Annotated in this window: 70 protein-coding genes and 2 pseudogenes; 49 read left to right on the plus strand and 23 right to left on the minus strand. The window is 69.6% G+C overall.

Annotated features, from left to right (window positions below; all coding sequences use genetic code 11):
- Both NBG84_RS02440 and NBG84_RS02445 read left to right on the plus strand, forming a co-directional pair.
- Positions 1-602: hypothetical protein (locus NBG84_RS02440; protein ID WP_250917533.1), on the plus strand; the 602-nt coding region annotated here is incomplete at its 5' end.
- A 5-nt stretch (positions 603-607) separates the two neighbouring features.
- On the plus strand, positions 608-1357 hold the full coding sequence (locus NBG84_RS02445) for an ANTAR domain-containing protein (protein ID WP_250917534.1): 750 nt from the start codon (positions 608-610) through the stop codon (positions 1355-1357).
- An 881-nt stretch (positions 1358-2238) separates the two neighbouring features.
- Here NBG84_RS02445 and NBG84_RS02455 read toward each other — a convergent pair.
- Entirely contained in the window at positions 2239-2379 is a 141-nt protein-coding gene (locus NBG84_RS02455) for a hypothetical protein (RefSeq protein ID WP_250917535.1), read from the minus strand.
- 1004 nt (positions 2380-3383) lie between these two features.
- On the opposite strand from NBG84_RS02455, the gene NBG84_RS02460 reads away from it, so the two are divergent.
- The 5 genes from NBG84_RS02460 to NBG84_RS02480 all read left to right on the plus strand — a co-directional run bounded on the left by NBG84_RS02460 (position 3384) and on the right by NBG84_RS02480 (position 9112).
- Positions 3384-4007 (plus strand): carbohydrate binding domain-containing protein, encoded by a 624-nt coding sequence (locus tag NBG84_RS02460; protein ID WP_250917536.1) that lies wholly within the window; start codon positions 3384-3386, stop codon positions 4005-4007.
- A gap of 684 nt (positions 4008-4691) precedes the next feature.
- Positions 4692-5765, plus strand: coding sequence for an iron ABC transporter substrate-binding protein (locus tag NBG84_RS02465; RefSeq protein WP_250917537.1), 1074 nt, complete (start codon positions 4692-4694; stop codon positions 5763-5765).
- Positions 5766-5785: 20 nt separating this feature from the next.
- The gene (locus NBG84_RS02470) at positions 5786-7348 is read left to right on the plus strand and encodes an ABC transporter permease (RefSeq protein WP_250917538.1); all 1563 of its coding nucleotides are present in this window, start codon (positions 5786-5788) and stop codon (positions 7346-7348) included.
- Positions 7345-8418: an ABC transporter ATP-binding protein gene (locus NBG84_RS02475; protein WP_250917539.1), complete on the plus strand. Its 1074-nt coding sequence runs from the start codon at positions 7345-7347 to the stop codon at positions 8416-8418. Before NBG84_RS02470 ends, NBG84_RS02475 begins: the two co-directional genes overlap by 4 nt.
- Before the next feature lie 199 nt (positions 8419-8617).
- Positions 8618-9112, plus strand: a complete 495-nt coding sequence (locus NBG84_RS02480) for a MarR family transcriptional regulator (protein WP_250917540.1) — start codon at positions 8618-8620, stop codon at positions 9110-9112.
- Positions 9113-9176: 64 nt separating this feature from the next.
- Here the strand turns inward: NBG84_RS02480 and NBG84_RS02485 are convergent, their stop codons facing one another.
- A complete protein-coding gene (locus NBG84_RS02485) occupies positions 9177-12968 on the minus strand; it encodes a WD40 repeat domain-containing protein (RefSeq protein WP_250917541.1) in 3792 nt (1263 codons plus the stop codon).
- 371 nt (positions 12969-13339) lie between these two features.
- On the opposite strand from NBG84_RS02485, the gene NBG84_RS02490 reads away from it, so the two are divergent.
- The 4 genes and pseudogenes from NBG84_RS02490 to NBG84_RS02505 all read left to right on the plus strand — a co-directional run bounded on the left by NBG84_RS02490 (position 13340) and on the right by NBG84_RS02505 (position 24507).
- Positions 13340-13693: a hypothetical protein gene (locus NBG84_RS02490; RefSeq protein WP_250917542.1), complete on the plus strand. Its 354-nt coding sequence runs from the start codon at positions 13340-13342 to the stop codon at positions 13691-13693.
- 1495 nt (positions 13694-15188) lie between these two features.
- Positions 15189-16103, plus strand: coding sequence for a phosphatidylinositol-specific phospholipase C (locus NBG84_RS02495; protein WP_250917543.1), 915 nt, complete (start codon positions 15189-15191; stop codon positions 16101-16103).
- A 39-nt stretch (positions 16104-16142) separates the two neighbouring features.
- A pseudogene (locus tag NBG84_RS02500) lies at positions 16143-16241 on the plus strand (IS5/IS1182 family transposase); the annotation flags it as partial.
- 850 nt (positions 16242-17091) lie between these two features.
- The gene (locus NBG84_RS02505; RefSeq protein WP_250917544.1) at positions 17092-24507 is read left to right on the plus strand and encodes a LamG domain-containing protein; all 7416 of its coding nucleotides are present in this window, start codon (positions 17092-17094) and stop codon (positions 24505-24507) included.
- A 171-nt stretch (positions 24508-24678) separates the two neighbouring features.
- On the opposite strand, the pseudogene NBG84_RS41340 reads toward NBG84_RS02505, so the two are convergent.
- Positions 24679-25005: pseudogene (locus NBG84_RS41340) on the minus strand (helix-turn-helix transcriptional regulator); the annotation flags it as partial.
- Positions 25006-25407: 402 nt separating this feature from the next.
- Here NBG84_RS41340 and NBG84_RS02510 point away from each other — a divergent pair.
- Positions 25408-25776 (plus strand): DUF2255 family protein, encoded by a 369-nt coding sequence (locus NBG84_RS02510; protein ID WP_250917545.1) that lies wholly within the window; start codon positions 25408-25410, stop codon positions 25774-25776.
- A gap of 423 nt (positions 25777-26199) precedes the next feature.
- Here NBG84_RS02510 and NBG84_RS02515 read toward each other — a convergent pair whose 3' ends face one another.
- The gene (locus NBG84_RS02515; RefSeq protein ID WP_250917546.1) at positions 26200-27585 is read right to left on the minus strand and encodes a protoporphyrinogen/coproporphyrinogen oxidase; all 1386 of its coding nucleotides are present in this window, start codon (positions 27583-27585) and stop codon (positions 26200-26202) included.
- Positions 27586-28110: 525 nt separating this feature from the next.
- Between NBG84_RS02515 and NBG84_RS02520 the strand changes: the two genes are divergently transcribed.
- The 3 genes from NBG84_RS02520 to NBG84_RS02530 are packed head-to-tail and all read left to right on the plus strand — an operon-like array spanning position 28111 to position 31289.
- Positions 28111-28968 (plus strand): class I SAM-dependent methyltransferase, encoded by an 858-nt coding sequence (locus NBG84_RS02520; RefSeq protein ID WP_250917547.1) that lies wholly within the window; start codon positions 28111-28113, stop codon positions 28966-28968.
- Complete coding sequence (locus NBG84_RS02525; protein ID WP_250917548.1) at positions 28946-29932, plus strand: (-)-delta-cadinene synthase; 987 nt, start codon at positions 28946-28948, stop codon at positions 29930-29932. Before NBG84_RS02520 ends, NBG84_RS02525 begins: the two co-directional genes overlap by 23 nt.
- Position 29933: 1 nt before the next feature.
- Positions 29934-31289, plus strand: a complete 1356-nt coding sequence (locus tag NBG84_RS02530; protein ID WP_285366255.1) for a cytochrome P450 — start codon at positions 29934-29936, stop codon at positions 31287-31289.
- Positions 31290-32000: 711 nt separating this feature from the next.
- On the opposite strand, the gene NBG84_RS02535 is transcribed toward NBG84_RS02530, so the two are convergent.
- Positions 32001-35156 carry an FG-GAP-like repeat-containing protein gene (locus NBG84_RS02535; RefSeq protein ID WP_250917550.1) on the minus strand — a complete coding sequence of 1052 codons (3156 nt, stop codon included), beginning with the start codon at positions 35154-35156 and terminating at the stop codon, positions 32001-32003.
- 198 nt (positions 35157-35354) lie between these two features.
- Here NBG84_RS02535 and NBG84_RS02540 point away from each other — a divergent pair, with 198 nt between their 5' ends.
- Positions 35355-35492 carry a hypothetical protein gene (locus NBG84_RS02540; RefSeq protein WP_250917551.1) on the plus strand — a complete coding sequence of 46 codons (138 nt, stop codon included), beginning with the start codon at positions 35355-35357 and terminating at the stop codon, positions 35490-35492.
- Positions 35493-35586: 94 nt separating this feature from the next.
- Here the strand turns inward: NBG84_RS02540 and NBG84_RS02545 are convergent, their stop codons facing one another.
- The 6 genes from NBG84_RS02545 to NBG84_RS02570 all read right to left on the minus strand — a co-directional run bounded on the left by NBG84_RS02545 (position 35587) and on the right by NBG84_RS02570 (position 41056).
- On the minus strand, positions 35587-35880 hold the full coding sequence (locus NBG84_RS02545) for a hypothetical protein (protein ID WP_250917552.1): 294 nt from the start codon (positions 35878-35880) through the stop codon (positions 35587-35589).
- 409 nt (positions 35881-36289) lie between these two features.
- Positions 36290-36514 carry a hypothetical protein gene (locus tag NBG84_RS02550; RefSeq protein ID WP_250917553.1) on the minus strand — a complete coding sequence of 75 codons (225 nt, stop codon included), beginning with the start codon at positions 36512-36514 and terminating at the stop codon, positions 36290-36292.
- Positions 36515-37087: 573 nt separating this feature from the next.
- Positions 37088-38380 (minus strand): cytochrome P450, encoded by a 1293-nt coding sequence (locus tag NBG84_RS02555; protein WP_250917554.1) that lies wholly within the window; start codon positions 38378-38380, stop codon positions 37088-37090.
- A gap of 19 nt (positions 38381-38399) precedes the next feature.
- A complete protein-coding gene (locus NBG84_RS02560; protein WP_250917555.1) occupies positions 38400-39749 on the minus strand; it encodes a Dyp-type peroxidase in 1350 nt (449 codons plus the stop codon).
- Complete coding sequence (locus NBG84_RS02565; protein WP_250917556.1) at positions 39746-40339, minus strand: hypothetical protein; 594 nt, start codon at positions 40337-40339, stop codon at positions 39746-39748. Before NBG84_RS02565 ends, NBG84_RS02560 begins: the two co-directional genes overlap by 4 nt.
- 63 nt (positions 40340-40402) lie before the next feature.
- A complete protein-coding gene (locus NBG84_RS02570) occupies positions 40403-41056 on the minus strand; it encodes a hypothetical protein (protein ID WP_250917557.1) in 654 nt (217 codons plus the stop codon).
- A 471-nt stretch (positions 41057-41527) separates the two neighbouring features.
- Here NBG84_RS02570 and NBG84_RS02575 point away from each other — a divergent pair, with 471 nt between their 5' ends.
- Entirely contained in the window at positions 41528-41791 is a 264-nt protein-coding gene (locus tag NBG84_RS02575; RefSeq protein WP_250917558.1) for a hypothetical protein, read from the plus strand.
- A gap of 145 nt (positions 41792-41936) precedes the next feature.
- On the opposite strand, the gene NBG84_RS02580 is transcribed toward NBG84_RS02575, so the two are convergent.
- The 5 genes from NBG84_RS02580 to NBG84_RS02600 all read right to left on the minus strand — a co-directional run bounded on the left by NBG84_RS02580 (position 41937) and on the right by NBG84_RS02600 (position 48503).
- Positions 41937-42878: a phosphatase PAP2 family protein gene (locus tag NBG84_RS02580; RefSeq protein ID WP_250917559.1), complete on the minus strand. Its 942-nt coding sequence runs from the start codon at positions 42876-42878 to the stop codon at positions 41937-41939.
- Between the two features lie 79 nt (positions 42879-42957).
- A complete protein-coding gene (locus tag NBG84_RS02585; RefSeq protein WP_250917560.1) occupies positions 42958-43935 on the minus strand; it encodes a hypothetical protein in 978 nt (325 codons plus the stop codon).
- Positions 43932-44273, minus strand: a complete 342-nt coding sequence (locus NBG84_RS02590) for a PadR family transcriptional regulator (protein WP_250917561.1) — start codon at positions 44271-44273, stop codon at positions 43932-43934. The genes NBG84_RS02585 and NBG84_RS02590 overlap by 4 nt, the downstream gene beginning before the upstream one ends.
- 913 nt (positions 44274-45186) lie before the next feature.
- Complete coding sequence (locus NBG84_RS02595) at positions 45187-47742, minus strand: DUF4118 domain-containing protein (RefSeq protein ID WP_250917562.1); 2556 nt, start codon at positions 47740-47742, stop codon at positions 45187-45189.
- Positions 47743-47819: 77 nt separating this feature from the next.
- The gene (locus NBG84_RS02600; RefSeq protein WP_250917563.1) at positions 47820-48503 is read right to left on the minus strand and encodes a response regulator; all 684 of its coding nucleotides are present in this window, start codon (positions 48501-48503) and stop codon (positions 47820-47822) included.
- A gap of 692 nt (positions 48504-49195) precedes the next feature.
- On the opposite strand from NBG84_RS02600, the gene kdpB reads away from it, so the two are divergent.
- Complete coding sequence (gene kdpB, locus NBG84_RS02605) at positions 49196-51358, plus strand: potassium-transporting ATPase subunit KdpB (protein WP_250917564.1); 2163 nt, start codon at positions 49196-49198, stop codon at positions 51356-51358.
- A 522-nt stretch (positions 51359-51880) separates the two neighbouring features.
- Here the strand turns inward: kdpB and NBG84_RS02610 are convergent.
- Positions 51881-55264 (minus strand): S8 family peptidase, encoded by a 3384-nt coding sequence (locus NBG84_RS02610; protein WP_250917565.1) that lies wholly within the window; start codon positions 55262-55264, stop codon positions 51881-51883.
- Between the two features lie 342 nt (positions 55265-55606).
- Between NBG84_RS02610 and NBG84_RS02615 the strand changes: the two genes are divergently transcribed.
- The 8 genes from NBG84_RS02615 (at position 55607) to NBG84_RS02650 (ending at position 63476) form a co-directional block, all read left to right on the plus strand.
- Positions 55607-56164 (plus strand): O-methyltransferase, encoded by a 558-nt coding sequence (locus tag NBG84_RS02615; RefSeq protein ID WP_250917566.1) that lies wholly within the window; start codon positions 55607-55609, stop codon positions 56162-56164.
- Positions 56165-56607: 443 nt separating this feature from the next.
- The gene (locus NBG84_RS02620) at positions 56608-56763 is read left to right on the plus strand and encodes a hypothetical protein (protein ID WP_250917567.1); all 156 of its coding nucleotides are present in this window, start codon (positions 56608-56610) and stop codon (positions 56761-56763) included.
- A gap of 236 nt (positions 56764-56999) precedes the next feature.
- The gene (locus NBG84_RS02625; protein ID WP_250917568.1) at positions 57000-57368 is read left to right on the plus strand and encodes a hypothetical protein; all 369 of its coding nucleotides are present in this window, start codon (positions 57000-57002) and stop codon (positions 57366-57368) included.
- A gap of 53 nt (positions 57369-57421) precedes the next feature.
- Positions 57422-58963 (plus strand): FAD-binding oxidoreductase, encoded by a 1542-nt coding sequence (locus NBG84_RS02630; RefSeq protein ID WP_250917569.1) that lies wholly within the window; start codon positions 57422-57424, stop codon positions 58961-58963.
- Entirely contained in the window at positions 58960-59733 is a 774-nt protein-coding gene (locus NBG84_RS02635; RefSeq protein ID WP_250917570.1) for an SDR family NAD(P)-dependent oxidoreductase, read from the plus strand. Before NBG84_RS02630 ends, NBG84_RS02635 begins: the two co-directional genes overlap by 4 nt.
- 202 nt (positions 59734-59935) lie before the next feature.
- The gene (locus tag NBG84_RS02640) at positions 59936-60895 is read left to right on the plus strand and encodes a GNAT family N-acetyltransferase (RefSeq protein WP_250917571.1); all 960 of its coding nucleotides are present in this window, start codon (positions 59936-59938) and stop codon (positions 60893-60895) included.
- Positions 60896-60945: 50 nt separating this feature from the next.
- Positions 60946-61815 carry an ester cyclase family protein gene (locus NBG84_RS02645; RefSeq protein WP_250917572.1) on the plus strand — a complete coding sequence of 290 codons (870 nt, stop codon included), beginning with the start codon at positions 60946-60948 and terminating at the stop codon, positions 61813-61815.
- A gap of 68 nt (positions 61816-61883) precedes the next feature.
- Entirely contained in the window at positions 61884-63476 is a 1593-nt protein-coding gene (locus tag NBG84_RS02650) for an FAD-dependent oxidoreductase (RefSeq protein WP_250917573.1), read from the plus strand.
- Between the two features lie 153 nt (positions 63477-63629).
- On the opposite strand, the gene NBG84_RS02655 is transcribed toward NBG84_RS02650, so the two are convergent.
- On the minus strand, positions 63630-64109 hold the full coding sequence (locus tag NBG84_RS02655) for a MarR family winged helix-turn-helix transcriptional regulator (protein ID WP_250917574.1): 480 nt from the start codon (positions 64107-64109) through the stop codon (positions 63630-63632).
- 125 nt (positions 64110-64234) lie between these two features.
- On the opposite strand from NBG84_RS02655, the gene NBG84_RS02660 reads away from it, so the two are divergent.
- The 7 genes from NBG84_RS02660 to NBG84_RS02690 all read left to right on the plus strand — a co-directional run bounded on the left by NBG84_RS02660 (position 64235) and on the right by NBG84_RS02690 (position 74308).
- Positions 64235-65809, plus strand: a complete 1575-nt coding sequence (locus NBG84_RS02660; protein WP_250917575.1) for an FAD-dependent monooxygenase — start codon at positions 64235-64237, stop codon at positions 65807-65809.
- A gap of 67 nt (positions 65810-65876) precedes the next feature.
- Positions 65877-66881, plus strand: coding sequence for a methyltransferase (locus NBG84_RS02665; protein ID WP_250917576.1), 1005 nt, complete (start codon positions 65877-65879; stop codon positions 66879-66881).
- A 152-nt stretch (positions 66882-67033) separates the two neighbouring features.
- Positions 67034-68011 (plus strand): quinone oxidoreductase family protein, encoded by a 978-nt coding sequence (locus NBG84_RS02670; RefSeq protein ID WP_250917577.1) that lies wholly within the window; start codon positions 67034-67036, stop codon positions 68009-68011.
- Between the two features lie 327 nt (positions 68012-68338).
- Entirely contained in the window at positions 68339-69316 is a 978-nt protein-coding gene (locus NBG84_RS02675; RefSeq protein ID WP_250917578.1) for a quinone oxidoreductase family protein, read from the plus strand.
- A gap of 319 nt (positions 69317-69635) precedes the next feature.
- On the plus strand, positions 69636-71264 hold the full coding sequence (locus NBG84_RS02680; RefSeq protein WP_250917579.1) for an MDR family MFS transporter: 1629 nt from the start codon (positions 69636-69638) through the stop codon (positions 71262-71264).
- 363 nt (positions 71265-71627) lie between these two features.
- Positions 71628-72686: an acetylserotonin O-methyltransferase gene (locus tag NBG84_RS02685; RefSeq protein ID WP_250917580.1), complete on the plus strand. Its 1059-nt coding sequence runs from the start codon at positions 71628-71630 to the stop codon at positions 72684-72686.
- Positions 72683-74308 (plus strand): FAD-dependent oxidoreductase, encoded by a 1626-nt coding sequence (locus NBG84_RS02690; RefSeq protein WP_250917581.1) that lies wholly within the window; start codon positions 72683-72685, stop codon positions 74306-74308. The genes NBG84_RS02685 and NBG84_RS02690 overlap by 4 nt, the downstream gene beginning before the upstream one ends.
- A gap of 307 nt (positions 74309-74615) precedes the next feature.
- Here NBG84_RS02690 and NBG84_RS02695 read toward each other — a convergent pair whose 3' ends face one another.
- On the minus strand, positions 74616-76337 hold the full coding sequence (locus tag NBG84_RS02695; RefSeq protein WP_250917582.1) for an FAD-dependent monooxygenase: 1722 nt from the start codon (positions 76335-76337) through the stop codon (positions 74616-74618).
- A gap of 244 nt (positions 76338-76581) precedes the next feature.
- Here NBG84_RS02695 and NBG84_RS02700 point away from each other — a divergent pair, with 244 nt between their 5' ends.
- The 16 genes from NBG84_RS02700 (at position 76582) to NBG84_RS02780 (ending at position 92708) form a co-directional block, all read left to right on the plus strand.
- Positions 76582-77028 carry an anthrone oxygenase family protein gene (locus tag NBG84_RS02700; RefSeq protein ID WP_308311996.1) on the plus strand — a complete coding sequence of 149 codons (447 nt, stop codon included), beginning with the start codon at positions 76582-76584 and terminating at the stop codon, positions 77026-77028.
- Positions 77025-77645 carry a hypothetical protein gene (locus NBG84_RS02705; protein ID WP_250917584.1) on the plus strand — a complete coding sequence of 207 codons (621 nt, stop codon included), beginning with the start codon at positions 77025-77027 and terminating at the stop codon, positions 77643-77645. Before NBG84_RS02700 ends, NBG84_RS02705 begins: the two co-directional genes overlap by 4 nt.
- The gene (gene asnB, locus NBG84_RS02710) at positions 77642-79501 is read left to right on the plus strand and encodes an asparagine synthase (glutamine-hydrolyzing) (protein ID WP_250917585.1); all 1860 of its coding nucleotides are present in this window, start codon (positions 77642-77644) and stop codon (positions 79499-79501) included. The genes NBG84_RS02705 and asnB overlap by 4 nt, the downstream gene beginning before the upstream one ends.
- A gap of 449 nt (positions 79502-79950) precedes the next feature.
- Positions 79951-81981 (plus strand): AfsR/SARP family transcriptional regulator, encoded by a 2031-nt coding sequence (locus NBG84_RS02715; RefSeq protein ID WP_250917586.1) that lies wholly within the window; start codon positions 79951-79953, stop codon positions 81979-81981.
- 539 nt (positions 81982-82520) lie between these two features.
- The gene (locus NBG84_RS02720) at positions 82521-82892 is read left to right on the plus strand and encodes a TcmI family type II polyketide cyclase (protein WP_250917587.1); all 372 of its coding nucleotides are present in this window, start codon (positions 82521-82523) and stop codon (positions 82890-82892) included.
- Positions 82889-83320, plus strand: coding sequence for a cupin domain-containing protein (locus NBG84_RS02725; RefSeq protein ID WP_250917588.1), 432 nt, complete (start codon positions 82889-82891; stop codon positions 83318-83320). Before NBG84_RS02720 ends, NBG84_RS02725 begins: the two co-directional genes overlap by 4 nt.
- A complete protein-coding gene (locus NBG84_RS02730; protein ID WP_250917589.1) occupies positions 83317-84591 on the plus strand; it encodes a beta-ketoacyl-[acyl-carrier-protein] synthase family protein in 1275 nt (424 codons plus the stop codon). Before NBG84_RS02725 ends, NBG84_RS02730 begins: the two co-directional genes overlap by 4 nt.
- The gene (locus NBG84_RS02735; RefSeq protein WP_250917590.1) at positions 84588-85850 is read left to right on the plus strand and encodes a ketosynthase chain-length factor; all 1263 of its coding nucleotides are present in this window, start codon (positions 84588-84590) and stop codon (positions 85848-85850) included. Before NBG84_RS02730 ends, NBG84_RS02735 begins: the two co-directional genes overlap by 4 nt.
- Positions 85851-85936: 86 nt before the next feature.
- A complete protein-coding gene (locus NBG84_RS02740; RefSeq protein WP_250917591.1) occupies positions 85937-86239 on the plus strand; it encodes an acyl carrier protein in 303 nt (100 codons plus the stop codon).
- A complete protein-coding gene (locus NBG84_RS41430) occupies positions 86239-87435 on the plus strand; it encodes an SDR family oxidoreductase (RefSeq protein ID WP_425608556.1) in 1197 nt (398 codons plus the stop codon). Before NBG84_RS02740 ends, NBG84_RS41430 begins: the two co-directional genes overlap by 1 nt.
- A gap of 71 nt (positions 87436-87506) precedes the next feature.
- Positions 87507-88256 (plus strand): SDR family NAD(P)-dependent oxidoreductase, encoded by a 750-nt coding sequence (locus tag NBG84_RS02755; protein WP_250917592.1) that lies wholly within the window; start codon positions 87507-87509, stop codon positions 88254-88256.
- A 3-nt stretch (positions 88257-88259) separates the two neighbouring features.
- On the plus strand, positions 88260-88664 hold the full coding sequence (locus NBG84_RS02760) for an antibiotic biosynthesis monooxygenase family protein (RefSeq protein ID WP_425608557.1): 405 nt from the start codon (positions 88260-88262) through the stop codon (positions 88662-88664).
- The gene (locus NBG84_RS02765; protein WP_250917593.1) at positions 88661-89002 is read left to right on the plus strand and encodes an antibiotic biosynthesis monooxygenase family protein; all 342 of its coding nucleotides are present in this window, start codon (positions 88661-88663) and stop codon (positions 89000-89002) included. The genes NBG84_RS02760 and NBG84_RS02765 overlap by 4 nt, the downstream gene beginning before the upstream one ends.
- 3 nt (positions 89003-89005) lie before the next feature.
- The gene (locus tag NBG84_RS02770) at positions 89006-90316 is read left to right on the plus strand and encodes a cytochrome P450 family protein (protein WP_250917594.1); all 1311 of its coding nucleotides are present in this window, start codon (positions 89006-89008) and stop codon (positions 90314-90316) included.
- A 104-nt stretch (positions 90317-90420) separates the two neighbouring features.
- Positions 90421-91230, plus strand: coding sequence for an SAM-dependent methyltransferase (locus tag NBG84_RS02775; RefSeq protein WP_250917595.1), 810 nt, complete (start codon positions 90421-90423; stop codon positions 91228-91230).
- Positions 91227-92708, plus strand: coding sequence for a peptide MFS transporter (locus NBG84_RS02780; protein WP_250917596.1), 1482 nt, complete (start codon positions 91227-91229; stop codon positions 92706-92708). Before NBG84_RS02775 ends, NBG84_RS02780 begins: the two co-directional genes overlap by 4 nt.
- 257 nt (positions 92709-92965) lie before the next feature.
- Here the strand turns inward: NBG84_RS02780 and NBG84_RS02785 are convergent, their stop codons facing one another.
- The 4 genes from NBG84_RS02785 to NBG84_RS02800 form a co-directional block, all read right to left on the minus strand.
- Positions 92966-94330, minus strand: a complete 1365-nt coding sequence (locus NBG84_RS02785) for an amidohydrolase family protein (RefSeq protein ID WP_250917597.1) — start codon at positions 94328-94330, stop codon at positions 92966-92968.
- Positions 94323-94535 carry a hypothetical protein gene (locus NBG84_RS02790; protein WP_250917598.1) on the minus strand — a complete coding sequence of 71 codons (213 nt, stop codon included), beginning with the start codon at positions 94533-94535 and terminating at the stop codon, positions 94323-94325. The genes NBG84_RS02785 and NBG84_RS02790 overlap by 8 nt, the downstream gene beginning before the upstream one ends.
- Positions 94536-94695: 160 nt before the next feature.
- Positions 94696-96210: an ABC transporter substrate-binding protein gene (locus tag NBG84_RS02795; RefSeq protein ID WP_250917599.1), complete on the minus strand. Its 1515-nt coding sequence runs from the start codon at positions 96208-96210 to the stop codon at positions 94696-94698.
- 922 nt (positions 96211-97132) lie between these two features.
- The coding region (locus NBG84_RS02800) for a fumarylacetoacetate hydrolase family protein (RefSeq protein WP_250917600.1) at positions 97133-98006 on the minus strand (874 nt) is incomplete at its 5' end.

Below are 98006 nucleotides of genomic sequence, written 5' to 3' on the forward strand. Positions count from 1 at the left end.
CCGAGGGAGACCGCGCGGAACTCCTCTGGTGCTCGGACCCCACCACACGCCGCTTCGAGGACCTACAGTTCACCCTCGGAGAAGGGCCAGGGCCCGACGCACTGCGCACCGGGGCGATGGTGTGGGCACCCGACCTGGTCCAGGTGCCCTTGACCCGCTGGCCCGCCCTCGCCATGGAAGCCCCCGCTCTGGATGCCCGCGCGGTGTTCTGCTTCCCCATGGGCATAGGCGCCATCAACGTCGGCGTCCTCACCGCCGTACGCCGCACCCCCGGACCGATGAACGCCCAGCAGGCCGACGATTCCACGGTCCTGGCCGCAGCGCTCACCGCCCGCTGCATGGGCAGCGGCGCACCACCGCCAGGCGCGCCGCTGCCAGCTGATTCCCCCCACTTCCTCCAACACGCCGTGGTCCACCAGGCAACCGGCATGCTCAGCGTCCAACTCGCCCTGCCGCTGCCCCAAGCCCTGCTACGGCTACGCGCGCACGCTTACGGCAGCGGACGGTCCATCACCGACATCTCCCGGGATGTAGTGGACCGACGTCTTCGCCTGGACCGAGGCGACAATGGCCCGACCGCGACCGTCACAGAAAGGGACTGATCGAAATGACGCGCGAACAGCGCATGACTGAGGTCTTCGTGGAAGTCGCCGACTCCCTGACCGACGACTTCGACCTCATCGACTTCCTCCAGCAACTCTCGGTGCGCTGCATGGAACTGCTGAACGTGGCCGCGGTCGGCATCCTGCTGGCCGACGCGCACGAGACCCTACAGACCATGGCGGCTTCCGACGAGCACACCCGGCTCCTGGAACTCTTCGCCCTGCAACACGATCAAGGTCCCTGCGTGGACTGCTACAAGAGCGGCCAGGCCCGCACCAACATCAACCTCACCGACCAGGCGACCACCGCGCGCTGGCCGCAGTTCGCCGTCCGCGCCACGGAGACCGGGTTCGTGGCCACCAACGCCCTCCCCCTACGACTGCGCGGCCGGGTCATCGGTGCCCTCGGCCTGTTCCAGACCGACCCCGCCCCTCTCAGCGACCAGGACATCACCCTCGCCCAAGCCCTGGCTGACGTCGCCACCATCGCCATCCTGCAACAGCGCACCCTGGACCACAGCCAAGTCGAACGCGCCCAACTCCAGTACGCCCTGACCAGCCGCATCGTCCTGGAACAGGCCAAGGGCATCCTCGCCGAACGCTGGCAGGTCTCCCTCGACGACGCCTTCACCGCCTTCCGCGACTACTCCCGAGCCAACAACCTGCGACTGGCCCAACTGGCACGCGAGATCGCCAACGGCACCTTCGACACCACAGTGATCCCCCACCCCAATCGCCCCACGGTGAAGAGCTGACCGGTTCAGGTGCGGTGGGTGCCGGAAACGACGTCTATCCGGACTCCGACGGGCAGGTAGTCGGTGGGCCTGGAAGCGAGCCTTCGGACGTCATCCCCGGGCGGTGAGGTCTGAGCCGGGTCCTGCGCTGCCGCAACCGGAGGCGATGCATTCCTCCTGGCTGACCACCCGGCTTTCCTGAGAACATCCGCCTCACCACAGAGAACACGCCCTCAAGACACATCTCATTTGCCGAGTCCGCGGTAGTAGATGAGGGTGCGGGCGAGGAAGTGCCGAGCCGTACGTGCCCAGGCCGACAGGGTTGGGACCTGTCAAGTCCCCCTCAGAGAACGCATGTTGACCGAGTCGATTGAGCAACGGGACCGGCCCAACTCACCGCGTGGGCCGAGCACGTCAAGGACCAGGCAGTGCAGCCCGGCCCATGGCCTGAGCCCTTTCGCAGAAGCGTCAGTGAGCCGTGTGTGACTCCCAACAGTCCGAACGAGGCCGCGGGCACTTGTTGCCACCTACAGGCCACCTACAGCTCCGACGTTGCCACGAAGACGATCGCGTGGTCTCTCCCCGGTGAACATCCGCGGAATCTCCCCCTAGCGAACCGTCAGAAGCCGCTGAACTGGGGAAACATGGAATCGCTCAGAGAAGCCGGAGCCGGTTCGACTGAATTCCCGCCCGGGCAAGGACCGCGTACACCCTTCACAGAACGGGACGGCCTCTGCTTGACCGAGGACGAACACTGAACCTCGACACTCGCCTGAGTCTTCTTTCGCTTGACGCTCATTTGACGCTCCGGGTTCAGAATCCGCTACCACCACGAGCACGAAGCGCCATCCGAGCTGCGCTTGTCTTCAATCACACCAGGCCGACATCTGTCCGATGACGCATCATGTGGAGTGCTTGGCGATCCTGGAGCCGGTGAAGAAGGACGACTGAGCTGGGGTCTTGTCGATGTGCATGAGGTGCGGTGTGGGCGTTACGGGCGATATCCTGGCGCTGATTCGACGCTTGCGACGCTCGTTGATCATGGTCTGACACCGCGCTGGCCATGGGGTCTGCCATGACTCAGCGTGGATGCCGGTACTCGCAGGCATTCTCTGGGATCGGCGCGCTTCTCTTCGGGTTTGGTCAGTACCCGGAAGAGGAGGTCGCACCTGGGCGGATGATGTCCATCTAGCCGAGTCCGCCGAGGCGCGAGAGGCACAGCACGCCCCGGAACTGACCGCCGATCAGCCGGAGCGGCACCGGGTACCGATTCCTGTGGACCGCGATCAGCTGTGGGCGACCGACCTACACCCCCTCTTGACGGCGACGGCAACCGTCCACCATGGTTTGGTCCGCCCCCTCGCACCGCCGCCCCCACTGACACTCCCTACCCGGAGACGGCATGCGCACAGTCACCCAACCCACCCCTCGGCACAGCCTCGATGGCCTGCCCCTCAGCCTCACATCCCAGCACTCCCCCTGTCCGGCTCCACTCCCGCGCCCTGTCCTGCGCAGCCGCGGTGGCCCTGGCCGAACGCCGAACCGGTCGTCAACGGGTGCTCCGCCACATTCCCGTAGAACTGGAACTGCGAGCCGCGCACTGCGCGCAGCACCATTCCGTATGAGCGCTTCACCTCCGGCCAGCCAACTAGTCGACAGCTACGCGGGCAGCACCCAGAAGGCCCGGGTCCAGCTACCCGCTGCCCACCTCGGTACCCGGCCCGTACATGTTCGTCAGCGCCTCCGACACAGACATCGAAGGTCGCCGACAGGATCGGACGAGCGCCACTGAAGCGACCCATCGGTGCGGTCACTGCTGAGCCGACCGTTTACTTCCACGGGTGTACGAGCAGAGACTCTACGATGTGCGGCGTCGACCCCGATTTCGTCCCGGGCCTGTGCGCAGAGCCCTGCCGACAGACGGTGCGCGGCAGCCCCACACCCCCTAGCCGATCCCCAACTACCCCCCACCCACCATCACAGTGATGGCCCGTCAGTATCCAGTCCCCGCAACGCTCAAGCACTCCTCCCCCGCATCGGAGACGCCATGAGCTCACCCCGCCGCACCCTTGGCTTCGTCCCACTCGCCGCCGCCCTCGGCGCCCTGGCCCTCACCGGCACGGCCGCTCTCTTCGCAGGCGGCTCCGCCGTCGCCCAACCCGCACCCGTGGAGTGGGTCAGGAACGGCGACTTCGGGAGCCCACTGACCAACGGCTGGACCTGCAACGGCGACGTCGCCCGACTCAATCAAGCCGTCGAGGGCCGCCCAAGCGAGCACGACCGCGCCGGCTGCTCCCAAAAGGTCTGGGTCGTCCCCGGCACCACCTACGAGTTCTCCGCCTACGTGTCCGGCGCATACGCCTTCGCGGGCATATCCGGCACCGGGACGGGCAGCGGCGAGGTGTCCCTCTGGGCCACCGGTTCCAACGGCAGCGGCCTGCGCAAAACCGTCGCCATCGGCAACGTCCAGGAAGTGACCGTCCACTTCCACGGCTGGTACGGACAGGCCCCCTACCAGATCAGCCGTATCTCGCTGATCGGCCCCAGGTACCCCGACCCGTGCGCCACCGTCACGCCTTCACCCGACCCGACCGGAACCCCGACCTGCCTTCCGCCGCCGGTGGCACCCCCTGGCATCCCCGACACTCCCCGCCCCAGCCGTTCCCGGTAGCGGAAGCCTGGCCCTCTCGTTCCGGGCGTTCCCCAGGCGTCACCGCAGCTGATGCGCCCGCTCCGATCGGGTTTGCCCGCGCCCGGTGTCACGATCAGGAAGCGGGCCATCCACGCCATCGACTTCTGGGGCGGGGTCCGCGTCGAGAGACGTGGTCGCGGGCCGGTTTTCCGGCGCGTTCGGCCTGGGCGCACCGCAGCGCGGCGAGCCCAGGCCGCAGAGCGCCGGCAGTGGAGTGGCCCACCAGCCCGGTCAGCCGTCAGCTGTCCTCCCAGGTCGCGCGGTGCCGGATGGCCGAGGGGCCTCCGTCAGACGCCCCTCCACTCCGCGGCCGTCAGCCGGCAACACCCCTGGCCGCCCGGCGAACCCCATACGGTTCAGGCGGCCACATCCTGCTGAAGCATCAGCGTGACCTGACTGGTTCACCGGGTTGGGCGGGCGATGCAGATGTATGGACCATTCGCCTCAACGGGATCTCCCCAGCAGAGTGCAGCGGCTTGCCCGCAATGTCATACATAAGGGTAAAAGTGCACTAATCACCATGAACAGAAGTCGGATTTTCGACATTCACTGGCCGAAAATTGACAGTTAGGTAAGCCTGGCCATATCTATAGGGTTTCCGGATTCGTTCCCGCCCTCGGTCGGCCTCCCCCATGGCCTCAGCGGGCTGTACAGGAGGCCCTCATGCGTCGCCCGCTCCCCCGCCGCGGCACGGCTGCTTTCGCCATATCCGCACTACTCCTCCCCGTGCTCGCCGCCTGCGGGAGCTCGGATGACAAGAGCGGCGAGAGCCCGGCGAAGACCGGAGAGTCGGCCAAGAAGGGCTCTGGGGACGAGTTGGTCATCTACTCCGGCCGCAACGAGGAGCTGATCTCTCCGATCATCGCGAAGCTGGAGAAGGCGACCGGGACCAAGGTCCAGGTCCGCTACGGAGACAGCGCCGAACTCGCCGCCCAGATCCTGGAGGAGGGCGACAGGACCAAGGCCGGTCTGTTCTTCTCCCAGGATGCGGGCGCCCTCGGCGCACTCTCCCAGGCCAAGATGCTCGCGAAGCTCCCCGAGGGGTCCCTGAACAAGGTCGACGCCGCCTACCGCGGCGGGGAGGGCGACTGGGTCGGCGTCTCCGGACGCTCCCGAGTCATCGCCTACAACCCGAAGAAGACCGAGAAGGCCCCGGACAGCATCCACGAGCTGACGAAGCCCGCGTGGAAGGACAAGGTCGGCTACGCCCCCACCAACGCCTCCTTCCAGGCGTTCGTCACCGGCATGCGCGTCCTGGAGGGCGACGAGACCACCCTGAAGTGGCTCAAGGGCCTGAAGGCCAACGGCGCCAAGACCTACGCCAAGAACGGCGCCGTCCTCGACGCCGTCGACAAGGGCGAGGTCACCCTCGGCCTGATCAACCACTACTACTGGTACGAGAAGGTCGCCGAAGTGGGCGCCGACAAGGTGACCGCGAAGATCCACTTCCTTCCTGGTGGAGATCCCGGCGCGCTGATCAACGCCGCGGGCGTGGGCGTCCTCAAGGACGGCGGCCAGCAGGCGGCGGCCGAGAAGGCCGTCGACTACCTCCTTTCGAACGAGGCACAGACCTACTTCGCCGAGGGAACCAAGGAGTACCCGCTCGCCGCCGGTGTCACCAGCACCGTGCAGGGGCTCCCCGCACTCGACTCGCTCGACGCACCGAAGATCGACCTCGGCAAGCTGGAGTCACTCCAGAAGACCCTGGACCTCCTCAAGGAAGCCGGGATGGTCTGACCCCAGACCGGTCCTCGCACATGAAAGCGAACCGCCCACCGCTCGTGCGCCGTCCTGCCACCGCCCAGTTCGCGGCGGCAGGACGGCGTCGGCCGCCCCTGGTCCTGCTGCTCCCCGCCATCGCGGCGGCACTGCTCGCACTTCTGCCGCTCGGCTACCTCGGCGTACGAGCGATGGAGCACGGTTGGGGCTATGCCTGGGACATCGTCACCGAGCGCCGCACCCTCGAACTCCTCGTTCGCAGCCTCCAGTTGACCGCGATCGTCGTCTTCGCTTGCCTGGTGCTCGGTGTCTCCCTCGCCTGGCTGACGGTCCGCACCCGTCTACCGGGCCGCAGGCTCTGGGCAGTGCTCGCCACCCTGCCGCTGGCGGTGCCGAGCTATGTGGCGGCCTTCACCTGGATATCCGCAGCGCCCTCGCTGGCCGGTCTGCCCGGCGCGGCGATCACCCTGACCTTCGCCTGCTCCCCCTATGTGTTCCTGCCGGTCGCAGCGGCGCTGCGCGGTATCGACCCCGCGCAGGAAGAAGCGGCACGGTCGCTGGGCAGCGGGGCGTTCCGCGTCTTCTGGCGGATCACCCTTCCGCAGCTGCGGCCCGCCGCGGCAGGCGGAGCGATCCTCGTCGCCCTGTACGTACTCTCCGACTTCGGCTCGGTGTCGATCACGCGCTACGACACCTTCACCCGGGCGGTGCACTCCTCCTACCAGGCCAGCTTCGACCGGACCCCGGCCGCCGTCCTCGGCTGTGTCCTGGTCACCATGACCGTGCTGCTCGTGATGGCGGAGAACCGCACCCGCGGCCGCGCCGGCCACGCCCGTACCGGGCGGGGCAGCGCCCGCCCACCGGTCCCCCTCAGCCTCGGCTGGTGGAGGGTTCCCGCGCTCGTTTGGTGCACCACCGTCTCCGCGGCGGCCGTGGGATTCCCCCTCGCGACCCTCGGATACTGGCTCACGATCGGCAACTCCGGCTGGGACCCGCAACGCCTGTGGTCCGCCACCCTCGCCACACTCACCGTCGCCGCGGCCGGGGCGGCCGTCACCACCCTGCTCGCACTGCCGGTGGGTGTGCTCGCAGCCCGCCACCGGGGACGGGCAGCCCGGTTCCTGGAGCAATCCGTGTACGCCGGGCACGCCGTGCCGGGAATCACCGTGGGCCTCGCCCTGGTCTTCTTCTCGGTCCGCTACGCCTACCCGCTCTACCAGGAGCTCCCCCTCCTGATCGCCGCCTATGTCGTGCTGTTCCTGCCGGTCGCGGTGGCATCCGCCCGCGCCGCGGTTCTCCAGTCCCCGCCCGTGCTGGAGGACGTGGCACGTTCCCTGGGCCGCTCGCCCCTGAACGTCCTGCGCGAGATCACCGTCCCCCTGGCGGCCCCTGGCATCGGAGCCGGCGCGGCCCTCACCTTCGTCGTCATCATGAAGGAACTCCCGGCGACCCTGCTGCTCCGCCCCACCGGCACCGACACCCTCGCCACCCGGTTGTGGACGGAGACCGGGGCGGGAGCCTTCGCGGGTGCGGCGCCCTACGCCGCGGCCATCGTCCTGCTCGCCGCCATACCCTCGTACCTGCTCGGAAGGCGCACATGACCGGACTGCGCGTAACCGCGGTGACCACGTCGTACGGGCGGGGCGCACGGGTCCTCGACCGCCTCGACCTCACCGTCCCCGACGGTGAACTGACCGCCGTGCTCGGCCCGTCCGGCTGCGGAAAGACCACCCTCCTGCGGGTCATAGCGGGGTTCCTCACACCGGACACGGGCGAGATCTCCCTCGGCGAGCGCACGGTCAGCGGTCCCGGCGTCCACGTACCGCCGGAGCGCCGCGGCGTCGGCATCGTCGCCCAGGAGGGAGCCCTCTTCCCCCATATGGACGTCGCCCGGAACGTGGCCTTCGGACTCCGGGGCGTCGGCCGTGCCGAACGCCGGGCCCGGGCCGCCGAGATGCTGGAACTCGTCGGTCTCGGCAGCTACGGAACCCGGATGCCGCACGAGTTGTCCGGCGGTCAGCAACAGCGCGTCGCCCTCGCCCGCGCACTGGCCCCCCGCCCGGCACTGGTACTGCTCGACGAACCCTTCAACGCGCTCGACAGCGCCCTGCGCGCCGGGCTGCGTTCCGATGTCCGCACCGCGCTGCGGGCAGCGGGCACCACCGCCCTCCTCGTCACCCACGACCAGGAAGAGGCCCTTTCGTCCGCGGACCGGATTGCCGTGATCCGCGACGGTGGGGTCGTACAGACCGGCACCCCCCAGGAGGTGTACGCACGGCCCGCGGACACCTGGGTCGCCTCCTTCATCGGAGCGGCCGTCCTGCTGCCCGCCAGGGTCAAAGCGAGCCACGCGATCACCGTCCTCGGCCGCATTCCCCTGACCGAACCCACACCGGAGGGAACTCGGACAGGCACCGTCATCCTGCGCCCGGAGCAGCTGCGACTCGTCCCCGCCTCGGAGGCATCCGGCACCCGCGCCCGCGTGACCGAGGTGCGCTACCACGGACACGACGCCCTGATCCTCCTCACCACCGACGGTTTGAGCACACCGATCACCGTCCGGACCACGGGGCCGATCACCATTCACGCGGGCGACGAGACCGGAATAGCCGTCGCGGGGACAGCAATCCTCCACCCGCACCGGAATCCTCTCCCAGACAACGCCGGCTAGGCCAAGGCAAACTGACCTGCCGCGCCAGGGAGAAGCAGGCAGAGTTCCGCAGCCGCGGATGGGCGGTGTACTGCTTACGCAACCCAGGCCCCTCGAAGTGCGGCATCACGGCTCCGTTCAGATGGTTCGCTACCATGAGGACAATTTCACTTCGTAAACAAAGTATCTTTGCAGTTAAAGCTAAATGGAGAGATGGCCGATGTCAATCAAGGGCCGGGGCCGCAAGGCAAACCAGGACGGATCCGAACCGGCGGTCGACGAGGCAATCAGGGCGTTGCTGCTGCTCATGCCCCGCATGGTTGGGCGGGCGAAGCGGATCCGGGTGCCTGAGGAACTCCAGTCGCTCGCGCTCGCGCCGCGGCACCTGTCGCTTCTGTCCTGTCTACTGTTCGACGGCCCGATGACCGTGAACGATCTGGCCGCCCGCCTGGAGGTCGCCCCGACCACCGCGAGCCTCATGGTCGGCGAGCTCAGTCGGAAGGGCATCCTGGAGCGGCGCGAGGACGAACTGGACCGGCGTCGGCGCATCGTCAGCATCACCGACAGCAAACGACCAGCCATCAACAGCTGGCTGTCACGGGGAGCGCGTGCCTGGCGTCAGGCACTGAACCCCCTGGCCCCCGAACAGCGGCAGATGTTCATCCAGACCCTGCAGGCATATGAGGCGGCCATGGCCGATGACGAAGGCGACTGATGAGCCCCTGAGGCCACGAGGCGGGGTGCGTAGGCGATCTGTGCTATCCAACGCAGCGCCGCGTTCACACACCTGTCCGCGGTGGGCAGACGGCGCCGCGCTTTCGATCCGGCAGGTACAACGACCGTTCGGTGCGGGTGAAGTCTCGGTGGAGTGCCCGGCAGATCTTGTGTATCGCTTCGTCCGGGCCGGGAAGGAACACATCCCACAGCCGTACGGTGCCGTCGTCGCCGGCGGTGGCGAGGGTACGGCCGTCGGGACTGAACGCCACCGAGAGAACACCACCCGTATGGCCGGGGAAGCTGTTACTGCGCGTCTGGCCCGTGGCCACATCCCACAGCCGCACCGCCCGGTCATCGCCATCGTTGAAGGAGGCCGCGCCGGTGGCGAGGGTACGGCCGTCAGGACTGAACGCCAACGAGAAGCCGCCGCCGGTGTAGCCGAGGAAAGTGTTACTACGCGTCTGGCCGGTGGCCACATCCCACAGCCACACTGCCCAGTCTTCGCCCTGGGCGCCGACAGCAAGGGTTTGGCCGTCGGGGCTGAACGCCACCGAGGCAACGTCGTCGGTGTGGCCGGCAAGTGTGTGCCGGATCCCTTTGGACTTCACGTCCCACAGCCGTACGGTCGTGTCGAAGCTGGCGGTGGCGAGGGTACGACCATCAGGACTGAACACCACCGAGAAGACACCGGTGTAACCAGTGAAAGTGTGCCGGATCCTCCTCGACGCCATATCCCACAACCGAACGGGCCCGTCAGCGCTTGCCGTGGCGAGGGTTCGGCCATCAGGGCTGAACGCTACAGAAGCGACACCGCCCCTATGGCCGGTGAGAGTGTGTCGGAGGTGACCGGTGGCAACATCCCACAGAACCAATTCCCCCTCTTCTGGCGCGACGGCGAGGGTACGGCTGTCGGGGCTGAACGCCAACGAGAAGACACCGGTGTAACCAGTGAAGGTGTGCCGGACCCTCCTCGATGCCACATCCCACAACCGAACGGTGCCGTCGCCGCCGGCGGTAGCGAGGGTACGGCCGTCGGGACTGAACACCACCGTAGCTACCTCGTCGGTGTGGCCCGTGAGTGTGTGCCTGGCTCTACTGCTGGCTAGATCCCATAAACGTACGGACCCGTCGCTGCTCGCAGTAGCGAGGTTGCGGCCGTCGGGACTGAACACCACCGAGGCAACGTCGCCGGTGTGACCGGTAAGAACGCGCTGGATCTTTCTGGTGGCCACGTCCCACAACCGTACGGTTGTGTCGAAGCTGGCGGTGGCGAGGGTACGACCATCAGGACTGAACGCCAACGAGAAGACACCGGTGTAACCAGTGAAAGTGTGCCGGACCCTGCTCGACGCCACATCCCACAACCGAACGTGCGTATCGAAGCTGGCAGTCGCGACAGTACGACCATCAGGACTGAACACCACCGAGAGAACGCCGTCAGTGTGGCCGGGGAGGATCTGCTGAATCCTTTTGGTGGCAACATCCCACAGCACCACCTTCCCGTTCTTCCCATCCATTGCCCCGACGGCGAGGGTGCGGCCGTCAGGGCTGAACGCCACCGAGGCAGCGCCGGCTGTGTAGCTTGTCTGTCCGGGAAGGGTGTGTCGGGTTCTCCCGGTGACCATGTCCCACAGCACCACGTCCTCGGACTCGGGAGCGATGGCGAGGGTGCGGCCGTCAGGGCTGAACGCCATGGAGAAGACTCCGCCCTTGTGGCCGGGGATGGTGCGCCGGAGCTTCCGCGACGCCACATCCCACAGCCGCAAGGACCCAACGCTGCTCACGGTCGCGAGGGTATGACCGTCTGGACTGAACGCCACCGCAGCAACACCGCCGAGGTGGTCGGTGAGAGTGTGTCGGACTCTTCTGGACGCCACATCCCACAGCCGTACGGATCTGTCGCCGCCTCCAGTGGCGAGGGTGCGGCCGTCAGGGCTGAACGCAGCCGAGGAGACGCCGCCCGTGTGGCCGGTGAAGAGGTGTTGGAGTGGGAGGGCTGCGGCCTTGTGCAGACCGGCGGTGGCTTCGGTGGTGGGACTGGTCCGGTAGGCCTGGACAGCCAGGAGCGAAGCGAGGTCAGGGTTCGTCTGCAGTAGGGCTGTTGATTGGGCGGCCAGTTGCCGGGACAGCGCCGTCTGCTGCGCGGCCACAGCCGCCCTTTGGGAGGTGAGGGCGGTCTGTCGCTGCCAGAAGGCAACGCCGGCCGCCAGAAGTGCCAGGGCCAGCATGCAGGCCAGGATGACATTGGTACGCCGGGTGCGGCGTACGGCGGCCTGTTGGCGGTGGTAGCTGATGGCGAGGAACTCGTCTTCGAGGGAGGTGAGTTCACCCGTCCGTGCGTGAGTGCGGAACGTCTCGTGGGTTTCGGCCAGGCGTACGCCTCGGTAGAGGGCTCCGGTGTCGCGCCCGAGGTCGTGCCAGCTGTCAGCCGCGTGGGTGAGGGCGCGGTGCAGGCGCAGGCGGTGCCGGTCTTCGTGGACCCAGTCGGTCAGGCGCGGCCAGGCGGTGATCAGCGCCTCATGGATGAGGTCGACGGTGTCACCGTCCAGGACGAGCAGCCGGGCCCGGGTCAACCGCTCGACTACCAGTGTGGTGTCGTCGGGGTCGCCTGTCCTGGCGAGTGCAGGGGGTTGCTCCGGGCCGGGATTGAGTTCCCGCCGGTTGACGGGGCGGCGGGTGTCGGGAGTTCCATCGCCGGGGGTGATGAGGCGGAGCAGAATTCGGCGGGTTTCTGTGCGCTGGCTTGGGGTGAGCTGGTTGTAGGTGTGTTCGGCGGTATCGGCGACGGCGCCGTGGACACCGCCGATGGCTTCGTACGCGGCCAGGGTGAGGGTACGGCCGCGCCGGCGGCGCCAGACTTCCAGGAGGGCGTGGGACATGAGTGGCAAACCCCCGGGCTCCGCCGCCGTCTCCTGGACAATGCGTGCGGTCAGCTCTCGCTCCACGATCAGACCTGCTGACCGTGCAGGGCCTACGACTGCCTGTCGGAGTTCGGACGTGGTCATCGGGCCAATGACGAGATGAGCCGTCCGCATCACCTCGGCCAACCCGGGATGTTCGGTGCACGGCCCGTAGAAATCGGCACGGACCGCGATGACGATGCGCAGCCCGCTGCCGGGCTCACGCGCGGCGAGGAGCAGGTCAAGGAACTGGGCGCGTTCGTCTTGGTCTTTGCAGAGGGTAAAGACCTCCTCGAACTGATCCACCACGACGATGATGTCTCGGGCGTGCGCCCCGGCTCGGATGGCTCCAGGTTGGGGCGGGCCAACGCTGATCCCGGCGCTTTCCGTACCTGTTCTGCCCGAGCCCGGCGCGGGGGTGAGTACGTGGGCGTGGGTGGTTGCGGGCAGAGAGCCCGGCGTGATGAACCGGATCCCCGCACACGCTAGCGGTGTGCTCTCCGGGACCTGCAGCTTGGGGACCAGCCCTGCCCGCAGGAGTGACGACTTGCCGCTGCCAGAAGCACCGGCGAGCAGCACCAAGCGATGCTCTGCGAGAAGTTCGACGAGCTGGCCGAGGAGTTCCTCGCGGCCAAAGAACCGGTTCTGGTCACCAGGCTCGTATCGGGCAAGCCCTCGATACGGGGCTTCCCGAGCGGACTCGTCGTCGACGACCCGGACCGCCTGCTCCCCTACCGCGCGGGCTGTCTCGCGCCATCGTGTCTCCCACTCCTGCGGGTCTGCGCCGCAGACCGTCACATACGCAAGCGCCAGAGGAAGGGAAGGCAGCTCGTCCCCCCTCGCTGCGGCGGCGAGCGTGCTCGCCGAGTAGCGCGCATGGACCGCCATCGCCCGGTACGTCGGGCCACCTGCCGCGGCCCGTAACTCCCTCAGCCCGTAAGCGAACCGCTCCACCGGCCCCGCCTTCGGATCCAGCGGACGCTCCCGACGACCCACCACCACGCCACCCCACCCCGTTCCCGATCACAGCGTTGAAGCCCTCCGTAGGGCCGGTGCCCGACACCTTCATCGAACCGCCCCGCGCATTGTGTGGACAGCACGAAACAGGCTTCCCACACAATGCTCCACCAGCTGAAATCGGTATTGCCATCGCCTAGGCATCAAGTGGATGGACACCCCCAAGCGAACGTCCTGGCAACGGTCGTGGGGCCCGGGGTGGGCAAGCACCCGCCTCGATACGCACAGCTCCGCACCATAAGGCGCCGCGGAACCTGGTCACGAGGCCAGGAAGGCGTCGATCCGTAACCAAGAAGTGGAGAAGCATCATGCGGACACGAATTCTGCTCACCAGTCTTGCGACTGGAGCCGCCTTGCTGGCCGGTGGAACCACCGCCGCACAGGCAGCGCCGGCGCCGTCCGAGAACCGAGCCTCGACCGCGCAGCCAGCCCGGTCGACCAGTGGCACCACCCCTATCGCCTCGGCAGCAGGCTGCGCGTCCCTGGTCAGCAACTCTGCTGGCAGGGCCCAGATCAAGAACATCTGCAACTACCGCATCAACGCCACAGTCTCGGTTGACTGGGCGTGGGATCCCTCCTGCGTCGCGATCAATGCTGGGCGGACTCAGACCGTCTACTGGGACGCTGCGGACGGCAGGGCGGACTACGCCTACGAATGCTGACGTCGGGCACCGGTTGCCCACCTCGCTCCCGTGGCGGGTGACCGTTCGCCGGAGCGGCAATGCCTGAAACCGTGAACCCGCCCATCAGGCGTCATTGAACAACGGGCCTGGTTCAGATATCGCACGCGGGTGGCCGTCCGGGATGGTCTGTTTCCGGACGGTCGCCTCTTCGCACGTTGCCCGCAGCCCTTCTCCACCTGGTACGCCCGCCGAAGTGGTCTTCTGGATGCCCGTTGCTGATGTGGGGAGTGTTCATGCGGGCACCCGGTCCGCTCGACCCCCGCAGGGTCGGGGTCTACGAGATCACGGGCAAGCTCGGCGAAGGGCGGGATGGGCCAGGTCTTTCAGGACGCTCACCGGGCGAGCGGTGGGTGGCGGTGAAACTCCCAAGGCCAGAACCCCACGCCGACCACATCTCCCGCACCAGTCGATACCCCACTCATGAAAGGACTCCCCCTTGGCTCGCCCCCCGATCGCCCGCTGTACTCATCCACAGCCATACCCAATCCGGCCTCTTCCTGATGACGTAGCCGGGTCGCGGAAGCAGCGGGGAACGCCTCCGAGCTCGCGGGAATGTCCGCTGACGGGCTCGCGTAGTCAACAGTCGCCGTTTCCCCGGGGACCCGGCCTGCTGGTAACCGTCCGTGGTCTCTGTGGTGTGCCGGCCCCAGGTTCCGCCGGTCTCCTTGAGTAGGCGAGCCGGATGACGGGGGTGAGGCAACCTCCGGGGCCGGTTGTCCCTCTCTCTCGCTGGAAGGATCACCGGGTGAACGGCCGTGCTGGTGTGGCCAGATGGCTGCAACACCTCTGCCGGGAGATGAGGCAAAGCGTGAGAGTGAGAGCTGGTGTGACCGGGCTCGTGGCCGCCGCGTGCGCGGCGGTGTTCACGTCACCGGCACCGGTCCGTGCCGCACAGGCCCCACTGCGTCGCCGGCCCCGGCACGCGGAAGACCACCTGCTATGACACGTTCCGGGAGAGCGGCGACGGGCGGCAGGGGCACCGATACCCCGGACCCGCAGCAGCGGCCAAGGGCAAGGAGTTCCGGCCAGGCTGGACACACCCGCGATACCCCCGGTCTCGGTCGGTTGCGTGATGAACGACCAGGCCGGCTCCGTATCCGCTGGGCGGGGGCGGTAGCGCGCACGGCCGGGCGCCGCCGGGACGAAGCAGGTGTTCCTGCCTGAATCCAGGCTGTTCCGTCCCGCCTCCAGGGGGACCCTGCCAGTGGCCCCCGCCGCGGGGGTATCCGGTGGGGGAAGGTTCGCGGCGTCGCGCCGCGGGTCTACCCGGACGCCGGTCCGGCCCGGCGCTCGTACAGACAGGTTCTCGCCCCGGGCGTACAGCCGCCTCATCCGTTTCGGAGACAGCCACCGAGCAATTTCAGAGTAGAGCAGAACCCGTTTCGCGGAGGAGCTCGAAGCCCCCGCGCGGGCAGGGCGGACGACAGTACGCCCAGAAAATGCGGTAATTCCCTTGTCGAACTGGAGTGTGCAGATGTCCCCTACCCGTCGTGACGTTCTGAAGTGGGGAGCCGGTGCCGGCGGCCTCGCCACCGCCGCGGTGCTCGGCATTCCAAGTGCGGCCACTGCCGCGAGCTGGGCCTACCGGTCGTGGATGAGCTCTCTCTCCAGCAGCCTGCCCATCACCAGTCTGACGATCCCCGGCACCCACAACACGTGCTCCATCACTGGGGGAGCCATCCCCAAATGCCAGGACTGGAACCTGCCGACGCAGCTCGGCAACGGCATCCGATTCCTCGACATCCGCCTGAACGGCCTGGCGGGGACTGCGAACGAGATGGGCCTCTACCACGGCCCTGTCTACATGTACAAGCGCTACCAGGACGTTCTCAGCGACTGCAGAAGCTTCCTCCGCAGCAACCCGGGCGAAGTAGTCGTCATGCGAATCAAGAACGAGTACAGCGGCGGCAACAAGCTCAACGCGGAGGAATTCAAGCGCCGCTTCAACTGGCACTTGGACGACCCGTCCATGGGCTTCCGCTCGCTCTTCTGGACCAACCCGTCGTGGCCCACCCTGGGACAAGCCCGCGGGAAGGTCGTGCTCCTCACCGACTTCACCCACGATTGGGCGACCCTCAGGTGGGGCAACAACTGCGACATCCAGGACCAGTACAACGTTTCGGACGATGCGAAGAGGAGGGCGATCGTCGCGCATTTCGACAGAGCCTTCTACGACCAGAGCACGTCCAAGATGTTCGTCAACTTCACCAGCACCGCCAAGGGCCCCATCCCCAATCCCTCCATCGGTGCCGAGAAGATCTTTCCGAGCGTCTACGCGTACCTGGACCCCAGAAGGAATCAGCGAGCCCGCTTCGGCATCGTGCCGATGGACTTCCCCAACTACCGCACTGACATCCTGGACCTCCTGATCAACAAGAACTTCATCTAGGACCGTGTCCGATGCGGTGAGGCGGTGGTTGGGCTGGCCATGGGGCGGGGTGGGTGGAGTTGAGTCGTTCCCAACGGATCGCGGGAGATCGCGAAGCCGCCGATCCCGCCGTCGAAGGTGCGGCCGCGGGGCGGCGGAGACGCACCCCGTGGAGTGCTCGGCGATTCTGGAACCGGTGAAGAAGGACGACTGGGACTACTTCGCCGCCGCCTGACGCACCGTCAGCCCGGTGGACGAGAAGGTGACGAAGGAGATCAGGCACAGTGCCGCCCGGGCGATCGTCTCAGTCACCTTCCTCTACGCGCGGACGTAGGTGGACGACTCACCGGGAGACAGGTCCCGCAGGCAGTCCGAGACGTTCGAGATCTAGCACAAGGATCTAGCACAAGGTTGAGAGCGGCCTCCAAAGCCGCCACCAGGGTGTCGAGCGCATCGAGGATGCCTCGGCTGCCCGCGTGCGCGGCGAACGGGTTCACGTGGCGGTGGGTGCTTGGTCGCTGATGGCCAGGGAGCCGGTGGCGTCGTGCCTCCTTGAGGGAAGACCAACCACCCGAAACGCCCACGATGGCGGCCGGCCTTCGAGACGCCCGGAAGGACGCCCAAAGGGACGCCCAAGGGCAGGTCCCGTCGTGCGATTCGTCCGGCTGCGGCTTCCGGACGTGGTCGACCACTGCCGGCCGAAGCCCCTGCCGCACGCTGGCGAAAGGCGGAGGGGGACGTCTGACAGCACCGGTTTCGGTCCCCCCTGACATCCGGATTGGTTCACACGCTCCATAACCGAACGAACAAACGACTCTATGTAGATGTATAAATGCATGTTCCTACTTTTATTGGCCATTGACGGCCTGTTCGATTTTCGGCGGGTGGGGCTCCATGCTCCACTGTCACTCGTTCTCCCGCTCCAGATGTGCGGCCGCGCCGGCCGCGAGTTCGTCATGCCCACCGCTCCCCCATGCCCCGAGCATGTGTGAACCAGGACGGATGACCGATGACAGCCGATCAGAGTGTGCTGAAGATCTACAGCGACCGGACCTACGTACACACCACGATGGTGCGCCACCAGGGGACCGCCCTCGCCTTCGCCTTGGACGACAGGCGGCGGGTCCTCTACACCGTGCTCGACCTCTCCGTGTACGACGAGAAGCGCGGCGAACTGGACGCCGCCTACTGGTCCGAGAACCCCGTCGAGCTGCCGTTTCCCGACGAGATCGTCAGAGTCGGCTACGCCCTGGTGGGCGCGACAGCGATGCCCGTGGTCAAGAAGGGCGGCCGGACCGAGGCGGCGGAGGGCCAGGAGCTCACTCCGGACGAAACCGACGTCTTCCTGTCGAGCACCGCGCGGCTGACCGCCGCGGCGCCGTTCCAGGTGATCTCGGACGGCACCCATGTGGTGGTGCTGCGCCAGGCGATCGGCTCGGCCCACGCGGACGCGGTGCACGCGCTCGCCGATGGCGGCTCCTCCGCTGACAGCTCGCGTACCGACTTCATCACCTCGGGCGGGGCGAAGGTGCCGGTGGTCGCCGACACCCTGCTGTGCGACCGGTTCCTCCTGGTCGACGGTCGGCTGAAGCCGGTGTCGGAGGTGCGCTTCCGGCGCAGCAGGCACAAGAGCGAGCCGGGGTCGGCCAAGGACAGTCTCGGCGCGACCGATATGGACGGCAGGCCGTTCTACGAGCCGACGCAGGAGCTGGCGTTCATCCGGAACCTGGCGGAGGGCCGGTTCGCGGCGCTGCTCACCCCCACCGAGGTGCAGGGGCGTCAGCGGTGGCAGTTCTTCGCCCACAACCGGAGCACCGGGCGCCTTGACTCGTTCAACGTCGAACAGGGCGAGGACGGGCTGTTCAACACCCAGGGCAGCCGGTACTGGACCAGTCCAAGCGCCGACTACAGGGGCTCGGTGTTCGAGCGGGCGCCGGGCACCTGCCCGTTCACCGGGCTGCCTCTGGTCCCGGTCAGCCCGGACAGCAAGCTCGCCGAGACGGCGGTCCAACTCAACGGCAGCAGTGCGTATGTGGATCTCGGGGCGGCCACCGCGTTGAAGTTCCAGGGCAAGGCGTACGCGGTGGAGGCGTGGGTGCGGCCCCAGACGGCGGGCGGTCCCGTGGTCGCGCGCTGGGCGGGGTCGGGTCAGGGCGGATTCCAGCTGCGGATCACCAACACCGGTCAGGTGGTGCTGGATCACAGCGGCGGCTCCGTCACCTCCAGCCAGACCGTTCCGGCGGGCACCTACGCGCACATCGCGGCCTCCTTCGACGGCACGGTCGCCACTTTGTACGTCAACGGGGCCTACAGCGCGAGCGCCGCGCTCGCCTACCCCAACGACAGCACGGCGGCCCTGCGGATCGGCTCGGCGCAGTCCGGCGGCTTCTACAACGGGATCGTCGACGAGGTGCGGATCTGGAGCCGGGCCCGCTCGCAGGCGGAGCTGGCGGAGGAGCGGGGGTACCGGCTGATCGGCAACGAACCGGGGCTGATCGGCTACTACCGGCTGGACGAGGGCGTCGGGACCGCCGTGTACGACCAGACCGACACGGCCGCCCACGGCACGCTCACCGCAGGGGGGACCTGGGTCACCTCCGAGGCCCCGGTCAGCGACCACCCCGGGGTCCGCCGCGACAGCTTCACCGTCACCGGGCGCGATGTGGTCTCCGGGCTGTCGGCCGCGCTGTACTACCAGCAGGAAGAGGTCGCCTCCGGGTACGAGGAGGCCGTCAAGCCCGCCAAGCGGCAGGCCCGGGTGCTGCTGGCCTTCGCGACGCGCCCGACCGGGAGCCCGACGGCCGACGCTCATATCGCGGCGATCGACTTCGGGGTCGGTGCCGACGGGCGGCTCGCCGCAGTCCCCGATGTGCTGCCGTTGACCGATGTCAGCGTTCCGGCGGCGGCGAGCACCGACCAGATCACGACCCAGAACAACAAGATCACCCAGCTCGTGGATCAACTCATCGCCATCGAGAGCGACATCCGCGCCCAGGAGACCGAGAAGGCGGGCCTGGAGTCGGAGATCGAGACGGCCAACCTGGTGGCGGGCAACGATCCATCCAAGTGGATCGTCCGGCTCCGGGTGTCCACCGGCGCCGTCGACGACCCGGCGACAGCCACCTTCCTGTCGAGCCCTGCCGGGACCGCCGGCGAGTCGCTGGCGCTGACGCGGACCCCCGCGCAGTGGCAGCTGACGCGCGTCCCCGGTACCGCCGCGGCTTACGGAAACGCCGTGGTCGCACTGGTGCGGATCGGCTCCGCCAATCTGGTCGCCGAGCCGGAGAACAACACCGCGGGCGGCACGGTCAAACTCGTCAGCCGCTCGCTCACCGGGACCATCCCCGCCTCCGCCCAGTGGGCCGTCAGGGGAAACCCGGGCACCGACTTCCAGCTCCAGAGCATCAACAGCACCCTCTGGCTGGGGGCCGGCGTCCAGGGAAGCGACCAGCAGGCGCGGCGCTTCCAGATCGAGAAGGTCGGCGTCGCGCCCGACCAGGCACTCAAGGTCAAGGTCGACCGGCTCGCCGTGCTCACCGTGACCCTGGCGCAGCGCGGCCAGGACGCCGCCGTCAAGCGGGCGGAACTGACGGCGGCCCGCGAGGAACTGGCCCGGATCACGGCCGGTCTGCAGGGCGCCGGAGACCTGGTGCTGCCGGTGCCGCACATCGGCATCGACGCGAGCGGACTGAGCAGCGCGGGCGCCCTGCTGAAGTTCGCCCGCGGCTCCTCCACTCCCCATCTGATGGACAGCGCCACGGGCCGGGTGGCGCTCTACTTCCGGGGCACGAACGGCCAGTTCTTCGCCGCCTATCTGGACACCTCCGCCGTACGCGGGGTGCATCAGCTCGTCGGCAACGGGCTGACCACGCTCTTCACCGCCCGGGACCCCGGAGTCGACCTCACCGGCACCCAGATCAGGGTCGCCGACTGCCTGGTGAACAACGCGGCCGTGGCGGGACTGTGCGAACTGACCGTCACCCGGGGGACGGAGACGGAGACCTTCCCCCGGCTGCCCCGCCGGGCCCGGGACCTCGCCGCCGCCGTCAACGGCAGCACGGACGAACCGGTGCAGGTGGGCACGGTCGCCAGCGTCTCCGGCGACCAGGTGACCCTCTCCCAGGCGAGCCGCCTCGCCGTCCCCGCCCCGTCGTATGTGCGGATCGGGAGCACCAACTATCTGGTGAACACGGCCGCCCCGGTGGGGTCGACCACTTTACGGGTGGTTCCCTCGCCGCCGGCCGGCGTCACGACCGGCACCCCGGTGTCGCTGGTCCGCTACGACACCGACCGCGCCACCTCCACCCGGCCGGGGGTCTCCCTGGCCGAGGGCTCCCGCTGGATCACGGTCAGCGCCGACAAGGGCGACCTCTCCGTGCCGAACGGAACGGCGACCCTGCGGGTGACCGGCCACGGGAGCCGCTGGCGCGGCGACTCCCCGGGCCGCGCGTTCGCCCTCGACGGATACAACCACTGGTTGTCGCTGCCCACCGACCGGCTCGGCCAGGTCACCGTAGCCGGCGACCTGACCTTCGAGGCCTGGGTCAACCCCACGTCCCTCGTCGCCGGGCGCTCCCGGGTACTGCATCTGAAGAGCGAAGCGACCAAGGCCGGGCTCGGCCTCTCCCCCGAGCCGGTCGGCGGCGGCATCGTTCTGAACGGTACCGACATCGCCATGGCGATTCCCGGCGCGGACCCCACCGGCACCGATTTCACCATCGAGTGCTGGCTCCAGCGCACTACCGGGCGGACGGTCCCGGACACCATCGTGGCGATCGGGACGAACGGACTGAGCGTTGGGTTCACCGCCGACGGCAAATTCAGCTTCGGCTTCACCGGGGAGGTGCTAACCACCACCACGGCCTACCCCGACGGCGACTGGCACCACTGGGCGGTCGCCTTCGACCGCACCACCCGGGTCCAGACCATCGTGCGGGACGGGGTGGAGGTCGCGCGCCGCACCGCCGCCACGCTCCCGAGCGGCACGAACCAGCTCATCGTGGGCCGCTCCGACAGCGGGACCGTCCGGTGCTTCTCGGGCAGGCTGGCCGAACTGCGGACCTGGAACAGGGCACGGTCCGACGCCGATGTCGACGCCGCCAGGAACCGCCGGGTCCCGCCCCGTGAACCGGGGCTGACCGGCGCGTGGATCTACGACCGGACCCGCGACCAGATGAACCAGTTCCCCGATCTCAGCGCGCAGCAGCGAAACGGCGGGGTCTGGGGCAGCACCGGCGCCGGGGGCACGGGCGCCCAGTGCAGTTCCGCGATCTCGACCTACCAGGTGCAGGCGGGCGTGGCCAACAGGTACCGCAGGAGCCGGGAGACATATCCGGTCGGCGACTGGGCGCATCTGGCGGTCGTGCACGAGCAGTCCTGGGCGCTGTCGTTCGACGGGTCCTCCTGGGCGGACACCCCCGACTCCGACGCCCTCGATGTGACGGGGGATCTGACCATCGAGGTGTTCGGCACCGTGGACGCCCTCGGCACCCGGCAGGGGCTGGTCTCCAAGGGACGGCTCGGCGACGGAGCGGGCGGCAGCGTCCCGTACCAGTTCTCGGTACTGGCGAACGGGAAGCTGGAGTTCGCGTTCGAGGAGCCGGGGCCCAGCGTGCGCCGCCTCACCTCCGCCTCCGCGGTGACCGCCGGATTCCACCGGTTCGCGGTGGTGCGCAAGGCGGGCCGCGCCACCCAGGAGGTGAAGGCCCCCAAGCAGATCACCTACACCGACACCAGCGGCGCGACCCAGACCAAGACCGTCGATGTCGTGGAGCGGGTGGACGCCAAGGCCTGGGACGACATCCGGTTCGTGGTGGACGGCGTCGAGATCGGCACCAGCCGCTATGACGGGGCCGGGCCGCGCGGCAACGACGGAGCACTGGAGATCGGCCGGGCCCGGGAGGGCACCGTGGCCAATGGGCTGAAGGGGACCATCGGCGAGGTCCGGATCTGGGGCAAGGCCCGGGAGACCAATCAGCTCGGCACCGCGATCCAGCCCCGGGACGAAGGGCTGCTGGGCCGCTGGACCTTCGAGGAGAACACCGGCAACACCAGCGCCGACACCGCGGCCGGACAGGATCTCAAGCTGCGGGGGGCGCGCTGGACCGCCGACCCCGACCCGGCCGCCGGCTCCCTCCAGGTCTACCGCAACGGACAGTCCATCCCCTGTGACTTCCTCAGCGACAACCCGCTGTTCGAGGCAGATGAAGAGGACCAGCTCACCCTGGGCGGCAAGACCCGGACCGGACGTGCGGTCACCGACACCCTCGGCGGGACCCTGGAAGAAGTGCGGCTCTGGCGCACCGCCCGCACCCCCGAGCAGTTGCTCGACAATCTGTTCACCCGTCTCAAGGGCGACAAGCAGGACCTGGTGGCCTACTGGCCCTTCGACACCGACACCGGCACCACGGCCTCCGACGCCGTCCGCGACCACTCCCTGCGCGGGAACAATCTCGCGATCGGCACGGACAGCGGCCGGCCCCGGATCGTGCTGTCCACCGCCCCGGTGTCCCATGACACCGCCATCGTGCGCTCCGCGCTGGCGGGCGTCCGAACCGCGTTCCACGAGCTGATCAGCGCGTCTCCGGCGGCCACCGAGTACGCCGACCTCCAGTACACCCGCAGCGGGGAGGCGTACGGCGTCCTCAAGCGCTGCTACTCCCATCTGGTGAACGGGACCTGGCGGCTGACCGCGGGTTACAAGGTCGGCGACCTGGTCAGCGAATGGGTGAGCCAGGTGCAGTTCGACCCCCAGCTCATCGGCTATATCGAGGGCGCGCCGCCGGTCCCGTCGGAGAACCTCACCGGGGGCACCGACCCGGCCGGCTGCTCCAGCGTCGTCTTCCAGCAGGCCGACGAGGTCACCTCCACCCTCTCCTCCGCCCGGGAGCGCAGCGCCGATGTGGCGTTCAGCATCTCGGCCGGGGAGGAGATCGACGAGAGCGTGCTGCTGATCATGGCGCCGCTGGGGATCGGTACGGCCACCCCGGCGGTGGAGGTCGCGCTCCAGGGCCGGATCGGCGGCAGTCTGGAGTTCTCCAACGGCTGGACGGATGAGACCACCGTCGCCCAGGGCGCCAGCACCGCCCGGAACACCTCCGCCACCCTCACCGGCGGTTGGGAGGACCCGAGCCGTCTCCTGAACAGCGATATCGGCCGCCGATTCGTGCCCGCGAACAACGGCTACGCCCTGGTGCAGTCGGAGACTGCGGATGTGTACGCGCTGCGGCTGGCGCACTCGGGGGCGCTGGTGGCATACCGGATGCAGCCCAACCCGGACATCCCCAAGGACTGGAACATCATCACGTTCCCGCTCAACCCCCAGTACACCAAGCAGGGCACGCTGGACGGCGCGGTCGGCTTCAACGCCCAGGGCAAGGTGCTCGACCCCGCCTACGCGAACGCCACCCAGCGCGGCGAGCACAGCTACTTCAAACCCCGCGAGGCGTACGCCATCAAGCGGCGCATCGCGCGGGAGCGGCAGCAACTGGAGAACTACTACGCCAGCGTCTCGACGCAGACCCATGACGCGGACCCGACCGCGGAGCGGGCCGCGCAGGTGCTGGAGTCCGTGGTCGGGACGGCGCCCGGTGCGCCGGGGAAGAACCCGCCCACCCAGACCTCGGGCTCGTTCGCCAACCGGAACATCGCCAACACCTACGTCTGGACCGCCGACGGCGGCTTCTTCGCCGAGACCACCGGGACCGTGGACGTCGTCACGGAGAGCACCGGGGGCTCCTACAGCTTCTCCGGCGCGGTCACCGCCTCGCTGGAGGGCGGCTTCGAAGTGGCCGGTATCGGCATCGGCTTCCAGATGGACGGCTCGGTAGGCGGCGGGATCAGCGTCACCCGCCAGCGCTCCAAGGAGGCGAGCCGTTCGCACAGCCTGGAGGTGGCCTGCACCCCCACCCGGGATCTGCAGAAGTACGAGAACGGCCAGCCCAAGTACGACACCGCGGGCAAACCCGTCCGGGTCCCCGGGAAGGTCGACGCGTACCGCTTCATGACCTTCTACCTGGGTCAGGACACCGACCACTTCGATGACTTCTACCGCAAGGTCGCCGATCCGCTCTGGCTCGCCAACAGCACCGACGCCAACGCGGCGGCGCTGCGCCAGGCCCGGCACAGCGACCGGAAGCCCCCCTGCTGGCGAGTGCTGCACCGGGTCACCTACGTCTCCCGGATTCTGCCCGCCGTACCGCCCGCGGGCGCGCCGCCGCTGGAGGGGGCCCTGCGTACCGTCGACGTCCAAAGCAACTACGAGCTGATCCGCCGCCTCGACCCCTACATCCGCACGGCCACCGACTCCTCCGCGGATCTGGCCGACGCCACCCGCGAGGCGCTCGCCGTCCATCTGCCCCAACTGCTGCCGTACGCGACGGAGATCACCGGCTTCTTCGCGGACTACTACGGCATCAACGACTGAAACACCGCGGTGTGGGGCTGAGTTCCCGGCGGTACCGACGTTCGCCTGCCCCGCCGCCCTGGGCTGAGCCTGTCTGGGCGGTAGCCGAGGAACCGGTGCCTCCTCTCGCCTGTGAACGGGAGGAGGCACCGGTTCGGGTTGTTCCTGTGTGACGGGGGTCAATGGCGTCTCAAGTCGCTCCCCGCTGTCCGCGGCGTTCGCCAGCAGGTCGAGTAGGGCCAGGCCCACGCGGAAGCGGTCGGGAGTATCGCCCTCCCGCAGCCCGAAAGCCGTCCCCATCGCCTCACGCCGAGAGGCCGGCAACGCGGCGATTGCGGAGAGGACCGGCCCGCGCAGTTGGTGCAGTGCGGCGAAGGCGAAGTCCCTCTCGAACTCGGCCCCCTCGGCCCGCAGCACGCGCACACCCGCGGCGGACCGCGCGTACCCGAGCAGGGCGGACTTGCCGATCCCGGCCTCGCCGCAGATCACCACACAGCCGCCGTTCCCGACGGTCAGCGTTGAGGTAGGGACACACCGCCATTCTGCGGCGTACTGGCATCCGCGTCCTGAGCGCGGCTCGGTCAACGCCCATCACCGGGACGTGTCCAACCTCGCCGGGCCCTGGTCTGCCCGCCCGCTCCGCCCCGTCCGGGCGGGTGGGACCCGAGCGGGCTACGCGATAATGACCTACGAGAACAGGTCGGCCCAGCCGGCACGGTGGCATGGGCATCGGTGGAGGCACCTCATGCGTGTGACCTGCACAGGGCGGCCAAGTCCCGGCTGCCGCCCACGTACTGGATCGCGAGCGGCAGCACGGCGGGACCGGCAGACGGTAGCGGATGGACGGGCGGGATCCACCAGCCGTCCGGGTGGCGTCCCGATCCCCGATGGCACCCTCACCGCCCACGACGGGGGATGATCATGCAGTCAGTCACCGGCATGGCCCGCAGCAGCAAGGAGATCTTCCTCCACATCCAGCACGCCGGGGCCTCGGTCTCCCGGACCGTCTGGTGCGTCGACGTCGGCGGGAGCACCTACATACGTTCCGCCTTCGGGCCCAACAGCCAGTGGTACCGGATGGCGCGGCTGGCGGGCACCGCGCGGGTCGAGATCGACGGGACGGCCTGGCCGGTGCGGCTGGAGCTCACCGTCGAGCCCGGCCTCAACCACCGGATCTCGGAGGCGTACCGGGCGAAGTACGAGCGCGCCTGGCCTGGTCCGGTACGGAGTCTGCTCAGCGCTGACGCGGTCGGCACGACACTGCGGCTCAGACCCCACACGAGGACCTGAGTTACGGCCCGACCGGCCCGGCGATGCCGTGCGGGGAGACAAGGCTCGTACAGTGCGGGAGGTCGGCGATTGCGAGCAGCTTTCTGGCAACGCCTGTGTCACGGGTGCCGTCAGGACGCCGGGTTCGGAAGCAGAGCCCGGACATCCGCCTGAACGCCGCCGGTGGTGTATCCCGGTGCCGAACGGCGCCTCGCCGACAGGGGCGCTCGCGGCGACCCGTCCACGCCTGGCCGCCGAGGGCTTCGGGCTGGTTCTGATCGCGCGGTGCTGAGGTGTTCCAGCCTTGTGGCGCCGGATCGAGAACGCCCGGCACGGTGGCGTGGCTGATCCACGGGGATGTTCCCCGTGGATCAGCCGAGGAAGCGTGGGCCGCTCAGTGGTCCCCGTATCCGGCGGTGTGCTCCGTGGGCCGCGGTGTGCTGGTCACGGTGCGGGATGGGATGCGGCGATGATGCGTTGTGCGGCCTGCTCACCGGTCGCCAGGGAGGCGTTGGTGGTGCTGTACGCGAAGTAGTCTCCGGCGAGTTGGATCGGTGATCGCGGGTCGAGGCTGCCGGTGAAGCGGGCGAGGTCGCGGTATCCACCGGCTGGGCGGGCGAGGACGGCCCTGTCCCACCGCTGGACGGCGGCCATCTCGCGGTGCTCGTCGATGTGGGCTGCGAGATCGGGGAGGGTTTCGTTGACGGCGGTGAGGGAGTCCCTGATGACCGCGGTGTCGTCGAGGGTGATACGTGCGGCACTCCAGTGGTGCCGGAACACGAGGGAGATGAGCCCTCGGCCTGAGGGGGCCCGGCCGGGGCCGAGGTTGTGCTCGTAGAGCACCACGCACAGGTCGGGATGGACACGGAGGGGAACAGCGACGCCCAGAGCCGTTTCGCGGGGTGCTTCTCGCAGTCCGAAAGTGACGTGGACATCGTTGGTGTAGCGCAGTCCGGTGAGGTAGATGCGCTGATCGTCGGTCAGCGAGGTGACGATGTTCGCCGCGATCGGTCCTGGAACGGCTACGACGCACGCGTGTCCATGCTCGACGTGGCTCGTCCCGTCGCGCTCCCAGGTGACCTGGACACCGCCTTCATGGGGCCTCACCTCGTTCACCTGCGCGTTCAACTCGACCCGTACGTCCTCGGAGCGCATGAGGGGAAGGTCGAGCAGGAGGGTGGGGAGTTGACCGACGCCGCCGTCAAAGGTGAAGCTCGCCGCCCCGAAGGTGCCCCACATGATGCTGAAGGCCCCGACGGCGGCGACCTCGTCAGCGGGGGCGAGGAACTGGGTGCTGCACAGGGGTTCCACCAGATAGTCGAGCAAGGGCCGGTCGAGTCGACGCAGGGCGTAGTCCTGGGCGCTCTCGATGTCGATCTCGGCGGCCTTCGACATGTCGTTCCAGCTCAGTGATCGGCGTGCCGTTGCGAGGTCGCGCAGAAGGTGCAGCGCCTTGAGCTTGGATCGCCATCCGAGCAGTCCCGTGCGGAGTAAATCCGAGGGTCTTACAAACGACAATCGGTGAATTCTGCCATCGCGTAGGACACCCAATTCATTGGAGCACGGGAGCATGCGCGAGGCGAGTCCCGCTTCCTCCAGGAGCTTGATCATGGGCTGGTAATTGCGCGAGAGCCAACTCGCCCCCCGGTCGATCCGGTACTGGGCGTTTTCGTTGACCTTTACGTATGAGGACATTCGGCCACCGAGATAGTTCTCACGTTCGAGGAGTGTCACCTGGTGACCCGCCTGCCGCAGGCGAAACGCTGCAGCAGTTCCCGCTATGCCGGAGCCGATGACGATGACGTTTCTGGTGTTTGTCTGCGCTGCCATGCGGCGCCTCCTGAGGACGTCCCGTATTCCATGAAACTCATTCACCTGATAGCGCGGGCCAGCAGGAGGCGCACCCTCACTCCTGCCCCGCTGCTCTGTCAATCCATCCCCAGGCGAGGGCGCTGCCATGTCGTGGCCAGGCAGAATGTGCCGCATGGTGCCACTGGGTCCGGACAGCCATCAAGTCGCGATTGTTCAGGGCCCGGTGATGGGCGGGTTAACTCCGCGACGGTACTGACGCGCATGATGACCGTCAAGAACACCCGGGAGGAATTGCGCCGCCAGCACGCCATGGGGCGTTGTCCTGATTTCGCGGCTTCGGTGTTGCCGCTCGCGGGCATATCAAGATGAACGCCCCGCCGGCGGAACCCGATCCCCAACGGTCCGAGATCCAGGCCGCGGCGGGAAACTCCGTCGCGTCGTTGACCGATTCCCGCTGAGCTACGGGAATCCCCTCCCGAAGTGGTGAGCCGATTCCATCACGGGGTACCGGCGGATTTCGTTTCAGGGAAAGGGAGGTATGGGATGCGGAAGGGCCCGTTACCTCACGGGGATCGTCCGAACTACGGGGACGAGGTATTCGCCTTCGAACACCCATCGCAGAGTGACCGGCTCCAGGCTCTGGCCGCTGTGTGCGATCCTGCGACGAAGGCCGTTCTCTCCCCGTGGGAACTGCGGCCAGGGGCACGGTGCCTGGAGATCGGAGCGGGTGCCGGGACGGTGGCACTCTGGCTCGCAGCTCGATGTCCGGGAAGTGAGGTCACGGCTACCGATACCGACATCCGGTTCCTGGCCGGGCTTCGCCACCCCGCCGTACGCGCCCTCCAGCACGACGTGCGGACCGAGGAGTTCCCACCCGGGACCTTCGACCTCATCATCGCTCGCAGCGTCCTGTGTCACCTGCGCGAACGGGACGCGGTGCTGGCGAGAATGGTGTCCTGGCTAGCGCCAGGGGGGCGGATCTACATCGAGGACCCCTCCTTCTTCCCCGCCGCGTCCTCCGCCGATCCGGTCGTACGGCGCCTGGGCGGGGCGATCAGCGCGACACTCGCCGCGGCGCTCGGAAGTGACGTGGAGGGATGGGCGCGATCATTTCCGGCCCCACTGCTCGGGCACGGACTCATCCAGGTGGGAGTGCGCGTCCACTGCTCCACCTTGACCTCGAAGAACGCCGCCGGAGCTGCGTGGCGGCTCTCGGTGGCCGATCTACTGCCGGTCATGGATCAGCAGGGGACCCTGTCGGGTGCCGAGACATCTTCCGCTCTGGCGCACCTGGAGCGGCCCGAGTTCATCGATGTGGCCCACGCGATGATCGCGATGTGGGGTGTTCTGCCGTCCGACCGAGAAAGGGAACGGAGAAATGCAGTCGACCAGACCAGTTGAGGGGTCCTCGATCTGGAGCGGCCCTGCCCGGCACAGCCCCCACGCGGCGGCCGTCGACACCAGGACCTTCGCCTGGGCGGCCGCACGCAGACTCTGCCAGGACTCGGCGGAGCTGGAGAACCTGACCCGCATCCGGCCCGGTCTCCTGGCCGCCTACTGCCACCCGGAGGCGACCAAAGCCGATCTCACCCTGACGGCCAAATGGATGGCATGGCTCTTCCTCCTCGACGACCGGATCGACGAGAGCGATCTGGGGCGTGACGCCGATCTCCTCGCGGAGCACCTTCACGACCTCCAGGTCACAGCCCTGGGCACCCGCACCGCTGCCGACCGGCCGATGAGCCGGGCACTGGAGGAGATCATCACGGAGGCGTCGGCAGGGATGAGCGACGCCTGGCGGCTCAGGTTCCGCCGGCAGGTGAGCGACTATCTGTCCGCGTGTGTCTGGCAGGCAGCTCACCGGCAGGCCGCACAGGTCCCCGACCGCCAGGTGTTTCCTCACTGGCGCCGCGTGTTCGGAGCGATCATGCCCTCATTCGACCTGGTCGAGAGGACGAACGGCGGCGCGCTGCCGTCGTGCGTGTACTACTCGCGTCCCTACCAGGATCTGCTGATCGCGGCGGCGGATCTGGTGTGCTGGACCAACGACTTGATGACGGTGGACAAGGAGGCCGCTCATGGCGATCTCCACAACCTCGTGCTCGTCACCGCCCATGACCGATCCCAGGACCGGCAGGCGGCAGCCGCCGAAGTGTCGGCCGCCTGCGAACGGAGAATCCGCACCTACACGTCCGCCCGCGGGCACCTCACCATGCTCACCGCAGCATTAGGTCTACCGGACGCCGCCCAACACCACGCCGACCGTTGCGCCGCCTCCCTCCGCGTCTGGATCCGCGGCCATCTGGAGTGGGGGCTGCGGACACCTCGCTACCGCCTCGGGACCACCCGAGCGGGAAGGGACTGACATGACGGCGCCCCCTGGAGACGGAACCCGCCGGACACCCCGCGTCCCCGGGAGCCTTCCCTTCCTTGGCCACGCCGTGAGCCTGATCAGAAACCCCCTGGTGTTCCTCGACCGGCAACGCCGATACGGGGACATCGTCGAGTTCCGCATCGGACGCCAACCCGCCTACATCCTCAACCACCCCGAACTCGTCCACGCCATGCTGACCGGGCCCAGCGGTCGCTTCGACCGCGGCGAGATCTTCACCAGGGCGCGCCCCCTGTTCGGCAGCGGCGTGGCCGTGGCCGACGGCAAGCACCATCGCGACCGCAGGCGCGTGATCCAGCCCCTGCTCAACACCACGCGCCTGGCGACCTATCTCGACACCATGGCCGACCTCGCCGCGGCCAAAGCGGCCTCCTGGAGCGATGGCCAAGACATCGACCTCAACGCCGAGATGGCCGATCTCACCCTGAAGGTCGTGGCCGCCACCGTCTTTGGACAACACCTCCCGGCCGGGTTCAGCACCGTCGTCCACCACAACCTGCCGATCGTCGTCGCCGGCTTGGCCCGCCGGGCCTACGGACCCGCGGCAGCGCTCCTGGACCGCATACCGAACCCGGAACGCAGAAAATACCGAACCGCCCTGAGCGACATCCACCGCGTGGTGGACGAGCTCATCTCGGCCAACCGGGACAGCCCCACCATGGCCCGGCTGTCCGCCGGCGCCGACGAACAACAGCTCCACGATGATGCGACATCCCTACTCATCGGCGGTTCCCACACCAGCGCGGCGGCAGCGTCATGGCTGTTCATCCTCCTCAGCCGACACCCGCACACCCGTCAGCGCCTCCAAGAGGAAGTCGACCGCGTTCTGGGCGACCGTCCCGCCACCCCCGCGGACCTGCCCGAACTGGTCCACACCCGCCGCATCGTCCAGGAGACACTGCGGCTCTACCCGCCCATCTGGCTGTTCCCCCGACGCACCGCCGCCGACCTCCAACTGGGCGGACACTCCATCAGACAGGGAACGCAGGTCTTCTACAGCCCCTACGCCATGCACCGCGACTCCCGCTGGTATACGCGGCCCGAATCCTTCGACCCCGACCGATGGGACCCCAACCGCCAGGCCCAGCCGCCGCACGGCGCCAGCATCCCCTTCGCCGCAGGGGTGCACGGCTGCCCCGGGGGAGACTTCGCCCTGGCCGAACTCACCCTGCTCACAGCCACCGTCAGCGCACACTGGAATCTGGACCCGGCCTCAGCCGGTGACCCCAGACCCATCGCCGCCGCCACGCTCGGCCCCGCGCCCATCGCCATGACCGTCTCCGCCCGACCCCGCCCGACGGACCCCGACGACCGCCCATCCCCGCCATGAGCCAGCCGAGTACGTCTCACGGTCCCTGTGCGCAAGGGGTCTTGCGCGGGGGGATGTCCGCACGGCAGAAGAGGTAGGTGCGCTCGTCCGGCGTCATCTGGTCGCCCTAACGAGGTCGCGCACGAGGCGGGCGGATGTGGACGGCGTCGGGATGGGTGACGTTCATGTCTCAGATGGCGATGCCGCGACCTGCCGCAGGCGGCGCACCCCAGCTTCCCGGATCCGGCGCATGGCCGGAAGGGGTGAGCGCGTTCCCTCCGGCCGGTCCGGCCCGTCGATCATCTCGGCTTCCACAGGCAGGAGTTCGGAGATCGGCGTCCGCGGGAACGCGAGCCGTTTGGTCCCCGTCGGCGAGGAAGACCACAAGCCGGTCCGCCTCGTCCCGAGCGGCCATCACATCTGCGATGCGGTCGGCCATCGGAAAGAAGGGGTCGATCGCCAGCCGCACGGTCGCGTCGCGGTCCAGGGCGGACAGCCGGCGATCAACTCACCGGCCGTCAGCTTCGGCGAATCGGAGTTCCGCTGCGCGCCGCGACAGATTCACCGGGATCCGTCGCATCAGGGGGTGCCCAGCCGCGCACCTGGGCACCCCTTCATCGATCACCGGCCGGGCCGCCTCGGGCGCCTGAGCGGTCGGCGGAGGCCCGGGCGGCAACGCACCCCGGGCCCCTGCCGCCACCGGCCGCCGGCCCGGCTCCGGACCGGGTCGCCTCAGACCGGGTCCCCGCCCTTGTTGAGCCAGGCGCGGACGGAGCCATTGCCCGAGACCACCAAGTAGTCAGCCTTGTTGTCCTGATTGATGTCGGCGAGCCGGAGACTGTCCCGTGACGCTCCCACCCCGACGGCGAAGACGCCCCGATTGGTCCAGCCGCCCCGGCCCTCACCGCCGTTGTTGATCCAGGCCCGGATCACCCCCGACTCATTCACCGTCAGATAGTCCGCCCGGCCGTCCCCGCTGATGTCGGCGAACGCGAGCGCATCGCGGGTGGCGCCGTCCACACCGGCGGCGTAGACGCCCCAGCTGTGCCAGGAGGGCTTGCCCGCGATTCCTGGAGTGTTCCGCCAGGCCCGTACGGAACCGTTGTCCGCGACCACCAGATAGTCGGTGCGCGCGTCGCCGTCGAGGTCGGCGAAGCGGACCTGGGAGCCGGGCGCGCCGGTGCCGGGAGCGATCTCACCCCAGCTCTGCCAGGACGGCAGGCCGCCATCGCCAGGCGTGTTCAGCCAGGCATTGACCGCGCCGTTGCTCTTGAGCACGAGATAGTCGTCCCGTCCATCACCGTTGATGTCGGCGAACCGCACCATGTCCCCGGGGACGCCGACACCGGTGGCGACGACCTGCCGGCTGTTCCAGAGCGGGACGCCGGACGGGGAGACCGTGCCGGTGCTGAGCCGCGCCTCGACCGAACTGTCGCTCCTCACCACCGCGTGGTCACCGGCTCCGTCCCCGTTCAGATCGGCGAACCGCACCGCGCCGGCGGCACCGGTGGATTCGACCGAGAGGATCCGGCCGAGACTGTGCCAGGAGGGTTTGCCGCCGTCTCCCGGTGTGTTCAGCCACGCATCGGCGGAATCCCCGATTCCGAACCCGAGAAAGTCCACGCGGCCGTCGCCGTCCACGTTCGCGAATCTGACGCGATCGCCCGGGACACCCGGCGCCCTCGCGATCTCGCCCCAACTGTGCCAGGAGGGCCTGCCGCCGCTGCCCGGTGTGTTCAGCCACGCATCGACCCCACCGTCGGTGTTGACCGCGAGGAAGTCCGCACGCCGGTCGCCGTTGAGGTCGGCGAATCTGATCCGGCCGGGTAGCACTCCTGGTACACCCGCGATCTCGCCCCAGCTCTGCCAGGACGGCAAGCCGCCATCGCCAGGCGTGTTCAACCACGCATTGACCGCGCCGGATGTCTCCACGACCAGGTAGTCGGCCCGGCCGTCGCCGTTGATGTCGGTGAGATTGATCTGATGCGGTGAGGCGCCGGTACCGGGAGCGATCTCGCCCCAGCTCTGCCAGGACGGCAAACCGCCGTCGCCGGGGGTGTTCAGCCAGGCGCGTATCGGACCGGACGGGTCCAGCACCAGATAGTCCGCGCGGGCGTCCCCGTTGACATCGGCGAACCGAACCTGGAGCGCGGATGCGCCAACGCCGGGGGCGATCCGTCCGAGACCGGACCACGAGGGCTTCCCGCCGACTCCGGGCTTGTTGAGCCAGGCGTCGACCGTGCCGTTGTCCGAGATCGTCAGACGGTCGTCCCGTCCATCGCCGTCGACATCGGCGAGTTGCGTCCACCCGTCGGCAGCGGGAACCCCGGACTCCGTGATCACCTCGCCCGCGTTGGTCCAGCCGCCGGGCTCCTGTGTGCCGGGTGTGCATGTGGCACCGCCGGGAGAGCCGGTGCCGACAGGGTCCCGGAGCCAGCCGTTGTCCGCCGCTTGGTAGAGGCCGGTGAGGAACGCGGCGGCGATCTTGCGATAGCCGTTGTCGTTGGGGTGCAGTTGATCGGCGAGGTCGGCGGTGGTCACCGCGCTCGTGTCCGCCAGCAGGACATGCTCGCCCGAGTCCCGGCGCTGTGCGACCAGTGCGCGGACCTGCCGGTTGAACTCGACGATCCGGGGCTGCACCTCGGGCTTCTTCGAGGGCACCAGGGTGGCCACCAGGACGGTCGTCTCGGGGGCGTCCAGGAGGATCTGGTCGATCAGCTGGCCGAGTCTGGCCGGGGCGGTGTCCACCTGGTAGTTCTGGTTGAGATCATTGGTTCCGGCATGGAGCGTGATCACATTGGGCCGGTGGGCGGGCACCGAGCAGTCCGCGATCTCGGCGATCTGGTCGATCCGCCAACCGGGGTGCCCCTCGTGGTCGGGATCGGCCATCCGGCCCGAACGGCGGGTACCGACGAAGTCCTGAGACCTCTTCATCACCGAACTCAGTCTGATGTCGTCCCAGAAGACACCGCGGTAGCCGTCTCCGGTGGAGCTGTTGTAGCCGTAGGTGATCGAGTCGCCCAGCGGCATGCCTTTGATGTCCACGGGCTCCGCCGCCGCCCGCAGGCCGCCGATCTGCACCGGGTAGTGGTCAGACCCTGCACCCGCGAGCCGGAACACCGGGAGGTTGTTGACGATGTCGTCCGAAACCGCGTAGTCCAGTTCACCACCCGACTGCTGGGTGGCGAGGCCGGTGCGGTAGATCCGTGCCGGAGGGAAGTCGGCGCGGTTTCCAAGGGTCGCCGGATCGACGTTGAAGTCGCCGCCCACCGTCCAGTGGTAGCCACCGGCCACCCCGTCCTGTTGCGCCCACTGGCTCACCATTGTGTCGACCCTGTTCAGCATGACCGCGGAGTCGCCCCCGCCGCCCGACAGACCGTGGAAGGTGAAGTACCAGTCGTGACCGAACCGCACTCCCAGTGCCCGGCGGCCGGCCTGGACGGGGTTGTTCACCACCCTGACCTCATCGGGAACCGCGTGGGTGATCACCGCGATGTTCACCCTGCCGCCCTGATGGGCACCACCGTTGGTATCGGTCTGCAGGAAGTACACCTCGTAAGGGCCGCTACCCGCCCTCTCGGGTTCCGGGTTCCACACACTGTTCCGCACGCTGTCACCGTCCCGCGTCCGGTGATCGACGTACGGGAGTGGATGCGAGGTGTTGGGGTCCGTCATGGAGCTGGGAATCCCCGCCCCGACCTCCTGCAGCAGGACGATCGGCGCCTGCCGCACCAGACGCCGGACGGTGGTCTGCCATCTGCCACCGGACCTCTGGCCGGCTTCCTCCCCCTGCATGTTCCAGGTGATGACGGTCGTGGCCCGCAGTGGAGCGTCCGCCGCCCAGGCGGTCGTCGGTATCGCTCCGACGACCAGTATCGAAGTCGCCACGGCGACCAAGGACAGCACCACCGCCCACAGCCCACTCAGAGGTACGCCGCCGGCACCCCTGGCGCTCGGCCCGGACCGCGCTCTCTTCCCTGACCCGGCCTTCCGGCCACACTGCGGTTTCACGAGAATGGATTCTCTTCCTGCAAAGAACGGAGTCCGGCAGGGCCAGGCTCTGCGCCGGCACAGCGGGACAATGTAATGCACGAGACAGAGCGAGTTGGCGACATGGGTCGGCCGGCTGTCAACAGGGACGGTGACCACAACGGCCAGGTGCGGGAGGGATGCCATGAAGCCGAGTGGATCGCAGAGCACGGCGGCGAGTTGACCGAGGAGTAGGAGCCGCCCCGGGCCACCTCGGTCACCGGTGCCGTCGCGAGCACAGCCCCCTTGTTACTCCTCCCGGCTCCGGACCGCTCCCGAGGACAGCCCCTCACCGGCAGCGGCGGACCGGCGAGATCCCCGGTGCCGGGGGCTGCGACAGGGCACCGGGAATGCCTGCCCGTCGCGTGCAACGGCACGCCCACATCCCGTCGGCGCCATTGCTGCCGGGGTCGTTGTCGCCGCCGTCCTGGGCCCTGACGGTATGCCGGAGGTTGTTGGCGTCCCGGTAGACATAACTGCCGTCGGCGCCGCGGTACGCGGCGTTCGCTGATCCGAGGATGGACGCACGGCCGTTCCCGGCGCCTCCGTCACGGCCACTGCCACTGCCACCCCATACGTACACGGTGAACTCCGTTCCCCCTTCGGGCCGTTTCCACGTATACCCGCCCCGCCGGGAACATCCACCGCAACATGGAGTCCCTCGCCTACCCCTTCTGCGCCCTACCGGAATTCCCACCAAGAGAGGGAAACCACAGGGGCCGAGGACGCACTCGCCCTCCGAACACGTTCAAAGATCGAAGAGTTCGATGACCTCCCATTCCGCAAATCCCGCGTCAGAATGGAATCATTGTTTTCGAGGAAATCAGCGAAGGAACATGGCGACGGGGACAACACTCGAGAGCCCGGCGGTGAGAGAGGTCTCGCCACCGGGCTCTCGACAATCAGGTCAGCTCAGCGGTGCTATTCGCGCCACCTGCCGCCCGGACCACCGAGGGCATGTCTTGGGGTCCATCTACCGGATACCCCAAGGGTCAGCGCGATTTATTGAACTGTTCAGCGATCCGCTGGATGCATCGGACCGTCACGACGGAAGCCAGTACCGATGCGAGAATTTTGAGGTAGATCGAGCGATCGGAGGAAATCACTCCTGCGGTGAGTGCGATCACCAAGGGAATTGATATCCAAGGGATTGCCTTCGTCAGGACGCCCTTATCACCGAGGGGATCAGTCAGGAATGCCTTCTTTTTCTTGTTCATTCTACAGATCTCACCTTTTTGGCCCACGTTTCGCGAAAGAGGGGTGGTTCGGGTGAGGATATATGGCGATCACCGTGACCCTGAAGGCACTTCCCCTTCTGACGTCACCGTGGATGTCCTTCTGACAACGGACCGCTGATTGGCCGCCCAGCGCCTCATGACAACGCGGCTGCGAATGGAAGCTGTGAATGATCCCTCCGTAGGGAATCGGTAACCAGGTCGGCCTTGGGAGACACCCACCACGTGGGCGCGACCTGGTCGGCCGACGCGTGCAAACCCACGACACCTGCATTGCCATCGATGAGGCTGCGAAGACTCCCGCAACAGCGAACCCGAGCGGCTGCGTCGACCTGGCGACGGTTGGGCTTCTGCTGTCAGCGCGACATGCTCATCCGTCCGGCGCGACCCGCTGCACCACAGGACATCGGTATCCCATCATCCGGCGCCTGCAACGTCCTCACCACCGACGCCCTCGGGCTCCAGGCACCGGCGCTGGGCAGGCAGCCAAACAGGCAGGTAGGCAGGTAGGCGATGGTGTCGGCCACTCCGGCCAGCGGACCTCGATACGCCTGATCAGAGACGTGGAAACGTCAGGACCATCGAGGTCGGAAAGTTGCCGTCGATGGCCAGCTCACCGGCGGCGCCGGGCTGCCGCCGGACTCCCTCGATGGACAGCACCGCCTTGACGATGGCCGGGATAACCAATCGATTGAGAAATCGACCGAAGCAGGTGTGCAGTCCCGCACCGTAGTGGAGGTAGTCCGAGGCGGGCCGGTCGATCCGGAACTCCGTGGGGTCCGTCACGACCGAGCCGTCGAGCATCGCCGACTGCGTCGCGGCGAAGACATAGGTGCCGGCCGGCACCAGGGTCTCGTGGTGCGTGCCACGTGCGATGCGATAGTCCGTGACGGTGCGCCGGATCAGGCCCGCTGTCTGCGGCGAGAGGCGCATCGCCTCGTCGACGTACCGCGCGAACAGGGGATGGTCCCCCGCCCTGGCCGCCGAACAGGCGGCTGCCCACTCCATGGGCCTGTCCAACAACGCGTCGACCGCCAGTGCGGACGCCTTCGAGATGGTCGGGATCATGCCGACCAGCAGGCCGATCAGGTTGCTGCGGATCTCGGCGTCGGTGAGGGCTTGCGAGCCGAGGGCCTGTTGCCGCAGCAGTCGGTCGAGCACGGTGTCGCGGGCGGGTTCGCCGCCCGCCAGCGCGGCCCTGCGCCCGGCCACCAGGGCATCGACATGCGGCTGGATCCCGGCGGTGGCGACTGCCGCCTGCTCGGCGATGACGCCGTCATGGGTGAGGTTCACGAACATCTCGGCGAACAGCACGCGTGACCACTCGATCAGAGTGGGCTCGTCCGGTCCGGCCACACCCAGGTACTGCGCCACGAGGGCGGCCGGGACCCGGTCGCAGATGTCCCGCACAACGTCGACCCGTCCGCTCGGCAGCACCTCGGCCACCAGCCGGCCGGCCGTCTCGGCCGCCAGGTCCGCGACACGCGGAGCATCCGACTGGCGGAACGCCAGCCGCAGCAGCGAGCTGCCACGCTCATAGGCGGGCCCCTGGTTCAGACCCAGGATGAAGTCTCCGGTGATCTTCTGCATCGGCGGCCCGTACATGTCCACGGTGAACTCACGGTCGTGGGTGAGCACCTCGACGACATCGTGGAACCGGGTGACGATCGCCGCATCGCGGTACACCAGCACCGGTTTGACCACGCGCAGCGCCTGGAACGCCTTCTGCGGATGAGCCAGGAGAAGGTCCTGGAACAGAATGGTCACCTGCTCGGTGAAGCGATGCGCGTCGTTGCCCACGGCCCGGGTGATCTGCTTGAACTCGTCCAGCAGGGATTTGACTGGCATAGGGTGCCCTCACGGGTGGTCAGTCGGCGAATTCGGCCAGGTACCGCAGGCCGTTGATGCCCGGCATGAAGAAGTACTCACCACCGCTGACCGTGACCGTGCGGGTCAGCGGGTGCACGAAGAACGGCGGCACGCCGTTGACGGTCATCTTTCCCGTGCCGTCGTGGTCGCCGAGGATGTCCTTGTCGTCACCGAGCCCGAAGGCGTTGCCGTCGTTGAGCCACTCCGACTGAACGAACTCGAACTGTCGCTCGATATCCGCCTGGAGGCAGGTGAAGACGAGACCGCGGTCCACGCCGTCGTCGGGCACCCCGGGCGGCAGCGGCGGCCCGTAGGGCATGCCCCGGCGGATCAGGCGGTGGCGGTTGACGAGCTTGCCGTCGAACGGCAGCGACGCCCTCGGGTTCATCCGGCGGATATGCGCGCCGATCGGGCAGCGGTAGCCGCTCGGATCGTCCTCGTAGCTGAAGGCGTTGTTGCGGTGGGGGTCGGCCGCCAGAGCCGGATCTCTGCGATGGGGGCTGATGTCGAGCGGCGTGCCGTCACGCCACCGGCCGACCAGTTTCGCCGCGAGCAGGTCCTCGTCCTCCGCGTACACATGGGCAGCACGCGCCAGTTGCGCGCGGAACGCGGCGACATCCTGGCGGAGCCTGCGGTAGACGAGGTAACTGCCGTTGCGGGCCAGCTCATCCCGCGCCGGCGCGGCCGGCAGGACGCCCTCCTCGTCCGGGTACCCCAGCACGAACTCGCCCGCGCGCACCGGGCGCCACCGGCCCCTGCCGGCCATCGCGCCCTGCTCGGTGAGGGGCTTGTCGTCCAGGGCCTCGACGTCCGGCTGGGACAGACCGTCGAAGTATCCGAAGTGCTCGACCCCGTCGGGAAGCAGGGCGGCACGCCGCCGGGACACCACGGTCGCACCGGCCTCGGCGAGCGTGGCATCCAGCCATTCGGCCCGTTCGGTGAGCTGCGCGGGCGTCAGCGCGGACAGCAGCACCAGAGCGTGAACACGCTCCGTTCCCAGGCCGCCGACCCAGTTCTCCGGGGCACTGGACCCGCTGTCGCCGAGCCGCGCCGACCGGGCCGCCATGCCCTGGAGGAACGGGGTGGAGAACGTTCGCAGAAGCTCCTCGGGCAGGTTCAGCGCACGCAGTCCGGCCGCGGTGAACGCCACGTTCACCGCGGTGTCCGGTTTGCTCTGCCACGGAGCGGCGGTGGTGACGTGCCCCGCGACGCCTCCGGTCCAGGAACGCGCCGCGGCGGCGTCGCCGAAGTGGACGAACACGTAGTCGACGACCGGCATCCGGTATCCGCGCAGGACCAGACCCTGGATCGCGTCGAGGTCCAGCCGGACCGTTTCGGTGGGCCTCATGCTGACTCCGGCGTGGTCGGTGACGGCGTCGAAGGTGCCGGGGAACGCGGTGGCGCGGGAAAGCGTTCCAGGAATGCCCGCCGCAGGGCGGCGGGGTCTGCCCCCTGGACGCTGATCGCGAAATCGGTCACCTGCCGGCGCAGGTCCAGTGCTTCCCGGACATCCGCGACCGTGGCCTGCGGATAGGCGGAGAGGAATGCCGTCGTCTCGATCTGGTTGTGCTTGAGATACGCGATGAACGCGTCGGCGTGCTCCGTTCCGGGATAGCCCACGCAGTTGCGCCAGATGGCGTCCGCCTCGGGACCCATCCGGGCGAGCAGGTCGGCCAGGAAACGGTCGAGCGGCCCGTCGAAGTTGCTGACGAAGACGAGGTACGACGACTGGAGGGTGTCCCGGCGCTGCGACGGGCCCTGGTGCACCAGATCCCGCAGCACCAGCCACCGGGCGAAGTGGATCGTCCTCATCCGGGCCAGCGGGCTGTCCTCGCCGCGGGGGAGGCCGTCGAGATAGTCCTGCAGTGCCGCTCTGCGGCCGGGAAGGATCGGCGTCGTCGCCATGAACGCGTACGCCTGACCGCTCGTGTTCGTCATGACCTCTCTCCGCTGCTCGTCCGCGGACACCCCCGGGCCGTGTGGGCACGGGCCGCGCCCCCTCTACAGGTCGCGCTGGACATCGGTGAGGAACGCCTCGTACACCCGGCGGAACTCCTCCGGGTCCGTCACCTGGGCGGCTCGGGCCCGGAGGTCCGCCAGTCCGTCCCGTACCGCGAGCGCGGAGATCACCGTGGTGGTCGTCGCGTCGGGGTAGGCGGCGTAGTAGTGGGCGATGGGCAGGTCGTTCTTGTGGATGTACTCCTTGAAGGGGCCTACCGGCCTGGGGCCGGGAAAGTTGACGCACCTTCCCCAGATCGCCTGCATACGCTCCGGAATGACCTCGGAGAAGGCGTCGATGTACTCGTCCCAGGTGCCGTTGAAGTTTGTTTCGAAGAAGAGGTAGTCGTAGCGGAGCCTCTCCTTGCGCTGCGGGGCACCGTTGTAGGGGAATCCGCTGATGATGGTCCAGCGCGCGTAGTGGATGAAGGACAGCTTCGTGAGCGCTTCCCGCAGCATCTTGATACGCGCACCGATGACGAGCAGCAGACGCAGCAGCGGTGCCTGGCCGAGCTTGATCGGCGTCAGCGCCGTGATAGCGGTCGCCCTGCCGTCCGCCGCCCGTACGGAGTCGTCGCCGGGCCCGGGTGCCGCGTCGAGAACCCCCGGGACCGGCCGTTCGGCGGCCGGTCCGCCGGGGAAAGTCGCCCCGCTCATCCCGATTCGCCTCCCAGTCCGTGCCGCCGGTACAGCGCACGGGGATGACCTTGATCCTGACTTTACGTGATCAGAGTATCACGAAATGTGACTAATGCGACATATCGCCTGTTTTCCTGCCGTAGATATCCGCGCCGGGACGGTTCCGGCCCGCCCCCGCGCGGTCATCCGGGTGTACGTGGCCTGTCGGCCCCCGCGCGACCAGGTGCGGCACATCGACCGGTTCCTTCCCGGGCCGCTGGGAGGACAGGGTGAAAGGAGGATCCCCGACCGCCGCAGGGATTGATCACGCACAGCCGGCACCGCGGTCGCCCCCGGGCTCGGCTCCATGGCAGAACGCACTGGACGATCTCGCTGCGGCCGACCCGCCAGCGCTGGTTATGACGCTCCGGACCCAGGGCTGACGACAGCCGCGCCCATGGTGGCTGACCTGCGCTCGTCTTCACCCACCCGCAGGCCGACATCTTCCCGATGGCGCACCCTGTGGAGTGCTTGGCGATCCTGGCGCCGGTGGAGAAGCCGAGCAGGCACACGGTCCGCCATACGTCCGCCGTACGGGAGAAGGCACGCATCTCCCAGTCCACCCAGTCCACCCAGTCCACCCAGTACGGCAGCACATGGTTTTTGATGGCGGCCTGGACGAGGTCTTCGCCGAAAGAGCACCCTGCCGGAAACGGAACAGCAGGTGCGGCGCCTGACTCGTCAAACGTCTCGTCCCCCGTAACGCCGATCTGACAAACCGCAGCCCCACCCCATCGACGACGCGCGTGCGACTCCGTACCGCGTGGCGATGTACCGCTGGCCGAGACCGGGGAGGGTCACAGTCCCCCACCTACCTGCCGCTCGGTGGGACCATCCCGCTCGAAGGCGTCGTACGTGGCTATCGGTTCCCGCCCGAAGCCAGCCGGGTGGTCAGCCCCGTGCGGGGCGTGTGCGGCGTGCTGTGTACGCGGTGCCCTTGCGCTGTCGTGAACCAGAACAGGGCCGCGCACAGGAAGGCCGCTGCCGCGAAGACCAGCGACTGTGTGACGGAGTCGGTCCGCGCGCCGGCGACGAGCGCGCCGGCCGCCGGCAGCGTCAGGACGACCGCCGGCAGCGGACGAGGGGGCCGCGTGAGGTCTGGTGCGTCGGCCGGTGGCAGCAACCGGGTCGCGAGGCTGTAGCAGGCGCAGGCCAGCAGTGCGGAGCCCAGTACATCGCTGGGCCGGTGGTGGTAAGTGGCCTGGACGGCGGCGGCGGTGACGGCGAGCCACACCATGCCGGCCACGATGGCATAGGGGCGGATACGAGGGGAAGCGACGAGGGCGGCGCCGAGGGCCAGCACGGCGGGGACGGCCGCGTGTCCACTGGGGAAGCTCCGCTCGATGAGCCAGACGGGCGCGTCCACCAGATCGGGGCGGGGCAGGATCATCCAGATGAGTTCCTTGCCCCCGAGCGCGACCACGACGATCGCGGTTGCCGCGCAGCCCTGCCACCAGCACCTCCGCACCAGGGTTACGGCCGCGATGACCGCGAGGCCCGCGAGCACGGTGGGCAGGGCGGTGTGATTCAGGGGCGGCATGGCCGACGACTGGTAGGCCGTTCCCGACCAGTCGTAGATCCATGCCTGTTTGGCGTCGTCTCCGCTGAGCAGGGCGTTCTCCGCCCGCTGTCCGAACGGGGTGCAGACGGCGACCAGATAGACCGCCAGGAATCCCAGGAGGCACAGCGGAGCCGTGACCTGTAGGCGTGCCCTCCGGGAAGGGCCGGGTTCGATCACGGCACCGGGGGCCCGGCTGGGGTTCGGGCGCGTGGACAGGGGCGGGGGAACTTGCTGCGTCATTGCTTTCGCTGTCTTCGTGGAGGAGCAGGGTGGTCGGACGCCGTCTGGGGCGCGAGGTGGGCCGGGAAGTCCGGTCGGGTCACCGGGGGATCCGCCCCTGGAGGAGGAGCGCCCGGCTCTGCCGGCGCTGGGCGGCGATCGCCAGGGCCGGGAGAGGGGCGATCAGAAGAATGAGGACGACCAGGTCCGGCAGGGACTGCATGAACCCGTTCGGCTGGATGACGATCGCCTGGGTGCGCACACACGCGAACGCCGCTACGGGGATCAGCCACCGGTGGTCGCCGGTGGCGGCGGTCGCCACCCACGCGGCGATCAGCGCGGCGACTTCGAGGGCGAACATGCCTCGTTGGAAGGCCGGGCTGATGGAGATGATGTGCAGGGACCCGGCCGCGAACATGGCGAGCACGACGGGGACCAGCCAGCGGTACGAGTGGCGCCGCAGCCGGCCGGGGCGGCAGGCCGCCAGTACGGCGCACGCGGCGCACAGCGCCCCGGACAGCGCCAGATCACGGGCGGTGATCGGGGCGCCCAGTCCGTAGTAGCCCAGGCCCGCCTTGCCCCCGTCGCCGAAGAGCGTACTGCTGGTGAACGTGGCACCGGCGTAGATCATCGCCGCTGCGGCGGGCAGGGCGATCCACGCCCTCCCGCGCAGCAGGGCGATCAGACAGACCAGCGGAAGCAGCCCGTAGGGCAGCAGCCGTGTCCGCGTGTCGGGGCCTTGGGCCCACGGGTACCAGCCGGAGAAGTCGAAGGCGATGGCATGCCCACCGGGATCGATGTGCAGCGCCCAGTGCCACACGTCCTGCAGGTACGGCACCAGTGCCAGCGCGGCGAGGACAAGGGCGGTCAGATGGATGCCGTCCAGCCACCACGGCCGGGCCGTGTCGTCGACGACGGCACGGGCGCGCGCCCGCACCCCGGCGCGCACCACGGCGACGACCTCCCTCGGCGGGGGCCAGGAACGGCCGGGATACGCCTCGGACAGGCAGGCCAGCAACTCCTCTCCCTGCCGGGAGCGGTAGGGCTCGGGGTAGGCCACCAGCAGGAGACGGTTCATGCCGGGGCCACCCCGGTACCCCGCGACCGCCCGAGGACGACAGCCGCCGCCTGCCGCATCCGCAGCGCCTCCCGGTCGAGCGCCCCGGTGCCGTCCTCCGTGAGCCGGTAGTAGCGCCGCGCCCGCCCGTCGACGATCTCCTCGTCGCCGGGGGCCACCAGCCCGGCCCGCTCCAACCGCTCCAGCGCGCCGTAGAGAGTGCCGACAGCGATCCTGAGCCGCCCATCGGTCGCCTGCTCGGCAGCCTTGATGATGCCGTAGCCGTGCAACGGTCCGTCCAAGAGCGCAGCAAGGATGAAGTACTGCGATTCCGTCAAGGACGGATTCTGTCGTGTCATACGCCGAGCATATATCGAGTATCGATATATGCTCGGCGACGTCAAAGTGATCGCCCGCAGAGCTCCACGCCCGGGGCGGGCGTCGCACTCCCCCGGAGCGCAAGGGGGAGCCTGCGGACCCTCGATCCATCCGCGCGGCATCGGTGGAGTAGGCGTGGCCGGGGAAGCCACCTGGTGTCGTAGGGCCCGGTTGTCGGCGTCGGAGCCGAACCGCGTCCGGGGGTGCTGGCGCGATGGGCCGAGCTCTACCAACAGCTCAGCTCGGGGGCGGCCCGGCGTAGAAGAGGCTGTGCGGCAGCGCCATCGCTCGCCTCCTCAGGCTCGGTACGCCAACGGGCGAACCCGTTGGCGTACCGGTCCGGGCTCCTCTCGGGCATCGTGTTCGTCAGCCCGCCGCCGAGCAGCGGGGTGGGGGCGCGAGGGCTGTGAGCAGGTCCCGGCCGCTCGCTCTTCCTACTCCAGGCCCTCAGGCACTTCGTCCAGCGGTCCGGCACAGACCGCCCTCTCCTCGCGTTGCTGAACCGGACCTGAGAGAGCGGGTGGCCATCGCGGCCCCGCACCGCGACGGTCTCGCCCGTCCTGTTCCCCACGCGAATCCGGTCAACCACATCGGCCTGCCACCGGGGAAGGGCGCTTGCTGGCTCATCGTTCCCGTCTCCTGGGTACGGGGTCCACGTCCAGGGTGAGGGGGTGGTCCCGTGTGCCCTCACCGCCGTCGGATGGACCGAGGCGAGGACAGCGGTCTCCGCCCTCCCCCAGGCCCGGCTGGTCGGCGTGCGGCGAAGCGGGAAGGGCAGCTGCTGGACGGTGTCGCCACCGCCTCATCGGGAGGGCGGAGCAACGGATGGGAGCTCTTGGACGCGGATCTGCGTTCCGGCTGGCCCAGGCCCGGACCGTGCGGCGATCCGTCGCATCAGGTCATCGCCGTGGTGGGCAGGTCGGCGGCTGTCGGGCCGCCCGCGCCCGGTTGGAGGGAGAGCACCATGGTGAGGCCTCCGCCGGGGGTGTCCTCGGCGTTCAGGGTGGCTCCCATGGCCTCGGTGAACCCCCGGGCCACAGCCAGTCCGAGGCCGGCTCCGGGGCCGCTCTGGGCATCTCCGTTGCGCTGGTAGGGGGCGAAGATGCGCTCCTTCGCCTCGTCGGGCACCCCGGGGCCCCGGTCCACGACGCGTAGTTCGACGCGGTCGGCGAGCGAACTGGCCGACACCAGCACGGGCTCGTTCCCGGGGCTGTGGGTGACGGCGTTCTCGACGATGTTGGCGACGGCTCGCTCCAGCAGGCCCGGGTCGACGCGGACCATGGGGAGGTTCTCCGGGATGTCGAGCACCACGCTGGCATCCGGCAAGCCGCCGACCGCCAACGGGACGACCTCGTCGAGGTCGATCTCGCGGATGAGGGGGTTGACGGCACCGGTCTGCAGCCGGGACATGTCGAGGAGATTGCCCACCAGGTTGTCGAGGCGATCGGCTCCGACTTCGATACCGGCCAGCAGTTCGGTCCGGTCCTCGTCGGACCACTCGATGTCGTCGGAGCGCAGGGAGGTCACCGACGCCTTGATGCCCGCCAGAGGTGTACGCAGATCGTGGCTGACGGCCGCGAGCAGGGCGGTCCGGATGCGGTTGTTCTCGCCCAGTTCGCGTGCGTGCTCGGCCTCCCCGACGAGACGTCGGCGATCGAGCACGCCGGCCGCCTGGGTGGCGAAGGCGAAGAGCACCCGGCGGTCCTCGGCCGGCAGGACCCGGCCCGAGAGCGCGAGTGTCATGTGCTCGCTGATGGGCATGTCCGCGTCGGCGTCCTCGGGTCGGAGCAGCGGACGGCCGTGCGGGCGGGGCTCCCCGACGCTGCTGGTGCAGGTCCACGGGCCGACGTCGCCCTCGCGTTCCAGCAGCGCGACGGAGTCCATGCCGAAGGTCTCCCGGACCCGTTCCAGCAGGGCGTCGAGGCTTGTCTCCCCCCGCAGGACGCTGCCGGCCAGGAAGGAGAGGATCTCGGACTCGGCGCGCAGCCTGGCTGCCTGGTGGGTTCGGCGGGCGGCGAGATCGACCACGGACGCGACGGAGACTGCCACGATGACGAAGATGACCAGGGCGACGATGTTCTCGGGTTCGGCGATGGTCAGTTGGTGCAGGGGCGGGGTGAAGTAGTAGTTGAGCAGCAGTGATCCGAAGGCTGCTGACGCCAGGGCGGGGGTGAGCCCGCCGATCAGGGCCGCGGCCACCGTCAGCGTCAGGAACAGGAGCACATCGTTGGCGAGCCCGACGTCGGGAACCGCGTTGTCGAGCAGGAAGGTGAGGAGCACCGGGCCCACGACACCGACGAGCCAGCCCCACACGATCCGGGAGCGGCCCAGGCGCGCGCCGCGGGCCACGGGCAGGCCGCGCCCCTTGGCCACTTCGTCATGGGTGACGATGTGGACGTCGAGGTCGGGTCCGGACTCACGGGCGACGGTGGCGCTCACCCCGGGGCCGAAAACGTACTGCCAGGTTCTTCGGCGGCTGACTCCGAGCACGATCTGGGTGGCGTTCACTCCGCGTGCGAAGTCGAGCAGGGCGGACGGGATGTCGTCACCGATGACGTGGTGGAAAGTGCCGCCCAGATCCTCCACGAGGGCCCGCTGGACGCTCAGTTCCTGGGGCGAGGCGGAGGTGAGGCCGTCGCTGCGGGTGATGTAGACGGCGAGGACCTCGCCGCCGGCGCCCTTCTCGGCCAGCCGGGTGGCGCGCCGGATGAGCGCGCGGCCCTCCGGGCCGCCGGTGAGGCCGACGACGATGCGTTCACGGGCCTGCCAGGTGGTGCGGATGTTGTGTTCGACCCGGTATTCCCTGAGGTGCTCGTCGACGTGGTCCGCCACCCAGAGCAGCGCCAGTTCGCGCAGCGCGGTCAGATTGCCGGGGCGGAAGTAGTTGGACAGGGCGGCGTCGACTTTGTCGGGTTGGTAGATGTTGCCGTGGGCCATCCGGCGGCGCAGGGCCTGCGGGGCCATGTCGATGAGTTCGATCTGGTCAGCGCGGCGGACCACCTCGTCCGGGACGGTCTCACGCTGGCGGACGCCGGTGATGGTGGCGACGACATCGCCGAGGGACTCCAGGTGCTGGATGTTGACGTTGGAGACGACGTCGATGCCGGCGTCGAGGAGTTCCTCGATGTCCTGCCAGCGTTTGGCGTTCCGGGAACCCGGGATGTTGGTGTGCGCGAGTTCGTCGACGAGGGCGACCGCCGGTCTGCGTAGCAGCACGGCGTCCACGTCCATCTCGGTGAAGGTCGTGCCCCGGTACTCGATCTCGCGGCGCGGGATCTGCTCCAGGCCGTGCAGCATCACTTCGGTGCGGGGGCGTTTGTGGTGTTCCACGAAGGCGACCGCGCAGTCGGTGCCGCGCTCGACGCGCCGGTGGGCCTCGGCGAGCATCGCGTACGTCTTTCCGACGCCTGGTGCCGCTCCGAGGTAGATCCGCAGTCTGCCGCGCTTCATCTTCCGGTCCTTGTGATCGAGCGGCGGACGCCGCGGCCCCCGCGGGTCGGCAGGACCCGCGGGAGCGGTGGTCGGTCTCAGACTTCGAATCGATATCCCACACCGGGGAAGGTGATGAAGTGCCGCGGGTGCACGGGGTCTCCTTCGAGTTTGCGCCTCAGCCGGGCCATGTGTACGCGGAGTTGGTTGCTCCGAGTGGTGAAGGAATCCCCCCAAACCTCCTTGAGTAGCTCCTCCTGGCCGATCGTTCGCCCACGACGTCGCACCAACACCTCCAGGAGTTGCCACTCGGTCGCGGTGAGGCGGACGTCGCTTCCTCGGCGTCTGACCCTCTTGCCCAGCAGGTCCACCGTGAAGTCCTCGGTCGCGATGAGGCAGATGTCGTCGGCGGGTGCCGCCGGCTCCACCCGTCGGGCCGCCGCCCGCAGCCGGGCCACGAGCTCGGCCATGCTGAACGGTTTGGTGAGATAGTCGTCCGCGCCCGCGTCCAGTGCCTCGACCTTCTCCTCCGAGGTCCGCCGGGCCGAGACGACGACGATCGGCACCCGACTCCAGCTGCGGAGACGCCTGATCACCTCGATGCCGTCGATGTCGGGCAGGCCGAGGTCCATCAGCACGATGTCCGGGGAACCGTCGATGGCGAGCCGGAGGGCCGTGGCGCCGTCCGGTGCGGCGGCCACCTCGTACTGACGTGCTCTCAGATTGATCTCAAGAGCGCGTACGAGTTGAGGCTCGTCCTCCACCACCAGCACACTGGTCACCAGCTTTACGCCTTTCTGTCCGTGCGAGCCCACCACCGTGACCCCGCACCGGGGCCGACGGCCCACAACGCTCCGGTGGCCGTCGGTACTCCTCCACCAACCGCTCCGCGGTCCACGCGGCAAGTTCCTCGCACTCGGCGAATCGGGGGCCGTAACTCCGTTGGGGAGGAGGCCCCTTGAGGAAACTCCCTGTCCCAACACGTCCGGGCTTCCTTGACGTTCCCCATACGCGCTTCGACCCCTTCTTGACGGCTCCCGTACGCGGTGGCTTTGGCAGGCGCAGGGGACGGCCGAACCACCCGCTGGACCAACACACGGCGGGCCCGACCCGTGCCCGCGCGGAGGTTTGACGGTTCCCTGACGCGCGCCGGCCCTCCTTTGACAGGTGTTTGACGCCTCAGGGCTGCCCGCTGTCAGGGAGCCGTAAATTCCTTGGCATCCCATCGGTTTCGGCCGTAGTGCCTGGCCTAGATTCCCCTTCGGCTGTTCCGGGGCGCGCACGTCAGTGGCATGACGGCGATCGGCGCTCCCGTTCGGTCGGCACGTGGCGGCTCTTCCGGCGTTGCGTTCCACCTACGGCCGCGCTGTCACCGCTCCTTTGGTGACGGCTACGGCCGAAACGGCTCCCCACGCCCTCCGTACCGGTCCACCGGCCACGGGTGGGCCGGTACTTCCATCAGAAGGTCTTCGCCATGCCTCCAGCCACTCGCCAACAGGCTCCGACCGCTTCCCGGGCCGGCACCCCCGGGGGTGAACACGGTCATCGGCGGGCCGCCCGGCGCAGAGGGGCGAGCGGTCTCTTCGACCCCGTGCAGCTGCTGACGTCGTTCCCCGGCGCCCTGCACAAATTGCGTCCACGGGCACTGGCGCGGAACCCGGTGCTGTTCGTCGTCGCCACCGGGTCGGTTCTCACCACCCTGTCCGCGCTGGTCCATCCCTCTGTCTTCGCCTGGGTGATCAGTATCTGGCTCTGGCTGACCGTGTTCTTCGCCAATCTCGCGGAGGCCGTCGCGGAAGGCCGGGGCAGGGCCCAGGCGGAGTCCCTGCGCCGGGCGCGTACGGACACGGTCGCGGTGCGGCTGCGCGACAACTGGCGAATCGGCACACACCTTCCCTCCGCGGCGACGGAGACCGTCGCCGCCACCGATCTTCAGCCCTTCGACTTCGTCATCGTCGAGGCCGGTGCGTTGATCCCGGCGGACGGCGAGGTCGTGCACGGCATCGCGGCGGTCGACGAGTCGGCCGTCACCGGTGAATCCGCCCCTGTCATCCGGGAGTCGGGCGGCGACCGGTCGGGCGTCACCGGCGGAACCACCGTGCTCTCCGACCGCATCGTGGTGCGCGTCACCTCTCGCCAGGGGCACTCCTTCATGGACCGGATGATCGACCTGGTCGAAGGCGCCTCCCGGCAGAAGACCCCGAACGAGCTGGCGCTCAACATCCTGCTGGCCGCCCTGACCGCCGTCTTCGTCCTCGTGGTCCTCACCCTTCAGCCCATGGCCGCCTACGCGGGTGCCGACCAGTCCACCACGGTCCTCGTCGCTCTGCTGGTCACACTGATCCCGACGACCATCGGCGCGCTGCTCTCGGCGATCGGCATCGCGGGCATGGACCGCCTCGTCCAGCGCAACGTCCTCGCCATGTCGGGCCGGGCCGTCGAAGCGGCCGGCGACATCAGCACCCTGCTCCTCGACAAGACGGGCACCATCACGCTCGGCAACCGCGAGGCGGCCGACTTCGTGGCGCTACCCCGTGTCGACGAGTCGTCCCTGGCCAGGGCCGCCCAGCTCGCCTCGCTGGCCGACGAGACCCCCGAAGGCCGGTCGGTCGTCGTCCTCGCCCAGCGAAAGCACGGGTTGCGGGAGCCTCTCGCGGAGCAACTGAGCCGGGCCAGGTTCGTGGGGTTCAGCGCGCAGACCAGGATGAGCGGAGTCGATCTGTGGTCGGGTGACAACGCCGCACTGCGCATCCGCAAGGGCGCGGCGGCGGAGGTGATCGCCTGGGTGCGGATGCGGGGCGGCGCCGTCCCCGCCGAGGCGCGGTGGTTCTCCGACTCCATCGCCGCGTCCGGCGGCACACCCCTGCTGGTCGCCGTGGACGACCGGGACGGACCACGCGTCCTCGGTGCCATCCATCTGAAGGACGTGGTGAAGGACGGCATCCGGGAGCGGTTCGCCGAACTGCGGGCCATGGGCATCCGCACCGTCATGGTCACGGGCGACAATCCGCTGACCGCCCGGGCCATCGCCGAGGAGGCGGGTGTCGACGACTTCCTCGCCGAGGCCACCCCCGAGGACAAGCTCGCCCTCATCAGGAAGGAGCAGGAGGGAGGAAGGCTCGTGGCGATGACCGGGGACGGCACCAACGACGCTCCCGCGCTGGCCCAGGCCGATGTCGGCGTGGCCATGAACACCGGCACCTCCGCCGCCAAGGAAGCCGGAAACATGGTCGACCTCGACTCCAACCCCACCAAACTCATCGAGATCGTCGAGATCGGCAAACAACTCCTCATCACCCGAGGAGCACTCACCACCTTCTCCATCACCAACGACGTCGCCAAGTACTTCGCGATCATCCCCGCGATGTTCACCGGCGCCTACCCGGGCCTGGAAACCCTCAACATCATGGGCCTGCACAGCCCGACCTCCGCCATCACCTCAGCGACCATCTTCAACGCGCTGATCATCGTGGTACTGATTCCGCTCGCCCTACGGGGTGTGCGCTACACCCCCGCCTCGGCCCATGACCTGCTACTCCGCAATCTGACCGTCTACGGCCTCGGCGGACTCGTCCTGCCGTTCGTCGGCATCAAACTGATCGACCTGGTCGTCTCCACGATTCCCGGCCTGGGCTGAACGCCGCTCAGCTCATTCCTGCTCCCCTTGCCCACGCCGCGACTTGACTCCGACACTGATGTCGGAGGCGGTCCCCGCGGCACAGCCCGGCCGCCGGGCCGGGACCGAGGTGCGTCCGTTCGGCGGCTCTCCCCGCGCATGCGCGGGGAGAGCCGGACCGGCCGGTGCGGTGCGCCACCATCGCCCGAACACCGCCTGACAGCACGGGCGATCACCGCACCGCGCGCCCGGCGGACATATGCCTTCCAGCCCTGTCTCCCGACGCATCGGAGAGTGCGGACCGTCGTGGCCGATCTGGTCTTCGTCCCCCTGACCCTCGTGCTGCCCGGGCTTCTGCCCGTGGGGGTAGGGGGCCCGAACGGCTGTGAGCGTCGGGAACGTCGCCGATCTCGTGGTGGCGTGCTGCCCGGTGGTCCATCCGCTGCTCCGCCGGTGGGGGTTGGGCGCTCGTAGGGTTTCCCACCGGGCAGCCAATCCGGCGGCAGTGGGCTTCTTGTGTGCGCCGCCGGTGGGGACCTGCGGCTACCTGCCGATGTACGCGTCGTACACGGTCACACTCGCTCTGCCGCCCTGTGTGTCGGCGGCCTCGCCCCGCAGGGCGACCGTCTTCCCCTTGGCCGGGTTCCTGACGGTGACCTTCCCCTTGATGACGGGCCTCTGCTGCCAGGTCACCCCGTCGTCGTAGGAGACGGAGACGGAGAGTGACCTCAGGCCCGCACCCGCCGCGGGCCCCTGCACCGTCACCGGGAAGGTCACCGTACGGTCCGCCGGAACGGTGCCGTCCAGGTTCACCTGGGCCCCGAACCGCACGGTGGACAGTGGAGTGCGCACCTCCCCGTCGGTCGCCGGTTTGGCGCTGCGGAAGGTCCAGGACCCGTCGATACGGGTGCCGACGGCGGAGACGGACGGGCTCCGCGTCACGGAGGTGGTCATCGTGTACTCGGCGTCGTCCGCGCCGACGGCGTAGAACTGCCAGCCCGTCAGCGCGTCCTCCTTCTCCCCGATCCTGGTGGTGCCCTGGTAGAGCGTGGTCTTCGCCGAGGAGTACACGGACCGGCCGATGTTGCCCACGCCGTCGGAGAACAGCGGTACGACGAACTCGACCCTGTTCCCCTGACGGAAGGCACCGCTGCGACCCCGCATCAACGGCGAGTGCACGGCGGGGCCGAGCTTCACCCGGTGACTCGTACCCGCGCGGAAGTCCTGCTCCGGGGCGGTGTACGCGATCTCCTCCCACCCCTGGGCGTCGAGCTGAGCCCCGGACAGGGACCAGAGGCCGGCCTTCCCGTCGGTGGCCAGGTAGTGGGTCCGGGTGCCCGGCAGGGCGAAGGGGTACTCGGAGCCGAAGTCGATGCGTTCCTTCCCGGCCAACGCCGTCGTGCGCCCCGTCCTGCCCTGGACAGAGGCGCCGAGGGTCGCGGTGACCTCGGCGAAGTCGGCGGCCCCGAACTTCCTGTGGTATCCGGTGAAGAGCCGCTTCACCTCGCCTCCGGCGGCGAGGCTGTACTGGGTCGAGGCATCGCGTTCCCACTGCGCGTAGAGGGCGTCCCTGAGCTCGACACCGGTGGGGCGCTCCGGGCCCAGTTGCGCGGTACGGAAGCCGTCGAAGGTGGTGGAGGAGTGGTCCATGAACTCCATGGACCGTTCACCGATGCCGACGGAGACGGCCGCCGCGGCGCCGGTCATCCGGGCCCCGGGGTCCGCGACGGTCATCTGGACGGGCCTGGTGGTGCGGGCGTCGATGGTGAGGGCGGCGTTCTTCGTCAGCGCCAGTCTGGGATGGACCAGCCGGTCCGAGCCACCGGACTCGTTCCACAGGCTCGAAAAGACCGCGTAGTCGCCCTTCGGCAGCCGGAGCCTGTCGGTGCCGCTCGCGCTGCCGTTGAGGGTGATGGAGGCATCGCCCGCGCCGGAGATCTGGCGCAGGTGGGTGTAGAACTCCTTGCCGGGCTGTCCGTCCCGGCCCACGAAGTCGAGGCTCAGGTCGTAGGACTCGACCTCGCGGTCCACCGAAGCCGTGGACCGCACGGTCTGACCGCCTCCGGTCGCGGTGACGACGGCGGTGTAGACGCCGTTGTTGGCGCCGCCGATCCGGGTGTCCGCGGTGAAGGGCACGGTGGCGGTGGAACCCGCGGGAACGGTGACCTTGTTCGTACCGAGGGCGAAGAAGCCCGCGGGGGCCGGCCCGCCTTGGGCGTCGAGCCCCTTGACCGCCAGGTCCAGGGTGATCTCCTGGGTGCCGAGGTTGCGGTAGGTGATCTGCCGGGCGACGGGCTGGTCGTCGGTGTGCGGCCACTGCTGACGGCCGAAGGAGACGGTGGTCTCGTCAGCGAACACGGTCTGCTCGATGGCGCGGTCGACGGCGATCCGGCCGGTGCCCTGCTGGAACACGGAGTACCCGCCGTCCTGGGCGGAGGCGGTCAGCGCCGCCTTGAGCCGCTCGCCCGTCCAGCCCGGGTGCCGCTGCTTGAGCAGCGCTGCGGCGCCCGCCACATGCGGGGTGGACATCGACGTACCGCCGATGGAGAAGTAGCCGGCCGGGTTCTCGCCGACCTGCTGGGCGATGACACTGCCGGGGGCCGAGGCCGCGGTGATGCCCACACCGGGAGCGGTGACATCCGGCTTGATCGACCCGTCGTGCAGCGGGCCGACGCTGGAGAAGGGTGCGATCTTGTCGGTGTCGTCCACGGCGCCGACGGTGAGAGCGGCTTCCGCGCTGCCCGGGGAGCCGACAGATCCGGGGTTCGGTCCCTCGTTGCCGGCGGAGACGGTGAAGAGGACGCCCTTCTCCCTCGTCATCCGGTTGATGTGGGCCTCCAGCGGATTGATCTCGGGTCCGTCACCGGAGCCGAAGCTCATACTGACGATATCGGCACCCCGGCTGACGGCCCAGTCGACGGCGGCGATGGCTCCGGACTCCATGGTCCCGTTGTCGTCCATGACCTTGGCGTTGAGGATCTTGGCTCCGGGAGCGACGCCCTTGTACGCGCCGCCGGACTTGGCTCCGGTCCCGGCCGCGATCGAGGCGATGTGCGTGCCGTGCCCATGGCGGTCCCTGGTGTCCGGGGACGAGGTGAAGTTCGCCGCCCCGACCACCTGCGCCACCAGATCCGGGTGGGTGTCGTCGACCCCGCTGTCCAGGACCGCGATGGTGACGCCCTTGCCGTCGTACCCGGATTGCCATGCCCTCGGGGCCCCGATCCGGCCCACGCTCGTGTCCAGGTTCGGGGTGTACACCGCGTCCAGCCAGACCCGATCGATCCCCGGGACGGTCCCGGCGGCCCGGGCGGCTCCGGCTCCGGCTCCGGCTCCGGCTCCGGCTCCGGCTCCGGCTCCGGCTCCGGCTCCGGCTCCGGTGAGGGTGGCCCACAGCCCGCCAGCGTCCCGCTTCGGTACGGTCACGGCGTCCGCGTTGATCGACGGCAGCGTGCGCGCCACCTTCGCGTCGGCGCGGACCCCCTTACGGGCCCCGGCCGCCGACGCGCCCTCGTACTCAACGACGACTTTCAGGCCATCGCGGTAGGCCCGCCGACTCTCGGGGCTGCTGAGCCCGGTGACGTCGAAGAGCCGTCGGTCGAGCTTTCCGGCCGCTATCAACCGCTCGGCGTCGACCGGAACGGCATAGGTGCGCCCCTTCTCGATCCAACTCCGTACGGGTATCGCCTCGCGGCCCCTGCCTCGTTCGACGGAGACGACCCGGTGCCGGACATCCACTCCGACCCGGTCCCCGGTGATCAGGGTGACCCACCGGAGTCCGGCCCCGGTACCGCCGGTGGCTGCGCGGACACCGGAGGTACCGGTATCCGCGATGGCGTTCGTACTGGTCATGCCGGCGACGAGGGCCGCCGCCACAAGGGCCGTGGTGACGGTGGTCGCACCGCGCCCTTGATGCTTGGTGGAGAACAAAACGGCTCCCTGCTGTACGGGGTCGGGGGGTGAAAAAGCCGGGAGCGGCCCCGTTCCCCCGCTCCCGGCCGGTAAGAGAAGGAAGATCCAACTCCCGTTGCCCTGCGCCTCACTGATGGCCGAAACTCGACTCTCAGCACTCCTCCCAGAGAGAGCAGCCGCGCGCCACGGCGATCCCGGCGCACGTCCTCGAAGGTGGCTCGAAGAGGCTCGACGCCGGGTGGTGGGAGCGTCCAGAGAGGTCGCCCCCGCGGGCGGGCTCTGCAAGTCTCGGGCTGGACACCGGCGGCCGGAACTGCGGCGGTCGGTCACCGGGAGCACTCGTCCACGGGGAGCCTCACTATGTCTGATACCGCGTTCACCTCGGCAGTCCAGGCGGCCACCGTCCCTACGATCGGCGATCCACTCCACGGTGGCGGCCAAGGAGTGGCAACACTGCTGCGGCAACTGGTGATCGCCACCGGGGCCGACACCGTCGTCGAGTGCGGGGCCCGGCTCGTCCTTCCGGTTGCCGAGGCGCTGCGCGCCAACGGACGCGGCAGGGTGGTGGTCTGCGAGGCACCGGGGGTACGGGTGGCCAAGGCGGGCGCGGCTCTGGAGCAGGCGGGGCTCGCCGCGTACGGAAGCCTGCTCAACGTCGGAGCCGGGGAGATGCTGACGGCGGTGCCGGGGCCGGTGGATCTGCTGGTACTCGGCGGGCCGCCCGCGCGGTTCCTGCCGGTGCTGCGGCTGTTGGAGCCGCGGATGCTGCCCGGCGCGGTGGTCGTGGCAGATGGGGTCCATGAGATGTTCGAGCCGGCCACGGAGTTCCTACGCCATGTCCGGGACGCCGGGAACGGTTATGTTTCGCTGCCGCTGGCCCTCGGCCGAGGACTGGAGATCGCTGTCCGCAGCACCTGATCCGTTCAACCACCTCGCGTGTGTGCACCGCGCGGTGCCTGTCCCCCGTAACCCCGCCCGGTGAACCCCGTTGCCGCGAGTTCCGTACCCCGTGCCCGGCGGTTCGTTCCGGTCGCCCAAGGCAGCCGCAGGGCTGCGAAAGCCCACACATGCGCAGCGCACACGCTCACACCGCGCACCCCGACCGACCGAGGGAGAGCCGTGTCCCCACACCCCGTTGCCGCCCTGTCCACAGCGCCGGACCATCCGATGGTCGTCCCAGCCGACAGTGCTCGCCAACCTGACTGCGGTCAACCCGCCCTTCCAGCGGGGTTGTTCGCGTCCCGTACTCCATCGGTCCGGCCCGGCGCCAGCGCGGCGGACCGTGGATACGGGGGCCTCGGGGTTCCCCCGATCCGTCCGGCGGCCTCGCCCGGCACCCGGGGACCACGGGGGCGAGAGGCATGAACCGGTACTCGTCGCTGCGCGGCGCCGTCGTCAGGTACTGCCTGCGGCCGATGGCCCGCGCGCTCCTGGCCCTCGGCTCGATCCACCTGGGCCTGTACGTGCCGTATGACTTCGATGCCGACGATCCGGCGCGCTACCCGGAGAAGTGGTAGCCCGCCGCACCCGAACCGCCGCACCACCCGAATCTGCCGCACCACGGCTGCGACGACAGCCCGGTCCGGTGAACGCGGGTGTCCACCACGGCTCGACGCCCACCTGACCGCTGCTGGACGCACCGGGTCCGCAGCTGGGCACGTCTCCAGGCCTCTTCGAGCGCCGCCCCAGACCCGGATCGCACCGTGGCCCCAGAGACCACCACAGCGTCCACTTCCCCCAGAGGAGAACCCCCATGAGCCATGACCGACTTGTCGGCACCTGGACCACCCAACTCGACGACGACGGCAAGGCCGTCCCCGGGCTGGTGCGCTTCTCCGCGGACGGCGGAGTCGTGTCCACCCAGGTCAACACCAAGAGCATCGGTCTGGGCAGCTGGCGTGCGACCGGCCCGGACACCTTCGAGTACGGCTTCCACATCCTCGCGGTGGACGGCGAAGGCACCCACGTCGGCGAGGCACGGGTGCGCGTGGAGGGGGAGTTCACATCCCCCACGCAGTGGCAGGGCACCGGCGGAGCCGAGTTCTACGACCCCCAGGGGGTCAAGCGGCGAGGGCACGGGGGCTCGAAGGTGACAGCCGAGAAGTTCGGCGCCGACGAGTGAAGGCGCGCCCCAGGCAGCCGCTGCGAGGCGCGCGGTCGACGGCCTCCGCGTCGATGTCCGCTCTGGCGGACGGGCTCGGCGGACGGCTGGTCCTCCCGTCGGACCCGGGATACACATCGGCCGTCCAGTTGCAGAACACCGAGTACGACTCCACGGCACCGCAAGCCGTCGCGTACTGCGCCACCAGCGAGGACATCGCCGCCTGCCTCCGCCACGCCCGCGACGGCGGGCTACGCGTCCATGTCCGGGGCGGCGGCCACAGCTTCAACGGCTGGTCCACCGGGGAGGGCCTGGTCATCGACCTGTCACGGATGAACCGGGTCGCTCTCCGGGTACCCGGAGACCGAACCGGCACCGGCGGACCCGTGGGAACACCCACCGTCCTGCTCGGCGCGGGAACCCGCTCGGTCGACGCGCTGGACGCGCTCCGCCCTCTGAGCCGCCAGATCGCCACCGGCACCTTTCCCACCGTCAGCGCGGGAGGGTTCCTCACCGGTGGCGGAATCGGCTGGCAGACCCGGCGGTTCGGCATCGCCTCCGACCGGCTGGTCTCCGCACAGGTGGTGCTCGCCGACGGACGTGCTGCGCACTGCTCCGCCACCGAGGAGCCCGATCTGTTCTGGGCGCTGCGCGGCGGCGGGGGCGCGACCTTCGGCATCGTCACCGCATGCGAACTGCGGCCGATCGACGCGCCCGTCATGACCGGCTTCGAAACCCTGTGGGCGTACGACGACGCGGTCCCGGTGCTGGCCGCCTGGCAGGACTGGTGCGCGGAGGGCCCCGACGAGCTGGGCACCTCGCTGGTGGTCCTGCCCGGGATGTTCGGCCCGCACGGACGCCCCGTCGTCAAGGTCTGGGGCGTGCACCTGGGGCCCACCGGTCAGCTGCACTCCATGCTCGACGAGTTGGCCGAGCGGGCCGGAGCCAAGCCGGTCAGCCGGGCCGTCGGCCCGCGCGGTGGCTACGCCGATGTGATGCACCAGGCCCTGTGCGGGGCCAAGACCGTGGCGCAGTGCCATCGCACCGGCACCGGCCCCGGAGCGGAGGGCCACCGGCACCCGTACACACGGCAGGCCTACCGGCTCACCGGCCGCCCCGCCGGCCGAGCATCCGCCGCGGCGCTGCTCGCCGCCTGGGAGGCCGATCCGGTCCCCGAGCGGTATCTGCTGTGTATCGCCGTCGGCGGTGCCGCGAACCGATTCGGCCGCACCGAGACCGCGTATGTCCACCGCGACGCGCAGTTTCTGATGGGCTATCAGATCGCCTGTCGGGAGCCTGGGCCGGATCCGGAGACCGCAGCGTCGATGACCGCCTGGGCCGACCGTTGTGCCGCCGCGCTCAAACCGCTGGCCTGCGGCTCGTACATCAACTTCCCGAGCTCCCGGATCACCGACGGCTGGGAGGAGGACTACTTCGGCGAGAACCTGCCCCGGTTGCTGGAAGTGAAGCGGGCGTACGACCCGGACAACGTCCTCCACCACGCGCAGAGCGTCGGTACCCATGCCGCGAAGGCCCGGACGACCGATACGACCACCGATACGACCGCCGGGACGCAAACGACGGTTCCGCAGACGACCACGGAGACGGACTCATGAGAACGGACCTGCGAGACAAGGCCGTACTGGTCACCGGGGCGTCCTCCGGCATCGGGCGCGCCACGGCCATCGCGTACGGTACGGAGCGCGCCCGGGTGGCCATCACCTATCACACCGACGAGGCCGGAGCCCAGGAGACCGCCCGGCTGGTGGCAGAGGCGGGCGGCACCCCGCTGATCCTGCCCTACGACCTCGCCGACGAACGTTCCGCGCACTCCGTCGCCGGCCGTGTCGCCAAGGAGTGGGGCGGCATCGACGTCCTGATCGGCAATGCCGTGAGCTGGGGCGAGGCCATCCCCCGCCCCGGAAGGCCGGTGCCGCTGTTCGAGGACGTCCCGCCCGAGCAGTGGAGGGAAGTCCTGCGTACCAGCATCGACGCCGCCTTCCATCTGCTGCAGGCCGCCCTTCCCGCGATGCGCACTCGCCCCTGGGGCCGGATCGTCCTCATCGGCGCGGGCCTCGCGGACACCGGAAAGCCGGGGGCGGGGGCGTACGGGGCGGGCAAGTCGGCCCTGTACGGCCTGGTCCGCAGCCTCGCCTGGGAACTCGGCCCCGAGGGGATCCTCATCAACATGGTTGTTCCCGGTCAGACGCTGACGGAGACCGTACGGGCCCATGTGCCGTCGGATTTCCTGGTGGAGAAGGGGAAGCAGCTGCCGTCGGGGCGGATGTCGGACCCACAGGACGTGGCGAACGCGGTGCTGTTCCTGGGGTCGGCGGCGAACGGAAACAGCAACGGGGAGACGGTGAGGGTGACCGGAGGGAGTTGAGCGGCGGGGACGGCCCGCGCACCGCGAGCGGCGGGAACTGCCCGCGCACCGCCCGACGCCCCTCCCCGGCCTGGCGGCCCGGGGTTCCTCAGCTTCGCCCGGAAGCAACTGGAGCGAGGGCTGCCGAGGGGCGCCCCGGGGCCGCCGGCGCGTCGAGCGGAACTGGAGCGAGGTTCGAGAGGGGGGCGTCAGGTTGGGGTTCATGGAGATACGCAGCCTCGACGGCGACAGTGACGCGACCCTCACCGCCCTGCTCCCCGGCTTCCGGGACACCATGCGTGTGGAGCTCCCCGCCGATCCCCCGGTCACCAAGGCCCTACTGGCCCGGTTGTTCCAGCGCAGGCATGGAACCGAACGGCTGGTGCTGGTCGCGTACGACGGCGACACCCCGGCCGGCGTACTGAAGCTGGGCCTCGATCCAGCCGACCCGGCCGGGCCGGGGCACGGCTCCCTCTGGGTGTTCCCCGGCTTCCGGCGTCGCGGGGCGGGGCGGGCACTGGCCCGGGCGGGCCAGGGGGCACTGCGGGAGCGGGGGCGGGGCCTGCTGCTGGTGGACGCGCCCGAGGGCGAGCCGGCGCAGCAGTTCGCCGGGGGGTTGGGCGCGCAGCGGACGGGGGTGAGTCTGCGCAACCGGCTCCTGCTCGGCCCGGCCCGGCCCGCGCTGGAGGAGGCCGCTGGCCGTCAGGTGCCCGGGTATCTGCTGCGCCGGTGGACCGGCCCCTGCCCCGAGGAGCTGGTGGAGTCGTACGCCCGCGCCTGGAGCGCCCTCGACGAGCGGGTCAACGGCCGGGCCAGGGTGCGCAATCCGGTCGCCGGGGATGTGCGGGCCCGCGAGGCCGAGGCGGCGCGGGCCGGGCACCGGGCCTACACGGCGGCAGCGCTGGCCGGGGATGGTGGTCAGGTCGTCGCTTACAGCACCCTCTTCGTCCGCGACAGCCCGATGGCGGACGGCGGCGAGACGCTCGTACTACCGGAGCACCGCCGACGCGGCCTCGGGACCCGGCTGAAGGCGGAACTGTTGCTGGGAGCGGCGAGGGAGAACGAACACCTCGCGCTGGTGCAGGTGTTCAACGACAGCGCCAACACAGCGGTCGTCGCGCTCAACAAGAAGCTCGGCTTCACGGCCGACTCCCGCTGGGCCACCTACGCGCTCCGAGTCTGAGCCCGCGTTCGCAGCCAGCGCCCGTGTGCCGGACCGTCCGAGAGGAATCCATGAACACCGTCACCCCCGCCGACCAGCGGAGTCGGAACACCCAACTGGTCCGCGACCTCTACCAGTCGCTGTACCGCGAGCACCGACTCGACCAGGCCGGGACCTACTTCCACCCCGAGTACACCGAACACGACCCGCTCGCGGCACCGGGCCCTGATGGGCCCGCACGCCACTGGCGACTGATGACCGGCCGATTCCCCGAGCTGCGTGCCGGGATCGACCACCTGGTGGCGGACACCGACCGGGTGATGGTCTTCGCGACCTGGACCGGACAGGCCGTCACCGGGGAGCGCTTTCGGTTGCACACCGCAGAGTTGTACCGGATCGAGGACGACCGGATCGCCGAGCACTGGAATGTGGTCGACCGTGCGGTGCTCGCCGAGCACGGCGTCCCGGGGCTGGACGGGGACGGAGTCCAGCCGCCCGCGCCCGGCCCGTACCTCCCGTACGCCGGGACCGAGCGGGCCAACGCCGAGCTGGTCCTCGGCGCGTACCGGGAGGTCTTCAGCGAGCACCGGCTCGACCTCGCCGAGCGCTACTACCACCAGGACTACCGGCACCACAATGTGCGTACCGCCGCCGTGCCGAACGGCCTCGACGCCTTCAAGGTGTTCTTCGCGGACAACATCGCCGCCTTCCCCGATCTGACCACCACGGTCGACCACCTCGTCGCCGAGGGCGACCGGGTGATGGTCTTCGTGACCTGGCGCGGGACTCTCACCGGGGCGTGGAGCGGTGGCGGGCCTTCGGGAGGGCAGCTGACCATGCGCACCTGCGACCAGTTCCGCATCGAGAACGGAAAGGTCGCCGAGCACTGGGAGATCGTCGACTACCTGGCGCTTGCGCGCGCCGGGCTGCCGACCCCGTGAGTCCCCCGCTGGCGGGGTGCCAGCGCTCCGCGCCCAGCCCAGACCCAGAGCCCAGAGAGGGATCCGCGATGAGTTCCAGCAACGCGCCCGCGAACGGCGACGCGCCCGTCCTGGTCGTCGGCGGCAGCCTGACCGGACTGTCCACCGCCCTGTTCCTCGCCCACCACGGAGTGCGCTGCACCCTGGTGGAGCGCCATCCGAGCACCTCCGTCCACCCGAGGGCCGTCGGCTACTACCCGCGCACCGCCGAACTCCTCGGCCAGGCGGGGGTGGAGGAAGCGGCGAGGCGGGCCGCGGCCGGGTTCGAGTCGCACCGCACCAGGGCCGGGGTGACATCGCTGGCCGGCGAGGTCCTCTTCAGCCGTGAGGAGTTGGCTGGTGGTGACGATCTCGCCGATCTCACCCCGTCGCGGTTGCTGCTGCTGCCGCAGGACCGGCTGGAACCGCTGCTGCGGGCCCGGGCGAAGGAGCTGGGGGCCGACTTGAGGTTCGGCACCGAGCTGTTGTCCTTCGCCGAGGACCCCGACGGGGTGACGGCCGTGCTCGGTGACGGCGCGGGCGGGACCACCGCCTTTCGCTGCGACTACCTCGTGGCCTGCGACGGGCCGCGGAGCGCCGTGCGAGAGGCGCTGAAGGTGCCCAGGCACGGGCGTGGCGTCATCTCCCGGCATATCAGCATCGCCTTCGGCGCGGACCTGAACGAGGTGCTCGGCGAGCGGCGCTACAGCGTCGTCCATATCAGGAACCCGAAGGTCACCGGGATTCTGGTACACGACGACACCCGTACCGAAGGCACCCTGATCGTCGGCTATCTGCCGGAGCGGGGCGAGAGCCTCGACGACTTCACCGACGGGCGCTGCGCCGAACTGGTGAGTGCTGCGATCGGGTCGCCCGAGGTGGCGGTGACGATCCGTTCCCGGTTCCCCTGGGACATGGCGGAACAGGTCGCCGAGACATTCGTCCAGGGGCGCGTGCTGCTCGCGGGAGACGCCGCGCACGTCGTGCCGCCGACCGGCGGCTATGGGGCCAATACCGGTATCGCCGACGCCTGCAACCTGGCGTGGAAGCTGGCGTCGGTGGTGCGAGGGGTCGCCGGTGCGGGGCTGCTGGAGACGTATGACGCCGAGCGCAGGCCCGTAGCCGTGTACACCGCCGAGCAGGGTTCGCTCCAACTCGCGGTGCGCTCCGGGGAGGCCACCCCCGAGCAGCGGGAGGCCGCCGCGGACGCTCTCACGGTGACGATGGGGCAGGTGTACCGCTCGGCCGCGATCGTTCCCGAGCCGGGAGCAGAGGCCCGGCCGGCCGCCCGCGACCCGCGGGAGCTGCGGGGTGAGCCCGGGGCACGGGCGCCGTATGTCCTTCTGGACCCGGCGGCCGGCTCGACGCTGGACCTGTTCGGGCGGGAGTTCGTCCTGCTGACGGGGACCGGGACGCGGGCGGATGGCTGGGTGGCGGCCGCGGCGGAGGCCGGGGTGACGGCGCACCGTCTCGACGGGACGGGGTGGGCCACGGCGTACGGCGTGGGCTCCGCGGGGGCGGTGCTGGTCCGTCCGGACGGGGTGGTCGCCTGGCGCTCCGCGGGGCCCTTGGCCGGCGACCCGGTGGAGGTCCTGGCGGGGGTGCTGGGCCAGGTGCTGGCGCTGCCCGCCGATCAGCCGTAGCCGGGGTCAGAGCAGTCGGGGCGGGTCCTGCGGGGGTCGCCCCGGCCGTTGCTGGGTCGCACGGGCCGTCGTCGGGTCGCGCGGGTCGGGCGTGGGGCAGGGCCGGTATCGCCTTGGTACGCCGAGGGGGCCCGAGGTCCGGCAGCCGGCCCGCTACTGGCCCTGCTGCAGATCGGCGATCGAGTCGACGTACTTGATCAGCAGCCGAGCGAACTCCAGGCGTTCCTGGGCGGGCCAGTCCAGTGTGATGCGCTCGTAGGCCGCCCGCTGGTGGCTGCGGAAGCGGGAGAGCATCTCAAGGCCCTCATCGGTGAGCACCAGGATGGTGCGGCGGCCATCACGCTGGGATGCGGCGCGGACGAGATAGCCGGCGGAGATGCAGTCGGACACCATCCGGCTGGCGACCGAGGGGTCGACGGCCAGGCGTTCGCCGACCACCCCAACGGTGATCTCCTGGCCGTTCCCATCAGGGCCGTCCTGAACGATGTTGAGCACAAGTGTCCTGGTCATGTCCTTGCGGGACACCTGTGTCTCGACGTTCAGTGCCGCTGTGCGCCGCAGCCGTGAGAACGCAGGACCGACCGCGTCGAGCAGTTCCGCGGCCTTCTGCGCGCTCTGAGTCGAAGTCTCCATGCGCCCATCCTAAGCGAGTTGATTACCGCACACGAGCATCTGTATGCTCGCAAACGACTGCATGTCAGAACTCATATATCTGCTAAAGTGCATCTTCTTTCGTCTCGTGCCGAGAGGGCAGGACCATGACCGGCAACACGGGCGGCGACGACCGTCACCAGCACCACGGCGATCCCGAGGAATGGAACCGGGACGCCGACCCAGCCTTCGACTACGACGTACTCATCGTCGGCGGCGGCCCCGTGGGCATGCTGCTCGCCGCTGAACTGCGGATAGCCCGGGTGCGTACCGTCGTACTCGAACGGCTGACCGAGCGCTCGCCCCACTCCAAGGCATTCGGACTACACGCCCGCTCCCTTGAATCGCTCGACCGGCGCGGCCTGGCCAAACGCTTCCGGGACGGCGCGCGTTCCTGGAACAACGGCCACTTCGCCGGCCTGGACGAGTGGGTCGATTTCTCCGCGCTCGACAGCTCACACGCCTACGCCCTGCTCTCCGAGCAGGTCAGGACCGAGCGGCTGCTCGAAGAGCGGGCCGTCGAGGTCACCGCCGAGATCCGGCGTGGTCACGACGTCACGGCGGTGCGGCAGGACGCCGACGCCGTCGAGGCGGATGTGACCGGCCCCGACGGCGGCTACACCCTGCGCGCCCGCTACATCGTGGGCTGCGACGGCGGCCGGAGCCTGGTCAGGCAGCAGGCCGGCATCAGCTTCCCGGGCACCGGGGGCCGGGTGACCGCGCGCCTCGGCGACGTGATCCTCGCCGACCGGGAGAACGCCCCGATGGGTATGGAGCGCACCGAACGCGGGCTGCTGTTCTGCGTACCGCTGGACGACACCTACCACCGTGTCTCGACGTTCGACTTCGAACAGGGCAAGGAGCAGGGCGACCAGCTCACCATGGACGAACTGAGCGCCAGCCTGCGAGAGGTCTGGGGCGACGACCTCGGTGCGCACTCACCGCGCTGGCTGTCCTGGTTCACCGACTCCGCGTGCCAGGCCGACCGGTACCGCGAGGGCCGGGTACTCCTCGCGGGCGACGCCGCGCACACTCACTTCCCGGTCGGCGGCCAGGGCGTCAACCTCGGTCTCCAGGACGTGTTCAACCTGGGCTGGAAGCTCGCCGCGACCGTGCACGGCTACGCGGCCGACGGCCTTCTCGACACCTACGACCGGGAGCGGCAGGCACCCGCCCGCAAGGTGCTCGCCAACACCCGCGCCCAGATCGCGCTGATGAACCCCGACCCGTATGTCACCGAACTGCGCGCCCTGTTCACCGATCTGATGCGCAAGGACCAGGTGAATCTGCATCTGGCCGAGATGCTCAGCGGGGTCACCGTCCGCTACGACCTGCCGGGCCCCGAACACCGGCTGCTCGGCGACTTCGCCAGGGACCTGGAGCTGCGGACGGCCGACGGCAAGAGCACCCTCCCCGAGTACCTGCGGCGCGGCAACGGCCTGCTGCTCGATCTGGGGGGCCGCCCCGAGGTGACCCGGGCGTTCCAGGAGTGGAGCGGAAAGGTCGCCTGGGACGGACGCCTCCGACACGTCCGGGCCGAGTGCGACCAAGAGCCGCGGCTCGCGGCCCTGCTGGTACGCCCCGACGGGTACGTCGCCTTCGCCGGCGACCGGGATCTGCCGGGCCCCGAACTGCGCCAGGGTCTGGACGCCGCGATCGCCACCTGGTTCGGCAGCCGCTGACGAACCGCCGACAACCGTCCCGTCGATCTCGCCGTTCCCGCCGTTCTCCATAAGGAGTGACCCGCGCATGACTGCACCCCCGTGGTCCCAGGAACTGTTACGGAAGTCCGATCTGATCACCCCCATGGCCATCCGGGTCGCGGCCACCCTCCGGCTCTCCGACCACATGGCCGCCGGAGCCGTCACCCCGGATGCGCTGGCCCGCGCGGCCGCCGCCGAACCGGGCGCGCTGCGCCGCCTCCTCGGGCACCTGGTCGGTGCGGGCATCTACCGCAGCACCCAGGAAGGGACGTACGAGCCGACCGCCCTCGGGGAGATGCTCCGGGGCGACGTACCGAACTCCGGTCGCGACTGGCTGGAACTCGACGGCCCGATCGGGCGTGGTGAACTGGCGTTCCTCCGGCTGCTCGACGCGGTGCGCACCGGACGGTCCGTCTACTCCTCGGTGTACGGGCAGGAGTTCTGGCAGGACGTCGAGGCCGATCCCGCGATGGCGGAGTCCTTCGGACGGCGGATGGCCGCCAACATGGCCTCTGTGGTGCCCGAGTTGCTCGCCCGCGCCGACTGGCACGACGTCGGCCATGTCCTCGACATCGGAGGCGGCGACGGCACCCTGCTGACCGCCCTGGCCCACAGCCGCCCGGACCTCAGCGGCACCCTGATCGACCTGGCCGCACCGGCCGCCGCCGCCCGCCAGGAGTTCGCCGCGGCGGGACTCGGCGACCGCTGCTCCGCGGTGGCGGGCAGCTTCTTCGACCCGCTGCCTCCGGGAGCGGACGTCCATCTGCTGTCCAACGTCCTGCTCAACTGGGACGACGACCGGGCCACCGCCCTCCTGCGGCGCTGCGCCGAGGCCATCGCACCCGGCGGACGGGTCCTGGTGCTGGAGGGGCTGCTCGATGTGCAACTCGACCAGACCGAACTGGACCTGCGCATGCTCGTCTATCTCGACGGCCGGATGCGTACCTCAGACGATCTGCGCGCACTCGGTGAGGCCGCCGGACTGACCCTGCGGCGGGTCACCGATCTGGGCCCCTTGCGCTCGCTCGCCGAGCTGGTCCCGTCAAGTTGATCCACCGGCCCTGCGGGGCCGTTCGGGCCGCCGTCCCCCGTGATGGACCGGCCCCGGGGCCGCGCGCGGCTGAGCCATGTGATCGGCGCTGCCCCGCGATCCACCCCATCTCAGTTTCCGACCGGCAAGACGCAACACAAGGAGTACGTTTCATGCGCATCATCCGCCACCACGAGTTCGGCGCCCCCTCGGTGCTGCGCGCCGAGGAGACCGAGCGGCCGGAGCCGGGCCCCGGTGAGGTGCTGATCCGCACCGAGGCCGTCGGCGTGAACTTCGCCGATGTCCAGCGCCGTCAAGGCGTACCGATCGGTGGCCACCCCACGCTGCCCGCCTCGCCCGGCGGTGATGTCGCCGGCCGGGTCGAATCCCTCGGCGAGGGCGTGACGGCCGTCGCCGTCGGAGACCGGGTGGTCACCGGAGTCGCCTCCGACGCGTATGCCGAGTACGTCGTCGCTCCCGCCGACTGGCTCTTCCCGGTGCCCGACAGCATCGACGCCGCGCAGGCCACCTCGCTGCCGATCCCGGCGCAGACGGCGTACCACGTCATCGCCACCGCCGCTCGCCTCAAGCCGGGTGAGTCGGTGCTGGTCACAGCCGCCGCGGGCGGGATCGGCCATCTGCTCGTCCAGTTCGCCAAAGCCTTGGGCGCCGGCCTGGTGATCGCTGCGGCGAGCAGCCAGGACAAGCTCGACTTCGCCACCTCGCTGGGCGCGGACGTCGCCGTCGACTACGGGCAGGAAGGCTGGGACGAGAAGGTCAAGGCCGTCACGGAGGGAAGGGGCGTCGATGTCGTCCTGGAGACCGTCGGTGGTGACATCCTCACCCGCTGCGTGGGGCTGACCGCCGCGTTCGGGCGGCTGGTCGTGTACGGCTCGGCGGGCGGCGTGGTCCCGTCGTTGGACGTGGGAGAGATCTTCGACAACCGGACCGTGATGGGCTTCAGCATGTGGGGCGTCATGGCCCACAAGCCGCAGGCGATGGCCGATGGTGCGAAGGCGTTGCTGGAGCTGGTCGCGTCCGGGGAGGTCCGGCCGGTCGTCCACGCGGCCCTACCGCTGGAGCGGGCCGCCGAGGCGCACGAGTTGATGGAGGCCCGCGCCCAGTTGGGGCGCGTCGTCCTGGTGCCGTGACCGCAGCCGCAGCCGCGTAGCTGTACCGCCCTGGGGCCGGTTCCGGCCGGAACCGGCCCCAACCCGTCCCCGAGAACCGACCCACGGCCGACCGCACAGGCGGGGTTGTCCGCGCGGGCACACCAGATGGGTGCGAATCCCTCCGGAGTGCCGCCCTCGCCCGCGGTGCCCGGATCCGCCGAACCGCGCTGCCGTGTGCCACCGCGCGGAGCCTGTGAACCGCTGGGAACCCTGCCGTCGCCTGCCCCGCGCCAAACCGGGACCTCCTGGGCGGAGCGGCGGGGCAGGTCCGCCGCCCGATCACCACTTCCTAGTTGGGAGAACACCATGCGCATCGTTCGCCACCACGAGCACGGAGCCCCCTCGGTGCTGCGTGTCGAACAGGCGGAGACGCCACAGCCTGCTCCGGGTGAAGTGCTGATCCACTCCGAGGCCGTCGGCGTCACGTTCGCCGAGGTCCAGCGCCGCCAGGGCATTCCCATCGGCGGCCATGCCTCCCTACCGGGCGCCCCCGGCGGCGATGTCGCCGGTACGGTGAAGGCACTCGGCGAGAACGTGACCAACGTCCGGGTCGGCGACCGCGTGGTCGTCGATGTGGACCACAGCGCCTACGCCGACCACGTCATCGCCGACGCCTCCTGGCTCATCCCCATCCCGCGGGACATGGACGCCGCCGAGGCGACCGCCCTGCCGAGCCCGGCGCAGACCGCCTACCACGCCCTCAAGGAGTCCGGCCAACTCCGGCCCGGTGAGACCGTGCTGATCGACGCGGCCTCCGGCGGTGTCGGACACCTCGCCGTGCAGATCGCCAGGGCGATGGGCGCGGGCAAGATCATCGCCACCGCCAGTACCCGGGCCAAGCTGGACTTCGTCCGTGATCTGGGTGCCGACGTGACCATCAACTACACGGACGACGACTGGGACGAGCAGGTCAAGGCGGCCACCGACGGCCGTGGCGCGGATGTGGTCCTGGAGACCGTCGGAGGCGACATCCTCACCAAGAGTGTCGCCCTGACGGCCCAGTTCGGCCGGCTGGTCTTCTACGGATCGGCCAGCGGTGACATCCAGCCCGTCAACCCGCTGCTGCTGAGCCGGATGAAGACGGTCGCTGGCTTCGCGCTCTACGCACTCCTCTACAACAAGCCCGATGTCATCGCGGCCGGTCAGCGGGATCTGCTCGACATGATCAGCACCGGCAAGGTCCGGCCGATCGTGCACGAGCGGCTACCGCTGGAAGACGCCGTCAAGGCACACGAGTTGATGGAGGCCCGCGCCCAGCTCGGCAAGGTCGTCCTCATTCCCTGACGGAGCCCAGAGGCCGGCCCGCTGCCCGCGGCAGCGGCGACCGCCCGCTCGGCACCCCGCGATCGTGGCCGGCCCGCGTTCTCCCGCGTACCCGGGCCGGCCACCCCGGCCGACTGGTCCGACGGCCCCAGCGGGCCTCGCACCATCCGAAGAACCAGGGGAGAGCGCACCGCCGCCGTGGGCGGAGCCCACCGCACCGGGCGCGAACCAGCCCACGATCCGCGGTCCACGCCCGGTGGGACGGCGACGGCACACCACCCTCGCGGCACCACCCGCCGTACGCCCACACTCATTCCACATCAACGAAAGGCCCACCGGAGTGTCCGCCCCGACCACCGGGTCCAACCCGCAGCAGACCGGCACAAGCACGGCGCCGGACACCAGCATCAAACCGCTCATGGCCGCCTGCATGCTGGCGATCTTCCTCGCCATGCTGGACGCGCAGATCGTGGCCACCGCACTGCCCCGGATCGTCGGCGATCTCGGCGGCCTGAACCTGTTCGCGTGGGTGACCACGGCGTACATCATCGCCAGCAGCGTCACCACACCGCTCTACGGCAAGCTCGGCGACCTCTTCGGCCGGAAGCGGATCTTCCTGGCCGCGATCGTGCTGTTCGTCGTCGGCTCCGCCGCCGCCGGACTCGCCCAGTCCATGGAACAGCTGATCCTCTTCCGTGTCGTTCAGGGCGTCGGCTCCGGCGGGCTGTTCGTCTCCGTCCTCGCCATCATCGGCGAGTTGTTCAGCCCCCGCGAGGCAGCGAAGTACTTCAACCTCTTCGGCGTTGTCTTCGCGGCGGCGGCCCTCGCCGGACCGGCGGTCGGCGGTCTCCTCACCGACCTGCTCAGCTGGCACTGGGTGTTCCTGATCAACCTGCCGATCGGCGCGGTCGTCTTCACCCTGGTCGCCGTCTGTCTGCGGCTGCCCCCCACCTCTCGCCGAGCACACATCGACTACCCGGGCTTCATCACCCTCAGCACAGCCATCGTCGCCCTCACCCTGCTCGCCAGTTGGGGCGGGGTGGAGTACGACTGGACCTCACCGCAGATCCTCGGGCTCGGCGCCACCGCCCTGGTGACGGGCGCCCTGTTCGTGGCCGTCGAACGGCGCGCCCCCGAACCGGTCATCCCGCTGCACCTGTTCCGGGACTCGACGTTCAGTGTCGCCGTGCTCGTCAGCCTCGCCGCTGGCGTCGTGTTCCTCGGGGCCGTCACCTTCCTGGCGCTGTATGTCCAGGTCGTCACCGGCGCCAGCCCCACCCTGTCCGGTGTGGTGCTGCTGCCCATGATGTTCGGCCTGGTCGCGTCCTCGGTGGTCAGTGGGAAGTTCATCGGCCAGAGCGGCCGGTACAAGTGGTATCCGGTGCTCAGCATGGCCATCGGCATCGTCGCCGCACTGCTGCTGACCACCCTGGATGCGGACACCCCGCGCTGGCTCGCGACCGCTTACATGCTGTTGTTCGGTATCGCCGCCGGGCTCAACATGCAGGTCCTCACCATGGCCGCGCAGAACACGGCGCCCCGCGACGACATCGGGGCCGTGCACGCCACGATCTCCTTCTCCCGCCAACTCGGCAGCACCCTCGGCATTTCGGTGTTCGCCGCCGTCTTCTACAACCGGCTCACCGAGGAGATCACCCAGCGGGTGCCGGCCGGGGCGCTCGACGGCGTCGACCGCGACTCGCTCTCCTCACACGAAGTGCTGAGCAAGCTCGCCACCCCCGTCCAGGAAGCGATCGAGCAGGCGTACGCCGCCGCGCTCCAGCCCGTCTTCCTCGGCACCGTGCCCGTGCTCGCCGTCGGTCTCGTCATCGCGCTGCTGATGAAGAACCTGCCCCTCAGCTCCTGGGACCACGACACGGCGGAGACCGTCCCGGCCCGGGAAGGAGAGCCGCGGGGGGACATCGACGGGAAGGACCACGCCCAGGAGGACAACGCAGGTCGGAGCTGATCCGATCCGCCGCCCGCCGTACCGGGAGCCGACGGGACCCACACCATTCCGCGTCCCCCCGAGAGGGCCGTTCACCCCGGTGCGCACGGGGGTGACGGCCCTCTCACCCGTGCGGACCCCGGAGCGTCCCAGGCGCGCCTTCCAGTGGTCCGGCCGTTGTCTTCCAGAGCAATTCGAGCGGGGCTCGACACCCTCTCGCCATCGTCGGGACCGACACCACGACCGGACGAGCCCACCGACCGGTCCCCCGGACGAAGCGTCACAACAGCCGAACCGACCCGACGTACACACCGCAGAACCGACACACACCGCAGAACCGCGAACCGAAGAACCGGCAGAAGTCGAGAATGCCTGGAGGCCCGTGTGACAACGACCGAAGACCCGACGACGGCCGCGGCGGTCGATCCCGGCCCGCTGATCCGGCTGACCATCGCGGACTGCGCCGCGAAGGCGCTGCACAGCGCGGTGACACTCGGTGTGTTCCGGGCGCTCGCCGACGGCCCCGCCGACGCGGCGCGCACCGCCGAACTCGCCAGCCTGCACCCCCGGATGGCCACCGACTTCCTCGACGCCCTCACCGGCCTCGGGCTGCTGGAACGCGCCGAGGGCCGCTACCGCAACTCCGTGCTCGCCCAGACGTATCTGGTGCCCAGCTCGCCCTCGTACCTCGGTGGATTCGTCGAACTGACCAATGAGACCCTCTACTCGACCTGGGGCCGCCTCACCGAGGCGCTGCGCACCGGCTCGCCCCAGCACCTCGACCCGGACAAGGGCGGGTTCGTCGGCGACCGCCACCAGGACCCGGCCAAGATGAAACGGTTCCTCGCCGGGCTCGACGCCTACAGCGACCGGATGGGCGCCGAACTCGCCCGCCGGGTGGACTGGGCGCGCTACGGCTCGTTCACCGACCTGGGCGGCGCCCGGGGCAACCTCGCCGCCGTCCTCGTACAGGCACATCCGCATCTCACGGCGACCTGCTTCGATCTGGAGCGCACCCGGCCGCTGTTCACCGAGCACGTCGGACGGCTCGATGCCGCCGACCGGATCGCCTTCGCCGGCGGGGACTTCTTCGCCGATCCGCTGCCGGCGGCCGATGTCTTCGTCCTCGGCCACATCCTGCACGGCTTCGACACCGGCAGGCGCCGGGCACTGCTGCGGCGGGTCTTCGACGCGGTGGGCCCCGGCGGCACGGTCCTCGTCTACGACCGAATGATCGACGACGACCGCAGCGACCCCGAACGGCTGCTCAGCAGCCTGCATATGAGGCTCGTCAGCCCCGAGGGCTCCGAATACCGGGTGGCCGACTGCCGCTCCTGGCTGCGCGAGGCGGGTTTCACCGGGGGCGGCGCGGAACCGCTCCTCGGCACCCACACGCTCATCACCGCTCACAAGCCCAACCCAGCTCAGGAGGATGCGGCATGACCGACCAGCGGCATGACGGTAGGAAACCGGTCGTCATCGTCGGCGGCGGGCTCACCGGCCTCTCGGCGGCGGTGTTCCTCGCCCACCACGGCGTCCACGCCACGCTGCTGGAACGCCACCCCGACACCTCCTCCCATCCCAAGGCACGCGCGATCAACCCGCGCACCATGGAGGTGTACCGCGCGGTCGGCATGGAGGAGCGGGTACGGGCCGGGCGCTCACCCATCTCCGGCAACACCGACCTGGTACATGTGGAGAGCCTCGCGGGCGAGGAACGCGTACGGATGCCCACCGCGTCACCCGAGGACATCGGTCGCATCGGCCCCGCCCAGTGGACCATGATCGATCAGAACCAGCTGGAGCCCATCCTGCGCGCCCGCGCCGTCGAGGCCGGGGCCGATGTCCGCTTCCACACCAGGGTCGATGCGGTCACGCAGGACGCCGACGGCGTCCTGCTGCGCACCACCGACCTCGCTACCGGCGAGAGCGGGGAACTGCGTGCCGCGTACGTCATCGCCGCCGACGGCAGCCGCAGCCCGGTCCGCGAGATGCTGTCCATCGGCGCCCAGGGCCCCGGCACCATCACCAACCTCGTCAGCTTCTTCTTCGAGGCGGACCTCGAACAGGCCCTGCGCGGGAGGAAGATCGTCGCCGCCTATGTCAACAATCCCTCGGTGCGCGGCACGATCATCCCGATAGACAACGACCGCCGCTGGGTCATCAATGTCTCCTTCCGCCCCGACCAGGGCGAGAGCGCCGACGACTTCACCGAGGAGCGGTGCGCAGAACTGGTGCGCGCGGCCGTCGGCGTACCGGATCTCAAGCTCAGGATCGAGTCGGTGGACATGCCCGCCTGGGACATCTCGGCGCGAGTGGCGCAGACCTTCGCCAGTGGCCGGGTCCTCATCGCGGGTGACGCGGCCCATGTGATGCCGCCGACGGGGGCGTTCGGTGCGAGCACCGGCATCCAGGACGTGTACAACCTGGCGTGGAAGCTCGCCCTGGTGCTCGAAGGGCACGCCGGGGCCGGACTGCTGGAGACATACGACGCCGAGCGCAGGCCCGTCGCGCAGGAGACCGTGAAGCAGGCGATGCTGAGGTTCGCGGTGCGCGAGGGCAAGCAGTTCGGCGATGTCGCCGACGAACTCCTCGACGAGACGACGATGACCTTCGGCTACTGCTATCCGGCCGGGGCGTTCATCGCCGGCGAGGGTGCGCCGGACAGACTGATCGAGGATCCCGGCAACCCGAGCGGACGGCCGGGTTCGCGTGCGCCGCACCTCGTTCTCGACGGTCCGACGGGCGCTCTTTCCACGGTCGACCTGTTCGGCAAGGGCTTTGTGCTGCTCGCGGACCCGGCCGGCGCCCGGTGGGCCGGTACGGAGGTGGACAAGGCGGCGCGGGACCTGGGCGTCGCCCTGTCCCTGAGGACGATCGGCCCGGCCTCGGGGACCGGTCCCGGTGACCGCGCCGGGCTGACGGACCGGGAGGGACTGTTCCACCGCCGCTACGGGCTCCCGCCGGGCGGTGCGGCACTGGTACGCCCCGACGGATTCGTCTGCTGGCGGGGTACGGGTGGGGAGATCGCAGGAGCGCTACGGAGGATTCTGGCGCGGGAGTGAAGGCGGTCCCCCGGGCCCTGAAACCGCTGGGGCGCTCGGGCCCCGGCGGACGAACGGGACAGCGATCCCGCCATCCTCTTGGGCCGCCCGTCCGCATCCGGTGTGCTCGACGGTGTGGTCCGTGTCTGACAGCGGCCCGGGTGAACGCCTGATTCCGGGCCTTGTCGGCGGGGTGTCCGCCGACCGCAGTCGGCCCCGCGGATCTGCTGGTCCGTCCCTCGCCGGGCCGGCGCGCGGCGGACTGGGAAACGCGGTGTGCCCCAGGACCCACGGGTCCTGGGGCACACCGCGTCTCGGGAGCCCGGGCTCAGCGCCTCAGCAGACGGTCGACCACCGCGGTCAGTTCATCGCCGGGCGACCGTGCCGGCGCCGCCGCGTCCGCCGGTCCCCCGGGGTCCGGCAGCTCGCGCGCGCGCCAGGCGATGAACCCGTCGGGCCGGATCAGGACCGCCCCGCCGGAGCCCACTCCATAGGCCTTGAAGAATCGTTCCGTCACTTCCGGTGGGTCCCCTTCCCCCACCCGGTGGAACATGATCTCCACCCCGGCCGTCACCCGCACCCGGGCCGCCGCCGCCTCCCAGTCCGCACCGGCGGGTCCGGCGAGCAGCCAGAAACCACCGTCCAGCAGATCGTGCAGCGGCACGGACCGCCCGTCCCGCAGCAGAGACAGCTGCGGCGCCCTGGTGCCGGGACGGCCCGAAGGCACCGTGGGGTCCTCGACCGGCGCTCCGTCGTCCGGTCCTTCCTCGCCGAGGACCGCCACCGAACGGTAGACGTGCCCGAAGAGGACCGTCGTCTCGGGCCGGTGCCTGGCTGCCGCCGCCTCGTCGAGACCGCTGCGCTGGAGGTAGCGGATCACGCTCTGCTCGACGGTGAACTCGGCGACGGGTGCCCGCTCCTGCTCGTAGGAGTCCAGCAGTTCGGGACCCGCCAGGCCGCGCAGCACCAGCGCCAGTTTCCACGCCAGGTTGTGGGCGTCCTGCACCCCCGTGTTCCCGCCGAACCCGCCGGTGGGTGGCATCACATGGGCGCAGTCCCCGGCCAGCAGCACCCGCCCCGAGCGGAATCCGTCGGCGACCCATGCCGCGATCTCCCAGCTGTCGGAGGACTCGATCTCCACCGGTAGGTCCGGGACGCCGACCGCGGCACGTACCAGTTCGGCGCACGCCTTCGGGCCGTACTCCCGATGGCTGTCCCCGGGCGGCAGGCTGGGGGCCAGCACCCAGCGGTCGCCACCCCCGTCCCCCTCTCCGATCTTGCCGAGTACGCCCTTGACCGCCGGGTTGCTGACGAAGCAGAGGAAGAACCGCCGCCCGGCCACATAGGGGTCGAGGTCGGCATGGAAGACGATGTTCATCTGGCGGCCGAAGACGCCCTGCCCGTGTTGCCCGATGCCCAGGTGCTCGCGCACCGGCGCGCGGAACCCGTCGGCGGCGATCAGGTACCGGGCGCGTACCCGGCACTCTGGCCCGGCAGCCCCTTCGCGGATGACGGCGTCCACGCCGTCATCGTCCTGGGTGAACGAGACGAGTTCGGTGCCGAACCGGAGATCCGCGCCGAGCTCCGCGGCCCGGTCGAGCAGCACCGGCTCGAACCGGTCCTGGCCGATCAGCGTCCAGCCGGTGGTACCGACGTCGTCCCGGTCGTGTCGGAAGGGACCGTCGAACCTGCCCAGTTCGCGTCCGGCGAGGGATTCGGCCTGGAGGATGTCGCCGTACTGGGCGTACGGATTCTCCTGTACGCGTATCGCCGCTTCGAGCCCCAGCGCACGCATCAACTCCATGGTGCGCGGGCTGGCCGCCTGTGCGCGGGGGTGTGCCGAGACCTCCCGGTGGCGCTCGACCAGCAGGGCCCGTACGCCCTGCCGTGCGAGGAACAGGGCCATGGCAAGACCCACCATGCTGCCGCCGACGATCAGCACCTCGGTGTCCTCGTCCGCCGCCTTCCGCGCGAACGTGCCCTGCCCGGTCCGTGCCGTCGCGCCTTCCGCCGTGTCCGCTGTTCCTCGCGCAGCCGTCCCGTCCGTCATCGATGGCTCCTCAGGGTGAGTGGGTACCGTCCCGGCCGAGGCAACACCTGTCCGCTCGAAGCAGGCTCGGACCCGGGCCGAGCCCGTGCAGCACGCGTCCCAGCATTCCCAGGTGTCTTCGAGCGGCATCCGAGGAGCGGCTGCGATCGTGCGGTCCCATGTGCGGGCTCCGGGCCCGTCATCGCCGAGGTGAGCGGCCGGGCGGCCGGCCTGGCGGACGAGCGACGGAAGGCGGAGAACCGTGGTGGAGGCGCTGAGCGTACTGGTGCTGTTGGGCACCGGCCTGGTGGCCGGGGTGCTGTTCGCGGTCGCGGTGAGTGTGATGCCGGCGCTGATCGCGATGCCCCCCGACCGGTATGTGATCACGCACAAGCTGCTCGGTCGGCGCTACGACCGGATCATGCCGTTCATCGTCGTCGGCGCCACGGTGATCGACGTGGTCCTCGCGGTGCGGGCAACCGGCGGCGCCCGTCTCCTGTTCGCGGCGGCGGCACTGTGCATGGTCGGAGTCGCGGTGGTGTCGCAGACGAGGAACGTGCCGATCAACAACCGGGTCAAGCGCACCGACCCGGACGCCATCGGCTCCGACTGGCATGACCCGCGCGGCCAGTGGCGGGACTGGCATCTGGTCCGTACCGGCTTCGCGGTAGCCGGCTGCACCCTGTCCGCCACCGCCGTGGTGCTGTCGTGAGCACGCGCGTGGAACGGGCCCTGCCGGACGGCGAGGAGCGCGTCCGGGCGGATGCCCGAATGCGGGCCCTGCTCGCCGGGCCCGCCCCCGGGCCGATCGCCGAACGTCTGGCACTGCTCCACTTCACCGGCCGCCGCACCGGCCGCCTCTACACCGTGCCCGCGGGCATACACCGGCTCACGGCTACCCCCGAGAACGGACTCGGCGCCTCGCCCGTTCCCCCGCTGGTGGTGGCCACCGGAAGTCCCTGGCGGCACAACTTCACGGGTGGCGCGGGCGGCGAACTGACCTGGCGCGGGCGGCGTACCCCCGCCCGCTTCACGCTGGTCACCGACCTCGAACGGACCGCCCGCGGCTATCTGATGCTGTATCAGCGATATGGCGACGCGGCCGGACGGCGCCTCGGCATCGCCGTCACCGGCGAAGATGCCCCGGGCCTTGCTGAGTTCACCGAGGCCGTCGACCGCTGCGGACTCGCCCTGGTCGAGGTCGGACTCGCCCCGGACGCGGGGAGCGGCGCCGCTGCCGGTACCCCGGACGCCCAGGACCGGGTGGCCGCCCTGCCCCCTGTCGGCGCCACCGACACCGACACTGCTGACGAGAGGACCTCGCAATGAGCGGAATCACCGGCTGGGTGGACTTCGAACGGGATCTGGTCCCGGAAGCCGCCACCGTACGGTCCATGGCGCGTGCCATCGCCCACCGGGGCCCCGACGGGGAGGCCGAGTGGATCCGCGGCCACGCCGCGCTGGCCCACCGCAGGCTCGCGCTGCTCGACGAGGGCCCCGCCCCGCAGCCCGTCGTCCACGCCACGGAGAGCGGGCCGGTCGCGGTGCTCACCCTCGACGGGGTGATCACCAACCATGCGGCCGTGCGGCGTGAACTCGTGGCCAAGGGCCACCGGTTCGCCGGGCACGGGGACGGCGAACTGGCACTGAACGCCTATCTGGAGTGGGGCGGCGACTTCCTCACCCGGCTCGACGGCATGTTCGCCCTCGCCGTGTGGGACGAGCGGCGGCAGCAACTGCTGCTCGCCCGTGACCGGCTCGGTGTGAAACCGCTCTGCTACTACCGCACCCCGTCCGGGCTGCTGTTCGGCTCCGAGCCCAAGGCACTCCTCGCCCACCCGGCCGTGCGACCGGTGGTGGACGCCGACGGGCTGCGCGAGTTGTTCGCGCACAGCCGCAAGCCCGGCACCGGGGTGTTCCGCGGAGTGTGCGAGGTGCTGCCGGGCCACGCCCTGCTGGTACGCGCGCCAGGCACCGCGCACCGCCGCTACTGGTCTCTGCCCGCCCGCCACCACACCGACAGTCCGAAGGCCACCATCGCCACCGTGCGGCGACTGCTCTCCGAGGCGGTGGCAGCCCATCTGCGGGCCGATGTCCCGGTGGGCGCGATGCTCTCCGGAGGCATCGACTCCAGCGCGCTCACCGCGCTGGCGGCTCGCTCGGTCCCCGGCCGGACGCGCAGCTTCTCCGTGAACTTCGCCGGATACACCGAGAACTTCGAACCGCATCCGACGATGCGCGCCACCCCCGACGCCCCGTTCGCGGAGATCGCCGCCCGCCATATCGCCACCCATCACAGCGAGATATTGCTCAACACGTCCGCCCTGACGGACCCCGCGGTCCACGCGGCGGCGCTGCGCAGCCAGGACGCCCCGTCCCCGCTCGGCGACATGGACGTCTCGTTGCTGCTGTTCTTCGAGGCGCTGCGCGAAGCGGGCGTCACCGCGGTCCTGTCGGGAGAAACCGCCGACGAGGTCTTCAACGGCTATTTCTGGGCTTACGAGCCGGCGCACAGCAACGCGACGACATTCCCCTGGGTCTCCTTCGAACGGGGGCACGACGCCGCCGCCGGCGGTCTGGGCTGCTCGCTGGTCGACCGGGCGCTACGGAAGGAACTGGACTTCATGGAGTACGCCGACCAGCACTACCGCGACGCGATCGCCGAGGTCCCGCACGCCGACGGGGAGAGCCCGGTGGAGCGCCGGGCGCGCGAGGTCACCTATCTGGCACTGACCCGCTGGGCGCCGACCCATCTGGACCGCGCGGACCGGATGAGCATGGCGCACGGGGTGCAGTTGCGTCCCCCGTTCTGCGACCGGGCCCTGGTGGAGTACGTCTACAACGTGCCGGCGGCCCAGAAGCGGGTGGGCGGGCAGGAGAAGAGCCTGCTGCGCGCGGCCGTGGCCGATCTGCTGCCGGAGCCGGTGCTGAATCGGCGCAAGAGCGCCTACCCGACGACCCAGGACTCGGCGTACGGCCGGTTCGTCCGGGCCCGGTTCGCCGAACTGGCCGCCGACCGTGGCTCGCCGGTCGCTCCGCTGCTGGACCGGGCGGCCACCGAAGCGGCGCTGGGCGGGGCGGACGCGCCCAGCGGTGCCTTCGCGTGGGTGGAGCGGGCGAGCATGGAGATGGTGCTCCAACTGGACACTTGGCTGACGGAGTACCAGGTCCGACTGCGGCTGTGAGCCACCTGTGCCGTGGGGCCGGCCCAAGCACCCCCGCCAGATAAGTGTCACTTGACATGATTTTCCAGCATGCAATAGCGTTCAGGAACGCACATACATGCCAACATCTATAATATGAGTGACCCGAAGTGAAACGGCGAACGTCCGAGGTCCGGCTGGGCGCCAACCGGTTTTACCGGTCCGGGGGTGGCCTATCCCATCGTGAAGTCGGGATAGGCCACCCCCGGGTTTTGTTGAAGACCACATCGGGCGCGTTCGGCCGCAAGGATGCGCCGATTTCGGAGGCAACTGCGCTATGTGACACCCTGTTTGCCTCAAATGGACTGCGCCGGTGGACATTGCCTACAAATAAACTCATCAGCAGGGGATGGGAGTTGAGCTTTTCCGATCGCGGGCGGATTCCGAACGACGGCCCGTGGCCCAGGAGGCCGCGCGCCTAGGGGGATGCATTGATAGAGATCGGTCTGTTGGGTTCGTTCCGGGTAATACGCGATGGTGTGGATGTCACCCCATCGGCACCCAAACTGCGCCAGGTACTGACGCTTCTGGTGCTCAACGCCAATGCGCTGGTCAGCGTTGACCAGTTATGCGCCGAGCTGTGGGGCGAACTCCCGCCGCTCAGTGCGCTGACCACTCTGCAAACGTATATCTACCAACTCAGAAGGAAACTCCGGCTGACCATCGGTCAGTCCGGCGCCCCTTTCGGTTCCTGCCCGCCAAGGGAGTCCCCCGCCCTGCTGACAAGGGTCGGAGGATATGAACTCCGGCTGGCGGACAGGAAGTGCGTGGATGCCTTTCGATTCGAGCAGCTGGTGCAGCGGGGTAAGGCGGAGTACCGGGCGGGCTCAGCGGAGAGCGCCTCCGCCACGTTCAAGGAGGCTCTCGCCGTCTGGCACGGCGACGCCCTGGTGGACGTGGCAGCCGGCCGACGACTCTCGCTATGGGCCACTCAGCTCCAGGAACAGCGCAAGGGAATCCTCGAACAGCGATTCGCCGTGGAACTGGAACTCGGCCACCACCAGACAGTCCTGGACGAGCTCTCGGCCGAGTTCCGCACCTGCCCGACCCATGAGGCATTCGCGGGGCAGCTGATGCGGGCCCTGCACCGCGGCGGACGGCGGGCCGAGGCGCTGGACGTCTTTCGCACCCTGCGCGCCCGATTGGTCGAGGAACTCGGACTAGAACCCTCCGCCGCCCTACAGCGGCTGCATCAGGAAGTTCTCACCGACCGCAGTCATATCGCCCTATCGCCCCGAAACCGGCCGGAGGCGGCGGTGCAGACCCGCACCACCACCGCGCCGGCGTCAGAGCGGGCCCCGGACCGGACCGGCCCCGCAGGCCCGCCCGCGGCTCCCGCCGCGCTTGCTCCAGCGCAACTACCGGCGGACATAGCCGACTTCGTCGGACGCTCCGTCGAACTGGGCCAGCTGGAGGAGTATCTGCGCTCCGGTGGGAAGGGCGGCGCCGAAGGGCGCGGGGTACGCCTGGTCGAGGTACACGGCCCGCCGGGCGTCGGCAAGACGGCCTTCGCCGTCCGCGCCGCCCATCGGCTGCGTCCGCACTTCCCCGACGGACAGCTGTTCATGGACCTCTCCCGGTGTGGCAACGGTTCCTCCCAACTCGCCGATGTGCTGGCCACCAGCCTCAGTTCCTGCGACATCCGCCGTCCCTCGCTCCCTACCGGGCTCGACGAACTCGGCCAGCTGTTCCGCAGCTGGACCGCCGACCGGCGGGTCCTGGTCGTCGTCGACGACGTGCTCGCGGCCTCCCAGCTGCGCGCGCTGATGCCCGGAGGCTCGGGCTGCGCGGTCATCGCCACCAACCGCTACCGGTCGCACGGCCTGGCCACCGGCCGGAAGATCGTCCTTCCCGCGCTCTCCAACGCCGAGGCCCTCAGCCTCTACGAAGGAGTCGCTGACGCCCGGCAGCGCGACGACGACCGGGATTCGGTGCGGGACCTGGTGTACGGGTGCGAGGGGCTGCCGCTGCTCATCAGGGCGGTGGCCGGACGGCTCGCCACCCGGCCCGGCTGGTCGGCGGCTCGCCTCAACGCCCGGCTGCGCAGCGACCCGAGTCTGCTGCTGGGGCTTCCCGCGGGCACCCAGTCGCTGCTCTGCACCGTCGAGTCCAGCTACCGGCACCTCTCCCCGCGCCACCGCGACCTGCTGCGGCTGATGGCCGAGAGCAGCCGCGCGCGCTGGAACCTGAAGGAGGTGACGGAACTTCTGCCTCGGCCGGCGGGGGACACCGAGACGCTGCTCGAATATCTGGTGGACGTCCATCTGGTGGACGAACTCGACGCCCCGCTCACCCTGCGGGACGCCGAACCCGTCTACCGGCTGCCACGGCTCATCCGGCACGCGCTGCTGGCGCTGTACGGCGAGCCGTCGCACGCGTCCCGGCCGGTCGGCGACGACGGCACGACGAGCCGGGAAGGCATCGGCCGTCCCGAGCCGGAGCACACCGGCAGCCGGCTGTAGACCTCGTACCAAAAGCAGCAGCCGCCCTGTTCCGGTGGCAGCGGGACCCCTCCAGTGGCCCGTCCGCACCCGCCCGGTGCGGACGGGCCGTCCGCATGTGCTGCGCCCGTCGGAGCTTCGTCGGTACCGGCCGTCCTTCGTCGGTACCAGTCGTCCCTCGTCGGTACCAGCCGTCCCTCGTCGGTACCAGCCGGCACGGGCGCCCCATCGGCGCTCTCGCTCCCGACGGCGCGTCAGGGGACCGGGTCAGACGGCGGGGCAGCGCGGTTGCCTGGGGGTGCGAGGCCGGCACCGGGGGTCCGTCGGCCCCGCGCGACCAGACAACGGCCACCCGCCCGCCCGGCCTCGCACCCACCCCAGAAGCCGTTGTGCCGGGGTCGTCGGGGCCCAGCGCATGCGCACACCCTCCCCGACGGCGGAGAGCGGCCGGTCGCACCACCGGCTCCAGCCTCTTTCGAGACCGCCTCCACATGTCCTCGACATTCCCTCGATCCCGGCGGACCAGTGTGAACACAGCACCGACAAGCCGGGAGGGCACCATGCATCGAACCCTGATCGTGGCGAGGATGGACCTCGCCGACGCCGGGGGCGTCGCCTCCGTCTTCGCCGATTCGGACAGCACCGAACTGCCGCACCTGGTCGGCGTCTCACGGCGGACCCTGTTCGCCTTCCACGACCTGTACTTCCATCTCGTGGAGGCGGAGGACGACATCACCCCCGATCTGTACCGCGCCCGCAGCCATCCGCTCTACCACGAGATCAACACCAGGCTCGGCGAGTTCATCTCCCCCTACGACCCGATGTGGCGCGAGCCCAAGGACGCCATGGCCGTCCCCTTCTACTCCTGGACGCCCGAGCAGGGTCCCCTGATCACCCCGACCTCCGCCGCGAGCCTCGGCGGTGCCGGGTGAGCGCCCCCGCCGCGACCACCAAGGTCGCCGCGGCCGGGGTACCCGCCAACACCAAGCGCGGCGGCGACATCCGGGTCACCCTCAGTCCGAAGACGGTCGGCTGCACTTCGGGATTCGGAGGAGTGCTGCGGCTGGCGCCCGGCGAGTACGTCACCGAGCATCTGCACCCGTATTCCGAGGAGTTCCTGCACATCGTGCGGGGCCGCCTGGAGATGGTCCTCGACGGGGTCCCGGTGGAGCTCGGCCCCGGGGATTCCCTGCTGGTGCCCATCGGCGTGCGCCATCGGCTGGTCAACACCGGGACCGTGCCCGCCGAGGCCGTCTTCCACCTCTCCCCGCTCGCCCCGCGCCCCGACCTCGGCCATATCGACACCGAGGAACCCCTGAACCCGGGCGCGGCGGGCCCCGACGTCGGCGGAACACGGTGACCCGCCGAGCCGTCATCACCGGGATCGGCGTGGTCGCCCCCGGCGGCAACGGCCGGGACGCGTACTGGGACCTGCTCTCCGCGGGCCGTACCGCCACCCGCGCGATCAGCCTCTTCGACGCGACCGCCTTCCGCTCCCGGGTCGCCGCCGAGTGCGACTTCGACCCGGTCGCCGCCGGGCTGACCCCGCGGGAGGTACGCCGGATGGACCGGGCCGCTCAGTTCGCGGTGGTCGCGGCGCGGGAAGCGGTCGCGGAGAGCGGCGTGGACCTCGGCTCGTACGACCCGGGCCGGATCGGAGTCAGCGTCGGCAGCGCGGTCGGCTGCACCATGGGCCTGGAGGAGGAGTACACGGTGCTCTCCGACGGCGGCCGGAACTGGCTCGTCGACCACACCTACGGCGTACCGCATCTGTACGGGTACATGGTGCCCAGCACCCTCGCCGTCGAGGTGGCCAGGGAGTCCGGCGCGGAGGGCCCGGTGGCGCTGGTCTCCACCGGCTGCACCTCCGGGCTGGACGCCATCGGCCATGGCGTCCAGCTGATCGAGGAGGGCAGCGCGGACGTGGTGGTGGCCGGAGCGACGGACGCACCCCTGTCGCCCATCACCTCGGCCTGCTTCGACGCCATCAAGGCCACCACCCCGAACACATCTGACCCGGAACACGCCTCGCGCCCGTTCGACGGACGGCGGGACGGCTTCGTCCTCGGCGAGGGTTCGGCGGTTCTGGTCATCGAGGAGGCCACGGCGGCCCGACGCCGGGGCGCATCCGTCTACGCCGAGATCCTCGGCTTCGCGAGCCGCAGCAACGCCCACCACATGACCGGACTCAAGCCGGACGGACGGGAGATGGCCGAGGCGATCCGGGTCGCCATGGACCGCGCGAGGCTCGGTCCGGACGGCGTCGACTACATCAACGCGCACGGCTCCGGCACCAAGCAGAACGACCGCCACGAGACCGCGGCGTTCAAGCGCAGCCTCGGACAGCGCGCGTACGACGTCCCCGTCAGCTCCATCAAGTCGATGATCGGGCACTCGCTCGGCGCGATCGGCTCGCTGGAGATCGCCGCCTGCGCGCTCGCCCTGCGCCACCAGGTCGTACCGCCCACCGCCAACCTGACCGTGCCCGACCCGGAGTGCGACCTGGACTATGTGCCGCGCACCGCCCGCGAACACCCCATGGAACGGGTGCTCAGTGTGGGCAGCGGATTCGGCGGTTTCCAGAGCGCGATGGTGCTCGGCCGTCCCCGGAGCGCGCGGGAGACCGTATGAGCGCGTCAGGGATCGCACCGCACCGCGGGACACCGCCCGTGGTCACCGGTATCGGTGTGGTCGCCCCCACCGGCATCGGCGCCCGTCGGCACTGGGAGTCGGTTCTCGCGGGCAAGAGCGGGCTCGGCCGGATCACCCGGTTCGACCCCACCGGCTACCCGGTCCGGGTCGCGGGCGAGGTACCCGGTTTCGACGCGGTCCGGGAGGTGCCCGGCAGGCTCGTACCGCAGACCGACCGGTTCACCCACTTCGCCCTCGCCGCCGCGGAAGCCGCGCTCGGCGACTCCGGGGTCGACCCGGCGTCGCTGCCCGAGTACGAGATGGCCGTGGTGACCGCCAGTTCGTCCGGCGGCACCGAGTTCGGCCAGCACGAGATGGAACGGCTCTACCGCAACGGCCCGTCCTGGGTCGGCGCGTACCAGTCCATCGCCTGGTTCTACGCGGCCACCACCGGCCAGGTCTCCATTCGCCACGGCATGCGCGGTCCGTGCGGAGTGCTCTGCTGCGAACAGGCCGGGGGGCTCGACGCGTTGGGCCAGGCCCGCAGACTGCTCCGCACCGGCTCCCGGTTGGTCCTCACCGGCGGTACGGACGCCTCGCTGTGCCCGTACGGTCTGGTGGCGCAACTCGCGTCGGGCGGCCTGTCCACCGTGGACGACCCGGCCCGCGCCTATCTGCCGTTCGACGCGTCCGCGTCCGGTTTTGTGCCGGGTGAGGGCGGCGCGTTCCTGACCGTGGAGAGCGCCGCCTCGGCCCGCGAACGCGGTGCCCACCGGTATGGCGAGATCCTCGGCTATGCGGCCGGGTTCGACCCGGCGCCGCGGACCGGCCGCCCGCCGGTGCTCGCCGCCGTGATCCGACGCGCCCTCGCCGACGCCCGGATCGGCGCGCCGGAGGTCGGCGTCGTGTTCGCCGACGCGTCCGGGGTGCCGGAACAGGATCTCGCCGAGGCGCGCGCCATCAGCGAGGTGTTCGGCGCCGGCGCGGTCCCCGTCACCGCTCCCAAGGCCCTGACCGGACGGCTGTACGCGGGCGGCGCGGCACTCGACGCCGTCACGGCGCTGCTCTCCCTGGGCCACGGGGTCGTTCCGCACACGGCCGGTCCTGGCAGACCCGCGCCCGGATGCGAGATCGACCTGGTGCTCGACAGGCCCCGGCAGACCGGGCCGCGCACGGCCCTCGTCCTGGCCAGGGGCTACGGCGGCTTCACTTCGGCGCTGCTGCTGGGAGCGGCTGACACCCCACTGACACCCCACTGACAACCCGCTGACAACCCACCGAACACCCACCGAACACCCACTGGCCACGCGCGGCACCCACGCGAACGATCAGAAAGGCACGGAACATGGCCGACCCCACCTCCCCCAACCCCGTCACCCTCTCCACCACCTCCGCCTTCACCCTCGACGACCTGCGACGGATCCTGCGCGCGGGCGCGGGCGTCGACGAACAGATCGATCTGAGCGGAGCCATCGCGGGCGTCCCCTTCGCCGAGCTGGGCTATGACTCCCTCGCCCTCCTCGAACTCACCGGCCGCATCGAGCGGGAGTACGCCATCCGGATTCCCGACGGCGAACTGGAGCACACCCGGACCCCGGCCGAGGCCGTCACCTACGTCAACAGCCAACTGTCCCAGGAAGGCATCTGATGGCCGGTCACACCGACAACGCGATCGTCATCGACGCCCCCATGGACCTGGTGTGGTCGATGACCAACGAGGTGGCCTCCTGGCCGCGGCTGTTCAGCGAGTACGCGTCGGCCGAGGTCCTGGAACGCGACGGCGACACCGTCACCTTCCGGCTCGCCCTGCACCCCGATGAGAACGGCACGGTGTGGAGTTGGGTCTCGCAGCGCACCGCGGACCCAACGACCCGCACGGTCACCGCCCACCGCGTGGAGACCGGGCCCTTCGACCACATGAACATCCGCTGGGAGTACGTCCAGCAGCCCGACGGCATCCGGATGCGCTGGATACAGGACTTCGCGATGAAGCCCAGCGCCCCGATCGACGACCCGGGCATGACCGACCGGCTCAACCGCAACACCCTCGTCCAGATGCGGCTGATCAAACGCAAGGTCGAGGCCGCCGCGCGCGCCGGTCGGCTGCTCGCGGGCCGCCGGATCCTGGTCACCGGCGGTACCCGGGGCATCGGGCGGGGCATCGTCCTCGCCGCCGCCCGCGCGGGCGCGTCCGTCGCCACCTGCTACCGCACCCCCGGCGACGCGGTCACCTCGCTGGAGCACGAACTCGCCGGCACCCCCGGCAAGCATCTGGTGGTTCGCGCCGACGCGAGCGACCCGGACGACGTCGAGCGGTTGCTCGCCGCGTGCGCGTCGAGCCTCGGCGGCCTCGACGCGGTCGTCAACAACGCGGGTGACTACCGGCCGCTGCCCTACGCGGAACTGACCGACACCGTGTGGGCCGCCACCCTGCAGAGCAACGTCACCGCCGCGCACCTCATCACCCGTGGCGCGCTACCGCTGCTCTCGCCGGGCGCGTCGATCGTCCACATCGGCTCCACCGTCGCCTTCATCGGCATGGCGGGCGGAGTCCACTACACCACCGCGAAGGCGGCACTCGTCGGCATGACCCGATCGCTGGCACGGGAACTGGGACCGCTGGGGATCCGCGTCAACACCGTATCGCCCGGACGGATCGCCACCGAGGCACTCGACGCGCTGCCGGCGGCGGACGCCGAACGGCAGCGGGCGACGGTCGCCTCCTTCACCGCGCTCGGCAGGTTCGGCACGGTCGACGAGGTCGCGCGGGTCGTCCTCTTCCTCACCGGCGAACACGCCGCGTACATCACCGGTCAGAGCATCCATGTCGACGGCTGTGTCTGATCGCGCCCCCTGACCGCGTCCCCGAGGCACGAACGACACCGATCCGCAGCATCCAAGAAGGGAACAACGGAGTGGAACTCTCCTTGCACGGCAAGAAACTGCTGGTCACGGGCGGTACCCGGGGCATCGGCCGGGGCATCGTCCTCGCCGCCGCCCGTGCGGGCGCCGATGTGCTCACCTGCTACCGCCAGGAGGGCGAGTACGCCGACAGCCTCCTGCGGGTACTCAAGGACACCGATGGCGACCACCACCTGATACGGGCCGATGTCGGCCGCATCGACGAGGTCGACCGGCTCGTCGCCGAGGCGAAGCACCGGTTCGGACGGCTCGACGGCATCGTCAACAACGCCGGGGTGATCAGCCACATCCCGTTCGCGGAGCTGCCCGCCGAGGAGTGGTCCCGGATTCTGGACACCAACCTCACCGCCTCGTACCGGATCATCCAGCAGTCCCTGCCGCTGCTGGGCGCCGGGTCCTCCGTCGTCAACATCGGCTCGCGCGGCGCGGCAGCGGGCATCCCGCTGCGCGCCCACTACACCGCCGCCAAGGCGGCGGTGATCGGCCTGACCCGTTCGCTCGCCAAGGAACTGGGTCCACGCGGTATCCGGGTCAATGTCGTCGCACCCGGGGTGATCGAGACCGAGGCGTTCGACGCCATGCCCGCCGACCGCGCCGAGGGCCTGCGCGCCACCTATGCCCGCAAGACCGCGCTCGCCCGGCTCGGCACCGTCGGCGAACTCGCCGGCCCGGTGCTGTTCCTGCTCAGCGACCTCTCGTCGTATGTGACCGGTGAGACCGTCAATGTGGACGGAGGCATCTGAGCCATGTCCGACCAGAACCGGGAACAGGGCCGGGAGCCGGAACCCGTCAGGAACCGGGGCCACGGGCAGGACCGCTCCCCCGCCCCGGACCGCGCCTTCCGGGTGATGCTCCGGATGGAGATCAGGCCCGGCATGGAGGACGACTTCGAACGCGTCTGGCAGGAGGTCGGCGACTCGGTCACCGACCACCCGGCCAACCTGGGCCAGTGGCTCTCGCGAAGTGCCGAGGAGAACGGCATCTACTACATCGTCAGCGACTGGGTCGACGAGCCCCTCTTTCGCGCCTTCGAGACCAGCGCCCGTCATCTGGAGCACCGCCAGAAGCTGCACCCGTACCGCAGCGGAGGCTCCATGACGACCATGCACATCGTCGCTTCCCTCGCCGGTTCGGCGGGCGGCGGGCGGTGACCGGCGCGGCGGTCGAGGTGGTGCTCTACCACCTCGATGACGACCCGGCATCGGTGACGGCCGCGTACCACGAGGCGAGCCGGCGGATGGCCGGCACACCAGGCCTGCTCGGCAACCAGTTGCTGGTGGCGGTGGGCGACCCCCGCTCGTTCGTCGTGGTCAGCCGCTGGGCCGACTGGGCCGCCTTCACCGCCTGGGAGGGCGGGGCCGGGCACCAGGACCAGACCGCGCCACTGCGGCCCTTTCGCGACACGACCCGCGAGCGACCGTTCGAGATCTACCGAGAACTCGCCCGCTACGGCACGGCCCGCGCCACGGCGCCGGCCTCAGGAGGCTGACCCATGCCCGTGCGCGCCACGGACCAACCCCAGGACCCGGCTGCGGCATCTGCCGCCATCCCGCCCCCCGACCCGAACCGCGACCCGCCCCATGACCTCTTCACCCCCGCCTTCCACCAGCGGCCCCACACCGCCCTCGCCAAACTGCGGGACACCGCGCCCGCCGTCCCCGTCATGACCCCCAACGGCCTTCGCACCTGGCTGATCACCGGCTACGAGGATGCCAGGGCCCTGCTCGCCGACCCCCGGCTCAGTAAGGACATGCGGATCGGCAAGGACCTGATCCCGCGGAACTTCGCCGACCCGGCCAAACAGGCCGAGTTCCTTCAGGAGGCCGGCGAACGCTCCCAGTTCCCGCATGTCCTGAGCGTGCACATGCTGGACAGCGACCCACCCGACCACACCCGGCTGCGCAGACTGGTGGGCCGCGCGTTCACGGCCCGGCGCGTGGAATCGCTCCGCCCCCGCATCACCGAACTCACCGATGAACTCCTCGCGGGCATCGCGGCCCATGAGCGGATCGATCTGATGGAGGCGCTGGCGTTCCCCGTCCCGTTCACCGTGATCTGCTGGCTGTTGGGGGTGCCCCCGCAGGACCGGGCCGACTTCCGCCGCTGGTCGAATCTGCTGGTCTCGGGCGCGGGCACCGAGGAGGTACGGGACGCCAGCGCCGACATGATCGGGTATCTGCGCGCCCAGATCGCCGCGAAACGGAGCTCCCCCGCCGACGACATGCTCTCCGACCTGATCCTCGCCCGCGATGACGGAGACCGGCTGACCGAGGACGAGTTGCTCTCGATGGCGTTCCTGCTGCTGGTCGCGGGCCACGAGACCACCGTCAACCTGATCGGCAACGGCGCACTGGCACTGCTGACCCACCCCCAGGTCCGGGAGCGCCTTCTGGCCGACGACGCACTGTGGCCCGCTGCCGTGGAGGAGTTCCTGCGGTACGACGGTCCGGTGGCCAACGCCACCTGGCGCTTCACCACCGAGCCGGTCCAGGTGGGCGAAGTGGTCATTCCCGAAGGGGAGTTCGTCTCCATCTCGATCGGCGCCGCAGGTCGCGACCCCCGGCGCTACCCGGACCCGGACCGGCTCGACATCGACCGGCCCGGCACCGCGGGCCTGGCCTTCGGCCACGGAATCCACCACTGCCTGGGCGCACCGCTGGCCCGCCTCGAAGGCCGCATCGTGCTGGGACGCCTCTTCGCCCGGCTGCCCGGACTGAGGCTCGCGGCGGACCCGGCCGAACTGCGCTGGCGCAGCAGCCTGATGATGCGCGGCCTCGAAGAACTCCCGGTCCTCACCGCGTAGTTCCCCCCGCGACAGGCCCCTGGCGCCCACCCCGGGTCCGATCCCGCATCCGACCTCAGCCCGTGCCACACCCGACCCACGCCCGACCCACGAAGGAGCACGAGATGGCCGAACGTCCCAGCTGGGCACCCCCCGAAGTGGACATCGACACACCCAGCATCGCCCGGGTCTACGACTACTGGATCGGCGGCACCCACAACTTCCCGGTGGACCGGGCCCTCGCGGCCAAGGTGACCGAGGTCAACCCCGGCCTCCCCGCCACTCTGCGCGCCAACCGGGCCTTTCTGCGCCGCGCTGTGCGCGAACTGTCGGCCCTCGGCGTCCGACAGTTCCTCGACATCGGCTCCGGCATCCCGGCGGAGGGCAATGTGCATGACGTGGCACTCGCCGCGCACCCGCGGAGCACGGTCGTCTACGTCGACATCGATCCGGTGGCCGTGGCCCACGGCAGGGCGATCCTCGCCGACGAGCCGCGCGCGACCGTCTTCCAGGGCGATCTCCACAAGCCGGCGGAGATCCTCGACGCACCGGACCTCCGACGGCTGATCGACTTCTCCCGCCCGGTGGGCCTGATCCTGGCCGCCGTGCTCCACTTCGTGCCCGACGAAGACGATCCGCTCGGTCTCGTCCGGCAGTTCACGGACCGCCTCGTGCCCGGCAGTCATCTGGTGATCTCGCACGCGGGAGCGGACACCGTGCCCAGGACCGCGCCCGAGGCCGCCGAACGCTACAAAGGGGCCGTCAGCCAGGTCATCTGGCGTGACCCCGCCGAACTGACCGCGTTGTTCGAGGGATACGAACTCCTCCCGCCCGGTGTGGTGCGGGCCCCGCTGTGGCAGCCCGAGCCCGGTGACCGGCCGGACCCCGAGTTGTCGATGCTCGCCGGTGTGGCGGTCAAACCAACGGTGGGGTGAGTGCGTTGGACCCCGTACGGCTGGAACCGGCGGCCCCCGGCGCTCCGGGGGCCCAAGGTGCCATGGATGTTCCCGGCGGCGTACGCGCACGGAGCGTACGCCGCGGGGCCTTCGGCACACTCCTCGCGGTGGACCTGTGGGAACGGTTCAGCTTCTTCGGCATGGCGGCGATCCTCGTGCTCTACCTCACCGCTTCCCCGTCGGACGGTGGTCAGGGCATGGCTGCGCGGACGGCCACCGCGGTCTTCGCCGGGTACATGTCCCTCACGTTCGTGGCCGGACTGCCCGGCGGCTGGCTCGCCGACCGGGTCCTGGGCGCACGGCGCGCGATCCTGTCCGGCGGGGTGCTCATCGCATCCGGCCACGCGGTGCTCGCCCTCCCCTCGGCCCCTTCCCTGTACGGCGGGCTGCTCCTGATCGTCGCCGGCACGGGCCTGGTGAAACCCTCGCTGGCCGCGATGGTGGCCGCCGTCACCGACGAACGGGGAGGCGGACGCGAGGCCGCGTTCTCCCTTTTCTACGTCTGCATCCAGGTGAGCGCGCTGATCGCGCCCGTGGTGACCGGGCTGCTGGCGGAGCGGGTCGACTGGCATCTGGGTTTCGCGGTGGCCGCGTTCGGAATGACCGCCGGGCTGGCCCAGTTCACCCTGGGGCTGCGCCGGTTCGGCGAGGCGGGACGCAAGCCGGTCCGCCCGCTGGACCGGGCGGCGGCCGGCCGCGCGGTACGCAGCACCGCGGCGGTGCTCGCTCTGCTGGCCTCGGTGGCTGGTGCCGCCGCCGCTGCCGGGGTACTCGGCGTCCACACCGTACTGGCATGCCTGGGCCTGCTCACCCTCACCCTGCCGTTCGCGTTCCTCCGCTCATTGCGGCGGATACGCACCGGGCTCGGAGGCTTCACCGCCCTGATGACGGCGTCCGCCGCCTTCTGGATGATCTTCGCCCAGAGCGGCTCGGTGCTCGGCCTGTTCGCCGAACGGCACACGGATCGGGACGTGTTCGGCTTCGAGGTCCCGGCGAGCTGGTTCCAGTCCGCGCATCCCCTGTTCGTCCTCCTCGCCGCTCCCTTCTTCGCCCGCCTGTGGCGCAGGGCGGGCCCGCGCGCCGACGCACCCGTGAAGTTCTCCGCCGCCCTCGCCGCCGCCGGGATCAGCTTCCTGGTGATGTCCTTCGCCGCGCTCCTCGCCGAACGCGGCCCGGTGGGACCGTACTGGCTCCTGCTGGTGTATCTCCTCTTCTCCTGCGGCGAGATCTCTCTCGCCCCCGCCGGTCTTGCCCTCGCCGCATCCGTCGCCCCACCGGGCTGGACCAGTCGCTTCCTCGCGGTGAACGGCCTCTTCGGCGCGGTCGGCGTGATGGTCGGTGGCCAACTGTTCCGGCTCACCGCCGTACTCCCGCTCCCGGTCTACTTCCTGCTGCTGGGAGCGGCGGTCCTGACGACGGGCGTGCTGGTCGCGCTCGGGGCGAACCGGCTCCGCTGAGACCCGCTGCGGTGGCGGACCGAACGGACCGCTGTGGAAGCCCGCGCGCGAGGGCTGATGCCTGGCACGGGCGGCGAGGAACCGCCCGTGCCCCACACCGCCCGTGCCCACCACCGGCCGTTCCCACTACCGGTCGGACGACACACCCAGGCCACGATGGCGCGCCGGACCTTCGGGGATCGGGCTTCCACCCCTCCCCCGATGCGCCGGAAGGACTTCGGTTGCGACGGACAACGACCGCCCGGCGCCGAGCTATGTCACTGGTGGACGCCCTGCGGGGCGGACTCGACATCGGCGAAGATCCGCTCGCGGACCCTGCGGGTCGCGGCGCCCGCGTCGTCGCGGTCCAGGTCCGTCAGTTTGCCGTCCCGCTTGCGGACGGCTCCACCGACGATGACCGTGTCCACATCGCGGGGCTGTGTCCGCAGGACCACATGGGCGGCCGGATCGCCCAGGGCCACCCCGTAGGGCTCCGGGTTGATCAGCACGATGTCCGCGAGCTGTCGTGGAGCGAGACGGCCGAGGTCGTCACCGAGCCCAATGGCGCGCGCCCCGTTCACCGTGGCGTACTCCAGCATGTGACGGGGCTCGACCATCGGGGTCCCGGGGCGGCGGGTCAGCGGGTAGCGGCCGGCCTCGCGCTCGTCGACGGCCTCGACGCTGCGCATCAGCATGAACGTGAGGCGCATGGCGTTGAACATGTCGATGGGCACCCGGGCCGGGGTGTCGATGCCGAGGCTGGAGGCGACCCCGGCCCGGTGCGCGCGGTTGAGGACGGTCATGGAACGGCCACCGGCGAACTCGCACTCGGGGGTGAAGGAGATGCTGCCGCCGCAGTCGGCGATGAGCTCCAGTTCCTCGTTGTCGGCGGCGTTGGAGTGCGCGGGCACGATGTCGCCCCCGAGCAGACCGGCCTGGTGCAACTCCCTGATCTGACCGGCCGGGTTCTGGTGCACGGTCATCTGCATACCCAGTTCGCGGGCGAGCCCGATCTCCGTGGTGATCTGGTCCATGCTGCCGCGCTCGATCGAAGCGAGCGCCATGCCGATCCGCAGCAACCCGCCGTCGCCGGTCTCCTTGCGCATCTCGCGGATGTGCTCCAGCCGCCAGGCGTCGTCCTGGAGCGAGCCGTCAAGGGTACTGAGCATTCCGTAGGCCCACAGGGTGCGCTGCCCGGTACCGCGGTGGGCGCGCAGGGCCGCCTCGGCGTGTTGGGGCGACATCACGTTGTGACAGAAGTCGAGCACACCGGTGACTCCGGCGTCGAGCATTTCGATGGAGCCCGCGAGGGTGGCGTCGTGGATGTCCTCGACGCCGAAGTGCTCGCGCAGATAGAACACGCGGGACTGGTAGTCGTCAAAGGTCCAACCGGCTCCGTGCAGCCCCTTCAGGGGGGTCTGCCAGGCGTGCATATGGGTGTCGATCAGACCGGGGATGGCGATCATCCCGCGGGCATCGATCACCTCGGCCTGAGGGTCGGACAACTCGGCGGCGACGGCGGAGATGCGGTCACCGACGATGAGGATGTCACCGGTGGTGAGGTCCCCGAGCGTCGGGTCCATGGTGAGGACGGTAGCGCCCTTGATGAGCAGTCGGGACTCGTTGGCGTTGGTCTCAGGCACGGCTGGACTCCCTGGGATACGGGCTGGAGATGGACAGACCGGCGAACGGCCTCGCGGTGTGGCAGAACCGTTCGCGGATGGCGGGCGCGGACATGGTGGTCACGCGGCCGTTGGGGAAGAGGTGATCGGTACGCTCGTCGGCGGCGGGGATCGCCCATGGATGGTTCTTGTCCCATCCGGAGTCGTACGCAGCGCCCCCGCGCATACGGCGCCCGGGGTTGTACGCAGGGCTCCGCGCATACGGCGGCCATCCGAAGTCGTACGGAGGGCTCCGCGCATACGGCGGCCATACGGGGTTGCAGGAGGGCCACGCGCATACGGCGCTGGTCTTCGAGTAGCCGCTGGCGGCGGGGCCGGGCGGATGCTCAACCCTGCGGCCGGGCCTCCCGGTACCGGAACACGGCGACATCACCGGTGGTGGAGACAATGTTCTGAATCTTCTTCGGGTCGTAGGCCCAGAAGCCCGAGTAGTCGAAGTAGGCGCAGTCCAGGGCCTCTTCGTCGATGACCTTCGACATCTTCTGCCAGGCGGCGTCCTGCGCCTGGGGGGACTTGGCGGCCAGGCCCTCCGCGGCGGCTGCGGCGACCCGCGGGTAGGCGATCCTGAGCGGGTTGCCCGCCGCGTCCGGGGCGAACTTGCGGTTGTAGTAGTCGTCGGCGCCGGAACGCGAGCCGTCGGAGAGGATCGACGCGGGGTACTCGCCGCTCTGGAAGGTGCTCAGGAACTGCGCGAAGTTGGGCAGTTCGAGCTTGACGTCGACACCGATCTTCGCCATATGGCTGCGGAACAACTCCGCGACGGTCCGTTGGGTGTCATAGCTGATCAGTGTGAACGAGCGCTTCCCGCCCCCCAGCTCGGACATGAGCTTCTTCGCCTTGGCGAGATCGTAGGGGTAACCCTTCAGCGATGGGTTGTGTCCCGGCTGGCCCTTGGGGATGCGCTGGTTGAAGATGCTGCCCTTGCCGCCGAGCGCAGCGTCCAGGTAGTCCTGCGGGTTCATCGCGTGGCACACGGCCTGTCGGAACTTCTTGTCCTTGAAGACCGTCTTGGTGTCGTACATCTGGAGGTGCCAGAGCACGGACGGGAAGTAGGCGGACTTGAGGCCTTCCTTCTCGGCGCGTTCGGCCAGCGGTGGGCTGGCCCAGACGATGTCGAGCTGTCCGGCGCGCAGGGCGTTGTAGAGGCTGTCGGGGTCATTGATCTGCGTGACCTCGATGCGCGCGGGGCCGATCGACTTCTTGTCGTAGTACTTGTCGAACGAGGTGACAACCGTGCGCAGCCCCTTGGTGGACGCCTTGGCGTCGTACTTCCAGGGGCCGGTACCGACGCCGGTGGTCTTCCAGTCGCCCGCTTCCAGCGATTTCGGGGAGATCATGTACATCGCGAACCTGGCCAGATTGTTGACCAGGCTCGGTGCCGGCTGCTTGAGGTCGATGCGTACATGGGTGGCGTCGACCGCGGTGATCGACTTGATGTTGGCGAGTTGGTTCCGGTACTGGCTGGGGGTGTTCTTCACCCGCTCCAGGTTTTTGACAACGGCCTCGGCGTTGAAGGGCGTGCCGTCATGGAAAGTGACGCCCGAGCGGAGGGTGAAGTCGACCTGTAGCGGGGTCTGCTTCCATTCGGTGGCGAGTTGCGGCTTGAGGGTGAAGCCGTCTGGGCCGATGCTGAGCAGTGACTCGTAGACCAGCGAGGTGAACGTGCTGTTCTGCTTGGTGATGGGGTCCCAGTCAGTGAACTGCTGGTTGGTGCCGAAGCGAAGGGTTCCGCTCGGGCCCGCCCCGGCCTTCTTCGTATCCGCCGTGCCGTCGGCGCTTGTGCCACTGCAGCTGGCGAGGGTGGCGGTCAGCGCGGTGGCGAGCACTGCCCCTCCGACCATCCGGGCCGTTCTAGCCCGGGGAGAGCGATGAGCTCGCCCCGCAATGTTGCGCACTCCGTTGTCTGTCACAGCGAGATCCTCCACACGACAGTGTGAGCGCCAGAAATGATGTGCGTTATGGTGGACGTATGTGCAGTATTCCTGTCAAGGGTTGTGCAACCTCTCTTGGAAATCCCTGAAGATCGCAGCTAAAGAAGCGGTCAAGAACGACAAGACACTCAATAAGGCCTGCACACGCGTCTAGGGATGCCGACCCTGCGGAGCAATCGTTCAATATAACGTTCACCGTTGTGCAGGATTGGTAAGATCGCGAGCACAGCCGAACACATGATCAAGTGGCGCTGGAGAGCGCCGCGAAGAACACTTCGGCTCGGCGGCGGATGCGGATGCGGATGCGGGAGTCAGCGCCGCGCGGCCTGTCACTGAGTGAGCTGGGCCCGGGGGTTGTTCCGCCGCTGGCCGGGATCTCCCATGGCGAGCGAGGACGGACGCCTTTGGCCTCACCGTCCACGGCATGGCGAACCGCACTGGAGAGCCCTCTCACCCATGGTCTTCGGCATCGGTGGGACCGGGCTGCGAGAGCTGCCGCCCCTGGGGCGGTGGTTGGCCCTGTCCCCCGCGTCCCGACCGACCACCGTGGTGAGGCACCCACCGCTGGGGCGATGGGGCACCGCGCTGAGGGCAGGCCAAAGCCCGCTACCCCGCCCGGCGGTCCGGTGTCGGGCAGGTCAGAGCCGCCGGGGGCGCTTGCGCCCACGGCGGTCTGTTGGCAGCGGTTGGGGTGCTGGTCTGCGCGGACGACTGGCCCGGCCGAAGGCATGTCTCGCACAGCGACCAGCGCGCGAAGTCCCCTTCCCGGGACATCGAGTGTCTCCGTCTACCTGAACGCGGGTGACGGCAGGCCGTGCTTGGGCCTGCCGATTCAGGGGCCGACCAGATGGTTCACCAGTTCGCCGATACCCTCGACGCTGACCCGGACCTCGTCACCGGCGTGCATGAACACCGGGGGCTTGTGGCCCATGCCGACTCCGGCCGGTGTACCCGTGCTCAGCACATCGCCGGGTTCGAAGGTGAAGTACCGCGACAGCTGCTCGATGAGTTCGGCGATACCGGTCAGCAGGTCCGAGGTGTGCCCGTCCTGCATGAGCCGGCCGTTCAGTGTGGTCCTGATGGCCAAGTTCTCCGGATCGGCGATCTCATCCGCGGTGACCACGACCGGCCCCATCGGGCAGAAGGTCGGGTACTGCTTGCCCAGCAGCATGTCACTCCAGGTCCAACGCCCTTCTTCCGGAGTCGTGGCACCGACGATCGCAGGGACCGCGTCACGGGCGGAGACATCGTTGATGATGGTGTATCCACCGATGTAGTCCATCGCCTCGGCTGCCTCGACGGCGTGACAGCTCCGTCCGAAGACCACACAGAACTCGCCCTCGAAGTCGACCATGTCCGGGGCTCCGGCGGGGATTCGGACCAATGCCCCGGTACCGACCACCGAGTGCGGCGACTTGACGAACCACGCGGCCTTCTTCGGTGGCTCCCCGCCCATCTCCAGTACGTGGGAGCGGTAGTTGACGCCGGCGGCCACGATCTGGACGCGCTCACCCAGCGGCGCCAGCAGGGTGACCGGCTGAGGGACCAGCCACCCCTGCTCCTTGGCGTGCTGGGGCTCTGCGGCGACCTTCGCCAGTACCTCCCGTACGGTGTCCTGGTAGTCCTGCCCGCGCCGGAAGAGGTCGGCGACGGTGGAGGGAACGGCTACGCCGTACGCGTCCAGGGCGCGCGACAGGTCGACCACG

Source organism: Streptomyces albipurpureus (assembly GCF_023701525.1).
In the GTDB taxonomy this organism is placed as follows: domain Bacteria; phylum Actinomycetota; class Actinomycetes; order Streptomycetales; family Streptomycetaceae; genus Streptomyces; species Streptomyces albipurpureus.

Bases quoted from the DNA above. Each gene is read 5' to 3' on its own strand.
- NBG84_RS02445 (WP_250917534.1), top strand. From the start codon at position 608: ATGACGCGCGAACAGCGCATGACTGAGGTCTTCGTGGAAGTCGCCGAC.
- NBG84_RS02455 (WP_250917535.1), bottom strand. From the start codon at position 2,379: ATGATCAACGAGCGTCGCAAGCGTCGAATCAGCGCCAGGATATCGCCC.
- NBG84_RS02460 (WP_250917536.1), top strand. From the start codon at position 3,384: ATGAGCTCACCCCGCCGCACCCTTGGCTTCGTCCCACTCGCCGCCGCC.
- NBG84_RS02465 (WP_250917537.1), top strand. From the start codon at position 4,692: ATGCGTCGCCCGCTCCCCCGCCGCGGCACGGCTGCTTTCGCCATATCC.
- NBG84_RS02470 (WP_250917538.1), top strand. From the start codon at position 5,786: ATGAAAGCGAACCGCCCACCGCTCGTGCGCCGTCCTGCCACCGCCCAG.
- NBG84_RS02475 (WP_250917539.1), top strand. From the start codon at position 7,345: ATGACCGGACTGCGCGTAACCGCGGTGACCACGTCGTACGGGCGGGGC.
- NBG84_RS02480 (WP_250917540.1), top strand. From the start codon at position 8,618: ATGTCAATCAAGGGCCGGGGCCGCAAGGCAAACCAGGACGGATCCGAA.
- NBG84_RS02490 (WP_250917542.1), top strand. From the start codon at position 13,340: ATGCGGACACGAATTCTGCTCACCAGTCTTGCGACTGGAGCCGCCTTG.
- NBG84_RS02495 (WP_250917543.1), top strand. From the start codon at position 15,189: ATGTCCCCTACCCGTCGTGACGTTCTGAAGTGGGGAGCCGGTGCCGGC.
- NBG84_RS02505 (WP_250917544.1), top strand. From the start codon at position 17,092: ATGACAGCCGATCAGAGTGTGCTGAAGATCTACAGCGACCGGACCTAC.
- NBG84_RS02510 (WP_250917545.1), top strand. From the start codon at position 25,408: ATGCAGTCAGTCACCGGCATGGCCCGCAGCAGCAAGGAGATCTTCCTC.
- NBG84_RS02515 (WP_250917546.1), bottom strand. From the start codon at position 27,585: ATGGCAGCGCAGACAAACACCAGAAACGTCATCGTCATCGGCTCCGGC.
- NBG84_RS02520 (WP_250917547.1), top strand. From the start codon at position 28,111: ATGCGGAAGGGCCCGTTACCTCACGGGGATCGTCCGAACTACGGGGAC.
- NBG84_RS02525 (WP_250917548.1), top strand. From the start codon at position 28,946: ATGCAGTCGACCAGACCAGTTGAGGGGTCCTCGATCTGGAGCGGCCCT.
- NBG84_RS02530 (WP_285366255.1), top strand. From the start codon at position 29,934: ATGACGGCGCCCCCTGGAGACGGAACCCGCCGGACACCCCGCGTCCCC.
- NBG84_RS02540 (WP_250917551.1), top strand. From the start codon at position 35,355: ATGCACGAGACAGAGCGAGTTGGCGACATGGGTCGGCCGGCTGTCAAC.
- NBG84_RS02550 (WP_250917553.1), bottom strand. From the start codon at position 36,514: ATGAACAAGAAAAAGAAGGCATTCCTGACTGATCCCCTCGGTGATAAG.
- NBG84_RS02555 (WP_250917554.1), bottom strand. From the start codon at position 38,380: ATGCCAGTCAAATCCCTGCTGGACGAGTTCAAGCAGATCACCCGGGCC.
- NBG84_RS02560 (WP_250917555.1), bottom strand. From the start codon at position 39,749: ATGAGGCCCACCGAAACGGTCCGGCTGGACCTCGACGCGATCCAGGGT.
- NBG84_RS02565 (WP_250917556.1), bottom strand. From the start codon at position 40,339: ATGACGAACACGAGCGGTCAGGCGTACGCGTTCATGGCGACGACGCCG.
- NBG84_RS02570 (WP_250917557.1), bottom strand. From the start codon at position 41,056: ATGAGCGGGGCGACTTTCCCCGGCGGACCGGCCGCCGAACGGCCGGTC.
- NBG84_RS02575 (WP_250917558.1), top strand. From the start codon at position 41,528: ATGGCGCACCCTGTGGAGTGCTTGGCGATCCTGGCGCCGGTGGAGAAG.
- NBG84_RS02580 (WP_250917559.1), bottom strand. From the start codon at position 42,878: ATGACGCAGCAAGTTCCCCCGCCCCTGTCCACGCGCCCGAACCCCAGC.
- NBG84_RS02585 (WP_250917560.1), bottom strand. From the start codon at position 43,935: ATGAACCGTCTCCTGCTGGTGGCCTACCCCGAGCCCTACCGCTCCCGG.
- NBG84_RS02590 (WP_250917561.1), bottom strand. From the start codon at position 44,273: ATGACACGACAGAATCCGTCCTTGACGGAATCGCAGTACTTCATCCTT.
- NBG84_RS02595 (WP_250917562.1), bottom strand. From the start codon at position 47,742: ATGAAGCGCGGCAGACTGCGGATCTACCTCGGAGCGGCACCAGGCGTC.
- kdpB (WP_250917564.1), top strand. From the start codon at position 49,196: ATGCCTCCAGCCACTCGCCAACAGGCTCCGACCGCTTCCCGGGCCGGC.
- NBG84_RS02615 (WP_250917566.1), top strand. From the start codon at position 55,607: ATGTCTGATACCGCGTTCACCTCGGCAGTCCAGGCGGCCACCGTCCCT.
- NBG84_RS02620 (WP_250917567.1), top strand. From the start codon at position 56,608: ATGAACCGGTACTCGTCGCTGCGCGGCGCCGTCGTCAGGTACTGCCTG.
- NBG84_RS02625 (WP_250917568.1), top strand. From the start codon at position 57,000: ATGAGCCATGACCGACTTGTCGGCACCTGGACCACCCAACTCGACGAC.
- NBG84_RS02630 (WP_250917569.1), top strand. From the start codon at position 57,422: ATGTCCGCTCTGGCGGACGGGCTCGGCGGACGGCTGGTCCTCCCGTCG.
- NBG84_RS02635 (WP_250917570.1), top strand. From the start codon at position 58,960: ATGAGAACGGACCTGCGAGACAAGGCCGTACTGGTCACCGGGGCGTCC.
- NBG84_RS02640 (WP_250917571.1), top strand. From the start codon at position 59,936: ATGGAGATACGCAGCCTCGACGGCGACAGTGACGCGACCCTCACCGCC.
- NBG84_RS02645 (WP_250917572.1), top strand. From the start codon at position 60,946: ATGAACACCGTCACCCCCGCCGACCAGCGGAGTCGGAACACCCAACTG.
- NBG84_RS02650 (WP_250917573.1), top strand. From the start codon at position 61,884: ATGAGTTCCAGCAACGCGCCCGCGAACGGCGACGCGCCCGTCCTGGTC.
- NBG84_RS02655 (WP_250917574.1), bottom strand. From the start codon at position 64,109: ATGGAGACTTCGACTCAGAGCGCGCAGAAGGCCGCGGAACTGCTCGAC.
- NBG84_RS02660 (WP_250917575.1), top strand. From the start codon at position 64,235: ATGACCGGCAACACGGGCGGCGACGACCGTCACCAGCACCACGGCGAT.
- NBG84_RS02665 (WP_250917576.1), top strand. From the start codon at position 65,877: ATGACTGCACCCCCGTGGTCCCAGGAACTGTTACGGAAGTCCGATCTG.
- NBG84_RS02670 (WP_250917577.1), top strand. From the start codon at position 67,034: ATGCGCATCATCCGCCACCACGAGTTCGGCGCCCCCTCGGTGCTGCGC.
- NBG84_RS02675 (WP_250917578.1), top strand. From the start codon at position 68,339: ATGCGCATCGTTCGCCACCACGAGCACGGAGCCCCCTCGGTGCTGCGT.
- NBG84_RS02690 (WP_250917581.1), top strand. From the start codon at position 72,683: ATGACCGACCAGCGGCATGACGGTAGGAAACCGGTCGTCATCGTCGGC.
- NBG84_RS02695 (WP_250917582.1), bottom strand. From the start codon at position 76,337: ATGACGGACGGGACGGCTGCGCGAGGAACAGCGGACACGGCGGAAGGC.
- asnB (WP_250917585.1), top strand. From the start codon at position 77,642: ATGAGCGGAATCACCGGCTGGGTGGACTTCGAACGGGATCTGGTCCCG.
- NBG84_RS02720 (WP_250917587.1), top strand. From the start codon at position 82,521: ATGCATCGAACCCTGATCGTGGCGAGGATGGACCTCGCCGACGCCGGG.
- NBG84_RS02735 (WP_250917590.1), top strand. From the start codon at position 84,588: ATGAGCGCGTCAGGGATCGCACCGCACCGCGGGACACCGCCCGTGGTC.
- NBG84_RS02740 (WP_250917591.1), top strand. From the start codon at position 85,937: ATGGCCGACCCCACCTCCCCCAACCCCGTCACCCTCTCCACCACCTCC.
- NBG84_RS41430 (WP_425608556.1), top strand. From the start codon at position 86,239: ATGGCCGGTCACACCGACAACGCGATCGTCATCGACGCCCCCATGGAC.
- NBG84_RS02760 (WP_425608557.1), top strand. From the start codon at position 88,260: ATGTCCGACCAGAACCGGGAACAGGGCCGGGAGCCGGAACCCGTCAGG.
- NBG84_RS02770 (WP_250917594.1), top strand. From the start codon at position 89,006: ATGCCCGTGCGCGCCACGGACCAACCCCAGGACCCGGCTGCGGCATCT.
- NBG84_RS02775 (WP_250917595.1), top strand. From the start codon at position 90,421: ATGGCCGAACGTCCCAGCTGGGCACCCCCCGAAGTGGACATCGACACA.
- NBG84_RS02790 (WP_250917598.1), bottom strand. From the start codon at position 94,535: ATGCGCGGGGGCGCTGCGTACGACTCCGGATGGGACAAGAACCATCCA.
- NBG84_RS02795 (WP_250917599.1), bottom strand. From the start codon at position 96,210: ATGGTCGGAGGGGCAGTGCTCGCCACCGCGCTGACCGCCACCCTCGCC.